The sequence below is a fragment of the Enterobacter cloacae complex sp. IR5401 genome (assembly GCF_049238425.1).
GTDB lineage: Bacteria > Pseudomonadota > Gammaproteobacteria > Enterobacterales > Enterobacteriaceae > Enterobacter > Enterobacter hormaechei_C.
Genome location: NZ_JBMKHN010000003.1, coordinates 170310 through 271181, shown reverse-complemented (window position 1 = coordinate 271181; position 100872 = coordinate 170310). Strand labels below are relative to the sequence as shown.

Annotated in this window: 93 protein-coding genes and 4 tRNA genes (1 of these 97 cut by a window edge); 57 read left to right on the top strand and 40 right to left on the bottom strand. The window is 55.2% G+C overall.

Annotated features, from left to right (window positions below; all coding sequences use genetic code 11):
- Nucleotides 1–101 precede the first annotated feature (101 nt).
- Together gcvP and ACOTX1_RS06870 are read left to right on the top strand one after the other, a co-directional pair.
- Complete coding sequence (gene gcvP / locus ACOTX1_RS06875; protein ID WP_032667305.1) at nucleotides 102–2975, top strand: aminomethyl-transferring glycine dehydrogenase; 2874 nt, start codon at nucleotides 102–104, stop codon at nucleotides 2973–2975.
- A gap of 70 nt (nucleotides 2976–3045) precedes the next feature.
- On the top strand, nucleotides 3046–3789 hold the full coding sequence (locus ACOTX1_RS06870; RefSeq protein ID WP_023314801.1) for an SDR family oxidoreductase: 744 nt from the start codon (nucleotides 3046–3048) through the stop codon (nucleotides 3787–3789).
- 2 nt (nucleotides 3790–3791) lie between these two features.
- On the opposite strand, the gene ACOTX1_RS06865 is transcribed toward ACOTX1_RS06870, so the two are convergent.
- From ACOTX1_RS06865 to ACOTX1_RS06840, 6 genes are all read right to left on the bottom strand, one after another.
- Entirely contained in the window at nucleotides 3792–4292 is a 501-nt protein-coding gene (locus tag ACOTX1_RS06865; protein WP_032634255.1) for a protein disulfide oxidoreductase, read from the bottom strand.
- A complete protein-coding gene (locus tag ACOTX1_RS06860; protein ID WP_023314800.1) occupies nucleotides 4282–4884 on the bottom strand; it encodes a DsbA family protein in 603 nt (200 codons plus the stop codon). Before ACOTX1_RS06860 ends, ACOTX1_RS06865 begins: the two co-directional genes overlap by 11 nt.
- Nucleotide 4885: 1 nt before the next feature.
- Nucleotides 4886–6895, bottom strand: coding sequence for a protein-disulfide reductase DsbD family protein (locus ACOTX1_RS06855; RefSeq protein WP_023314799.1), 2010 nt, complete (start codon nucleotides 6893–6895; stop codon nucleotides 4886–4888).
- Between the two features lie 48 nt (nucleotides 6896–6943).
- Nucleotides 6944–7303, bottom strand: coding sequence for a hypothetical protein (locus tag ACOTX1_RS06850; protein WP_003863427.1), 360 nt, complete (start codon nucleotides 7301–7303; stop codon nucleotides 6944–6946).
- A gap of 124 nt (nucleotides 7304–7427) precedes the next feature.
- Nucleotides 7428–8861, bottom strand: coding sequence for a 6-phospho-beta-glucosidase BglA (gene bglA, locus ACOTX1_RS06845; RefSeq protein ID WP_003863430.1), 1434 nt, complete (start codon nucleotides 8859–8861; stop codon nucleotides 7428–7430).
- A gap of 116 nt (nucleotides 8862–8977) precedes the next feature.
- On the bottom strand, nucleotides 8978–9709 hold the full coding sequence (locus tag ACOTX1_RS06840; protein WP_023314798.1) for a MurR/RpiR family transcriptional regulator: 732 nt from the start codon (nucleotides 9707–9709) through the stop codon (nucleotides 8978–8980).
- Between the two features lie 266 nt (nucleotides 9710–9975).
- Here ACOTX1_RS06840 and trhA point away from each other — a divergent pair, with 266 nt between their 5' ends.
- A complete protein-coding gene (gene trhA / locus ACOTX1_RS06835) occupies nucleotides 9976–10635 on the top strand; it encodes a PAQR family membrane homeostasis protein TrhA (RefSeq protein WP_023314797.1) in 660 nt (219 codons plus the stop codon).
- Nucleotides 10636–10720: 85 nt separating this feature from the next.
- Here the strand turns inward: trhA and ygfZ are convergent, their stop codons facing one another.
- A complete protein-coding gene (ygfZ, locus tag ACOTX1_RS06830; protein ID WP_023314796.1) occupies nucleotides 10721–11701 on the bottom strand; it encodes a tRNA-modifying protein YgfZ in 981 nt (326 codons plus the stop codon).
- A gap of 294 nt (nucleotides 11702–11995) precedes the next feature.
- On the opposite strand from ygfZ, the gene sdhE reads away from it, so the two are divergent.
- Both sdhE and ACOTX1_RS06820 read left to right on the top strand, forming a co-directional pair.
- On the top strand, nucleotides 11996–12262 hold the full coding sequence (sdhE, locus tag ACOTX1_RS06825) for an FAD assembly factor SdhE (RefSeq protein WP_003863437.1): 267 nt from the start codon (nucleotides 11996–11998) through the stop codon (nucleotides 12260–12262).
- Nucleotides 12243–12653: a protein YgfX gene (locus ACOTX1_RS06820; RefSeq protein WP_022649305.1), complete on the top strand. Its 411-nt coding sequence runs from the start codon at nucleotides 12243–12245 to the stop codon at nucleotides 12651–12653. Before sdhE ends, ACOTX1_RS06820 begins: the two co-directional genes overlap by 20 nt.
- Before the next feature lies 1 nt (nucleotide 12654).
- Here ACOTX1_RS06820 and fldB read toward each other — a convergent pair whose 3' ends face one another.
- Nucleotides 12655–13176 carry a flavodoxin FldB gene (gene fldB / locus ACOTX1_RS06815; protein WP_023314795.1) on the bottom strand — a complete coding sequence of 174 codons (522 nt, stop codon included), beginning with the start codon at nucleotides 13174–13176 and terminating at the stop codon, nucleotides 12655–12657.
- 101 nt (nucleotides 13177–13277) lie between these two features.
- Between fldB and xerD the strand changes: the two genes are divergently transcribed.
- The 5 genes from xerD to lysS all read left to right on the top strand — a co-directional run bounded on the left by xerD (nucleotide 13278) and on the right by lysS (nucleotide 19371).
- The gene (gene xerD / locus ACOTX1_RS06810) at nucleotides 13278–14174 is read left to right on the top strand and encodes a site-specific tyrosine recombinase XerD (protein ID WP_023314794.1); all 897 of its coding nucleotides are present in this window, start codon (nucleotides 13278–13280) and stop codon (nucleotides 14172–14174) included.
- A 28-nt stretch (nucleotides 14175–14202) separates the two neighbouring features.
- A complete protein-coding gene (gene dsbC / locus ACOTX1_RS06805; RefSeq protein ID WP_003863443.1) occupies nucleotides 14203–14916 on the top strand; it encodes a bifunctional protein-disulfide isomerase/oxidoreductase DsbC in 714 nt (237 codons plus the stop codon).
- A gap of 5 nt (nucleotides 14917–14921) precedes the next feature.
- Nucleotides 14922–16655, top strand: coding sequence for a single-stranded-DNA-specific exonuclease RecJ (gene recJ, locus ACOTX1_RS06800; RefSeq protein ID WP_023314793.1), 1734 nt, complete (start codon nucleotides 14922–14924; stop codon nucleotides 16653–16655).
- A 90-nt stretch (nucleotides 16656–16745) separates the two neighbouring features.
- Nucleotides 16746–17844, top strand: a protein-coding gene (gene prfB, locus ACOTX1_RS06795) for a peptide chain release factor 2 (protein ID WP_096147815.1) whose coding sequence is annotated in 2 segments (ribosomal slippage) — nucleotides 16746–16820 and nucleotides 16822–17844 — 1098 coding nt in all. Because the reading frame shifts where the segments join, the coding sequence is not laid out codon by codon here.
- A 9-nt stretch (nucleotides 17845–17853) separates the two neighbouring features.
- Nucleotides 17854–19371: a lysine--tRNA ligase gene (lysS, locus tag ACOTX1_RS06790; protein WP_003863452.1), complete on the top strand. Its 1518-nt coding sequence runs from the start codon at nucleotides 17854–17856 to the stop codon at nucleotides 19369–19371.
- Nucleotides 19372–19419: 48 nt separating this feature from the next.
- Here lysS and idi read toward each other — a convergent pair whose 3' ends face one another.
- Nucleotides 19420–19962, bottom strand: coding sequence for an isopentenyl-diphosphate Delta-isomerase (gene idi, locus ACOTX1_RS06785; RefSeq protein WP_003863454.1), 543 nt, complete (start codon nucleotides 19960–19962; stop codon nucleotides 19420–19422).
- Between the two features lie 163 nt (nucleotides 19963–20125).
- On the opposite strand from idi, the gene actS reads away from it, so the two are divergent.
- The 3 genes from actS to ACOTX1_RS06770 all read left to right on the top strand — a co-directional run bounded on the left by actS (nucleotide 20126) and on the right by ACOTX1_RS06770 (nucleotide 21855).
- Nucleotides 20126–20866: an amidase activator ActS gene (gene actS, locus ACOTX1_RS06780; RefSeq protein ID WP_022651807.1), complete on the top strand. Its 741-nt coding sequence runs from the start codon at nucleotides 20126–20128 to the stop codon at nucleotides 20864–20866.
- An 80-nt stretch (nucleotides 20867–20946) separates the two neighbouring features.
- Nucleotides 20947–21020: transfer RNA gene (locus tag ACOTX1_RS06775), tRNA-Gly, on the top strand.
- Nucleotides 21021–21540: 520 nt separating this feature from the next.
- On the top strand, nucleotides 21541–21855 hold the full coding sequence (locus tag ACOTX1_RS06770; RefSeq protein WP_003862882.1) for a hypothetical protein: 315 nt from the start codon (nucleotides 21541–21543) through the stop codon (nucleotides 21853–21855).
- Here ACOTX1_RS06770 and ACOTX1_RS06765 read toward each other — a convergent pair.
- Nucleotides 21852–22661 (bottom strand): DUF4225 domain-containing protein, encoded by an 810-nt coding sequence (locus tag ACOTX1_RS06765; protein ID WP_003862880.1) that lies wholly within the window; start codon nucleotides 22659–22661, stop codon nucleotides 21852–21854. The two genes, ACOTX1_RS06770 and ACOTX1_RS06765, sit on opposite strands and share 4 nt — an antisense overlap.
- A gap of 412 nt (nucleotides 22662–23073) precedes the next feature.
- On the opposite strand from ACOTX1_RS06765, the gene ACOTX1_RS06760 reads away from it, so the two are divergent.
- From ACOTX1_RS06760 to ACOTX1_RS06740, 5 genes are all read left to right on the top strand, one after another.
- Entirely contained in the window at nucleotides 23074–23217 is a 144-nt protein-coding gene (locus tag ACOTX1_RS06760; protein ID WP_015571788.1) for a hypothetical protein, read from the top strand.
- A 259-nt stretch (nucleotides 23218–23476) separates the two neighbouring features.
- Nucleotides 23477–24145 carry an isochorismatase family protein gene (locus ACOTX1_RS06755; RefSeq protein ID WP_032610080.1) on the top strand — a complete coding sequence of 223 codons (669 nt, stop codon included), beginning with the start codon at nucleotides 23477–23479 and terminating at the stop codon, nucleotides 24143–24145.
- Nucleotides 24146–24368: 223 nt separating this feature from the next.
- On the top strand, nucleotides 24369–25544 hold the full coding sequence (locus ACOTX1_RS06750) for an OmpP1/FadL family transporter (RefSeq protein WP_023314791.1): 1176 nt from the start codon (nucleotides 24369–24371) through the stop codon (nucleotides 25542–25544).
- A 63-nt stretch (nucleotides 25545–25607) separates the two neighbouring features.
- Nucleotides 25608–26237, top strand: coding sequence for a winged helix-turn-helix transcriptional regulator (locus ACOTX1_RS06745; RefSeq protein ID WP_003862875.1), 630 nt, complete (start codon nucleotides 25608–25610; stop codon nucleotides 26235–26237).
- A 100-nt stretch (nucleotides 26238–26337) separates the two neighbouring features.
- The gene (locus tag ACOTX1_RS06740) at nucleotides 26338–26949 is read left to right on the top strand and encodes an outer membrane beta-barrel protein (RefSeq protein ID WP_003862873.1); all 612 of its coding nucleotides are present in this window, start codon (nucleotides 26338–26340) and stop codon (nucleotides 26947–26949) included.
- 59 nt (nucleotides 26950–27008) lie between these two features.
- On the opposite strand, the gene ACOTX1_RS06735 is transcribed toward ACOTX1_RS06740, so the two are convergent.
- Nucleotides 27009–27407 (bottom strand): hypothetical protein, encoded by a 399-nt coding sequence (locus ACOTX1_RS06735; RefSeq protein WP_023314790.1) that lies wholly within the window; start codon nucleotides 27405–27407, stop codon nucleotides 27009–27011.
- A 171-nt stretch (nucleotides 27408–27578) separates the two neighbouring features.
- Here ACOTX1_RS06735 and ACOTX1_RS06730 point away from each other — a divergent pair, with 171 nt between their 5' ends.
- Nucleotides 27579–29561, top strand: coding sequence for an alkyl/aryl-sulfatase (locus ACOTX1_RS06730; protein ID WP_023314789.1), 1983 nt, complete (start codon nucleotides 27579–27581; stop codon nucleotides 29559–29561).
- A 33-nt stretch (nucleotides 29562–29594) separates the two neighbouring features.
- Here ACOTX1_RS06730 and ACOTX1_RS06725 read toward each other — a convergent pair whose 3' ends face one another.
- Nucleotides 29595–30479, bottom strand: coding sequence for an SDR family oxidoreductase (locus ACOTX1_RS06725; protein WP_003862870.1), 885 nt, complete (start codon nucleotides 30477–30479; stop codon nucleotides 29595–29597).
- A 61-nt stretch (nucleotides 30480–30540) separates the two neighbouring features.
- The gene (locus ACOTX1_RS06720; protein ID WP_252055868.1) at nucleotides 30541–30930 is read right to left on the bottom strand and encodes a YdeI family stress tolerance OB fold protein; all 390 of its coding nucleotides are present in this window, start codon (nucleotides 30928–30930) and stop codon (nucleotides 30541–30543) included.
- Nucleotides 30931–31069: 139 nt separating this feature from the next.
- Between ACOTX1_RS06720 and ACOTX1_RS06715 the strand changes: the two genes are divergently transcribed.
- From ACOTX1_RS06715 to ACOTX1_RS06700, 4 genes are read left to right on the top strand one after another with little or no spacing between them, the layout of a single operon-like run.
- A complete protein-coding gene (locus tag ACOTX1_RS06715; RefSeq protein ID WP_022651799.1) occupies nucleotides 31070–31573 on the top strand; it encodes a hypothetical protein in 504 nt (167 codons plus the stop codon).
- A gap of 9 nt (nucleotides 31574–31582) precedes the next feature.
- Nucleotides 31583–32029, top strand: a complete 447-nt coding sequence (locus tag ACOTX1_RS06710; protein ID WP_003862865.1) for a DUF421 domain-containing protein — start codon at nucleotides 31583–31585, stop codon at nucleotides 32027–32029.
- A 10-nt stretch (nucleotides 32030–32039) separates the two neighbouring features.
- Nucleotides 32040–32558, top strand: a complete 519-nt coding sequence (locus ACOTX1_RS06705; RefSeq protein WP_003862863.1) for a 2-oxo-tetronate isomerase — start codon at nucleotides 32040–32042, stop codon at nucleotides 32556–32558.
- A 16-nt stretch (nucleotides 32559–32574) separates the two neighbouring features.
- Nucleotides 32575–33561: an SDR family oxidoreductase gene (locus ACOTX1_RS06700; RefSeq protein WP_023314787.1), complete on the top strand. Its 987-nt coding sequence runs from the start codon at nucleotides 32575–32577 to the stop codon at nucleotides 33559–33561.
- On the opposite strand, the gene ACOTX1_RS06695 is transcribed toward ACOTX1_RS06700, so the two are convergent.
- From ACOTX1_RS06695 to ACOTX1_RS06665, 7 genes are all read right to left on the bottom strand, one after another.
- Nucleotides 33562–35187 (bottom strand): alpha-amylase family protein, encoded by a 1626-nt coding sequence (locus ACOTX1_RS06695; RefSeq protein ID WP_023314786.1) that lies wholly within the window; start codon nucleotides 35185–35187, stop codon nucleotides 33562–33564.
- Nucleotides 35188–35195: 8 nt separating this feature from the next.
- Nucleotides 35196–36206, bottom strand: a complete 1011-nt coding sequence (gene cydB / locus ACOTX1_RS06690; protein ID WP_015571779.1) for a cytochrome d ubiquinol oxidase subunit II — start codon at nucleotides 36204–36206, stop codon at nucleotides 35196–35198.
- Nucleotides 36206–37609, bottom strand: a complete 1404-nt coding sequence (locus ACOTX1_RS06685) for a cytochrome ubiquinol oxidase subunit I (protein WP_003862857.1) — start codon at nucleotides 37607–37609, stop codon at nucleotides 36206–36208. Before ACOTX1_RS06685 ends, cydB begins: the two co-directional genes overlap by 1 nt.
- Before the next feature lie 70 nt (nucleotides 37610–37679).
- Nucleotides 37680–38552 carry a manganese catalase family protein gene (locus tag ACOTX1_RS06680; protein WP_023314785.1) on the bottom strand — a complete coding sequence of 291 codons (873 nt, stop codon included), beginning with the start codon at nucleotides 38550–38552 and terminating at the stop codon, nucleotides 37680–37682.
- 17 nt (nucleotides 38553–38569) lie between these two features.
- Nucleotides 38570–39076 carry a ferritin-like domain-containing protein gene (locus tag ACOTX1_RS06675; RefSeq protein WP_003862853.1) on the bottom strand — a complete coding sequence of 169 codons (507 nt, stop codon included), beginning with the start codon at nucleotides 39074–39076 and terminating at the stop codon, nucleotides 38570–38572.
- Between the two features lie 62 nt (nucleotides 39077–39138).
- Nucleotides 39139–39636 carry a ferritin-like domain-containing protein gene (locus tag ACOTX1_RS06670; protein WP_003862851.1) on the bottom strand — a complete coding sequence of 166 codons (498 nt, stop codon included), beginning with the start codon at nucleotides 39634–39636 and terminating at the stop codon, nucleotides 39139–39141.
- Nucleotides 39637–39726: 90 nt separating this feature from the next.
- Complete coding sequence (locus tag ACOTX1_RS06665) at nucleotides 39727–39915, bottom strand: general stress protein (RefSeq protein ID WP_022651794.1); 189 nt, start codon at nucleotides 39913–39915, stop codon at nucleotides 39727–39729.
- 453 nt (nucleotides 39916–40368) lie between these two features.
- On the opposite strand from ACOTX1_RS06665, the gene yjdI reads away from it, so the two are divergent.
- Both yjdI and ACOTX1_RS06655 read left to right on the top strand, forming a co-directional pair.
- Entirely contained in the window at nucleotides 40369–40599 is a 231-nt protein-coding gene (gene yjdI, locus ACOTX1_RS06660; RefSeq protein ID WP_003862849.1) for a 4Fe-4S mono-cluster protein YjdI, read from the top strand.
- Nucleotides 40600–40609: 10 nt separating this feature from the next.
- The gene (locus tag ACOTX1_RS06655) at nucleotides 40610–40882 is read left to right on the top strand and encodes a GNAT family N-acetyltransferase (RefSeq protein WP_023314784.1); all 273 of its coding nucleotides are present in this window, start codon (nucleotides 40610–40612) and stop codon (nucleotides 40880–40882) included.
- 33 nt (nucleotides 40883–40915) lie between these two features.
- On the opposite strand, the gene ACOTX1_RS06650 is transcribed toward ACOTX1_RS06655, so the two are convergent.
- Nucleotides 40916–42145, bottom strand: a complete 1230-nt coding sequence (locus ACOTX1_RS06650; RefSeq protein WP_003862847.1) for an amino acid permease — start codon at nucleotides 42143–42145, stop codon at nucleotides 40916–40918.
- Between the two features lie 115 nt (nucleotides 42146–42260).
- Nucleotides 42261–42725, bottom strand: a complete 465-nt coding sequence (locus tag ACOTX1_RS06645; RefSeq protein WP_023314783.1) for a multidrug/biocide efflux PACE transporter — start codon at nucleotides 42723–42725, stop codon at nucleotides 42261–42263.
- A gap of 101 nt (nucleotides 42726–42826) precedes the next feature.
- On the opposite strand from ACOTX1_RS06645, the gene ACOTX1_RS06640 reads away from it, so the two are divergent.
- From ACOTX1_RS06640 to ACOTX1_RS06630, 3 genes are all read left to right on the top strand, one after another.
- On the top strand, nucleotides 42827–43693 hold the full coding sequence (locus ACOTX1_RS06640) for a LysR family transcriptional regulator (protein WP_023314782.1): 867 nt from the start codon (nucleotides 42827–42829) through the stop codon (nucleotides 43691–43693).
- A 92-nt stretch (nucleotides 43694–43785) separates the two neighbouring features.
- Nucleotides 43786–44964 (top strand): acetyl-CoA C-acetyltransferase, encoded by a 1179-nt coding sequence (locus ACOTX1_RS06635; RefSeq protein ID WP_023314781.1) that lies wholly within the window; start codon nucleotides 43786–43788, stop codon nucleotides 44962–44964.
- Between the two features lie 318 nt (nucleotides 44965–45282).
- The gene (locus tag ACOTX1_RS06630; RefSeq protein WP_003862842.1) at nucleotides 45283–45966 is read left to right on the top strand and encodes an oligogalacturonate-specific porin KdgM family protein; all 684 of its coding nucleotides are present in this window, start codon (nucleotides 45283–45285) and stop codon (nucleotides 45964–45966) included.
- A 187-nt stretch (nucleotides 45967–46153) separates the two neighbouring features.
- Here the strand turns inward: ACOTX1_RS06630 and ACOTX1_RS06625 are convergent, their stop codons facing one another.
- Nucleotides 46154–47329 (bottom strand): oligogalacturonate lyase family protein, encoded by a 1176-nt coding sequence (locus tag ACOTX1_RS06625; RefSeq protein WP_421766821.1) that lies wholly within the window; start codon nucleotides 47327–47329, stop codon nucleotides 46154–46156.
- Nucleotides 47330–47629: 300 nt separating this feature from the next.
- Here ACOTX1_RS06625 and kduI point away from each other — a divergent pair, with 300 nt between their 5' ends.
- From kduI to ACOTX1_RS06610, 3 genes are all read left to right on the top strand, one after another.
- Nucleotides 47630–48466 (top strand): 5-dehydro-4-deoxy-D-glucuronate isomerase, encoded by an 837-nt coding sequence (gene kduI, locus ACOTX1_RS06620; protein ID WP_003862837.1) that lies wholly within the window; start codon nucleotides 47630–47632, stop codon nucleotides 48464–48466.
- A 63-nt stretch (nucleotides 48467–48529) separates the two neighbouring features.
- Nucleotides 48530–49291 (top strand): 2-dehydro-3-deoxy-D-gluconate 5-dehydrogenase KduD, encoded by a 762-nt coding sequence (kduD, locus tag ACOTX1_RS06615; protein WP_003862835.1) that lies wholly within the window; start codon nucleotides 48530–48532, stop codon nucleotides 49289–49291.
- 312 nt (nucleotides 49292–49603) lie between these two features.
- Complete coding sequence (locus ACOTX1_RS06610) at nucleotides 49604–51019, top strand: sugar porter family MFS transporter (RefSeq protein ID WP_023314780.1); 1416 nt, start codon at nucleotides 49604–49606, stop codon at nucleotides 51017–51019.
- An 82-nt stretch (nucleotides 51020–51101) separates the two neighbouring features.
- On the opposite strand, the gene ACOTX1_RS06605 is transcribed toward ACOTX1_RS06610, so the two are convergent.
- Genes ACOTX1_RS06605 through ACOTX1_RS06590 form a run of 4 tightly spaced genes read right to left on the bottom strand, consistent with a single transcriptional unit; the run spans nucleotide 51102 to nucleotide 55327 of the window.
- Nucleotides 51102–52388: an ABC transporter substrate-binding protein gene (locus tag ACOTX1_RS06605; protein ID WP_003862832.1), complete on the bottom strand. Its 1287-nt coding sequence runs from the start codon at nucleotides 52386–52388 to the stop codon at nucleotides 51102–51104.
- Between the two features lie 13 nt (nucleotides 52389–52401).
- Nucleotides 52402–53529 carry an ABC transporter ATP-binding protein gene (locus tag ACOTX1_RS06600; protein WP_003862829.1) on the bottom strand — a complete coding sequence of 376 codons (1128 nt, stop codon included), beginning with the start codon at nucleotides 53527–53529 and terminating at the stop codon, nucleotides 52402–52404.
- Nucleotides 53530–53541: 12 nt separating this feature from the next.
- Nucleotides 53542–54444: a carbohydrate ABC transporter permease gene (locus tag ACOTX1_RS06595; RefSeq protein ID WP_003862827.1), complete on the bottom strand. Its 903-nt coding sequence runs from the start codon at nucleotides 54442–54444 to the stop codon at nucleotides 53542–53544.
- Nucleotides 54437–55327 (bottom strand): carbohydrate ABC transporter permease, encoded by an 891-nt coding sequence (locus ACOTX1_RS06590; protein WP_003862825.1) that lies wholly within the window; start codon nucleotides 55325–55327, stop codon nucleotides 54437–54439. Before ACOTX1_RS06590 ends, ACOTX1_RS06595 begins: the two co-directional genes overlap by 8 nt.
- A 544-nt stretch (nucleotides 55328–55871) precedes the next feature.
- Here ACOTX1_RS06590 and wzz(fepE) point away from each other — a divergent pair.
- Nucleotides 55872–57008, top strand: coding sequence for an LPS O-antigen length regulator Wzz(fepE) (gene wzz(fepE), locus ACOTX1_RS06585; RefSeq protein WP_023314779.1), 1137 nt, complete (start codon nucleotides 55872–55874; stop codon nucleotides 57006–57008).
- 33 nt (nucleotides 57009–57041) lie between these two features.
- Here wzz(fepE) and ACOTX1_RS06580 read toward each other — a convergent pair whose 3' ends face one another.
- Nucleotides 57042–57365 (bottom strand): cupin domain-containing protein, encoded by a 324-nt coding sequence (locus ACOTX1_RS06580; RefSeq protein ID WP_003862821.1) that lies wholly within the window; start codon nucleotides 57363–57365, stop codon nucleotides 57042–57044.
- 135 nt (nucleotides 57366–57500) lie between these two features.
- Here ACOTX1_RS06580 and ACOTX1_RS06575 point away from each other — a divergent pair, with 135 nt between their 5' ends.
- Nucleotides 57501–58193, top strand: coding sequence for an aspartate/glutamate racemase (locus ACOTX1_RS06575; RefSeq protein ID WP_023314778.1), 693 nt, complete (start codon nucleotides 57501–57503; stop codon nucleotides 58191–58193).
- Here the strand turns inward: ACOTX1_RS06575 and ACOTX1_RS06570 are convergent.
- Complete coding sequence (locus tag ACOTX1_RS06570) at nucleotides 58188–59114, bottom strand: LysR family transcriptional regulator (RefSeq protein WP_023314777.1); 927 nt, start codon at nucleotides 59112–59114, stop codon at nucleotides 58188–58190. The genes ACOTX1_RS06575 and ACOTX1_RS06570 overlap by 6 nt on opposite strands.
- Before the next feature lie 120 nt (nucleotides 59115–59234).
- Between ACOTX1_RS06570 and lysA the strand changes: the two genes are divergently transcribed.
- Nucleotides 59235–60497: a diaminopimelate decarboxylase gene (lysA, locus tag ACOTX1_RS06565; protein ID WP_003862815.1), complete on the top strand. Its 1263-nt coding sequence runs from the start codon at nucleotides 59235–59237 to the stop codon at nucleotides 60495–60497.
- Here lysA and ACOTX1_RS06560 read toward each other — a convergent pair.
- Nucleotides 60467–61504 (bottom strand): LacI family DNA-binding transcriptional regulator, encoded by a 1038-nt coding sequence (locus ACOTX1_RS06560; protein ID WP_023314776.1) that lies wholly within the window; start codon nucleotides 61502–61504, stop codon nucleotides 60467–60469. The two genes, lysA and ACOTX1_RS06560, sit on opposite strands and share 31 nt — an antisense overlap.
- 299 nt (nucleotides 61505–61803) lie before the next feature.
- On the opposite strand from ACOTX1_RS06560, the gene ACOTX1_RS06555 reads away from it, so the two are divergent.
- The 4 genes from ACOTX1_RS06555 (at nucleotide 61804) to ACOTX1_RS06540 (ending at nucleotide 65889) form a co-directional block, all read left to right on the top strand.
- Complete coding sequence (locus ACOTX1_RS06555) at nucleotides 61804–63129, top strand: PTS sugar transporter subunit IIC (RefSeq protein WP_023314775.1); 1326 nt, start codon at nucleotides 61804–61806, stop codon at nucleotides 63127–63129.
- A 7-nt stretch (nucleotides 63130–63136) separates the two neighbouring features.
- Complete coding sequence (locus ACOTX1_RS06550; protein WP_023314774.1) at nucleotides 63137–64564, top strand: glycoside hydrolase family 1 protein; 1428 nt, start codon at nucleotides 63137–63139, stop codon at nucleotides 64562–64564.
- 78 nt (nucleotides 64565–64642) lie between these two features.
- A complete protein-coding gene (locus tag ACOTX1_RS06545) occupies nucleotides 64643–65416 on the top strand; it encodes a GntR family transcriptional regulator (RefSeq protein WP_003862809.1) in 774 nt (257 codons plus the stop codon).
- Nucleotides 65413–65889: a GNAT family N-acetyltransferase gene (locus tag ACOTX1_RS06540; RefSeq protein WP_023314773.1), complete on the top strand. Its 477-nt coding sequence runs from the start codon at nucleotides 65413–65415 to the stop codon at nucleotides 65887–65889. Before ACOTX1_RS06545 ends, ACOTX1_RS06540 begins: the two co-directional genes overlap by 4 nt.
- Here ACOTX1_RS06540 and galR read toward each other — a convergent pair.
- Nucleotides 65844–66866, bottom strand: coding sequence for an HTH-type transcriptional regulator GalR (gene galR, locus ACOTX1_RS06535; RefSeq protein WP_023314772.1), 1023 nt, complete (start codon nucleotides 66864–66866; stop codon nucleotides 65844–65846). The genes ACOTX1_RS06540 and galR overlap by 46 nt on opposite strands.
- Nucleotides 66867–67482: 616 nt before the next feature.
- On the opposite strand from galR, the gene aas reads away from it, so the two are divergent.
- Both aas and lplT read left to right on the top strand, forming a co-directional pair.
- On the top strand, nucleotides 67483–69642 hold the full coding sequence (aas, locus tag ACOTX1_RS06530) for a bifunctional acyl-ACP--phospholipid O-acyltransferase/long-chain-fatty-acid--ACP ligase (RefSeq protein WP_023314771.1): 2160 nt from the start codon (nucleotides 67483–67485) through the stop codon (nucleotides 69640–69642).
- Complete coding sequence (gene lplT / locus ACOTX1_RS06525) at nucleotides 69635–70828, top strand: lysophospholipid transporter LplT (protein WP_003862801.1); 1194 nt, start codon at nucleotides 69635–69637, stop codon at nucleotides 70826–70828. The genes aas and lplT overlap by 8 nt, the downstream gene beginning before the upstream one ends.
- Before the next feature lie 93 nt (nucleotides 70829–70921).
- On the opposite strand, the gene ACOTX1_RS06520 is transcribed toward lplT, so the two are convergent.
- From ACOTX1_RS06520 to mutH, 3 genes are all read right to left on the bottom strand, one after another.
- Entirely contained in the window at nucleotides 70922–71962 is a 1041-nt protein-coding gene (locus tag ACOTX1_RS06520) for an NADP(H)-dependent aldo-keto reductase (RefSeq protein WP_003862795.1), read from the bottom strand.
- A gap of 132 nt (nucleotides 71963–72094) precedes the next feature.
- Complete coding sequence (locus tag ACOTX1_RS06515; RefSeq protein ID WP_003862794.1) at nucleotides 72095–72313, bottom strand: YgdI/YgdR family lipoprotein; 219 nt, start codon at nucleotides 72311–72313, stop codon at nucleotides 72095–72097.
- A gap of 128 nt (nucleotides 72314–72441) precedes the next feature.
- The gene (mutH, locus tag ACOTX1_RS06510; RefSeq protein WP_003862792.1) at nucleotides 72442–73134 is read right to left on the bottom strand and encodes a DNA mismatch repair endonuclease MutH; all 693 of its coding nucleotides are present in this window, start codon (nucleotides 73132–73134) and stop codon (nucleotides 72442–72444) included.
- A 683-nt stretch (nucleotides 73135–73817) separates the two neighbouring features.
- Here mutH and rppH point away from each other — a divergent pair.
- The 12 genes from rppH to recD all read left to right on the top strand — a co-directional run bounded on the left by rppH (nucleotide 73818) and on the right by recD (nucleotide 92179).
- On the top strand, nucleotides 73818–74348 hold the full coding sequence (gene rppH / locus ACOTX1_RS06505) for an RNA pyrophosphohydrolase (protein WP_003862791.1): 531 nt from the start codon (nucleotides 73818–73820) through the stop codon (nucleotides 74346–74348).
- 12 nt (nucleotides 74349–74360) lie between these two features.
- On the top strand, nucleotides 74361–76607 hold the full coding sequence (ptsP, locus tag ACOTX1_RS06500) for a phosphoenolpyruvate--protein phosphotransferase (protein ID WP_003862789.1): 2247 nt from the start codon (nucleotides 74361–74363) through the stop codon (nucleotides 76605–76607).
- Nucleotides 76608–76834: 227 nt separating this feature from the next.
- Nucleotides 76835–77710 carry a prolipoprotein diacylglyceryl transferase gene (gene lgt / locus ACOTX1_RS06495; RefSeq protein ID WP_003862787.1) on the top strand — a complete coding sequence of 292 codons (876 nt, stop codon included), beginning with the start codon at nucleotides 76835–76837 and terminating at the stop codon, nucleotides 77708–77710.
- A 6-nt stretch (nucleotides 77711–77716) separates the two neighbouring features.
- A complete protein-coding gene (thyA, locus tag ACOTX1_RS06490) occupies nucleotides 77717–78511 on the top strand; it encodes a thymidylate synthase (protein ID WP_023314769.1) in 795 nt (264 codons plus the stop codon).
- A gap of 184 nt (nucleotides 78512–78695) precedes the next feature.
- Complete coding sequence (locus tag ACOTX1_RS06485; RefSeq protein WP_023314768.1) at nucleotides 78696–79160, top strand: prepilin peptidase-dependent protein; 465 nt, start codon at nucleotides 78696–78698, stop codon at nucleotides 79158–79160.
- Entirely contained in the window at nucleotides 79151–79711 is a 561-nt protein-coding gene (locus tag ACOTX1_RS06480; RefSeq protein ID WP_003862779.1) for a prepilin peptidase-dependent protein, read from the top strand. Before ACOTX1_RS06485 ends, ACOTX1_RS06480 begins: the two co-directional genes overlap by 10 nt.
- On the top strand, nucleotides 79708–80106 hold the full coding sequence (locus ACOTX1_RS06475; protein WP_003862778.1) for a DUF2509 family protein: 399 nt from the start codon (nucleotides 79708–79710) through the stop codon (nucleotides 80104–80106). Before ACOTX1_RS06480 ends, ACOTX1_RS06475 begins: the two co-directional genes overlap by 4 nt.
- The gene (locus ACOTX1_RS06470) at nucleotides 80091–80414 is read left to right on the top strand and encodes a prepilin-type N-terminal cleavage/methylation domain-containing protein (RefSeq protein ID WP_003862776.1); all 324 of its coding nucleotides are present in this window, start codon (nucleotides 80091–80093) and stop codon (nucleotides 80412–80414) included. The genes ACOTX1_RS06475 and ACOTX1_RS06470 overlap by 16 nt, the downstream gene beginning before the upstream one ends.
- A gap of 12 nt (nucleotides 80415–80426) precedes the next feature.
- A complete protein-coding gene (recC, locus tag ACOTX1_RS06465; protein ID WP_003862774.1) occupies nucleotides 80427–83801 on the top strand; it encodes an exodeoxyribonuclease V subunit gamma in 3375 nt (1124 codons plus the stop codon).
- Nucleotides 83802–83940: 139 nt separating this feature from the next.
- The gene (ptrA, locus tag ACOTX1_RS06460) at nucleotides 83941–86823 is read left to right on the top strand and encodes a pitrilysin (RefSeq protein ID WP_023314767.1); all 2883 of its coding nucleotides are present in this window, start codon (nucleotides 83941–83943) and stop codon (nucleotides 86821–86823) included.
- Complete coding sequence (gene recB, locus ACOTX1_RS06455) at nucleotides 86820–90362, top strand: exodeoxyribonuclease V subunit beta (RefSeq protein ID WP_023314766.1); 3543 nt, start codon at nucleotides 86820–86822, stop codon at nucleotides 90360–90362. The genes ptrA and recB overlap by 4 nt, the downstream gene beginning before the upstream one ends.
- The gene (gene recD / locus ACOTX1_RS06450; protein ID WP_023314765.1) at nucleotides 90359–92179 is read left to right on the top strand and encodes an exodeoxyribonuclease V subunit alpha; all 1821 of its coding nucleotides are present in this window, start codon (nucleotides 90359–90361) and stop codon (nucleotides 92177–92179) included. Before recB ends, recD begins: the two co-directional genes overlap by 4 nt.
- A 33-nt stretch (nucleotides 92180–92212) precedes the next feature.
- Here recD and argA read toward each other — a convergent pair whose 3' ends face one another.
- The gene (gene argA / locus ACOTX1_RS06445) at nucleotides 92213–93544 is read right to left on the bottom strand and encodes an amino-acid N-acetyltransferase (protein ID WP_003862767.1); all 1332 of its coding nucleotides are present in this window, start codon (nucleotides 93542–93544) and stop codon (nucleotides 92213–92215) included.
- 227 nt (nucleotides 93545–93771) lie between these two features.
- On the opposite strand from argA, the gene amiC reads away from it, so the two are divergent.
- On the top strand, nucleotides 93772–95025 hold the full coding sequence (gene amiC / locus ACOTX1_RS06440) for an N-acetylmuramoyl-L-alanine amidase AmiC (protein ID WP_003862766.1): 1254 nt from the start codon (nucleotides 93772–93774) through the stop codon (nucleotides 95023–95025).
- 89 nt (nucleotides 95026–95114) lie between these two features.
- Here the strand turns inward: amiC and ACOTX1_RS06435 are convergent.
- From ACOTX1_RS06435 to ACOTX1_RS06425, 3 genes are all read right to left on the bottom strand, one after another.
- Nucleotides 95115–95191: transfer RNA gene (locus ACOTX1_RS06435), tRNA-Met, on the bottom strand.
- A 44-nt stretch (nucleotides 95192–95235) separates the two neighbouring features.
- A tRNA-Met gene (locus ACOTX1_RS06430) sits at nucleotides 95236–95312 on the bottom strand.
- Between the two features lie 174 nt (nucleotides 95313–95486).
- Nucleotides 95487–95563, bottom strand: a tRNA-Met gene (locus tag ACOTX1_RS06425).
- Between the two features lie 208 nt (nucleotides 95564–95771).
- Between ACOTX1_RS06425 and mltA the strand changes: the two genes are divergently transcribed.
- Both mltA and tcdA read left to right on the top strand, forming a co-directional pair.
- Nucleotides 95772–96869, top strand: coding sequence for a murein transglycosylase A (mltA, locus tag ACOTX1_RS06420; protein WP_023314764.1), 1098 nt, complete (start codon nucleotides 95772–95774; stop codon nucleotides 96867–96869).
- A 75-nt stretch (nucleotides 96870–96944) separates the two neighbouring features.
- Nucleotides 96945–97751: a tRNA cyclic N6-threonylcarbamoyladenosine(37) synthase TcdA gene (gene tcdA, locus ACOTX1_RS06415; protein WP_006811804.1), complete on the top strand. Its 807-nt coding sequence runs from the start codon at nucleotides 96945–96947 to the stop codon at nucleotides 97749–97751.
- On the opposite strand, the gene csdE is transcribed toward tcdA, so the two are convergent.
- Both csdE and csdA read right to left on the bottom strand, forming a co-directional pair.
- Nucleotides 97742–98188: a cysteine desulfurase sulfur acceptor subunit CsdE gene (gene csdE / locus ACOTX1_RS06410; RefSeq protein WP_003862762.1), complete on the bottom strand. Its 447-nt coding sequence runs from the start codon at nucleotides 98186–98188 to the stop codon at nucleotides 97742–97744. The genes tcdA and csdE overlap by 10 nt on opposite strands.
- Entirely contained in the window at nucleotides 98188–99393 is a 1206-nt protein-coding gene (gene csdA, locus ACOTX1_RS06405; RefSeq protein WP_023314762.1) for a cysteine desulfurase CsdA, read from the bottom strand. Before csdA ends, csdE begins: the two co-directional genes overlap by 1 nt.
- A gap of 191 nt (nucleotides 99394–99584) precedes the next feature.
- Between csdA and ACOTX1_RS06400 the strand changes: the two genes are divergently transcribed.
- Nucleotides 99585–99812 (top strand): YgdI/YgdR family lipoprotein, encoded by a 228-nt coding sequence (locus tag ACOTX1_RS06400; protein ID WP_003862759.1) that lies wholly within the window; start codon nucleotides 99585–99587, stop codon nucleotides 99810–99812.
- Nucleotides 99813–100162: 350 nt separating this feature from the next.
- Nucleotides 100163–100872 carry the 5' portion of a glycine cleavage system transcriptional regulator GcvA gene (gene gcvA, locus ACOTX1_RS06395; protein WP_003862758.1) on the top strand. Its footprint extends 208 nt past the window's final position, so only the first 710 of its 918 coding nucleotides appear in the window; it begins with the start codon at nucleotides 100163–100165; the stop codon falls past the right edge of the window.

Here is a 100872-nt window from a genome sequence, read left to right as displayed (position 1 = left end):
GTGGGGTGGGTGGCGCCCCCCAGACGATACCCTCACCCCAGCCCTCTCCCTTAGGGAGAGGGAGAAAACACATTCACTGCACGTTTCAGGAACCATCGCTCATGACACAGACTTTAAGCCAGCTTGAAAACCGTGGCGCCTTCATTGAACGTCACATTGGGCCGGATGCTCAGCAAAGGCAGGAGATGCTGAAGACAGTTGGCGCGGATTCATTAAACGCACTGATCGGCCAGATCGTGCCAAAGGACATCCAGCTTGCCACGCCGCCGCAGGTAGGCGAGTCCACGACGGAGTTCGCCGCGCTGGCGGAGCTTAAGGCCATCGCCGGCCTTAACAAGCGCTATAAGTCTTACATTGGCATGGGCTACACCAACGTGCAGTTACCGCCGGTGATCCTGCGTAACATGCTGGAAAACCCGGGCTGGTACACCGCTTATACCCCGTATCAGCCAGAAGTCTCCCAGGGCCGTCTGGAAGCGCTGCTGAACTTCCAGCAGGTGACGCTGGATCTGACCGGTATGGATATCGCCTCTGCCTCGCTGCTGGATGAAGCCACCGCCGCCGCCGAAGCGATGGCGATGGCGAAGCGCGTGAGCAAACTGAAAAACGCCAACCGTTTCTTCGTCGCGGCGGACGTGCATCCCCAGACGCTGGACGTGGTGCGCACCCGTGCGGAAACCTTCGGCTTTGAGGTGATTGTCGACGACGCTGAAAAAGTGCTGGATCACCAGGACGTCTTCGGCGTGCTGTTGCAGCAGGTGGGCACCACCGGGGAAGTACACGACTACGGCGCACTGATCGCCGAGCTGAAATCCCGTAAGATTATTGTTAGCGTCGCCGCTGATTTTATGGCGCTGGTGCTGCTGACGGCGCCAGGTAAACAGGGCGCGGATATTGTTTTCGGCTCAGCCCAGCGTTTCGGCGTGCCGATGGGCTACGGCGGCCCGCACGCGGCGTTCTTTGGCGCGAAAGATGAATTTAAACGCTCCATGCCAGGCCGTATTATCGGCGTATCGAAAGATGCCGCCGGTAACACCGCGCTGCGCATGGCGATGCAGACCCGCGAGCAGCATATCCGCCGCGAGAAAGCGAACTCCAACATCTGTACCTCGCAGGTACTGCTGGCTAACATTGCCAGCCTGTACGCGGTGTTCCACGGTCCGGCTGGCCTGAAGCGCATTGCCAGCCGCATCCACCGTCTGGCCGATATCCTGGCCTGCGGTCTGCAACAGAAAGGTCTCAGACTGCGTCATGAACACTATTTCGACACCCTGTGCGTCGAGGTGGCAGACAAAGCGGCCGTGCTGGCGCGCGCCGAGGCAGCGCAAATCAACCTGCGCAGCGACATTCACAATGCAGTCGGCATTACGCTGGACGAAAGCACCACCCGTGACGATATCCTGACCCTGTTCAACGTATTGCTGGGTGACGCACACGGTCTGGATGTTGATACGCTCGACAAAGAGGTTGCGCTCGACAGCCGCTCCATTCAGGAAAGCATGCTGCGCGACGACGCGATCCTGACTCACCCGGTGTTCAACCGCTATCACAGCGAAACCGAGATGATGCGTTACATGCACTCTCTGGAACGTAAAGATCTGGCGCTGAACCAGGCGATGATCCCGCTGGGCTCCTGCACCATGAAGCTGAACGCCGCGGCTGAGATGATCCCAATTACCTGGCCTGAATTCTCTGAGCTGCACCCGTTCTGCCCGGCTGAGCAGGCGGAAGGTTATCACATGATGATCAACCAGCTCTCCGACTGGCTGGTGAAGCTGACCGGTTATGACGCGCTCTGCATGCAGCCGAACTCCGGCGCGCAGGGTGAATATGCAGGCCTGCTGGCAATCCGTCACTATCACGAAAGCCGCAACGAAGGCCATCGCGATATCTGCCTGATCCCAAGCTCCGCCCACGGTACCAACCCGGCTTCTGCCCAGATGGCAGGAATGGAAGTGGTGGTTGTGGCGTGCGACAAAAACGGCAACATCGATCTGGCCGACCTGCGCGCCAAAGCCGAGCAGGCGGGCGACAAACTCTCCTGCATCATGGTGACCTACCCATCCACCCACGGCGTGTACGAAGAGACCATCCGTGAAGTGTGTGAAGTGGTGCATCAGTTCGGCGGCCAGGTTTACCTCGACGGCGCAAACATGAACGCCCAGGTGGGCATCACCTCTCCGGGCTTTATTGGCGCGGACGTGTCGCACCTGAACCTGCATAAAACGTTCTGCATTCCGCACGGCGGTGGCGGCCCGGGCATGGGTCCTATCGGCGTGAAGGCGCACCTGGCGCCGTTTGTCCCAGGCCACAGCGTGGTGCAGATTGAAGGCATGCTGACCCGTCAGGGCGCGGTCTCCGCGGCACCGTTCGGCAGCGCCTCTATCCTGCCAATCAGCTGGATGTACATCCGCATGATGGGCGCGGAAGGGCTGAAGCAGGCCAGCCAGGTAGCGATCCTTAACGCCAACTACATCGCAACGCGTCTGAAGGACGCCTATCCGGTGCTCTATACCGGCCGCGACGGTCGCGTGGCGCACGAATGCATCCTCGATATTCGTCCTCTGAAAGAAGAGACGGGCATCAGCGAGCTGGATATTGCCAAGCGCCTGATCGACTACGGCTTCCACGCGCCAACCATGTCCTTCCCGGTTGCGGGAACGCTGATGGTTGAGCCGACCGAGTCTGAAAGCAAGGTGGAGCTGGATCGCTTTATCGACGCCATGCTGGCGATCCGCAGCGAAATCGACCGCGTGAAAGGCGGGGAGTGGACGCTGGAAGATAACCCGCTGGTTAACGCGCCGCATACCCAGAACGAACTGGTGGCAGAGTGGAACCACGGTTATACCCGCGAGCTGGCTGTCTTCCCGGCAGGTGTGGCAAACAAATACTGGCCAACCGTGAAACGTCTTGATGATGTTTACGGCGACCGTAACCTGTTCTGCTCCTGCGTACCGATGAGCGAATACCAGTAACGTTGTTCCTGTAGTAACGTAGGCCGGGTAAAGCGAAGCCGCTACCCGGCTTTTTTATTGGGAGAAAAGAATGGCAATTGCACTGGTCACCGGCGCCAGCCGGGGTATTGGTAAAGCCACCGCGCTACAGCTGGCAAGCGAAGGCTACACCGTTGCGGTGAATTTTCATCACAACATCAAAGCCGCGACAGAGGTCATTAATCAGATCGTGGACGCGGGCGGTAAAGCCTTTGCCGTGCGCGCGGACATCAGCGATGAGGCGCAGGTGATGGCGATGTTCGCCAGCCTCGATCGCGAAGGTGAGCCGCTCGCCGCACTGGTGAACAACGCCGGAATTTTGTTTGAACAGTCCACCATTGAAAACCTCTCCGCTGAACGTATTAACCGCGTGCTGGCTACCAACGTCACCGGCTATTTTCTCTGCTGCCGTGAAGCGGTGAAGCGCATGTCGCATAAACACGGCGGCAAGGGCGGCGCGATTGTGAATGTCTCCTCGGCGGCATCACGGCTGGGCGCGCCGGGGGAATATGTGGATTATGCCGCCTCCAAAGGGGCGGTGGATTCCCTGACTACCGGCCTCGCGCTGGAGGTGGCGGCACATGGCATTCGCGTTAACTGCGTGCGGCCAGGCCTGATTTATACCGATATTCACGCCTCCGGCGGCGAGCCGGGGCGTGTGGATCGGGTGAAGTCGATGTTACCGATGCAGCGTGGCGGTCAGCCGGAGGAGGTCGCCCAGGCCATTGCCTGGCTGCTGAGCGACAAAGCCTCCTATGTTACTGGTAGCTTCCTGGAGCTGGCTGGCGGGAAGTAACGCTACGACGCCAGCCACAGCCGCAGGCGCATTCCCCAGCCGCTGGTCCAGCCGGTGGTGATCGACTTCACCTCACCGTGAGAGATCACCACCAGCGTTGGCGTCACCTTAACGTCCCACTCACGCGCCAGTTCTCCGCTGGCGTCGTTGACCGTGGGCATCATCGCCTTCTTCTTCCTCATCCATGTTTCGAGCGTCGCGTTATCGCCCGAGCGCAGCGCAACCGACATCACGTTACCCCCGTCCGCGGCAAGCGCCGCCACCGACGGCGTGGTGTAGCGGCAAACGCCGCACCATGTCGCCCAGACGTAGACCAGCAGCGGTCGCTCCTTACTCATGGCGATAAGATCGACGGGCTGACCGTCGAGGGTGTGCAGTGCCGTCGCGGAGAAATTCTGCGGCAGCGCGGGCTGGCGGAAATAGTCCACCGCCAGGCTCACGGCTACGCCAATCAGCAGCCACACGCCCAGCTCGCGCAGCAGGCGCGGAAGCTTACTTGCCACGGGCGTTTGCCAGCTGTTCTTTGACCAGCCCCTCCAGGTCGTCATACGGAATGGCGCCCGCCACCATCTGGTCGCCGATAATGGTCGCCGGGGTACCCTGAATATTCAGCACCTGCGCCAGGATGAGGTTCATCTTTAGGCTGTCCATGGTTTTATCATCCGTTTTAATGCTGTCCGTTCCGGTCTTGACCTTTGCGGCGGCGATGCTGGCGTCATCGTGATAGCCCTTTTTCATCATCAACCGCTGGTGCAGCGCCCAGAATTTATCCGGCGCCTGCTGCCACGTCGAGAGCGCCGCTTTCGCGGCATTTACCGAGCTTTGTCCCTTAAACGGCAGTAGTTTGACGATGAGCTGCACGTCGGGATTTTCCTGCACGATTTTCTCCAGCATTGGGTCGAACTGCTTGCAATACGGGCAGTTGTAGTCCGTGAAGGAGACGATGGTCAGCTTCGGCGATGCCGCGCCGGTTCGCGGGCTGTTGGGGTCGTTAAACAACAGTTTTGCCAGCTGGTCGCTGGAAGCGTCATCTGACGGTGCGGCGAAACCGAACGTTGATAACGACAGCAGAAGTAAGGCTATTAAGGCTCTCATGTTATTTTCCTTTTGCATCGGACAGGGTGCTCAGCACCGCTTCGCGGCTTAACAACGCAGGCAGCACGTGGCCCTGCGGTAATCCCGGTCCGTAGATCTGGTTAAACGGCACGGCGGCGCTGCCGCGCGTGGTTAAGAACTGGCTGATGGTATCTGAGGGGCGGCTCCAGTCGCCGCGCAGGGCGACAACGTCCGGGGCGGAGAGCGCATCCTGCACGTCGTCGCGCAGCAGCACGTTGTATTTATTGGCTTTACAGGTCACGCACCAGTCGGCGGTCACGTCGACGAACACCCGTTTGTTCTCCGCCAGCGCGCGGGCAATGGCCTGCTCGCTGAGCGGTTGCCAGTGGATACGATCGCGGCGGGAACCCTCGCCGCCGGAGCCGGATACAAACGCGACTGCTCCGGCCACCACTACAGCTAATACCCCGGCGCGCAGTGCCGTTTGCCAGCGGTAGCGCCAGGCGGTGACCAGCAGCAGCGTAAGGATCAGGAGCACGCCCAGCGTGATGACGGGCAGGCTGCCAATGTGCACCGTCAGCAGGCTCAGCAGCCACAGCGATGAGCCGAGCATCATCATCCCCAGCACTACGCGTACGACGTTCATCCAGCGTCCCGGACGCGGCAAGCGCTGGGCCAGCCCCGGCCAGACCGCCACCAGCAGCCACGGCAGGCTCATGCCGATACCCATCGCCAGGAAGATCCCCCACAGCAGGGGAAGCGGCGCCGCCAGCGCGACCGAGACCGCCGTACCCAGGAACGGCGCGGTGCAGGGCGTTGCAAGCAGCGTGGCAAACGCGCCTTGCCAGAAATGACCCGCAAGCCCGTTACCGCCGCGCGTGGCGAGGAAGGTGCTGGCGACGGAAGGGAGACGGATTTCAAACAACCCCAGCAGGCTGGCGCTGAAAAGCACCATCACCATCGCCATCGCACCAATAAACCACGGGTTCTGGAACTGGATCCCCCAGCCGAGTGCCTGATTGCCTAAGCGTAAAACCGTCATCATCAGCGCCAGCGCGAGGAACGAGATCACGATCCCGGCTACCGACGCAAGAAACTGTCGGCGTACCTGACCCCGCGCCTGCCGTTCGGTTTGCATCAGCGTGCCCAGCTTCATGGCCAGCACGGGCAGTACGCAGGGCATGACGTTAAGGATCAGACCGCCCGCCAGCGCCATCAGCAGCACCCAGCCTAACGAGAGCGTCGGCGCGGCGTTCCCCGGCTGAATGCTCAGGCTGGACTCCTGCGCCTGCCCGCTATCGGCCAGAACCAGCGACAGGGTTTTGCCGCTGAGGTTGGGCGCGGCCTCGCCCCAGCTGTCCGTCACGGGCACGGTGGCGACCAGCGAATCACCGCGCACGGTGAGGGCCGGTTTGCCGAAATCAACATCATCCATACCGTCGATAAACAGGGACGGCGCCTGCCAGCCTGCGTCACGCTGCGCCGTTACGGTCAGCTTGCCGGGGGCATAGGTGGCGTTAAGCGTTGAGGTCAACCCGCCGCTGAGCGGAAGGGTGCCCATGGCCCGACTGAAATCGTAATCAAAACCGGCGCCTGCGGATGCGGTCATGTTCAGTGAAAACGGGTAGTCGGTAAGAATACAGACGTTGCTACAGGTGGAGAGCGTAAGCACGCCGCTCAGGATCTTCGGGACGTCGCCCCGCAGGGTGATGGGAAAGCTGACATCGCCGTGATAGCCCTGCGTGGTGATACCCGCGACGTCGAAACGCTGCGGCACAGGCCAGCGCCATTTCGCCTCGACGGGCTGATGCCATTTAATCGCGGGTGCGACGCCCCCTTCGCCCGGCGAGCGCCAGTAGGTTTTCCAGCCTTTTTGCAGGGCGACGTCCAGCAGCAGGCGGGTTTCGCCAGTGCTTTCGGGTTGCGCACGCAGCCTGACGCTGGCGTGCTGATTATCGGCGGCGCGCAGCCAGCCGCTGTCGGCAGCCTGGCTGAGGGGCAGCCATAGCCAAAGCAGGCAGACCAGCAGTCGCCTGAATACAGTAAACATAAATTATCTCCGTAAATGATGAATTAACCTGAAGTAACAGGCGAAGACTCATTCACGGAAGACGCATAATCGCAGATGCACCCTTAACCGGGGCGGGGAGATAACGCGGGGAGGCCACTGCCGTTCGCGGCGCGGCGGGCTGGCTGCCAGCAACGCCAGCAGCAGGGTGACGGCAATCAGGGCGCCTTCAAACAAAACAGGCGGGACCGACATCAGCGACTTGGCGCTAAGCTCACACGGGGTTACCGGTGCGTCGGTACTCTCCTGCCCCTGCTGGACAGACTGGCTCGTGGCGGTGACGTTCATGACAAGCGCGTGCATCCCGGCCATCCGCTGGGCGGTGCATATCAGCACCACCAGGCAGGCCAGGGCTACAAGCAGGATAGCGTTGCGTTGTCGCTTGATCATGTTCGCCTCAAATATTCAGGACGCCTATATTATCGGGCGAACATATTTTGGCAACGCAAAAGCTGTAAAGAAGTGTCTGGAAGATAAGCGGTTTGCCCTCTCCGCTTGCAGAGAGGGCGAGCCATTACAGCGTTTCGCCGTTGCTGGCAATGACGGTTTTATACCACTCAAAGCTCTTCTTACGGGAGCGGGACATGTCACCGGTACCGTCGTCGTGCTTGTTGACGTAGATAAAGCCGTAGCGCTTGCTGTACTGGCCGGTGGTGAAGGAGACGCAGTCAATGCAGCCCCACGGGGTATAGCCCATCAGATCCACGCCGTCCCAGGTCACGGCCTTCATCATCTCTTCCACGTGGGCGCGCAGGTAGTCGATGCGGTAGTCATCGTTGATGCTGCCGTCCTCTTCCACTTTGTCGTAGGCGCCAAAACCATTTTCGACGATAAACAGCGGCTTCTGATAACGTTCGTACAGTTCACAAAGCGAATAGCGCAGGCCTACCGGATCAATCTGCCAGCCCCAGTCGGACGCCTTGACGTGTGGGTTCGGCACGCTGCCCTCGAAGCCGGAAATGGCGTCACCGGTGCCGCCTTCCGCTTTGACCGCGTTGGTCATGTAGTAGCTGAAACCTAAGTAGTCGCAGGTGCCCTCACGCAGGATCTGCTCGTCGCCCGCTTCCATCCTGATGGAGAACCCACGGCGCTCCCACTCGTTCAGCACGTAAGACGGGTAATAGCCGCGCAGCTGCACGTCGGTAAAGACGTAGCGCTCGCGCATGGATTCCTGAGCAAACATGACGTCCTCTGGCTTGCAGGAGTAAGGATAGAGCGCCACCATCGCCAGCATGCAGCCGACTTTCATCTCCGGGTTAATGCGGCGTGCGGCTTTCACCGCCAGCGCGCTGGCCACGAACTGGTGGTGCAGCACCTGGTACATGGTCTCTTCCGGGTTGTCGTGCTCGGTATAGACCACGCCAGAGCAGCAGTAGCCGAACAGCGGCGCACGCCAGTTGCGCTGGTTGTTGATTTCGTTGAAGGTCATCCAGTATTTGACCTTATTTTTGTAGCGCTCAAATACCACTTCCGAGAAGCGCACAAAGAAATCGACCACTTTACGGTTGGTCCATCCGCCATATTCCTGAACGAGATGCAGCGGCATTTCAAAGTGGGAGAGGGTGATCACCGGCTCGATGTTGTACTTCAGCAGTTCATCGAACATGTCGTCGTAAAACTTCAGCCCCTCTTCGTTTGGCTGAGTTTCGTCGCCTTTCGGGAAGATGCGCGTCCAGGCGATGGAGGTACGGAAACATTTGAAGCCCATCTCGGCAAACAGCTTAATGTCTTCTTTGTAATGGCCATAGAAGTCGACGGCTTCGTGGTTCGGGTAATATTTGCCTTCAATCACTTCCTGCGTGATTTCACGCGGAACGCCGTGTGCGCCGCCGGTGAGCACGTCGCAGATGCTTGGCCCTTTGCCGCCTTTGTTCCAGCCGCCTTCAACCTGGTGCGCCGCCACCGCGCCGCCCCATAAAAAATCTTTCGGTAAGGTGAGTTTTTTCATCTTTGCTATTCTCAATTCAGGACTTATTGATTTCGAGTCTAGCAAAGCGGAATTAAATGTCACGATATAACAATTTGTGAAAATTGTAATTTGTCACATCAAAAAAACAGGATGTTTTATTCTGTTAATTTCTTCGCCAGTTTTCGGCCTAATGATTCCAGAATATAGATGACGGGAATTTGCGTGGTGATATCGTAAACGCCGCCAATACGCGTTTGCGGGACATGCCAGGAGAGGTTAAAGTCCGCCAGCTTTGCGAGACGAGAATGTTCATGGCTGGTGACGGAGAGCACCTTGCAGTGGTGCAGGCTGAACTGGCTGGCGAAGCGCAGGATCTCCTCGGTTTCGCCGGAGACGGAGAGTACAATGGCCAGCGCATTTTTAGCCATGTCGTTAGTGACCGGGAAATAAGGATCGTCGATATGGTTACTGAATTTGCCGATATTTGAAAAGAAACGTGCGCCATATTTTGCCAGCGATCCGGAGGTGCCCGCACCGACAAAAATAATTCGTTCAGATGATAAAATAATATCGACGGCTTTATCTAATAGCGCATCAAACTCTTCGTTATTTACGCTTTTAAAGAAGCTGATAATTTCACTGGCACCAAAATTCGCCTGCTGCGGCTCGTTCTGCTCCAGATAGAGTTTAAAGCGCACCCGAAATTCCGAGTAACCATCGCAGTTGAGCTTGCGGCAGAAGCGCAGGATAGTGGTAGTGGAGACCCCAGCCGCATCCGCCAGCTCGCGGATGGTCATGTACATCACTTTATCGCGGTTCTTAATGACATAGTTGTAGACCATCATTTCCAGATTGTTGAGGCTGGCAATGGCGGAATGGCTGAACATACTCACAATGGCTAAACTCGCTGTCGGACACTATTCCTGAAGCATACCATGATGACGAAGGGCGGGAGACGGATTTATCTCCTTGATTACTCAGGTGTTAATAAAATCATTTACAGCTGTGCGGTGGATTGCTTTTGCATTGTACTGATTTATAAGAATAAATCTTGATTATGGATTTATTTTAGCTAACAGGTGTTCACTGGAATCATTCTCAGTTAGCATAGACTGGCGATGAATAATCATCTTTTGTTTTCCCGGAGTTAAGTATGGTGAGCAGACCATTAATCGCACAGGGATATTCGCTGGCTGAGGAAGTAGCCAACAGTATAAGCCATGGCATTGGCCTGGTTTTTGGGATTGTCGGCTTAGTGTTATTGCTGGTACAGGCAGTGGATACCAACGCCAGCGCGATGGCCATTACCAGCTACAGCCTGTATGGCGGGAGTATGATCCTGCTTTTCCTTGCCTCAACGCTGTATCACTCGATTCCGCATCAACGGGCGAAGATATGGCTCAAGAAATTTGACCACTGCGCTATCTATCTTCTTATTGCGGGTACCTATACGCCGTTTTTGCTGGTGGGGCTCAACTCACCGCTGTCGCGTGGCCTGATGATTGTGATCTGGAGCCTGGCGCTGCTGGGGATCCTGTTTAAGCTGACCATTGCGCACCGGTTTAAAGTGTTGTCGCTGGTTACCTATCTGACAATGGGCTGGCTGTCGCTGATTGTGGTGTATCAGTTAGCCATTAAGCTGGCGGTGGGGGGCGTGACGCTTCTGGCGGTGGGCGGTGTGGTCTACTCGCTGGGCGTGATTTTCTACGTCTGCAAGCGTATTCCGTACAACCATGCCATCTGGCACGGCTTTGTGCTGGGCGGCAGCGTGTGCCACTTCCTGGCAATTTATCTGTATGTTGGGCAGGTGTAGTTTTTTTGTAAGGTGCGGTCTGATGCCCTCACCCCGACCCTCTCCCACAGGGAGAGGGTGAATATCAACACCGGGCGATACAGCATCAATCTTCCAGTGAATACGGCAGCGGCTCAATGCTGAGCGTGTTTGCATCATCACGCACGCGGAACACGCTGTCGGGCTCCATATCATTATTCATGACAACCTGCACCAGCAGGCGGCCATCATCGAGCTGGACGGCGGCTAACACGGTGCCGGTACGGCGCCAGTTTTCGCCCATCTTCATTTCAAGATCTTCACCCGCTTCCGGCACACGGCTGGCGTGACCAGCCAGCGTCCACAGGGCGCGTTTGTTCGCGCCGCGGAATTTCGCACGCGCCACCATTTCCTGACCGGTGTAGCAGCCCTTCTTAAAGCTGATACCACCCAGCGCCTGGATGTTTGTCGCCTGCGGGATAAACTGCGCGCTGTTTGCCGCGTCAATGACCGGCAGGCCCGCTTCGATGTTCAGCGCCAGCCACTGCTGGCTGTTGTTGAGCTGTGCCTCACCGCGCAGGGCGTCAGTGACGCGTTCCGCCGTTGCTTCGTCGGTTACCAGCAGGAAGCGCTCCGTCGGGTGCTCGAACCACAGAATGGAGGTCGCTCCCTCGCTGACCACCTGTTTTTCAGCATCCGGTAGCTCGGCAAACAGGTTTTTCAGCGCTGCACGCGCCTGGAAACCCGCGACCCCCAGCAGAACGTGTTCATCGTCCGGGGCGATGGTGACTTTAGAAAAGACCGCGTATTTTTTTAGCTCTTTAAGCTGGGCGTCACGCAGGCTGCGGCGCTCAATAAAGGCGAATCCGTCCTGACGGCGGAACAGACGCAGGTTGCTCCACATTTTGCCTTTTGGATCGCAATGCGCGGCCAGCAGATGCTGGTGCTCAGTCAACTGCGCCACGTCCGCCGTGACCTGGCCTTGCAGGTATTTTTCGCTGTCCGCACCGGTCAGTGTCGCCAGTGCCCAGTCATCAAGAGTAATCAGCGTCAGCGGTAGACGCGCAGAGGCGGCGGGCTGGCGAGGAGAAAATGGTGTAAATGCCATAGTGATGTCCTGAATTGCTTAACGCTTTGATAATACCTAATGGTAAAAGAGACTGTATTCAATGCAAGCGCTTTCAGCAGGCCATTCGTGCCATTACGCGGTTATGCGTGGCGCTACGCAAAATAGTGTAATCCGCTGTCTTTATAAGGATTATTCAGGGAGCCTGCTCGAGGTTCGCAATATTCCAGTAAAGAAACGGTCAAAAACACGTTACACTAGCAGGTGTTCCCGGAGAGCAATAATGAATACCAAACGGGATACCGACTGTGCCAAACGTAATGCAGGAAACAGAACATGGATATTAACAACAAGGCCCGTATTCACTGGGCGTGCCGTCGCGGCATGCGTGAACTTGATATCTCCATCATGCCTTTCTTCGAGTATGAGTACGACAGCTTAAGCGATGACGATAAGCGCCTGTTTGTCCGTCTGCTTGAGTCTGACGATCCGGATTTATTCAACTGGCTGATGAATCACGGCAAGCCCGCCGACACCGAGTTGCAACGGATGGTGCAATTAATTCAAACACGGAATCAGGAACGTGGTCCTGTGGCAATCTGATCTTCGCGTCTCGTGGCGCTCACAGTGGATGTCCTTACTGCTCCACGGTCTGGTCGCGGCAATGGTGTTATTGGTGCCGTGGCCGCTAAGCTATACCCCTCTGTGGCTGCTTTTGCTGTCGTTTGTAGTGTTTGATAGCGTGCGCAGCCAGCGTCGAATCAACGCCCGTCAGGGTGAAATTAAGCTGCTGATGGATTCTCGCCTGCGCTGGCAGGGAAAAGAGTGGGAAATGATAGGGACGCCGTGGATGCTCAATACCGGGATGATGCTACGGCTGCGTCGGGTCGAGGACAACCGTCGCCAGCACCTGTGGCTGGCCGCAGACAGTATGGATCCCGCGGAGTGGCGGGATCTGCGCCGGCTAATCGTGCAACAGCCGACGCAGGAATAAATCAGCTAAACTGCTCGGCCATCTCACCCAGAATTTGTTCGCACCAGGTCTGGAGGCGCTCGTCGCTGAGATCGTACTGGTTGGTTTCATCCAGCGCGAGCCCGACAAACAGCAGGCCGTCGGCAATGACGGGTTTTGGGCTGGTGAACTCATAGCCTTCCGTAGGCCAGTAGCCGATAAACGTCGCGCCCTTTGGCGCCAGTTTGTCATGCAGCATGCCGAGCGCGTCGAGGAACCACTCCCCGTAGCCCAGCTGGTCGCCCATGCCGTACATCGCAATGATTTTGCCTTCAAAATTGACTGAATCGAGCTGATCCCAGATGGCTTCCCAGTCTTCCTGAATCTCACCAAAGTCCCAGGTAGGGATACCCAGAATCAGCACATCGTACTGCTCCATCAAGGCAACCGCGTCATCTTTCAGGTTATGCAACGTCACCAGTTCCGGGCCAATGATGTCACGAATTTTCTCCGCCGCCATTTCGGTGTAGCAGGTGCTGGAACCATAGAACAGACCAATATTCATCGCGTAACTATCTCAATTCTTGCTATGACTTTGCGCGTAGTGTACCAGAAACCGATGGCAATCAGGCATAATGGCCAGATTGCAGAACCAAAGGGGCTGATGTGGAAAAGGATCTCGCACTCATCGAACAGTTTCTCGACGCGCTGTGGCTGGAGAAAAACCTCGCTGAAAATACGCTCAGCGCCTATCGTCGGGATCTCACGCTGCTGGTCGAGTGGCTGGCGCATCGGGGGCTGACGCTTGAAAGCGCGCAAAGCGATGACCTGCAAGGGTTGCTGGCTGAGCGGATGGAAGGGGGGTACAAAGCCACCAGCTCCGCGCGTCTGCTGAGCGCCATGCGCCGCCTGTTCCAGCACCTGTACCGCGAGAAGATCCGCGCGGATGACCCCAGCGCACTGCTGGCATCGCCTAAACTGCCTCAGCGGCTGCCAAAAGATCTCAGCGAAGCACAAGTTGAGAGATTATTACAGTCGCCCGCAGTTGACCTTCCGCTGGAGTTACGCGATAAAGCCATGCTTGAACTATTGTACGCCACGGGCTTGCGCGTTTCCGAGCTGGTGAGCCTGACGATGAGCGATATCAGCCTGCGTCAGGGCGTGGTGCGCGTTATCGGTAAAGGGAACAAAGAACGGCTGGTGCCGCTGGGTGAAGAGGCGGTCTACTGGCTGGAGACGTATCTGGAACACGGGCGTCCGTGGCTGCTGAACGGCGTCTCCATAGATGTATTGTTCCCGAGCCAGCGCGCGCAGCAGATGACGCGACAAACGTTCTGGCATCGCATTAAACATTACGCCACACTGGCGGGTATTGACAGTGAGAAGCTGTCGCCGCACGTTTTGCGTCACGCCTTCGCGACGCATCTGTTAAACCACGGCGCTGATTTACGCGTGGTGCAGATGTTGCTTGGACACAGCGATCTTTCAACGACGCAAATATACACCCATGTCGCGACGGAACGCCTGCGGCAGCTACACCAACAGCACCACCCTCGCGCGTGAGTGCCGACGAATTGTTACAGGAACATATATGAAAAAGTCTTTAGCGCTGTTCACCCTGCTGGCAGCTTCGGTTTCCGGTTTTGCCCATGCGGATGATGCCGCCATTAAACAGTCTCTGACGAAACTCGGCGTCGCCAGCAGCGAGATCCAGCCAGCGCCGGTGGCTGGCATGAAAACGGTGCTGACCAACAGCGGCGTGCTGTACGTGACCGAAGACGGTAAGCACATCATTCAGGGACCCATGTACGACGTGAGCGGCGCGCAGCCGGTGAACGTCACCAACCAGCTGCTGATGAAAAACCTGAACGCGCTCGAAAAAGAGATGATTGTCTACAAAGCGGCGCAGGAAAAGCACGTTATTACCGTCTTCACCGACATCACCTGCGGCTACTGCCACAAGCTGCATGAAGAGATGAAAGACTACAACGCGCTGGGCATTACCGTGCGTTACCTGGCTTTCCCACGCGCTGGCGTGCAGAGCCAGCCTGAGCAGGATATGAAAGCGATCTGGTGTGCGAAAGACCGCAACAAGGCCTTTGATGACGCGATGAACGGCAAAGGCGTGAAGCCCGCGTCCTGCGATATCGACATCGCTAACCATTACGCGCTGGGCGTACAGTTTGGCGTGAGCGGTACGCCAGCCATTGTGCTGAGTAACGGCTATGTGGTGCCGGGCTACCAGGGGCCAAAAGAGATGAAAGCGTTCCTCGACGAGCACCAGAAACAGATGGGTGGTAAATAATTCGCGTGAAAGCCCCGATAAAACTGCGCCGCCGCGATGCGGGTGAAACCGCGGATTTACCAGACACGCTTCCGCTGCTGCTAAAGCGGCTGTACGCCAGCCGTGGCGTGCGTACGGCAAGCGATCTTGAGCGCAGCGTCAAAGGCATGCTGCCCTGGCAAGCGCTGAGTGGCATCGAACAAGCGACTGAAATGCTCTACAACGCGTTCCGGGAAGGCACGCGGATTGTCGTGGTGGGCGATTTCGATGCCGACGGCGCAACCAGTACCGCGCTGAGCGTGCTCAGCCTGCGTGCGCTGGGCTGCGATAACGTGGCTTACCTGGTGCCGAACCGGTTTGAAGACGGCTACGGCCTCAGCCCGGAAGTGGTCGATCAGGCCCATGCCCGTGGCGCACAGATGATCATGACCGTGGATAACGGGATCTCTTCTCATGCGGGGGTCGATCATGCCCATGCGCTGGGGATCCCGGTACTGGTCACCGATCACCACCTGCCAGGCGAAACCCTGCCTGCCGCCGAAGCCATCATTAACCCGAACCTGCGCGACTGCGATTTCCCGTCGAAATCGCTGGCCGGAGTAGGGGTGGCGTTTTATCTGATGCTGGCGTTACGCACGTTGCTGCGTGATAAGGGCTGGTTCGAATCGCGCGGGATTGCCGTGCCGAACCTCGCGGAGTATCTCGATCTGGTGGCGCTTGGAACCGTTGCGGACGTGGTGCCGCTCGATACCAATAACCGTATTCTCACCTGGCAGGGCTTAAGCCGCATTCGGGCAGGTAAATGCCGTCCGGGGATTAAGGCGCTGCTGGAAATTGCCAACCGCGATCCGCTGAAGCTCGCGGCAAGCGATTTAGGCTTTGCCCTCGGCCCGCGCCTGAACGCGGCGGGGCGGCTGGACGATATGTCGGTTGGCGTCGCGCTGCTGCTGTGTGACAACATCGGCGAAGCGCGCGTGCTGGCCAGTGAGCTGGACGCACTCAACCAGACCCGTAAAGAGATTGAGCAGGGGATGCAGGCCGAAGCACTGACCCTGTGCGAAAAGCTGGAGCGCAGCGGTGACACCCTGCCGGGCGGGCTGGCGATGTATCACCCCGAATGGCACCAGGGCGTGGTGGGCATTCTGGCGTCGCGTATTAAAGAGCGTTTCCACCGCCCGGTGATCGCGTTCGCCCCCGCCGGGGACGGCACGCTGAAAGGCTCCGGTCGTTCCATTCAGGGGCTGCATATGCGCGATGCGCTGGAGCGTCTGGATACGCTGCATCCGAACCTGATGATTAAGTTCGGCGGTCACGCGATGGCGGCAGGCCTGTCGCTGGAAGAGGCGAAGTTCGACGAGTTCCAGCGTCTGTTTGGCGAACTGGTCACCGAGTGGATCGATCCGGCTCTGTTGCAGGGTGAAGTGGTTTCTGACGGTGAGCTTTCACCGGCTGAAATGACCATGGAGGTGGCGCAGATGCTGCGCGATGCCGGCCCGTGGGGGCAGATGTTTCCGGAGCCGCTTTTCGACGGACGTTTTCGTTTGTTGCAACAGCGCATCGTGGGCGAACGCCATCTCAAAGTGATGGTGGAACCGGTCGGCGGCGGACCGCTGCTCGACGGCATCGCCTTTAACGTTGATACCTCCATCTGGCCGGACAACGGCGTGCGCGAGGTTGAGCTGGCCTATAAGCTGGATATTAACGAGTTCCGTGGTAACCGCTCCCTTCAGCTCATCATCGACAATATCTGGCCAATTTAGCGTCAGTAATCTCTATAAAAAAGGGCGTGGATTCGGTACAATCCCGCTCTTATCACCGCATTTTGACAAGCTCATAAAAGAAAACAGACCATGTTTGAAATTAATCCGGTAAAAAACCGCATTCAGGACCTCACGGAGCGCTCTGACGTTCTTAGGGGGTATCTTTGACTACGATGCCAAGAAAGAGCGTCTCGAAGAAGTAAACGCCGAGCTGGAACAGCCGGACGTCTGGAACGAACCTGAGCGCGCGCAGGCGCTGGGTAAAGAGCGTTCTTCCCTCGAAGCCATCGTAGATACGCTGGATCAAATGGCGCAGGGTCTGGAAGATGTTTCTGGGCTGCTGGAGCTGGCTGTCGAAGCCGACGACGAAGAAACCTTTAACGAAGCCGTGGCAGAGCTCGACGTGCTGGAAGAGAAGCTGGCGCAGCTGGAATTCCGTCGCATGTTCTCCGGCGAATACGATAGCGCTGACTGCTATCTCGATATTCAGGCAGGTTCTGGCGGTACCGAAGCACAGGACTGGGCGAGCATGCTGATGCGCATGTACCTGCGCTGGGCGGAAGCGCGCGGTTTCAAAACCGAGATTATCGAAGAATCCGAAGGTGAAGTGGCGGGTATTAAATCCGTCACCATCAAGATTATTGGCGATTACGCCTACGGCTGGCTACGTACTGAAACCGGCGTTCACCGCCTGGTGCGTAAGAGCCCGTTCGATTCCGGCGGCCGTCGTCACACCTCCTTCAGCTCCGCGTTTGTCTACCCGGAAGTGGATGAAGATATCGATATCGACATCAACCCGGCGGACCTGCGTATCGACGTTTACCGCGCATCCGGCGCGGGTGGTCAGCACGTTAACCGTACGGAATCTGCGGTGCGTATTACCCACATTCCAACCGGGCTGGTAACACAGTGCCAGAACGACCGTTCCCAGCATAAGAACAAAGACCAGGCCATGAAGCAGATGAAAGCGAAGCTTTATGAGCTGGAGATGCAGAAGAAAAATGCTGAGAAGCAGGCGATGGAAGACAACAAGTCCGATATCGGCTGGGGCAGCCAGATCCGTTCTTACGTCCTTGATGACTCCCGCATCAAAGACCTGCGCACCGGGGTTGAAACCCGTAACACGCAGGCGGTGCTGGACGGCAGCCTGGACCAATTTATCGAAGCAAGTTTGAAAGCAGGGTTATGAGGAACCAACATGTCTGAACAACAAGCACAGGGCGCTGACGCGGTAGTCGATCTTAACAACGAACTGAAAACCCGCCGCGAGAAGCTGGCAGCGCTGCGCGAGCAGGGCGTGCCGTTCCCGAACGATTTTCGTCGTGACCACACCTCAGACCAACTGCACGCAGACTTCGACGGTAAAGAGAACGAAGAGCTGGAAGCGCTGAACGTTGAAGTGTCCGTGGCGGGCCGCATGATGACCCGTCGTATCATGGGTAAAGCGTCCTTCGTGACCTTACAGGACGTTGGCGGCCGCATTCAGCTGTACGTCTCTCGTGACGACCTGCCGGAAGGCATCTACAACGAGCAGTTCAAGAAGTGGGACCTGGGCGACATCCTGGGCGCTAAAGGTAAACTGTTCAAAACCAAGACCGGTGAACTGTCTATCCACTGCACCGAGCTGCGTCTTCTGACCAAAGCCCTGCGCCCGCTGCCGGACAAGTTCCACGGTTTGCAGGATCAGGAAGCGCGCTATCGTCAGCGTTACCTGGATCTCATCTCTAACGATGAATCCCGTAAGACCTTCAAAATTCGCTCCCAGATCATGGCCGGCATTCGCCAGTTCATGGTTAACCGCGACTTTATGGAAGTAGAAACCCCGATGATGCAGGTGATCCCAGGCGGAGCCTCCGCTCGTCCGTTCATCACCCATCACAACGCCCTGGACCTGGACATGTACCTGCGTATCGCGCCGGAACTGTACCTGAAGCGTCTGGTGGTCGGCGGTTTTGACCGCGTGTTTGAGATCAACCGTAACTTCCGTAACGAAGGTATCTCCGTACGTCATAACCCAGAGTTCACCATGATGGAACTCTATATGGCCTATGCGGATTACAAAGATCTGATCGAGCTGACCGAATCCCTGTTCCGCACCCTGGCGCAGGACATTCTGGGCACCACCCAGGTACCTTACGGTGAAGAGGTGTTCGACTTCGGCAAGCCGTTCGAAAAACTGACCATGCGCGAAGCGATCAAGAAATACCGTCCTGAAACCAATATGGCGGATCTGGATAACTTCGACTCTGCGAAAGCGATCGCTGAAAGCATCGGTATTAAGGTTGAGAAGAGCTGGGGTCTGGGCCGTATCGTGACCGAGATCTTCGAAGAAGTGGCCGAAGCGCACCTGATTCAGCCTACCTTCATCACCGAATACCCGGCGGAAGTGTCTCCGCTGGCGCGTCGTAATGACGAGAACCCGGAAATCACTGACCGCTTCGAATTCTTCATCGGGGGCCGCGAAATCGGTAACGGCTTTAGCGAGCTGAACGATGCAGAAGATCAGGCGCAGCGCTTCCAGGATCAGGTTAACGCGAAAGCGGCAGGCGATGACGAAGCGATGTTCTTCGACGAAGACTACGTGACCGCGCTGGAGCACGGCCTGCCGCCGACGGCTGGCCTGGGTATTGGTATCGACCGTATGGTGATGCTGTTCACCAACAGCCACACCATTCGCGACGTGATCCTGTTCCCGGCGATGCGTCCGGTGAAATAAGCCGTTAAGACGTAAAAAAAGCCCCGTGCGTTTATCGCCGGGGCTTTTTTATTGCGCCGCGAAGGCGCTGAGTTTTTCACGCGCAGTGTTCGCTTCTTGCACCATCCACGGGCTAAATGCCCACGGTGTGGCGTCCAGCGCGCGGAATAGCGCGTCCAGCTCCACCCACTGATACTCCATCACTTCATCGTCATTGATTGCGAGGGTATTCGTTACGCGGGCGGCATAGACCGGGCAGATTTCGTTTTCAACGATCCCTGACGGGTCGGCTTCACGGTAGCGGAACTCCGGGGCAATGGGGGTGATGTCTGTGATTTCGGCGCCGACTTCAAAGCGGCAGCGGCGGATAATCGCCTGCTCTGTCGCTTCGTCGGCCTGTGGATGACCGCAAACGGAGTTGGTCCATACGCCGGGCCAGGCTTTTTTACTTAAGGCGCGACGGGTGATCAGACATTCTCCGTTAGCGTTAAACAGCCATGAAGAGAAGGCCAGGTGTAGCGGGGTGTGTGACGTGTGCGCGGCGTACTTCTCCTGAGTGCCAATCACTTTTCCCTGGTCATTTACCAAAATAACGTGTTCTTGAATACTCATTGATGCTCCAGTGCCAAAATGCTTAATGGTTCAGCACCATCAGCGGAATTATTATACTGCATTCTTATGCGAACGGTTTGGCCCACAGAGCGGAAAAGGGCATGACCCGCATCAGTTTGGGCTGCTATCATAGTGCGCCATTCACGCTGACCGAGGAGCTGTTTTGTTTGCAGGAAGCCTGACGAGAAACCCGATCATTGCCGTTTTCTGCCTGACGCTGACGCTACTTGTAGCAGGATGCTCGGGGAGTAAATCTTCGGATATGGGCAGTTATTCCGGTGCAGTCTATACCGTTAAGCGCGGGGACACGCTCTACCGCATCTCACGCGCCACGGGAACCAGCGTGAAGGAGCTGGCGCGCCTGAATAATATTTCTCCACCGTATACTATTGAGGTAGGGCAGAAGCTCAAGGTTAACGGCGGTTCTTCCTCAGGGAAAAAGTCCTCAACGCGTAAAACAGCCAAAGTCACGCCATCCTATCAGGTGCCTAAATCATCCTGGCCGCCGGTCGGTCAGCGCTGCTGGATCTGGCCTGCAAGCGGAAAAGTGGTTGCGCCGTACTCGCTCTCGGAAGGTGGCAATAAAGGTATTGATATCGCTGCCGCACGCGGCACGCCGGTTTACGCTTCAGGGGCCGGGAAGGTGGTCTATGTCGGTAACCAGCTTCGTGGATACGGTAACCTGATCATGATTAAGCATGGTGAGGACTACATTACTGCTTATGCGCATAACGACACGATGCTGGTCAATAACGGGCAGAACGTGAAGGCGGGGCAGAAGATTGCGACCATGGGCAGTACCGGGACGGATACGGTGAAGCTGCACTTCCAGATCCGCTATAAGGCCACAGCCATCGATCCGCAGCGTTATCTTCCGGCGCAGGGCAGTAAGCCGAAGTGCTAAGTGATTATTTAATCGCCACTTAGTGGGGTAAAGGCTTGTATGAAGAGGCGTAAGGTCTATAATGCCTTACGCACCTCAAAGCGGGCGTAGTTCAATGGTAGAACGAGAGCTTCCCAAGCTCTATACGAGGGTTCGATTCCCTTCGCCCGCTCCAGTCTCCTCATAAATTAACAAGTTATAATTTATCAGTTAGTTACTTTGCTCCGCTTTAGCAGGTACAACTAAAACTACCCAATGTTCTATGCCCGTATCTGGCGTCGCGTGACAGGGTCTGTAGTACAAGGAAACATATCATCCACGCTGGCGGTGGTTCCAGTTTCTTACCGCGACAGCACAACAACGAACTAAAAGCCGCATATCTGGCATAACTCCCGAAAACAGGTTTATGGTGATAACGTACCTACAAACGACATGTAGGATCTATCAGCGTTTCAGCCACGCTCCCGCAAGGGTACACGGTTATCCTGATAAGGTGTGATCCCTCTGACAGTCTGATGTTGTCGCCTAACGGCTCCACTTGTTGCTGTATCACCAACGGGGCTTTATGGCTTCTATTGTCTGAAATCTGATTCATTGGACAAACATCATGTGGATTGCTGTAAAGTTCATCAGTATGATTGCTTGCACAATCAGCGATTGGGAAAACACTTCTGGGAGATAAGGGACGAGACGATATGAAAGTGACTGATGAGGCTTTGTTACGTTCAGGGTTTACGCAGCCCGAATTGCAGAAGATAAAAAGCAACATTGAAAAATATGGAGGAACGCTTGGAGAGGCCATAAATGACCTCGCTAGGCGATTTGTTACCTTGGCGGGAGTGGTGGCTGTGTGTGCCTTAATCCTACTGCTACTTATCGTCTTCAGCTCACCTGATAGAGCAGTTGCATGGGGGCTGGCGATGATCTTTGGGGTTGCCATTATGTCCTTCGCGCAGCCGCCGGTAATTTCCTATAAATCCTGGCGTTACCGAAAAACTATCAAGGATTAACTGGTTCCATTTTCGGTTGTCAATAGATCGAAAATCACTTTTGCTTTAACACCATAACCGACAATCTTCATTGTTAGCTTAGGAGTGCTCATTGTGCTGACTTTGCGATAGTAATCGTGTGGAAGCCAGCGAAATAATCTCCAGGCTCCAGTTTTTCGAGCGAGTCCTACAATGCTGTACACACTGGCACCGAGAGTAACACCATTATAGAGAGCCAAGCCCGTGTTAGGATTAAATCCCATGAACTGGGCCGTATGCATCGCGGAGTCAGCAATGATACCTTGCGAGGGTTTATGTCCTTCTGGCTGATCAAAGTTGAGCACTTCTTTCGTTAATCCGTTCATTCCATCGGCAATCAGGACTGCCCCAGCCAGCATACCAATCGGCCCCATAGTGGATAACATCATAAAGCCACCAAAGAGAACCACGCCTGATAGCACCACGTTTACGGCGGATATAACATAACCGACGATTTTATTATTTTCCTTAACAAACTCGACCTTCGCGTAAAGCTGTGCGGCTCTGGTTCTTAACAGGCGTTCTTGTTCGTGTAGATTATCTGTTTCAGCACGCAGATTTTTGATGCATGCAATGCATTCTTCATCGGTTTTAGCTCGTCGTGCTGTTTCAAATTCTTTATCTACAACCTGTTTTATCTCTTCGACAAACTTGATACGTGTAAGACCATCTTGCAAATAGAATGCTGACAGCCGGTTTGCTGTTTCGACGAGTTTCCGGGCCTCTAGATTCACCATGGTATCTGACCATGTTCTGTTCCAGCCCCTGTTAAGCAACGCAATATCCATTAAAGACTCCTTCCCAAAATGTGTCTGGTCATTTTAGGTGCAATAAGGTCGAAGACCATAGGAAATACTTTCACAACCCACCCCCGTGGGTGTCCCGTCTCTTTATCCTCCCAGTTTACTTCCTCCTGCTTAAAATATCCCCGGCTCTATTATAGATCCGCTGAGTGGAACGATTAACCGCCTAATAATTTCACTGGATCTGCATGAAATATTCTGGTGTTGCCACTGCGTCACACCGCTTTGCTTACGCTGCAATTTGCCTCGCTTTATTGCAACAGGCACAAAGCTCTCTTTTCGTAGTAAAAAGCCTTCTTTTGCTAAACAAGGAATCACCCATGGCATAACACGCTAAGTTGCACATTTCCTGTACCCTGGATACCCTGAGATTAATCCTAATAACTCAAGGGTGAGTATGGCTACCGGGAAGAGAAAGAACCAAAAGGAATCACCTGAAGAAGAGTTAGATCGCTTGCTGGATGAGCTTGAACTCACAGAGGAGCAACGGGAGTTTATCGAATCCATGCGGGAGGATAAGGGCGATCCCAGTAGTGAGTAACGCTTGCCTTCAGCCGAACGAATACGAATGGCCGCATAACGGCATTGTAAAGATTTTTTCTCCTCACGAGGGCTTTCCGTCAGCGTCGATGGCTCAGCGTACCGTGCCAGAAATTGTCCTGAAATGATGCGGTATTCAGACCGGATCGAACTACTATTCATTATGATTTATCAATGCATTATACCCTGACCATGTGCATGTAAAATCGCGGAGCCGGGAGAGTTGACGGCAATGTAAAAGAAATCATGAGGAAAGAAATATGGCTGCTACAAACGGTATGATTGATACTGATGACGCTGTAATTTTACTCATCGACCATCAGAGTGGCTTATTCAACACGGTACGTGATGTGCCTGTACCAGACCTTCGTAATTATGTGACAGCGATAGCCAAAGTTGCCACGCTTTTAAATATCCCGGTGATCACCACGGCCTCTGTTCCTGACGGTCCCAATGGCCCGCTCATCCCGGAAATTCACAAATATGCACCCCATGCCGTGTATGTTCCACGCACCGGGCAGATTAATACCTGGGATAATCCGGCGTTTGTGAAGGAAGTGGAAAAGACGGGCAGAAAGACCCTGATTATTGCCGGCACGCTCACCAGCGTCTGCATGGCGTTCCCTGCGGTTAGCGCTGTCCACGAGGGGTATAAGGTTTACTGTGTTGTGGATGCCTCGGGGAACTGGTCCAAAATCGCGACCGATACCACCATCGCGCGCGTGGCTCAGGCGGGGGCGATCCCTACCGATACGTTTGCCATTGTCGCTGAATTAATGAGAACCTGGAACCGCGAGGAAGGTTCTCGCTTTGCTGAGATCCTGGCAGAGCATGTCTGTCCGGAATATAAGTGCCTGATTGAAAGTTTCGGCAAAGCTCAGGAAATTGCCAGAACGGGCCCGGAAACCAATCTGGAGCATTATAAGTAAGTCCTAATAAACATGTATAAAAGTTGCTGGATTTTATCGTCCTGTACCTGAGCGTATTACAGGTGCAGGACGTAGCGGCGTCGTATTCCGGACGTCGCTGAATTGTCAGAGATATTAAGAGGGGCTGAACCGCGCATAATTTAAAATTAAACCCTCTTTCTTTTTACGTAATCAATCGCCCCTGTTATATCTGTCGGCAAATTTTTTATTTCCCGGACCACAGATGAAAACACGACTCCTCCTGTGCGCTGGCGTATTAGCTGTCTCCAGTGCCCATGCCAGCGCCCTCTATTTTTATGAAGCCGGCACCGAAGATACCGCGCTTGCCGGAGCAGGGCAGGCGGCTCGTGCGAAGGACGCCTCGACAATCATGACCAACCCGGCTGGCATGACGCGCTTACCGGATCATATGGTCACCGGTGGGTTACAGGTTATGGATGGCTCCATCGACAACCAGCTGGATAACGATGCCCATCAAAGCCCCGGCGATGTGATGAAAACCATCCCGAATGCCAGCGCCTTTTATAGCCAGAAGATAAACGATGATCTTTATGCCGGGATCGGGCTTTACGGTAATTACGGCCTGGGGATCGACTACGGCAGCTGGGCGGGCGACAGGTTGATTAAAAAGAGTACCATGGTAGCCATGACGCTCAGCCCCTCGCTGGCCTATAAGCTTAACGACCGTCTTTCGATTGGCGCGTCCGCCAACGTTAACTACGGTTACTTCTCGCTGACTCGCAGCGTTAACGATGATGACTACCAGCGACGCGATGAAGACCTGGCCATGAGCTATCGGCTTGGGCTGCTGATGCAGCTAACTGACCAGACCCGAGCCGGTATTACCTGGAACAGCGAAACGGACTTCAGCTTCAATATTGACGGCAACGCGCGTCTACAGAACGGCACCTACGACCTGCCGTTGTCGGCACAGATCAGCGCACCGCAGCAAATCATGCTCAGTCTGGTGCATGATATTAACCCGCGGTGGTCGGTTATGGGCGATCTCGGCTGGCAGGACTGGAGCCAGTTCGGCTCGCCGCAAATCGTCGTCGGGGACCAGCAGCTGAACAACGTCAGCCGCCTGAAGGACACGTGGCACGGTGCGGTGGGCGTGCAGTATCGTCCAACGCCTCAGTGGCGACTGAATGCCGGTGTGGCGTTCGACAGCTCGCCGTATGAAAGCCAGAGCGATGTGGCCTTAACCTTACCTACCGGCGATGAGTGGCGATTTGGCACGGGGGCCCAGTATCAGATCACCCCGGCCAGCAATATTGGTATTGCCGTGTCGTATCTTCATATGCAGTCGTCGCATGTGAAATCGCCGGTGGCGTTTGCCGGAAGTTACGACCATCCTTATCTTTGGTTTGCCAGCGTCAACTACAGCTATCAGTTTTGATCGGCTAACCGCTTAAAATATATGGTCTATAATGGCAGATATTGAATGTCAGAAGGTTGTACCATGCATATTTTACCGCCTGTTCGACCCGAAAAATCCATCGAACGACTGACCGCTATCCTTGAGCCGATAGCGGAGAAAGTGCACGTTGTTCCGCGTAAGCGACTCACCTGGTTACGGAAGGGGAAACAGCAGATGTACCTCTTTCTGGAAGGGGAGTTATCCCTGCTGCGGGCCTCGGATGGACTGGTGGTAGTAACCGTTTACGAGCCGCATTTGTTTGGTATCGCAGAGATGATCCAGCCTACCCAGGGGCATCTTCTCCGTGCGGAAAGGGAGTCGACTATTTTACGTCTTGATGCGGACAAGGCGGCTGAGTTGTTTCGCGCCGAGGGCGTCTGGGAGGATGTCGCCGCGCTGCTTTCATACCATACGGCCTATTTAATATTTCGTGATGCACAGGTACTCCAGCAGCGTACCTATTCCGTTATTCGTAACCACCTTCAGGAAATGATTTTGCTCCCGGAAGAGACGCGTCTGCGTACCACGATTCTGGAATATATTCAGGATCGTACGCTGCTCTCTCGCAGCAGTATACTCAATGTATTATCCGCCCTTAAGCAGGGAGAATATATCTCCTTTAAGCGCGGCGGATACCTGCTTGAAGTCAGACATTTACCCGAATCATTCTAGCGGAAGTTTAAAATTAAACAGAAATGGAATTAACGCTGCCGTTAATTTTCTATATCGTTTGCTTTCTCAGATTTAACTTTATCAAGTAAACGGTATTTTTATGAAAAAGACAGTTATCGCATTAATTGTGGCTAATGTATTTACCGCCACTTCCGCCTTCGCCGCCGCGGATGCGGGCACCTGGTATAGCGGGGCGAAATTCGGCTGGTCTCACTATTTTGATACCAATATGGGTTCAAAAGCGTTTGAGAACACGCATTCCGATCACTTCGATTTTGACCATGATAATGTCGGCGGGGGGGTTTATACGGGTTATCAGATTACCCCATGGCTTGCGGTAGAAGGTGGTTATGATTATTTAGGCAACATGCAGATTAAAGGCCAGCATGGCGCAGGGGCGCAAATGAAGACGCAGGGCCTGCAACTGTCTCTGAAGGCCAGTTATGCCCTGACCAATGACTGGGATATTTACGGCCGTGCCGGCGCAATGGGCTATCGCGCTGAATCCGATGTAAGTGGTCACAATCGTTTTGAAACAGGTGTGCGCCCGCTTGCTGCCGTGGGTACTGAATACGCCTTCAATAAAAACTGGGCGGGCCGCCTGGAGTATCAGTGGGTAAGCAACGTGGGCAATGTTAACCAGATCGGCGTGAGCAGCGACCTGAGTTCCGTCACCGCAGGGCTTAGCTATCGCTTTGGTCAGTACGACTGATGTCCGTGATATGCCCATTAATAAAAACCCGGCTGCTTAAGTTGCCGGTTTTTTTGTTTTCAGCTGGTGAATAATGGTTCAAGAACGATATGAATATTTTGCAGGCCCGTGACATTATTATCTTTCAGGTATTGCTGGTTAACCATATCTAGCTGTTCCAGCTTGGTCAGCGAGGCATAGACGCGTTGAACGGCACTGTCCGCAACAAAAATTTCTTTTGCGGTGGTGTCCTGTAGATACTGTGATTTTACGCTGCGCGTTAGGGTCTCGATCTGCTGTTTATTTTCCTGATAAAGAGACGCGATATGCGATATCTGTACCTGCGGTGGTTTTTCCCCCGGCAACACCAGTGGAATTTGCAGATGATTAATTTTTTCAACATTGTCTGGTTGGGGAGAACTACAGGCTGTTAATGTGCTGAGGGTTAATACAGCGAAAAAGAACGGCAGGCTTTTCATCGAATCACTCCGGGGAAATAACTGGACTCAGCATTATCCCTGAAGGCCGCAGCGACGAAAGAATTAACTTATTTATTTATAAACGTTAATTTCATAGGTTAAAGATAAGCCTGGTGATAGCCTCCTTTCCCCCCATGTACCGCCAGCGTAAATATAACTCCTCGAGGAAGTATGAAATTTAAAACTCTCGTTAGTGCGATGGCCGTTGCTGGTCTGCTATTAGTCTCGTTGACCTCATTGCCTGTCCTGGCACAAAAGGAAGGGAAGGGAGCCACTGCCCATACGAAAGAGATGAATGATGCACTTTATGGTCAACTGCCCTTCTTTGATAAGACCGATTTCCGAAATGCGCACAAAGGCTTTATTGCCCCGCTGCCAGCCGCGGTGATTAAAGACGAAAAAGGCGCCGTTATCTGGAACCCCCAGAAATACGCTTTTATCAAAGAAGGGCAAAAAGCGCCGGATACCGTCAACCCGAGCCTGTGGCGTCAGGCGCAGCTGAATAATATTGGCGGTCTGTTTGAGGTCACGGAAGGCGTCTACCAGATCCGCAACCTCGATCTGTCGAATATGACGATTATAGAGGGCAAAGAGGGGATCACGGTTATCGATCCGCTGGTGTCTGCGGAAACGGCCAAAGCGGGCATGGATCTTTACGTTCAACATCGTGGCAAACGCCCGGTTGTTGCCGTTATTTATACCCATAGTCATGTCGATCATTATGGCGGCGTGCGTGGCGTGGTCGATGAAGCGGGAGTGATGACCGGCAAAGTGAAAGTCTATGCTCCAGCAGGTTTTATGGAAGAGGCGGTATCGGAAAATATCATGGCCGGAAATGCCATGAGCCGCCGTGCCAGTTATATCTACGGAAACCTGTTAAAGGCCAATGTAAAAGGTCAGATAGGGGCGGGTCTGGGGACGACCACCTCAGCGGGGACGGTCACGCTTATCGCGCCCACTCACGCCATTACCAAAGACGGGCAGAAAGAGATCATCGACGGTCTCACCTATGATTTTATGCTGGCGCCGGGGTCGGAAGCGCCGTCTGAAATGCTCTGGTATGTGGAAGAGAAAAAACTGATTGAAGCAGCAGAGAACGTCACTCACACCCTGCACAATACTTATTCGCTGCGCGGGTCGAAGATACACGATCCGCTGGCATGGTCAAAATACATCAATAACGCTCTCGATCGTTGGGGGGATAAAGCGGAAATTATTATCGCGCAGCACCACTGGCCCACATGGGGTAATAAGAAAGTGGTGAAGCTGATGAAAAGCCAGCGTGATATCTACCGCTATATCAACGACCAGACGCTCAGACTGGCGAATAAGGGGCTGACGAGGGATGAAATAGCCGCAAATTTCGCCCTGCCTTACGGACTGGCTAAATCCTGGGCAGGCCGTGGCTATTACGGCTCGGTAAGCAACAACGTCAAAGCCACCTATGTCTACTATCTTGGCTGGTTCGACGGCAATCCGGCGACGCTCGATGAACTGCCTCCGGTCGAGGCGGCGAAAAAGTATGTCGATTACATGGGCGGAGCCCGCGCGATCCTTGAAAAAGCTCGTGTCGATTATGCCCGGGGGAATTATCGCTGGGTGGCTCAGGTGGTCAGTAAAGTCGTTTATGCCGATCCGAATAATAAGGCAGCGCGCGAACTGGAAGCGGACGCGTTTGAACAGCTGGGATACCATGCGGAGTCAGGGCCGTGGCGTAACGCCTACCTCACCGGTGCGCAAGAGTTGCGTAACGGCGTGAAGATAAAGCCGACGCCCAAAACCGCCAGCCCGGATGCGGTCCGTGCCATGTCAACTGAGATGATTTTTGACTACCTCGGCGTTCACCTTAACGGCGTCAGAGCGGCGAATGCCAGAGGCATTTTTAACGTTGATTTAGGCCGCGAGGGCGGCAGGTATAAGCTGGAGCTGGAAAATGGCGTGCTGAACCATAGCGCCAACGCTCAGGCAGAAGATCCGGATGCAACCATTACGCTCAGCCGCGAAACGCTGAACAAAATCATCCTTAAGGAAACCACGCTGAAAAAGGCGCAACAGGCAGGAGAGGTGACGATCGTCGGCAACGCCGCGAAGGTGAACGAAATGCTGCGCTGCATGGAGAGCTTCGGCTTCTGGTTTCCTGTCGTCACCCCTTAAAAGTAAAAAAGGCTGCTTTCGCAGCCTTTTTCGTCAAATGACGCCGTCGCCGCCGTCTGAACACCAGACCTGCCCGGAGGTGTATGAACACTCATCCGAGGCCAGAGTGACATACAGCGGTGCGATCTCCACGGGCTGTCCCGGGCGTCCCAGAGGGGTACTCTCGCCAAAATGTTTCACTTTTTCCTGTGGCTGCCCACCGCTGGGCTGAAGCACGGTCCAGTAAGGTCCGGGCGCTACCGCGTTCACGCGGATCCCTTTCGGACCCAGCTGTTTCGCCAGCGCTTTGGTAAACACCGCGAGACAGGCTTTGGTCTGCGCATAGTCAAGCAGTACGGCGCTCGGTTTAACCGCCTGAACGGAGGAGGTGTTAATAATGGATGCAGGGGCTTTCATGTGGCGCAACGCCGCCTTTGTGATCCAGAAAGGCGCATAGACGTTGGTCTTAAAGGTCGCGTCAAAATCTTCCGTAGTCAGTTCTTCCAGCGACTCACGATACTGCTGGCGGCCTGCGTTATTCACCAGGATATCCAGCCCGCCCAGTTTTGAGACGGCCTGCTCCACCAGGTTCTGACAAAAAGTTTCGTCGCGCACATCGCCCGGAAGCGCGACGGCGTTCCGTCCTTCCGCTTTAATCAGGGCGATGACTTCCGCTGCGTCTTCTTCCTCTTCCGGCAAATAGTTAATGGCGACATCTGCCCCTTCGCGGGCATAGGCAATGGCTACCGCGCGTCCGATGCCGGAATCGCCCCCGGTAATTAGCGCCTTCTTACCGGCAAGACGTCCATGCCCTTTGTAGCTCTTCTCGCCGTGGTCGGGTACGGGTTCCATTTCTGAGGACAGGCCCGGCGGCGTCTGGGGTTGCTTCGGGAAAGGTGGCGTTGGGTAAGCGTTCGTACGTTGTTCATTATCACTCATAGCTAACTCCTTGTTAGGGGTGAGATTTGATGGATAGTTACAGCGTTAACGCTTCGCTGAATTATTTTTGCAAGTGGCTGACCCGGACTACGGGTGGGGATGATTTTTTATCGAGCGAGCCGCTAATACTGATCATGTTGTCAGGTTCCACGGTTCTGTCGTCAAATACGGCTTTCGGGATAATAACGTCGATTTTCCCGGTTTTATCCTGGAATACGTATTTATCGCCATTGCCATCAATAAGATTGCCGTGCAGTGAAATAGAGGCGCCATCATGCATCTCTTTCGCCTGAGTAATGGTCATAATGCGCGCATCATCGGTACCACGATAACCGCTGTCCAACGCATGCGGCGGTGGCGGCGCGTCACCCTTTTGTAACCCGCCGTTATTATCTGCCCAGGCAGTAGGGATAATTAATATTAACAAAGCTGAAATCACTGATAATTTCATCTGATATCCTTCATTTTGGATGTCTTGACTTATTAAGTATTGTTGCTATTTCTTTATGTGGCAAATGTGATAAGTCTTAAAAGCATTTTCACAGAGAAATCAAAAATTTCGGCAATTAAGCGAAACGGTGACGACTGCCATGGAACCAAAAAATGAAAAAGTGCCTGGGATAAAAGAGAGTTATCGTTTACTGACGTTTGAGTACGCATTTCGTCAGGTGGGTTTTATTGTGCTGTTAGCTATTATCGTGGCGGCAATTGCCGGGCTGTTTTCAAGCGGTGTGGTCAGCGACGTGGAGAAAACAAACGATGCAAAATCCCTAGCTCTGAGCTATGAGCGCTTCGGTCGCCGCCAGACCGAATCGCGGATGGCGCTGACGTTTCCGGTGACGTCTGAGGGGAAATATACCCTCAGCCTGACCAGCGAAAGCAGCGACGCGTATGAGCCCGGCAGCGTCTGGCCACAACCGGACAGCATGTACAGCCGGGGGAATACCCTGTTTCTCGTCTACGATCGTTTACAACAGACCGATAAATTTACCGTTCTATTATTCATCACGCCGTCAAAAGCAGGGAAGTGGACAAACAGCATCCGCGTAAACAACGAGCCAGATATCCGTTTCTGGCAGTTTATTTACCCCTAGGAGTCGAATATGGACATGGTTTTTCGTGCCCTGGCAATTTACCTGTTTCTGGTCATTGTGTTTAAAGTTGCCGGGCGGCGCGCCCTGTTACAAATGACCAGTTTTGACCTTATTTTGCTCTTAATTATCAGTGAGGCGACACAGCAGGCGCTGCTTGGCGAAGATTTTTCCATCACCGGTGCGATGATTACAATAACAACGCTGGTGGTGGTGGATATTATATTTGGCCTCCTGAAAAAATATTTTTCCACTGTTGAGAATATTCTTGATGGCACGCCGGTGATATTGGTGGAGAACGGTGTCCCCCTTGCCGATAAACTGAAAAAGGTCGATGTATCCTGTGATGATATATTGGTATCAGCCCGCCAGAATCACGGTATTACAGAATTGAAGAAGATAAAATACGCTATTCTTGAGCGTAATGGTCATATTTCTATTATTCCTGACGAAAATTAAGGGCAACGCGATGAGCAATCTTATTCACGACAGTAACAGCACCATCAGCGAGCTGACGAAAAAGCTCGCCACTCAACTTACGGACAGAGGTTTGCGGTTAACTACCGCAGAGTCCTGTACCGGCGGCAATCTCGCGGTTGCGCTTTGTGCCGAAGAGAACACCGCGGAATTTTATGACGTTGGCATGGTGGTGTTCAGCGATGCGGCGAAGGAGAGGATCCTCGGCGTGCGGCACGAAACCATTGAGCGCTTCACCGCCGTCAGTGAACAAACGGTGACCGAGATGGCCGCTAAAATTCGCGAAATTGCCGAGGCGGATATTGGCCTTGCCATCAGCGGCTATGCGGGACCGGAAGGCGGAGACGATGGCACCGCAGCCGGTACGGTCTGCTTCGGCTGGAATATTCGCGGACAGACGGAAACCCGCACCGTGCTGTTTTCCGGTGAATGTCAGGATGTGGTGGATAAAGCGGTGCGTTATTCCCTGTCTGAACTGATCGAAATACTCTCCGGCTGGGATAACGTCTGAAACAAGGGGAAAGGCTATGGCTGTCATCGTTATTACCGGCGGTACGGCGGGCGTGGGGAAGGCCACGGCGCTGCACTTTGCCAAAGCGGGCTACGATGTGGGCATCATTGCCCGCGATGAGCAGAGTCTGCGCTCCACAGAAGAGGAGTTGCGCCGTTTCGGGATCAACGCCTGTGCCGTTCAGGCCGACGTGGCGGACAGCAAGGCGGTGACCGATGCTGCTAACGAGATTGAATACCGGCTTGGGGCCATCGATGTGTGGATGAATAACGCCATGGGCGGGATGCTGGCGCCGTTTCGCACCATGTCGCCTGAGGAGTTTCGCCGCGTCACCGAGGTGACCTATCTGGGCTATGTTAACGGTACCCGCGCCGCGCTGGAGTTAATGACTCCTCGTGACCGGGGGACGATTATTCAGGTTGGCTCCGCGCTGGCCTACCGCTCCATTCCCTTGCAGTCAGCCTACTGTGGGGCGAAAGCCGCGATCCGCGGGTTTACTGACGCCGTGCGCACCGAGCTGATGCATGAAAACAGCCGGGTGCAGATCGCCATGGTACAGATGCCGGGCCTCAACACGCCGCAGTTCGAGTGGGCGAGGAATAAATTTTCCTGGGCGATGCGCCCGGTTCCTCCCGTGTTTCAGCCGGAAGTAGCTGCCAGCGCGATTTTCAAGGTAGCGCAAAAACCGGTGCGGGAGCTGTGGGTGGGCAGCAGCACCGTCCAGTCGATTGTCGGGCAATTTCTTTTTCCCGGCTTTCTGGATCGGCTGATGGTTAAAAAGGCCTGGGAAGGGCAGATGACCGATACGCTAAATGCGGATGACCGTCAGGACTATCTGGATCAGCCGGTTAACGATCTGCATAAAATCCACGGGCACTTCACCGACGAAGCAAAAGAGCGCGCCACCAGCGTTACCTCCGGCATGCCGGGGAAAGTGCTGCTCGGCTCCCTCGCCGTCACGGGTGCGATCGTGGCGCGTCTTCTGCTCTCGCGGAGACGATAATCAGCGCAGTGCGGTACGATCGGTCCAGAACCAGCGGTAGCCATAGCCGCTGAGGTTAAGCGCGACGGTTTTGCCGCACACCAGCGCGTCGTTGTAGCGTTTGTCCGCCAGGCAGGCGGTCCAGGTCGCATGCCGGATCCCTCTGGCGGTAAAATTAACGGGCTTATCGCTAAAGTTAACGAAGGTCAGAATGCTGCGCGTGTCGGTTTCGTAATAGATCCCCAGCACCGCATCGCTGTCGATATTAATAAGACGAAACGGCGCGACGCCGATCTCAGGGAACTCCGAGCGCGTATTGGCGATATCGATAATGCAGTGCAGGAGTGAGTTGCGGTGCAACAGCAAATCCGCCACGTTGATTTTTTGATAGCGGTACGGGCCGCGGTCAATCATCGGGGCGATAAAAGTTTCCGGGTCGGCGTCTGAGAAACCGCCGCCTTGCGATCCGGCCCACTGCATCGGGGTGCGTACGGCGTAACGCTCCTCCAGTTCCAAATCATCTCCCATGCCAATCTCATCCCCGTAGCGCATGACCGGTACGCCCGGCAGCGAAAACAAGACCGCATGGCAAAAGGCCAGCCGCTTACGATCGCCATTAAGCATCGGCGCCAGACGGCGGCGGATACCTCGCTGATACACACTCATTTCTTCGTCAGGGGCAAAGGCATCAATGACGGTCTGCTTCGCTTTTTTTCCTATCCCTTCCAGATCCAGCTCATCATGATTGCGCAGCCAGTTGGCGAAGCAGCAGGAGTCAGGCGGCACAATCATCTTCTTCACCGCGTTGCGCAGCGGTCGTGCGCTTTTCTCCGCAAGGCTGACGTAGAAGTACTTATTGAGCCAGAAATTCAGCACCAGGTTGAGCCGGTCGTTCTGACCAAAATAATCTTTGTAGGCCTCGACCTCCACGTCGACTTCGCCGAACAGGATCGCATCCGGGTTACGCTGCTCGATAAGACGGCGCAGATGCTCCAGGATCCACAGGCCGCGTTTTTCATCCCCACGTCCGGCCTGTTTTGTCAGGTGCGACGCCGCATCCAGGCGAAAGCCCGACACCCCGAGCTTTAGCCAGAAGATGATGATGTTCTCAACCTCCTTCAGCACCGCAGGGGAGGCCAGATTGAGATCCGGCTCGTGGTGATAAAACATATGCCGATAGTATTGCCCCGCCTCGTCGTCCCATGTCCAGATACTCTTCTCCACGCCGGGGAACATCGGCGGCGTATCGTCGTCGTCCGTGTCGGACCACAGGTAATAGTCACGATAGGGTGATTGAGGGTTGCGGCGGGCCTGTTGAAACCAGGGATGCGCATCCGAGGTATGCTGGATCAGCAGCTCAATAATGACCTGCATCCCCAGCTCCCGCGCCTGTTCAATAAAGGCGATGATATCGTTGAGCTTGCCGAAGCGGGGATCGACCTGCAAATGGTCGCTCACGTCATAGCCTTCATCGAGAAAAGGCGTGAGGTAAAACGGAGTGATCCAGATAACCGTCGCGCCCATCCGGCGGATGTAGCGTAGCTTCGCGGTGATTCCGGCGATGTCGCCACAGCCATCGCCGTTCAGATCGTAAAACAGGGCAGTATCTATCTGGTAAATAATGGCGCGTGTATGCCAGCCTGCCATAGTAATCCTTAGTGATAACCTTCGGTATCAGACACTTTGCCCCGGAAGACGTAATAGCTCCAGGCGGTATAAACCAGGATCACCGGGATGATTAACAGCGTGCCGATCAGCATAAACAGCTGGCTGGCAGGCGGCGCGGCGGCTTCCCACAGGGTGATGTGCGGCGGAATTATGTGTGGCCACAGGCTGATGCCCAGGCCGCTAAAGCCGAGGAAGATCAGGCCCAGCGTTAACAGGAACGGACGGGCATGGCTGTCGGGATTACGCGTCAGCCGCCAGATCCACAGGCTGAATACCGCCACAAGAACCGGAACCGGCAGGAACCAGAAGAAGTTAGGCAGAGTAAACCAGCGTTCGGCGACAAACTGCCAGCCGAGCGGGGTCCAGATACTTACCACCGCAATGACGGCAATCAGCGCCAGCAGAACGTGGCGGGTCAGCTCGCGCATCCGGTTTTGCAGCGCGCCTTCGCTTTTCATGATCAGCCACGTGGTGGCCAGCAGGGTATAGGCGACAATTAAGCCCAGCCCGCAGAACAGGTTAAACGGGGTGAACCAGTCCAGCGAGGAGCCCACAAAGCGACGCCCTTCCACGTCAAAGCCGTTGATCATCGCGCCAACCACGATCCCCTGGCTGAAGGTTGCGAGCAGGGAACCGCCAGCAAAAGAATAGTCCCAGAATTTGCGGTGGGAAGGGGTCGCCTTAAAGCGAAACTCAAATGCCACGCCGCGGAAAATAAGCCCGATCAGCATGGCCGTCAGCGGGATGGTCAGGGCATCGATTATTACCGCGTAGGCCAGCGGAAACGCGCCGAACAACCCTGCGCCGCCGAGAACCAGCCAGGTTTCATTTCCGTCCCAGACCGGGGCGACGCTGTTCACCATCACGTCGCGCTCTTTGGCATCACCCACAAAGCTGAACAGCATGCCGATACCGAGATCGAAACCGTCCATGATGATGTACATCAGCGTGGCGAAGACAATAATGGCAAACCAGATGACCGGGATATCGACGCCCATCAGATCTTCTCCTCTTCCGGAACAGACTCGGCGGCGGACAGCGGACGGGCAGGGGTACCCGATGTATTAGACGTTAGCGTGCCCACAGGCTGCGGACCTTTTTTAATCAACCGGGCGAGATACACATATCCCACGCCAAATACCGAACAGTAGACCACGATAAAGGCCAGCAGGCTGATGCTCATCTGCAACGTGCTGTGCAGAGACACCGCATCTATCGTGCGCAGATAGCCGTAAACGACCCACGGCTGGCGGCCCACTTCGGTGGTGACCCACCCGGCGAGCAGCGCGAGTAATCCGGCAGGCCCCATACAGAGGGCAAACCAGTGGAATGGCCGTGAGTGATAGAGTCGACGGCGATAGCGCAGCCAGACGCTCAGTACGCCAAGGGTAATCATCAGCAGCCCCATGCCGACCATAATGCGGAAGGACCAGAAGACGATGAGCGAGTTAGGGCGGTCCTCTTTCGGGAAATCCTTCAGCGCCGGGACCTGTTTATCCAGGCTGTGCGTCAGGATCAGGCTGCCGAGCGCGGGAATTTCAAGCCCGTATTTGGTGCGTTCCTCTTCCATATCCGGTACGCCAAACAACAGCAGCGGGGTGGCCTCGCCGGGCGGGTTTTCCCAGTGGCCTTCAATCGCGGCGATTTTGGCAGGCTGGTGCTCAAGCGTATTCAGCCCGTGCATATCCCCAACCACGGCCTGAATGGGCGCGACCAGCAGCGCCATCCACATGGCCATGGAGAACATCTTGCGGATCGCGGGCGTATCGTTACCGCGCAGCAGATGCCATGCCCCGGACGCGCCCACAAACAAGGCGCTGCACAGGAAGGCGGCGATGGACATATGGATCAGGCGGTAAGGGAATGAGGGGTTAAAGATAATGGCCAGCCAGTCTTCGGGAATGACCTGACCGTTCTGAATACTGAAGCCCTGCGGGGTGTGCATCCAGCTGTTAGAGGCGAGGATCCAGAAGGTGGACATCAGCGTGCCCAGCGCCACCATGCAGGTGGCAAAGAAGTGCAGGCCGGGGCCAACCTTGTTCCAGCCGAACAGCATCACACCCAGGAATCCGGCTTCGAGGAAGAAGGCGGTTAAGACTTCATAGGTGAGCAAAGGGCCGGTTATGCTGCCCGCGAACTGGGAAAAGCCGCTCCAGTTAGTCCCAAACTGGTAAGCCATCACCAGCCCGGAAACCACGCCCATACCAAAGTTGACGGCGAAAATTTTTAGCCAGAAATGGTATAGCGAGCGCCAGACATCATTTTTTGTGCGAAGCCACATGCCTTCGAGAACCACCAGATAGCTCGCAAGCCCGATGGTGATCGCCGGGAAGAGAATATGAAAAGAGACGGTAAAGGCGAACTGTATCCTGGCCAGATGAAACGCATCAAGCTCGAACATGCTCCGTACCTCTGGAACTGATAGCGCACAAGGCATTGCCAGACAGCCTCAGGCTGCCTGGCAAAACCGGTTACGGTTTTTTCTTACCTGCGCCAAGCTCGGCACCGGTAAGCGGATCGGCGTTAGGGTCGGATTTCGTACGTGCGCACATCGCTTTGACCAGCGTGGCCTGCTCTGTCGTGAGCGTTACGCTTGCGCCGCCGTCACCGCCATCGACCGCGGGCTGAGGAGATTCCACGTAGTCGAAGTGCTTATCGCTGTTCCAGCTACCGCGAACTTCTCCCCCCTCAGACATATTGTAGTACTTATTAGTGTACTCTTCGATTGGCGGCAATTTACCCGGTGGGAAATTGTTACGGATCGACTGGAGCGCCTTCTCAAATGAGAGCTGGTGTGCTGCCTCACGCGTCATTAAAAACGCCAGCGCATCTTTAACACCCGGATCGTCCGTTACGTTAATAAGCCGTTCGTAGATAATTTTGGCGCGCGCCTCGGCCGCAATGTTAGAGCGCAGATCGGCGGTGGGCTCGCCAATAGTATCCACATACGCCGCCGTCCATGGTACGCCCCCGGAGTTGGTCAGTGGAGTACCGCCGCCGTAGAGCAGGGAGGTGATATGACTGTCGTTGCCGTTCTCGGTCATGGAGCGGTACAATTCCGCTTCATTTTCAACGCCTTCCGCCAATTCACCTTTCGCACCCTTATTCAGCATACCCACCAGGGTGCCGATAATTTCCAGGTGACTTAACTCCTCGGTCGCGATATCCATCAGCATATCTTTACGACCGGGATCGTCGTCGCTCAATCCTTGCGTAAAGTAACGACATGCCGCGGCAAGTTCGCCCTGTGGCCCGCCAAACTGCTCAAGCAGAAGATTGGCCAGGCCCGGATTCGGTTCGGCTACGCGTACCGTGTATTGCAGCTGTTTTACGTGTCGAAACATAGTTTCTCCCTCTTTCGTTATTTTTTCGCTTCAACACCGTCCGCATCGGAGCGCAGCAGGAACTGTTCCGTCGTCTGTGGAATATGCTGGAGCAGCCAGTCAGCCATCTGGCGCTCTTCTTCCAGAATGGACTCAATGGCAGGAATGGAGGCGGTATCGCCCGCTTGTTTGGCCGCAGCCAGCAGAGAGGTGTAGCAGGCAATTTCAAACTGCTCAAAAACGTAGCCGCTGATGGAGCCTTTAACAATTTCGTCGGAAGGGAACATGCCGCCAATGGACTGGCCGAGCGCCGCCATTTTGCTCATGGAATCTTTTATGACCGAACGGGAAATATCATTGCGGTCGAGAATTTCTTCCAGCACGGTAATTTGGTGTTTAGTCTCATTAACGTGTTGTTCAATTCGTGCACGTAAGTCGGGATAATTATCAATACGGCTGGCCATAGATTCCAGCATGGATTCGGCTTGCTTTTCCATCGCATGGGCATCGCGTAGCCAATCATGGTAGTGTTCTACATGATTCATAATTAACTCCTGTGATTTATTATCTGGTTAATTTTTGTTGCTGATGCTCATCAAATTAATATTTATCCTTTCTGGGCTTTTTGATTAATATTGCCGACAGCCAGATCGGTTAATTTGAGATCGGTTTCTTTTTCTTCTTCCAGCGTTTCGGCAAGAAGTTTAACGGCTTTTTTATAGCCTAATTGTTCAGCCAGGGTGGCCAGGGTGCCGTAGCTGGCAATCTCGTAATGCTCGACTTTTTGTGCTGCGGCAATTAATGCAGCGTCACGCACTTCATTTTTCTCAGTGCTCTCAATAACTTCGTTGGCTTCTTCAATTAAGCCTTCCATCGCAACGCATTTCATGCGCTTCAGTTTGAGGCCGGATTCCTGCTCAATAATCTGATCGATACGCTCGATTTGTCCCTGAGTCTCTTCGAGGTGGGCCGTGAACGCGGCACTCAACTTCTCGCTGGATGCGGCGCGAGCTAACTTGCTTAGAGCGCGGGTCAGCTGCTTCTCAGCGCTGTAGGTGTCGGATAACAGGTGAATAAATACATCTTCAACAGTTTTCATATTCATATTTTCGCTCCAGTGAAATAAAGGGAAGGTACTGCGAGCCGACGGGCCCGCAGCATGCTCTCGGTATATTTATAAGAGCTTTAAATAAGATCAGGAGTTATCAGATTTACGGCCTCCGCCGTGACTGTTCTGGCCCCCTTTCTTACCCGCTTCAGATGCGCGTTGCGGATCGTTTTTGAAATTACCGCCGCTGTGCTGGCCGCCTTTACGTCCAGCTTCTGATGCCTTTTCACGGTCTTCAGCGAAATTACCGGAACCACCACGATGTTGCTCTGCCATATATCAACCCTCATGTTGCGTTTATGTCAGGAGATACGATAAGTAATTCGTATCAGTTGTCGTTCAGGAATTAACATTAGTCGTTATGTGAGAAGAGTCAAATTTCATGTCTGGGTTGTTTTGCGGTAATTTTGCAGGTGTTCAGGAAATACCGCTTCGTTACGAACTTTAAAAACGGACGATAAATCCACTGGTTAGGGAGAAATAAATCTGGATGTTGGGAGTTCGCTTAGCTAATAATCCTAATGTGAACGTGGCGTGAATTATTACAAGAGTTGACACAACGCAAAAATATATCGTCGCAACGGGTGCTTTTGTATTCGGAATAATCTTAAGTGCCTGGCGAAATAACGTGTTGAAAAGAAGGTGGCCAAACCTCGTTTTTGACGTGGTCAGGCGGATCGGCTGAGGGTATGCTTCTTTTGTCACCACAATAATTACAGAGGCAATATCATGGATCAGGAGCTACTGGATGCGGGGTACCGGGCCTACACCGGTGAGAAAATTGATGTTTACTTCAACACCGGGATCTGCAAACACTCGGGCAATTGCGTGCGCGGCAGCGCGGCGCTGTTCGACCTGAAGCGTAAACCATGGATCGCGCCGGATGAAGTAGATGCAGAAACGGTTGTGCGCGTAATTGATACCTGCCCGAGCGGTGCGCTGAAGTACCGCCAAAAATAAGTGAGGAACCATGGAAATTCTTGAAGGCCATAACAAGTTTTACGTCAACGACGCCGAAGGCAATCAGGTAGCGGAGATTGTCTTTGTCCCGACCGGCGAGCATCTGAGCATCATTGAGCACACCGATGTGGATCCAAGCCTGAAAGGGCAGGGTGTGGGTAAGCAGCTGGTGGCGAGGGTGGTAGAGAAGATGCGCGAGGAGAACCGTAAAATTATCCCGCTGTGTCCGTTTGCGAAGCATGAGTTTGATAATACGCGGGAGTATGACGATATTCGGGCGTAAAACTGATGCCCGGCATTGCGCCGGGCAGCATACTCAACCGACAAACATCACCGACACACACAGCACACCTACAATCAGCGTCAGCAGGTTACCGATGGAGCGGTACGGTTTTAACGACGGGATCAGGTACGTCGACAGCGTCGGCATGATGAACAGGATCATGGCGATAAGCGGACCGCTGATAGCGTAAATCATTGAAATGGCGTTCGGGTTGATGCAGCAGACCGCAAAGGTAATCAGCGACACGCCGAGAATAGAAACCGCGCGGTTAAAGGCGCGGCTTTTCTTCACACCCACCTGATTCAGCGACGATTTCACAATTTCCGTTGCCCCTTCAATCACGCCAAAATAGGTGCCGAGGAACGATTTCGACATCGCAATAATCGCCACGATAATGCCGGAAATGCCCAGCCATGCCGGGGACGAAGGCATCATCGACAGCGCGGACAGGATCGTCACCCCTTCCTCTTTTGCCGCCACGATATACGACGGTGGAATCGAAAGCAGGCAGCTGAACACAAAGAACAGCACGCTGAGGCAGATGATCAGATACGCCACTTTCATGATTTTTTTGCATTTACCCATCGCCTCTTCACCGTATTTCTCGCGACGGTCCACGGCGAAAGTCGAGATGATCGGAGTATGGCTAAAAGCGAAAACCATCACCGGGATCGAAATCCACACCTGGTGCAACGTATGCTGGTCGAAGGCCATCTGGCTCGTCAGAAGCGACGGCTGCCAGCTGCCCGTCAGATACAGCGAGACAAACAGGAAATAGGCGATCAGCGGAAAGACAAGGAAACCCATCACCTTAATGGTGATGTGCCGCCCCATCAGGAAGATCAGATTCAGAATCAGCACCACGCCAAAACTCACCAGCATACGCATGCCGGTATCCACCGTCATCCGTTTCGCCAGCTGTTCAGTGAGTGAGTTAGTTATCGCCACCGCGTAAATCAGAACCACCACAAAGAAAGCCACAAAATAGAGCGTGGTGATCAGGTTGCCGATCTTTTTGCCGTAGTAATGGGAAACGGCACCGGTGATCCCTTCGTTGCCTTTCGTCTTCGACGACAGAATAAATTGCGCCAGCGCTTTATGCGGCCAGTAGGTTAAGGGATACGCCACAAGGGCGGTGATCAGCAGGACAATCGCGCCAGCAGAGCCGAGCTGAATGGGCAAGAACAGGGTTCCTGCGCCCACGGCAGTGCCGTAGAGGGCGAAACTCCAGAGAGTCTCTTCTTTTGACCAAATTTTCGACATTAGAGCAACGTATCAACTATAAAACGAACAAAAAGGAGTGCAATTTACCATAATTATGCGTTGAGGTCGCCGTTGCTTCGCAGGGGTGGGCCGGAGCAGGTCTCCGGCCGGAAGGTTATTCGCTTGCCAGGGCGCGGCGTTGCTGGTGGCGCTTGATGATTTTCTCCCGCAGGGTGTCGTACGCCCAGTTGTAGAGCATGGTGTACGGCAGGAAGAACAGGAAGAAACCAATTTCCAGCGTAAAGGCCTGGAGCAGCGTCACGCCCAGCACGGCGGCAACGATGGTTACGCCAATCACAATAAAACCGCATTCAAAACCCAGCGCATGCAGGGCGCGCACTTTCGCCGTGCGCTTCACCCGCTGGACGGGCCAGAAACGGTCGAAGCCAAAGTTATAGATAATGTTCCAGAGCATTGCCGTGGTCGCCAGAATTATGGTGAGACCCCCCATTTCAACCACCGAGCGCTGCATTAGCCACGCGGCCGTCGGGGCGAGGATCGCCGTAGCAATGCCTTCAAAACAGACGGCATGGAAGATCCGCTCCGGCAATTTACGTTGGAGTGCATCCTGATGTTGCATATTTACCTCATATTGACGCCAGTATGGGCGTTGATGCGGTCTATTCTTATCGTTTAAGGTGATATATAAAAGATGGTATCCATCGATAAAGTAGATACATCATGCGTTATTCTCCCGAAGCACTGACCGCGTTTGTTGAAACTGTCGCCGCAGGTTCGTTTTCTGCTGCGGCACGGCGGCTGCGTAAAAGCCAGTCCACCATCAGCACCTCCATCGCCAACCTTGAAGCTGACCTTGGCTTTGAGCTGTTCGATCGCTCGGCGCGTCACCCGGTGTTGACCGCCCAGGGTGAACAGGTGCTGGGCTATGTCCAGTCGATACTCGCCGCCAGCGCGCGCCTGGATGAGCTGGCCGTATCCTTAACGGCGCAAACGGAGGCGCGTTTTACCTTTGTTCTCTCCGATACGCTTAACCCGGCCGTGCTGGAACAGATGATGAGCAAGTTCGACCAGCGTTTTCCGCACACGGAATTTGAGTGCCTGATTGGTGAAGAGGAGGACGTGATCGATCTGCTGCAAAAGGAGCGGGCGCAAATTGGCCTGACGGAAGCGCGCGACAGCTACCCGACCGATATTGGCGCGACCCGTCTGCCTATGCAGACAAGGATGGCTATTTACGTTTCTGCCGGACATCCTCTGGCAGGGCAACATGAGACGCAGGCGGACGAGCTGCATGGCTGGCGCGAGCTGCGGCTGAGTACCTATCTTGAACGGGAAGCGCCCCTTGCGCGCGGGCCGGTCTGGTCTGCGCCGAATTACCTGTTACTGCTGAGTATGGCGGTACAGGGCTTTGGCTGGTGCGCGTTACCCTGCGCGCTGGTCGACGAATTTGCCGCGTCGAAATCGCTGGTGCAGCTGAACGTGCCGGGCTGGCCGAGGTCGATTGCCATCGATCTGGTATGGAACAAACGAACCCCGCCCGGCGTCGCCGGAAGCTGGCTGCGCCAGTACTTGCAGGACGCACGATAATCCTGTGACTAAACTCACTAATTTTAAACATTTGCGTCAATTGTTGATAACAATCCTCTACTATCGTCATGTCATTTTGCACAGAGGTCGTGATGAAAGATGTCGTTATAGTGGGTGCGTTACGTACGGCTATCGGCTGTTTTCAGGGAGCGCTTGCGCGTCACTCTGCGGTTGATCTCGGCAGCGTGGTGGTAAGAGCGCTGGTGGAACGCAGCGGGATTGCCGCACATGAAATTGATGAGGTGATCCTTGGCCAGGTGCTGACCGCTGGCGCGGGACAAAACCCTGCGCGCCAGGCAGCGCTGAAGGGCGGCCTGCCCAATACCGTTTCGGCAATTACCATCAACGACGTCTGTGGTTCAGGTTTGAAAGCGCTCCATCTTGCGACGCAGGCCATCCAGTGCGGTGAAGCGGACGTGGTTATTGCCGGCGGGCAGGAGAATATGAGCCGCGCCCCGCACGTCCTGACCGACAGCCGGACCGGCGCGCAGCTCGGGAACAGTCAGCTGCTTGACAGTCTGGTTCACGACGGGCTGTGGGACGCCTTCAACGACTACCATATGGGCGTAACGGCGGAAAACCTGGCGCGGGAATACGGTATCAGCCGCGAGCTTCAGGATGCATATGCCCTCAGCTCACAGCAAAAAGCGCGTGCAGCGATCGACTCCGGGCGTTTTCGCGATGAAATTGTCCCGGTCAGTACCCAGCGCCAGAACGGCGAAGCGCTCATCGTCGATACCGACGAGCAGCCGCGCACCGATGCCAGCGCAGAAGGGCTGGCAAAACTCGATCCGGCCTTTGAAACGCTCGGTTCTGTAACGGCAGGCAACGCCTCATCCATTAACGACGGTGCGGCGGCGGTGATGATGATGAGTGAAAGCAAAGCCCAGGAGCTGGCGCTGCCGGTGCTGGCGCGCATCAAAGCGTTTGCCAGCGTGGGTGTTGATCCTGCGTTAATGGGGATCGCCCCGGTCTATGCCACGCGCCGCTGCCTGGAGCGGGCGGGCTGGGAGCTGAGCGATGTGGATCTGATTGAGGTCAACGAAGCCTTTGCTGCACAGGCGATCTCGGTCGGGAAAATGCTGGAATGGGATCAGCTGCGGGTCAACGTCAACGGCGGTGCAATTGCGCTGGGTCATCCCATTGGCGCCTCCGGCTGCCGCATTCTGGTGTCGCTGGTCCACGAAATGAAAAAGCGTAACGCCCGAAAAGGGATCGCAACGCTCTGTATTGGCGGAGGGCAGGGGGTGGCCCTGGCTATCGAACGGTAGTTTCCCCTCTCTGTGCACAGAAAACCTCCCACGGGAGGTTTTTTTGTGTCCGCAGAATCCTTTTTTAACACTTCTGCGTTCTTTCTGATGCCCGCAATAATTATTGCGCGGTTAATTATTTGCTTTGTGAAGTGCTTAATGTGATCTTCCCCCTGAAATTTACGGTTAATGCCCTTTTTTTGTTGATGGGGTTCACGTCGATCTTTGCCAAAAAAAATGAAACAAATAATTTCGATCCTTGTCACTAAAATAACGGTGCATAAAAAATAAACTCAAGTTTCATAAAAACGAAACGTTATTTTAATTGAGGGTTTTTTCATGTTTAAGAAATCTCTGCTCCTTGCTTCCCTTATTAGTGCCTCTTTTGCGGCTAGCGCCGTTACCGTCGATCTGCGTCACGAATATATTGACAGCGGCTCGAATGCCGACCGTGTTGCCGTCTCGCACCGCTTTGATAATGGCTTTGGTTTTTCAGTCGAGGCGAAGTGGAAATCAGGCGGGGACAAGGCAGATCAGCCATTCGCGGATGTAGTGGGGAACGGTCACGAAGATCAGATTAGCTGGCGCTGGAAAGCGACAGACAATATCGCCCTGACCCCTGCGTTTACGATTGAAAGCACAGACAGTCGCACCATTTATAAACCGAATCTGCATGTGCAATATAGCTTCGATAATGGCTTCTACGTGGCTGCGCGTTACCGTTACGAATATACTCGCTACCCGTCAAGCTCAAATAAGGACGATGATAAAGTTAACCGTGGCGATGCGTGGGTCGGTTGGGTATTAGGTGACTGGCGTACCGAGCTGAACTATGTTTACGCGAAAAGTTCTGAAGGCGTGGCCCGAAATAATAATAAAGATTATTCCAACGAATATAACGCCAAGCTGGCCTACAAATGGGATAAAAACTGGGCACCGTATGTGGAGGTGGGGAACGTGGGGGTTAAAGACACGGACGAACGCCAGACCCGTTTCCGTTTAGGTGTGGCGTACTCCTTCTGATAATTCAGTTCCTTCGCTAAAAACCGCCGGGTGGCGCTAACGCTTACCCGGCCTACACATTCTTTCCAATCCATTTTTTCGTAGGCCGGGTAAGCGAAGCGCCACCCGGCAAAAAGCGCCGCGCAATCACCCAAAAAAAAGCCCTCCGAATCGGAGGGCAAGGCCAGTTACAGAAACACTAACTCATTCAGGCATGCAACATTTCAGGTTGCTCGGGGAGTTTCGCGATATAGAGGGCCGGTTTGCCGTCTTTATCGGAACTGTACAGCACCGCTTTTTCGTCCGGCGTGAAGGACGGATGCGGGTGGGTTACCTGGCGGCTGTTCGCCACCGTAGCCCATGAGGTGTCATGACGGGCGATGCGGTAATAAGCTTTCTTCGCCACGTCAAAGGCATACAGATAAGGATCGTTATCAATGGTGTAGCCGCCGGTGTCTTTCACGTCAACAGGCGTACCGGAACCGTCGCCAACCAGCATGCTGCCGTCAACGTTGCTCATCAGATGCGAACAGGCGGGCATGTTCATTACCGCTTCATTCACGCCGGTGTCCGGGTTGAAGCGGGAGATGGTACGCCCTTGCTGACCTTTCAGATAAGAGACGTAGATCAGCGCGGACCCGTCCGGCACCCAAAATTCATGTGTACAGCTTTCACCTTCCGCGTGCGTTTTCACTTTCCGCACGTTGCTGCCATCTTCGTTGACCAGCCACATGCGGGCGTCGACCAGGTCGTGCGGCCCTTCATGACAGAAGGCCACGGTATTGTCATCGAACGGGCGATGAATCGGATGTCCCAGCCAGATCTTCTCGTCATGAATGGTGGTGCTTTCACCCGTTTTCAGATCAACGCGCAGCAGGCGGCAGTGCGGCCCTTTGTGGAAGAAGTCGTGGAAAATTTTCCAGTCGTTGAGTGGCGTCCAGTCACATCTGGCAATCTCAATACCCACCAGTTTGGTGCAGTCGCTGTTTGCGACCCAGGTGCCGTAGCCGACCCACTCTTCCGGAACGCGGTACACTTCGCGCTCTGCCAGCGTCTGTAAATCCACCTCCAGCAGGGTGCGATCGTTCTTCACATAGTAGAGGGATTTATCGTCCGGAGAGAGGAACCCGCCAAAGGTATTATCGCCCGCGCCTTCGGTCAACTGTACCGCTTCGGCGTTTTTCAGATCCAACAGGTAATAGTTCCAGTGACCGTCGAACTCCCCGGCGAACAGCAGGTGGCTGCCATCGTTAAAGAAGCACTTCTGGTAAAAGTAGTTGCGATGACAGGTTACTTCCGGTGGGGTCAGGCGGGTGACTTCCACGCCTGTATCCGGATCGCGGCTGACCTCATAGTTCAGCTTGACCCGCATACCTTTAGCCATAATGCACTCCTTTGAACGCGTAAGGTAGGTTGAAAACTAGGTGATAAATTATCAAAACGTTGTTTCATTATGTGTGACTGACAGCGCACTTTCTCATTTTCATTAACCAGATTGAGGGTCTTAAAGATTTATCGTGATCGAAACTCCATTTCTGGCATAAACAGGCAGAAAAAATGAAACGTTGTTTTAAATGCAATTGAAAACCCCGTTGTCAGGGGATAATATGTGTTCATCACGAAAACGGAACATTGTTTCGTTATTTATCTTTGCCTTCGGGCACGATCAATTCTGGAGGTTTACGTGGACGTCAGACAAAGCATCCACAGTGCGCACGCTAAAATGCTGGATACTCAGGGGCTGCGCAGTGAGTTTTTAGTTGAGCAAGTGTTCGAAGCCGACAAGTACACCATGGTCTACAGCCATATTGACCGCATTATTGTGGGCGGGATTATGCCGGTGGCGAAAACCGTCTCCGTGGGCGGTGAAGTGGGCAAACAGCTGGGCGTGAGCTACTTCCTCGAACGCCGTGAACTGGGCGTGATTAACATCGGCGGGCCGGGCACCATTACCGTCGATGGCCAGTGCTACGAAATTGGTCACCGCGACGCGCTGTACGTCGGCAAAGGCGCGAAAGAGGTGGTGTTCGCCAGCATTGATGCCAGCAAACCGGCGAAGTTTTACTACAACTGCGCCCCGGCTCATACGACTTACCCAACCAAAAAAGTCACGCCAGCGGACGTTGCCCCGGTGACCCTTGGCGATAACCTCACCAGCAACCGTCGCACCATCAACAAATACTTTGTTCCGGATGTGCTGGAAACCTGCCAGCTCAGCATGGGGCTGACCGAGCTTGCGCCGGGCAACCTGTGGAACACCATGCCGTGCCATACCCACGAGCGCCGCATGGAAGTCTACTTCTATTTCAACATGGATGAAGACGCCTGCGTGTTCCACATGATGGGACAGCCGCAGGAGACGCGCCATATCGTTATGCACAACGAGCAGGCAGTCATTTCGCCGAGCTGGTCCATCCACTCTGGCGTGGGAACGAAAGCCTATACCTTTATCTGGGGGATGGTCGGTGAAAACCAGGTCTTTGATGACATGGACCACGTCGCTGTTAAGGATCTGCGCTAGTCGCAGGCAGTTAAGCATACATCTGCCTGTTGCTGACAGGCGCTGAACGATTAAGGAACAAACATGATTCTGGATGCATTTTCTCTGCAAGGTAAAGTGGCTGTGGTTTCCGGTTGTGACACCGGGCTGGGGCAGGGTATGGCGTTAGGTCTGGCGGAAGCGGGCTGCGATATCGTCGGGATTAACATCGTTGAGCCAACGGAAACCATCGAGCGCGTCACCGCGCTGGGCCGCCGTTTCCTGAGCCTGACCGCGGACCTGCGCAAAATCGATGCGATCCCTGAGCTGCTGGATCGCGCGGTGGCGGAGTTTGGGCATATCGATATTCTGGTCAACAACGCCGGCCTGATCCGTCGTGAAGACGCGATTAACTTCAGCGAAACGGACTGGGACGACGTGATGAATCTGAACATCAAGAGCGTGTTCTTTATGTCCCAGGCGGCTGCGAAGCACTTCATTGCTCAGGGGAAAGGTGGCAAGATCATTAATATTGCCTCCATGCTCTCTTTCCAGGGCGGCATCCGCGTGCCGTCTTACACCGCATCGAAGAGTGCCGTGATGGGCGTGACCCGCCTGCTGGCGAACGAGTGGGCGCAGCACAACATCAACGTCAACGCGATTGCGCCGGGCTACATGGCCACCAACAATACCCAGCAGCTGCGTGCGGATGAAGAGCGCAGCGCGGCAATCCTGGAGCGTATTCCAGCGGGTCGCTGGGGTCTGCCGAGCGATCTGATGGGCCCGGTTGTATTCCTGGCGTCCCCGGCTTCGGACTACATTAACGGCTACACCGTTGCCGTAGACGGCGGCTGGCTGGCACGTTAAGTCAGCCCGAATAAAGAACCTCTGCCCTCGTGTAGAGGTTTTTTTTGCCCCAAAATTGGCTTTATCCATATCCATAAAGATGAAAAATCCATACTGAAAAGGAATGAATGACGGGTGTCACACATTTATTGCTTAAATATTAACTAATTAATCAAAAATAAGGTTAAACCATCCTGATTTGAAATTGTAATGTCCATCACAGATCGGTGTGTCGTAGCGAAATAATCCATATCTTCACCATTTCCGGCCTGACACTTTCTTCCGGTATCTCGTAATTTCACTTAACGAATTTCGCTGTTGAGGCAGGAAACAATGACATCTGTAAATGACTCTACCCTTATGCCCGCTGCGCTGCGCGATACCCGACGCATGAACCAGTTTGTTTCTGTTGCGGCCGCCGTAGCCGGTTTACTGTTTGGTCTGGATATCGGCGTTATCGCGGGCGCACTGCCCTTTATTACCGACCACTTTACGTTAAGCAACCGCCTGCAAGAGTGGGTGGTGAGCAGCATGATGCTGGGTGCGGCCATCGGCGCACTGTTTAACGGCTGGCTGTCGTTCCGTCTCGGGCGCAAATACAGCCTGATGGTCGGGGCGATCCTGTTTGTTGCTGGCTCTCTTGGTTCGGCGTTTGCCACCAACGTTGAAGTGCTGCTGCTTTCTCGCGTGCTGCTGGGCGTGGCGGTGGGTATCGCGTCCTACACCGCGCCGCTTTACCTCTCCGAAATGGCGAGCGAAAACGTGCGCGGGAAGATGATCAGCATGTACCAGCTGATGGTGACGCTCGGTATCGTGCTGGCGTTCCTGTCGGATACGTACTTCAGCTACAGCGGCAACTGGCGGGCAATGCTTGGCGTGCTGGCGCTGCCTGCGGTGCTGCTGATTGTGTTAGTCATTTTCCTGCCGAACAGCCCGCGCTGGCTGGCGCAAAAAGGGCGTCACGTGGAGGCGGAAGAGGTGCTGCGCATGCTGCGCGACACGTCTGAAAAAGCGCGTGAAGAGCTGAACGAAATCCGCGAAAGCCTGAAGCTGAAGCAGGGCGGCTGGTCCCTGTTTAAGGCAAACCGCAACGTGCGCCGCGCGGTGTTCCTCGGCATGCTGTTACAGGCGATGCAGCAGTTCACGGGGATGAACATCATCATGTATTATGCCCCACGCATCTTTAAAATGGCTGGTTTTACCACCACCGAACAACAGATGATCGCCACGCTGGTGGTGGGGCTGACCTTTATGTTCGCCACCTTTATCGCGGTGTTCACCGTCGATAAGGCCGGACGTAAACCGGCCCTGAAAATTGGCTTTAGCGTAATGGCGCTCGGCACCTTGATCCTTGGTTACTGCCTGATGCAGTTCGATAACGGCACGGCGTCAAGCGGCCTCTCCTGGCTCTCCGTTGGCATGACCATGATGTGCATCGCCGGTTACGCGATGAGCGCCGCACCGGTGGTGTGGATCCTGTGCTCTGAAATTCAGCCGCTGAAATGCCGCGACTTTGGTATCACCTGTTCCACCACCACCAACTGGGTGTCGAATATGATCATTGGCGCGACCTTCCTGACGCTGCTGGATGCGATTGGCGCGGCAGGCACCTTCTGGCTCTATACGGTGCTGAACGTGACGTTTATCGGCGTGACATTCTGGCTGATCCCGGAAACCAAAGGCGTGACCCTGGAGCATATTGAACGCAAGCTGATGAAAGGGGAGAAACTACGTAATATCGGCGTGTAATGTCATTGCCCGGTGGCGCTTCGCTTACCGGGCCTACGATACCGTGTAGGCCGGGTAAGCGAAGCGCCACCCGGCTTTGTTTTTACCGCATCGCACGTCTCAAAATACGCTCCGCCTGACGCTGGAAGTCAGCGGCCGTCTCTTCCACGGTTTTCTGCCCGTAGTCGATATACTGCAAAGAGGTACCGAACTGCGCCACAATCTGTGGGTCGTCAAAGTATGGCGAGACGGTGAGTTTCGCCGGCAGCGACTGCGCCAGGCGCAGGCCCGCCACGGAAGGATCGTCCTCTTTAATGGTGCCGTCTTCGGTCAGATACTGCACCGCCACTTTGCTCAGCGGCACGCCGCGCTCAAGACCCAGCGTATCGACCCCTTCTTTGCTGTTGAGCAGGAAGTTAATCAGCTTCGCTGCCGCCTCTGGGTTTTTGGTCGTCTTACCAATCGACAGCATCTGCGCCGGTTTGAAGAACAGACCTGCGTCGGTGGCGCCCGGCAGCATTGGGTAGTTGCCCAGCTCCAGTTTCGCCGGTGGCTTCAGGTTGTCGGAATATTTGTTGATGGTGGAGTTCCACATGTAGGTGCCGCCCCATTCACCCTGGATCCACGGCTTCATTTCATACATGTTGCTCTTACCGAACGAGGCATAGTATTTGGTGTCTGGCATGACGTGGCTGTCGATCAGCTTTTTGTAGGTCTGGAAAAACTCTACCCACTGTTCCTTTGTGTAGCTGAACTTTTTGGTTTTCTCATCCACCGCAGGAATGTTGTACTTCTGGATCATGTACGAATTCAGCAGCGCCAGCGTATCCTGATGCTCCAGGATCACCGGATAGTATTGCTTGCCGAGCTTGCTCTCGAAGGTTTTACCGGCCGCCATCAGCTCGTCCCAGGTTTTCGGGTACGCAATACCCGCTTTTTTCCAGGTTTCGTCATTGAAGTAGAACACGCGCGCCGTCACCGAGATCGGAATGCCGTTCAGCTTGCCGTCCACGGTGGTGGTTTGCAGCTCTTTGGGATCGAACTGCGACAGGTCAATCACGTCCTTCATCTTGTTCAGATCGTAGAAGCCGTCACCGGTTTTCGAGAAGATCGGCAGCCAGTTCCAGTTCGTCTGCATTACGTCCGGCTCGGTGCCGCCCGCAATCTGGGTGGTCAGACGGGAGAGGTGACCATCCCAGCCGGTGTATTCCGCTTTCACGTTGATGTCCGGGTTCTGCTTATGGAACTCTTCCAGCGCTTTCAGGGTGACCTGGTGACGGCCGTTGCCGCCCCACCAGGACATCCGTAAATCCACATTCTGCGCCATCGATGGCAAAGCGGTAAGACCCAGGGTCGCGGAGATTGCTGCGCTTAAAAGCACTTTTTTCATTTTTATCACTCCATCAGAGAGAGAGGTTCTGTTCAGTTTTTGCGTCAAAAATATGACACTTGTTCATCTCAAACGTGAAATACACCTTACGATGAAGCCCCTTATCAATCATTGGTTTAGCTTCATCGGACGGGATTCGGGCGGTCAGTTCGTAGTCCGCGACCTTCAGGTACACAAAGAATTCGTGGCCCATGTTCTCAACGCGCACCATCTCCCCGCTACAGCCGCCGTTCGGGAAGGGCTCATCAGAGAGCGACACAAATTCCGGACGCACGCCGTAGTAAATCTCCTGACCCGCGTAGGCCGCGACTTTCTCCTGCTTCTCCGCGTTCAGCGGCATGGTTTCATCGCCAATGGCGATGTGCAGCTGGCCCGCTTTTTCGACCAGCACGCTTTTGCGTATATTCATCTCCGGCGCGCCGATAAAGCCCGCCACGAACATGTTCCTCGGCCTGTGGTAGAGGTTGTCCGGCGTATCCACCTGCATGATATGGCCGAGCTTCATCACGCAGATGCGGTCGCCCATGGTCATCGCTTCGGTCTGGTCGTGTGTCACGTAAACGGTGGTCGCCGGTTTTCCGGATTTCTTCAGCTGCTTGTGCAGGTCGGAAATACGAATACGCATCGAAGCGCGCAGTTTGGCGTCGAGGTTTGAAAGCGGCTCATCGAACAGGAATACATCCGGTTTTTTCACAATCGCACGGCCTACCGCCACGCGCTGCGCCTGGCCGCCGGAAAGCTGGCGCGGCAGGCGGTCGAGCAGCTCTTCCAGTTCAAGAATTTTGGCAGCTTCATTCACCTGAGACTCAATCTGATCTTTCGGCAGTTTGCTCAGCTTGAGACCAAAGGCCAGATTCTCGCGCACCGTCATGTGCGGATAGAGGGCATAGTTCTGGAACACCATTGCAATACCGCGCTCTTTCGGCGCGAGGTTGTTCACGATCTTGTCGCCAATGCGCACCTCGCCGCCGCTGATGGTTTCGAGCCCCGCCAGCATGCGCAGTGTCGTGGATTTGGCGCAGCCGGATGGGCCGACGATCACCATGAATTCCCCTTCAGCAATTTTAAGATCGATAGCGTGTACCGCTTTAAAGCCGTTGGAGTAGACCTTTTCCAGCTTGTTGAAAATAACTTCAGCCATGGTATTTCCCTCTTAACCTTTAATTCCGCTGCTGGTGACGCCCTGTACGAAGTAGCGCTGTGCCAGGAAGAAGACAATGATGGATGGCAGAATGGAGATGCTCGCCATTGCCAGAATTTCGTTCCACGGCGCGCCTTCGGTGACATCGATGGACATTTTCAGCGCCAGTGCGATGGGGTATTTATCCACGCTGTAGACGTAAATCAGCGGCCCGATAAAGTCGTTCATGGACCACATGAACTGGAACAGGGCGACGGAGATAATGGCCGGTTTCAGGATCGGCACTACCACGTACCACAGCACCTGAATGGAGTTACAGCCGTCAATCTGCGCCGCCTCTTCCATGTCACGCGGGACGCCGCGCAGGAACTGGATCAGCATGAAGACGAAGAACCCCTGAGTGGCGAAGGCCAGCGGCAGGTACAGCGGCATATAGCTGTTGAGCATGCCCATTTCACGGAACATCAGGTACTGCGGGATCAGCAGCACGGTGCTGGGCAGCAGCATGGTGGTGATGAGCGTGGCGAACCAGAACTTCTTCCACGGGATCTCGAAGCGGGCAAAGCCGTACGCCACGATGGTGGAGGAGATAATGGTCAGGATCACTTTCGGGATCACATACTTAAAGGTGTTCAGCATGTAATGGCCGAAGTTGTACTCGGTGCCGGTTTTCCAGCCGTTTACGAAACCATCCCAGGTGGCGTGGGCAGGCCACAGGCTCAGTGTGGTGAAGATCTCGTGGTTCGGTTTGAACGACGCGGAGAACATCCACACCAGCGGGTAAAGCATCAGCAGGCCGACAACCAGCAGAATCACATAGCGAACGGAGGCGTTGATTTTCTCTCTGCGCAGCGTGCGGGCCACTTCGCGTTCGGCGACGCTTCTTGCCGTGGAGAGTTGTTGAATATCAGCCATTTTTGCCTCCTTTATCGGCGGAGTAGAACACCCAGTATTTCGACGACTTAAAGGCGATACCGGCGAAGACGGCCACCACCAGGAACAGGATCCACGCCAGCGCCGCGCCATAGCCCATATCGAAATACTTAAAGGCGGTGTCGTAGATGTAGAGCGAGAACAGATAGGTCGAATAGGTTGGCCCGCCGCCGGTAATCACGTACGGCCCGGTAAATTCTTGGAACGCCTGCGTGGTCTGCATGATGAAGTTGAAGAAGATCACCGGCGTAATCAGTGGCACGGTCACCTTCATGAACATCTGCCATTTCGATGCGCCATCGATCATTGCCGCTTCATACTGGGACTGCGGTACGTTTTGCAGCGCGGCCAGGAAGATGACCATCGCGGAACCGAACTGCCAGACGCGCAGCAGGGTAACGGACATCAGCGCCAGCGACGGCTCGCCCAGCCAGTTCACCGGATCAAAGCCAAAAACGCCGATAAAGCTGTTCAGCAGGCCATCGATGGCAAATAAGGCGCGCCACAATACGGCAATGGCGACGGAGCTGCCGAGGATCGACGGAATATAGTAGGCCGTTCGGAAAAAGCCGATGCCGCGTAATTTAAAGTTCAGGACAAAGGCAATTCCTAATGCAAAGGCGAGCTTTAGCGGGATGGTTAAAAATACATAGGCAAAGGTCACGCCCATGGATTTCCAGAAGAGCGTGTCTTCGGTAAACATGTAGCGATAGTTTTCGATGCCGTTAAACACCGGCGGACTCATCAAATCGTAATCCGTAAAGCTGAGGAAAAACGATGAGACGAAGGGGAATGCCGTAAAGAGTATCAGCCCGATGATATAGGGTGATATCCATGCGAGCCCCAGCAGCTTGTTTTCATTCATACATACCTACCTGGCAATCAATGGTTTAATACGAAATCTGCTTTGTTACATTTTCCCAGGCCTGCGATGCGCGGCATGGGAGCTGAAATTCAGGGTGCAACGTCTGGCAACGGCAAAACCTACGTTTGTTTTTTAACGCTTTTTTGTCTTTCGTCGTGGTGTAAGCGCTTCGGGTTTCAAAAGAGCTGAACCGGTGTTCTTGGATACTAAAACATCGTTTTATTTTATATTATTGCGATTTATTTCTGCGTCATTCGCTTAATGGTGGAAATGTGATCAGCGTCGAAACGCTGTTTCAATATAGTGAGGGAGGTGGCATTTTTGACTTTCCACGGACGTTCGCCGCGGCCCATGAGGAAGAGATAATGAAGCAAAAGGGGAGCAGGAATAACAATAGTCACGCAGCGTGGCTAACTACCAGATCTGATAGCAGGTCTACAGATGTACCAATTCGTCATTCAGATAATTCTTACATTCTTGTATGATTTGTTACACCGGAACCAGTCAGGCAGAATTTCACTGCATCCTTAAAAGAAGAACAGTTATGTCAGCGATGGATTTCAAAAAACATACGGATCTCAATTTTCCTCACTATGCTCCCCCGGCGGTCAGCGCTAAAGAAATAGATCTTCTGGGTCTGCTGGACGTCCTGCTGGCAGCAAAAAAACGCATCATCACCATTGTCTTTGCATTTGCACTGGTCGGCCTGGCAATCGCCTTTCTGATACCGCAAAAATGGACCAGTAAAGCGGTCATTACGCCCGCGGAACAGACGCAGTGGAGTTCGCTGCGCCAGATGATGGTGGCGCTCCAGGTGCTTGATGTCGACGTGAAAATTACCCGTGCGGATGTGTTTAATCTGTTTATCAAAAAGTTTCAGTCCCAGTCTCTGCTTGAAGAGTACATGAAGAGCTCACCTTACGTGATGGCTCAGCTCGATGGCGCTGAGGTTGACCCGCTGGAGCTGCACCGCGCGGTGGTCAATATTGCCGAAAAGATGAAGGCTGTTGATAACACGCAGGAAAAAAATGCCGATAAAGCACCATACCTCTCCTGGACGTTAAGCTTCACAGCCCCAACGGCAGAGGATGCGCAGAAAGTGTTGAATGGTTACATTCAGTACATCTCCCGCATCGTCGAGCAGGAGACCATGCAAAACATTCGCGATCAGCTGATCCTGAGAACCAAAACGGTACAGCAGCAGCTGGAGTTGGATCGGGTCCGTCTGACCAATATCCACAATACCAACCTGCAACGCCTGAACTACTCGCTGGAAGTGGCGAACGCGGCTGGGATCAAAAAGCCGGTTTACAGCAATGGACAGGCGGTGAAAGACGATCCGGATTATTCCGTCGCCCTCGGTGCGGACGGGATTGCGCAGAAATTGCAGATTGAAAAAAATCTCAAGGACGTTTCTGAGCTGAACGCCGATTTCCAGAACCGCGAATACTATCTGGCACAGCTGCAAAAACTCTCCTTCGAAGATGTGAGCCTGGAGCCGTTCAAATACCAGCTTTCACCTTCTATGCCGGTGAAAAAAGATGGCCCGGGCAAAGCCCTCATCGTGCTGCTGGCGTGTATTCTGGGTGGACTGTTCGCCTGTGGCAGCGTGCTGCTGCGCGAGGCTATGAGCACCCGCAACCCGCTGCCGGAACAACTTCCTGAGCCGGTAACGGAATAACATCAAAAAAGGCGCTCAACTGAGCGCCTTTTTTTATTTCAGGAAATCTTCGCGTACCGGCGTAAAGGTATCCAGCAGGGTGCCGGGTTTCAGGCAAACGCAGCCGTGCATCACGTGCGGCGCTTTATAGAGGGTGTCGCCCGCGGTCACCACATGCTTCTCCTCGCCAATGGTGAACTCAAATTCCCCCGAGAGAACGTAGGTGAGTTGCTCATGCGGATGGTTATGCATCGGGCCAATCGCGCCTTCCTCGAAATTCACTTCCACCGCCATCATCCTGCCGTCGTGCGCCAGAATACGACGCGTCACGCCGTTGCCCAGATCCTCAAGCGTGGTCTCTTTATGGAAAATAAACATATTTTCGCCCTGTTATGTAATGAAACATTGTTTCAATTAACTTATCTCACCCGCCGAGAAAAGGAAACGTTTAGCCAAATAACTGGAAAGGCGATCACAAGTTTGCTTCACTGGGTGAAACGCACAGGAGGAAAGATGAAAACGATCGGTCTGTTAGGGGGCATGAGCTGGGAATCAACGATCCCGTACTACCGCCTGATTAATGAAGGCGTTAAACAGCGTCTGGGCGGTCTGCATTCAGCCAGCCTGCTGCTGCACAGCGTGGATTTCCATGAAATAGAAGCCTGCCAGTCGAGCGGGGAGTGGGACAAAGCGGGGCAGATACTGGCGGACGCCGCGCTCGGGCTGGAGCGTGCGGGCGCGCAGGGTATTCTGCTGTGTACCAACACCATGCATAAGGTGGCGTCGCACATTGAAGACCGCTGTTCGCTGCCGTTCTTACATATCGCGGATGCCACCGGGCGTGCCATACGTACCGCCGGCATGACGCGCGTGGCGCTGCTGGGGACGCGCTACACCATGGAACAGGATTTTTACCGCGGGCGGCTGAGCAGCCAGTTCGGGATTGAAAGCCTGATCCCGGAGGAGGCTGACCGGGCGCGCATTAACCAGATTATTTTTGATGAGCTGTGTCTGGGCACCTTCAGCGAAGCTTCGCGCGCCTGGTACGTCAGCGTGATAGAGAAACTGGCGCAGCAGGGAGCGGAAGGGGTCATCTTCGGCTGTACCGAAATCGGTCTGCTGGTGCCGGCAGACCGAAGCCCGATACCGGTCTTCGATACCGCCGCCATCCATGCCGCGGATGCGGTGGAGTTTATGCTGTCATAAAGGTTTTTGCAGGTCAGGTAAGCGAAGCGCCACCTGACGCGCGTGCGCAATCAGATGTTCACAAAAGGCATCAACCAGCGCTGAGGCGGGCCGGTGCAGCGGGCGGATCAGGCTCACGGTAAAGGGAACGGAAACGCTAAAACGGCGCAGAACCACGCCGCTGCTGGCGTAGTCCATGGCCGTGAGCGGGTTCACCACCGAAATACCCACGCCCGCGCGCACCATCGCGCAAATTGACGCCGCACTGTGCGTTTCCATCACCATCCGCCGCTTCACCTGATGTTCGGCAAACAGGCCATCCAGAAGCTGCCGGTAGCTGTCGGTCTGCGACAGGCTGATATAGTTCTCACCGTGAAAATCCGCCGGTGTCAGCACGGTTTTGTGGGCAAGCGGGTGGCTGGCAGGCAGCACGCAGACCTCATCCAGCGACAGCAGCTCCGTGCGTTCCGTTCCCGCTGGCGTGACGAGGGTTTCAGTCAGACCCAGATCGTGGCGCTGGGCCGAAAGCCACTCCTCCAGCAGCGGCGACTCCTGCGGCACGATGGTCAGGCTGACCTCCGGATAGCGGGCCAGAAACGGCTGTAACAGTACCGGCAGGAATGACTGGGAAAAGACCGGCAGGCAGACGATGGACAGTTCGCCCTGGCGGAACTCCCTCAGGCTCTCTGCCGCGCTCACGATCCTGTCCAGCCCGTACCAGGAGCGCTGAACCTCCTCAAACAGACGTAAACCCTGCACCGTTGGATGCAGCCTGCCGCGGGTGCGTTCAAACAGCTTCAGCCCCAGCACTTTCTCAAAACGCGCCAGCTCGCGGCTGACCGTCGGCTGCGAGGTGTGCAGCATGTGCGCGGCTTCAGTGAGATTGCCGGTGGTCATCACCGCATGAAAAATCTCGATATGGCGTAGGTTAACGGCGGGCATAGGGCACCTGATGGCTGAGCGTGTTCCATATCATTTTTGCATAGACTCACGATAAAACGATATTTTTTATTCTCTTCAGGCTATGGCGTAATGATAAAAAACAGATTTCCGGAGACGACCATGCCACGCCCGCTCAACCAGACCGAAACCGATTTAAACGCCGATAACCTGCTGCGCCTGCCTGCCGAATTCGGCTGTCCGGTGTGGGTCTACGATGCGCAGATTGTCCGCGAGAAGATCGCCGCGCTGCATCAGTTTGACGTGGTGCGTTTTGCGCAGAAGGCCTGCTCCAATATTCATATTCTGCGCCTGATGCGCGAGCAGGGCGTGAAGGTTGACTCCGTATCGCTGGGTGAGATCGAACGTGCGCTAGCGGCCGGGTTTGATCCGAAAGCCGACAGCGACGCGATCGTCTTCACCGCTGACCTGATAGACGACGCCACGCTGGCGCGCGTGCACGAGCTGCAAATCCCGGTCAATGCTGGTTCGGTGGATATGCTGGAACAGCTTGGGCAGGTCTCTCCTGGCCATCGCGTCTGGCTGCGCGTCAACCCGGGCTTTGGTCACGGCCACAGTCAGAAAACCAACACTGGGGGCGAAAACAGTAAACACGGGATCTGGTATGCCGATATGCCTGCGGCGCTGGAGGTTTTACAACGCTACAACCTCAAGCTGGTGGGCATTCACATGCATATCGGGTCCGGCGTGGATTATGGCCATCTTGAGCAGGTCTGTGGCGCAATGGTGCGTCAGGTTATCGATTTTGGTCAGGATCTGGAGGCGATCTCCGCCGGGGGAGGGCTTTCGATCCCTTACCGCGAAGGAGAAGAGGCGATCGACACGGATCACTATTACGGCCTGTGGAGCGCCGCGCGTGACAGGATCGCTGCCCATCTGGGCCATGCGGTGAAGCTGGAGATTGAGCCGGGTCGTTTCCTGGTCGCCGAAGCTGGCGTGCTGGTGGCGCAGGTGCGGAGCGTGAAGGAGATGGGAAGCCGTCACTTTGTGCTGATTGATGCTGGCTTCAACGACCTGATGCGCCCGTCCATGTACGGCAGCTATCATCACATTACCGCGCTTGCCGCCGATGGCCGCGATCTGGTCAACGCGCCGCGCATCGAGACCGTTGTTGCCGGCCCGCTGTGTGAATCCGGTGACGTCTTTACTCAGCAGGAAGGCGGGAAAGTCGAAACCCGTTCGCTGCCAGAGGTAAAACCGGGAGATTATCTGGTGCTGCATGATACCGGTGCGTACGGGGCGTCTATGTCTTCCAACTACAATAGCCGCCCGCTGCTGCCGGAAGTGCTGTTTGATAACGGCGTGGCGCGGCTGATTCGCCGTCGCCAGACCATTCAGGAGCTGCTGGCGTTAGAGCTGGTCTGATAAAACCACGGCCCTGTTGTCACCGAATCGCGTAAAACCAGCGTGCCGGTGAACGGCGGGATCGCTTCAACCGGCTGGTTTTTTGCCAGCCGGATCGCCTGGTCGATTGCCGTGACGATCATGTTGTCGATCGGCAAATATACCGACGACAGGGCAGGCTCCAGCCACTTTGCGCTGGGGGCATCGTCAAAACCAAACAGCGAAATATCCTGCGGGATCTTCAGCCCGGCCTGGTGTAATGCTTTGGAGGCGCCCAGGGCCATATCATCATTACAGGCAAACAGGGCGCTGAACGATGTCTTTTCCGCAATCAGCTCCTTGCACAGCTCGTAACCCCGCGTCATGCCTGCATCGCCGTATTTAATCCGCCGCTCGTCGAGACGAATACCGTGCTTCTCCAGCGCCTTACGGTAGCCCATCAGCCGCGCTTTACCCGTTGGGGTGTGGATCGGGACGGTGATACAGGCGATCTCCCGATGACCCTGGCTTATCAGGTAATCCACCGCTTTGAAGGCCGCGTCCTGCTGTTCAAAGAAGACGCAGCGATCCGCCGCCTGGCTCACTTCACGGTTAATGATCACCAGCGGCGTCTGCACGCTGTTGATCAGCTTCAGGATCGTCTTTTCGCTCATGTATCGCGTGTACAGCACGATGGCGTCGCACTTGCGGTCGGCGAGCATCTGCACCGCCTGTTCTTCCTGTTCAGGGGCGTCGTGACCGTCGGTGACAATCAGCTGTTTTCCGTGCTTTTCGGTCTGCCGTGACGCCTGCTGTAGCAAACGACCAAAGTAAAAACCGTCGAACGTCGAGACGACAAGACCAATGCTGTTGCTGGTCTGGTTAGCCAGCGAACGCGCGAGAAAGTTCGGACGATAGCCCAGCTCCTCCATCGCGCGAAATACCTGCTGACGCGTGCTCTCTTTAACCTGACCTGTGCCGTTCAGCACGCGCGAAACGGTGGCCTTCGACACGCCCGCACGCAGTGAGACATCCAGCATTGTTGCCATTCGAAATTCCTGTTTCCACGTAATGGTTTGCAGTTTAACACAGACCATCCGGCGCATAAGCGACGTGGGAAGGGCAAAACCCCATAACGATCACGCTTTTCGGTAACGATCCTCGCCAGCGGGATAAATGCCTGTCATTGGCATGCCAAAATGGTGATAAATCGCAATCTGGAATACCTCTTACCTCATTGAGAGCTTAATCACAGAACAAAGCGCCTGTGGGCGCTATTTTTGGCATACCAATAGTATCCGGCTGTCCATCTTATTCAATAAAAGCCCTTTTACTGAGGTATTACCCTATGGCATTTCAGGAAAAACTGATCGACGCTCTGGGCAGTTTTGCCACCACCTTCAACAGCTATCGCTATATCCAGGCGATCAAGTCTGCGTTTATTACCTTAATGCCGGTCATCATTGTGGGGGCGTTCTCGGTACTGATCTCCAATATGGTGCTGGATCCGAAAAACGGCCTGGCGAGCTTTCAGTCGCTGTCGTTTCTGGCGGCGTTAAAGCCGATCACCAGCGCGCTCAACTATGCCACGCTTAACTTTCTCAACATCGGTGCGGTGTTTTTAATCGGCATTGAGCTGGGGCGTATTAACGGCATTAAGTCCCTGTTCCCCGGCCTGCTGGCGGTGATCTGCTTTATCTGCGTGACGCCAACCACGGTGGAAATGCTGGTGGACGGCGAGATGCACGTGGTGAAAGACGTGCTGCTGCGCCAGTTCTCCGATACCCGCAGCCTGTTCCTCGGCATGTTTATCGCCATCCTGTCAGTGGAGATTTACTGCTGGCTGGAAAACCGCAAGGGGCTGAAAATCAGGATGCCGGACACGGTGCCGCCGAACGTCGCCGCGTCGTTCTCTGCGCTGATCCCGGCCATTATCACCACCACCGCCATCGCCACCTTTGGCTTCGTGTTTCATCAGATTACCGGCATGTATCTCTACGACGCGGTTTACCAGGTGGTGCAACAGCCGCTGGAGCGCGTGGTGCAAAGCCTGCCGGGGATCCTGCTGCTGATGTTTGTCGCCCAGCTGTTCTGGGTGATTGGTATTCACGGCAACCAGATGATCAAGCCGATCCGCGAGCCGCTGTTGCTGGGGGCAATCACCGTTAACATGAGCGCGTTAGAGCAGGGCAAAGAGGTGCCAAACATCATCACCATGCCGTTCTGGGACGTCTATATGAGCATCGGCGGCTCCGGCCTGACCATCGGCCTGCTGATCGCCGTCATGATTGCCACCAAACGTAAAGAGATGAAGGAGATCGCTAAGCTCTCCATCGGCCCGGGTATTTTTAATATCAACGAGCCGGTGATCTTCGGGATGCCAATCATGCTCAACCCGATCCTGGCTATCCCGTTCATCATCACGCCGCTGGTGACGGGCTCGATTGGCTACTTTGCCACCGTGACCGGATTTGCCGGGAAAGCCGTGGTGATGGTGCCCTGGACCACGCCGCCGCTGATCAACGCCTGGCTGTCAACCGCGGGCTCCATGGGGGCGGTGATCACCCAGTTTATCTGCATCGTGACCGCGGTGATTATCTATCTGCCGTTTGTGAAAATTGCCTCACGCCGCGCAGAGCAGGCCGCGCTGCAACAAGCCACCGATAACGCATGAGGACCGGATGAGCATAAAACAGATAACTATACCGCAGGATTTTATGCTGGGCGCGGCGGCATCGGCCTGGCAGACCGAGGGCTGGAGCGGCAAAAAGCCAGGGCAGGATTCGTGGATCGATCTCTGGTTCAAGAACGATCGTCACGTCTGGCACAACGGCTATGGCCCGGCGGTGGCAACCGACTTTATTAATCGCTTCCGTGAAGATGTGGCGCTGATGAAGCAGGCGGGCCTGACGCACTATCGCACCTCGATCAACTGGTCGCGCTTTTTAACCGACTATGAAAATGCGACGGTAGATGAAGAGTACGCCGCCTATTACGACGCGCTGTTCGATGAAATGCACCGTCAGGGCATTGAGCCGATGATCTGCCTGGAACACTACGAATTGCCGGGCGTGCTGCTGGAAACCTACGGCGGCTGGGCGTCGAAGCACGTCGTCGAGCTGTTCGTTCGCTATGCGGAAAAAGTGTTTGAGCGCTTTCACGGCAAAGTCACCCGCTGGTTTACCTTCAACGAGCCGATTGTGGTCCAGACGCGCGTCTACCTTGACGCACTGCGCTGGCCCTATGAGCAGAACACCAGCACCTGGATGCAGTGGAACCACCATAAAGTGCTGGCGACGGCGAAAGTGGTGAAGCTGTTTCGCGAGAAAGGGTATGACGGCTCAGTGGGTTGTATTCTTAACCCGGAAGTGACCTATCCACGCTCGCGCGCACCGCATGACGTGCGAGCGGCAGAGATGTACGATCTGTTCTACAACCGCGTCTTTCTCGACCCACTGGTGCACGGGCGCTATCCGCAGGCGCTCTTTACCCTGCTGGCGCAGCATCAGGTGCAGTGGGACTACACGGCTGACGAGCTGGCGCTGATTGCCGACAACACCGTCGACGAGCTGGGCATTAACCTCTATTACCCGCATCGCGTCAAAGCCCCGTCCCGCGCCTGGCACCCGGAGACGCCGTTCCACCCGGCGTATTACTACGAGCCGTTCGAGCTGCCGGGGCGGAGGATGAACACCTCCCGCGGCTGGGAGATCTTCCCGCGCATTATTTACGACATGGCGATGCGGATTAAAAACGACTATCGCAACATTGACTGGTTTGTAGCGGAAAGCGGGATGGGTGTGGAGAACGAAGCGCATTTTCGCAATCGCGACGGCATTATCAATGACGCGTACCGCATCGCGTTTATCAGCGAACATCTTTATTACACGTTGCTGGCGCGGGAGGCGGGGGCTAACTGCCACGGCTATATGCTGTGGGCCTTCACCGACAACGTCTCGCCGATGAACGCGTTTAAAAACCGCTACGGGCTTATTGAGATCGACCTTGAAAACCATCGCGCACGGCGGGCAAAGAAATCGGCGTCCTGGTTCCGCCAGCTGCGCGATGAGCGTGTGCTGACGCTCAGTGTTGACGATGAATGGAAGTAAGCCTTCTGGTAAAATAGCGCACAAACTGGCCGGGAGGACGTCCGGCCCGCGCATTAACTGAAAAACACAGGTGAAAACGTGGATAAGGCTGTCATCCTGCCGGAAAAAAAACAGTACCAGGAGATTGGCGAGGATTTACGGGCGCAGATTATCCAGGGGCATTATCCCGTGGGATCGCGTCTGCCGCCGGAGCGCAACATCGCCGAGACGTATGGCGTGAGCCGCACTATTGTGCGCGAGGCGCTGCTGATGCTTGAGCTTCAGGGGACGGTGGATATTCGCCAGGGGTCTGGCGTGTACGTGATGCGCATTCCGGAGGAGCATGAAAACGAGGAAGAGCGTTTTCTGAACAGTGACGTGGGGCCGTTTGAAATTCTCCAGGCGCGTCAGCTGCTTGAAAGCAACATTGCCGCCTTTGCCGCAAAAATGGCGACGCGGGCGGATATCGACAACCTGCGCCGCATCATCGAGCAGGAGCAACGGGCGATTGCCGCCGACGATCGCAGCCAGGACAACAACAAAATGTTCCACCTGGTACTGGCGGGGGCCACACAAAACCAGATGCTGCTGGCGACCGTTGAAAGCGTCTGGCATCACATGGACAGCAGCCCACTGTGGCAGCAATTCAACGGCCACATCGCCAGCCGCGCATGGCGGCTGAAATGGCTCGGCGACAGGCAAACCATTCTCGCTGCGCTCCGCCGCCGCGACGTGATGGGGGCGTGGCAGGCGATGTTCCAGCATCTTGAAAACGTCAAAAAGAGCCTGCTTGAGCTGTCAGACGAAGACGCACCCGATTTCGACGGCTATCTCTTCGAATCGGTCCCTCTTTTCCAGGGGAAGCTGGTGTGAATATACTGCCGCTTCACGCTGCGCCGCAGTTTACACAGCAGGTGATCGACTGGATCTGGAACGCGTTTGGTGAAGGTATGCCGCGTGCCTTTTTCCAGAGCATTGTCGAGCACAGCCTGATGCCGGGCGAGTTACCGCTCACCTTTATTGCCGTTGAGGATGACCAGCTGCTGGGCACCGTTGGGCTGTGGCGTTGCGATTTAATTTCCCGACAGGATCTCCACCCCTGGCTGGCTGCGCTGTATGTCGATGAAGCCGCCCGGGGAAACGGGCTGGCGGGAAAACTTCAGCAGCATGTTATCGGCTACGCGCGACGCGCCGGGTATCACGAGCTTCATCTCTGGTCTGCCTGCCGCGACTTCTACGAACGTTACGGCTGGCACTACATCGGCGATGCGCTGGAATACCCGGATAAAACCGTCCATCTCTATCGCTGTTCGCTCACGGCTTCCGCGGGCGATACCACCGAGTGACGGCGCACTAAGGTTGGGCTGAACAGGTGGGTAATTTCCGGTGGCGGGCGATGCTCGGCCAGCGCTAACGCCAGTTCTGCCGCCTGCGTTGCCATGGTTACAATCGGGTAACGCACGGTGGTCAGGCGAGGGCGCACGTAGCGCGACACCAGCACATCATCAAAGCCAATCAGCGAAATTTCTGCCGGGACGTCAATCCCGTTATCATTTAGCACGCCCATTGCGCCGGCGGCCATGGAGTCGTTATAGCTGGCCACGGCGGTGAAATTCCGCCCGCGTCCCAGCAGCTCGGTCATCGCCTGCTCGCCGCCGCTCTCATCCGGTTCTCCGTACGCCACAAGACGATCGTTGCAGGGCAGACCGGCTTCGCGCAGCGCGTCGTAATAGCCCTGAAGGCGATCTTCCGCATCGGAAATTGGGTGGTTGGAACACAGATAACCAATTCGGGTATGGCCCTGCTGGATCAGGTGACGGGTTGCGAGCCATGCGCCGTAACGGTCGTCGAGCGCCACGCAGCGGGTTTCAAAATCGGGAATAATACGGTTGATAATCACCATCCCCGGCATCTGTTTCATCAGATGGATCAGCTCGGCGTCGGGGATCATTTTGGCATGGACCACCAGTGCCGCACAGCGATGACGGATCAGCTGCTCAATGGCCTGGCGCTCTTTCTGTTCATTGTGGTAGCCATTACCAATCAGCAGGAAATTTCCGGTGTGATAAGAGACTTGTTCTACGGCTTTGACCATCGCACCGAAAAACGGATCGGATACATCCCCGACCACCAGCCCGATGGTTTCTGTCGACTGCTGGGCAAGGGCGCGCGCGTTGGCGTTAGGGTGATAATTCAGGTTTTCCATGGCGTCCTGCACGGCCTGGCGCGATGCATCACTCGCTTTAGGGGAGTTGTTGATTACGCGGGAGACGGTCGCGACGGAAACACCGGCCAGACGAGCCACATCCTTAATTGTCGCCATTCAATACCTTCTTATAGGGGTAAGCGTTTACACACTAACTAGTGTTGCGGAAAAGCGGCGCGCATTCAAGGGGAGCGGGTGAGCGTCCTCTGCAAACGTGAAGCAGAACATCCCTCGCGGTGTAATCGTTACACGGCCAGTCATGTCTGAATAATGGTAATCTGAACCTTTAGTTACACTTTGCCTCAGGCTGTTGCGATTGTCCGTTAGCAACGATGCGTTATGAATTGCTAGAGTCGAGATCCCAGAGGTATTGATAGGTGGAATCAACTTCGGTTGATTAACACGATTTACACCAACCTGCGTTTTACGCAGGTTTTTTTTGCCTGTAAGTTCAACCTGTAACAGCAAAAGAGAATATTCACACCTGGTTGCACTTCGGCTCATTCCCTTGCGTTTTCCCGCTGGCGAAGCCTGTCGCCGGAGGCCACAATCAAGATCCCAGAGGTATTGATTGGTGAGAATTCCTGGTACGTTTTCGTACTCTTCTCTTGCACCAACCTGCGCGGATGCGCAGGTTTTTTTTCGCCTCTGTTTTTGCTATCGCTCCCTCACTACTTCTCGTGTAATCTGCCACCATTTATACCTTTCACACTGGCTGGCAAAGGGAGTTGAAATGCTTTTTGGGTTCTTCCGCACACTGTTTCGTGTCCTGTTTCGCATCCGCGTGACTGGCGATACGCAGGCACTCTATGGCGAGCGTGTTCTTATCACACCGAATCACGTCTCTTTTCTTGATGGCGTATTGCTGGCGCTGTTTTTGCCCGTGCGGCCCGTCTTCGCGGTGTACAGCTCCATCAGTGAAAAATGGTACATGCGCTGGCTCAAACCGCTGATTGATTTTGTCCCGCTCGATCCAACCAAACCGATGATGATTAAACATCTGGTGCGTCTGATTGGGCAGGGGCGTCCGGTGGTTATCTTCCCGGAAGGGCGGATTTCAGTGACGGGCTCCCTGATGAAAATTTACGATGGGGCCGGTTTTGTCGCGGCGAAGTCTCAGGCCACCGTCGTGCCGCTACGCATCGACGGGGCTGAGCTGACCTTTTTCAGTCGTCTGAAAGGGCTGGTGAAGCAGCGTCTGTTCCCGAAAATTACGCTGCATATATTACCGCCGACGTCACTGCCGATGCCCGAGGCGCCGCGTGCGCGCGACCGCCGTAAAATCGCCGGGGAAATGCTGCACCAGATTATGATGGAAGCGCGCATGGCCGTTCGCCCGCGCGAGACGCTGTATGAATCGTTGCTGTCGGCCCAGTATCGCTACGGTGCGAAGAAAAACTGCATCGAAGACATCAACTTTACGCCGGATACCTACCGTAAGCTGTTGACCAAAACGCTGTTTGTCGGGCGTATCCTGGAAAAATACAGCAAACAGGGTGAAAAGATCGGCCTGATGCTGCCAAACGCGGGTATCAGCGCGGCGGTGATCTTTGGTGCCGTCTCCCGGGGCCGCATTCCGGCGATGATGAACTACACGGCGGGCGTGAAAGGGCTCTCCAGCGCGATTACCGCGGCGCAAATCAACACCGTCTTTACCTCCCGCCAGTTCCTGGATAAAGGCAAGCTGTGGCACCTGCCGGAACAGCTGACGCAGGTGCGCTGGGTGTTCCTGGAAGATCTGAAAGCAGACGTCACGACCGCCGACAAGCTGTGGATTTTCGCGCACCTGCTGATGCCGCGTCTGGCGCAGGTTAAGCAGCAGCCGGAGGATGATGCCATTATCCTCTTTACCTCCGGCTCTGAAGGCAACCCGAAAGGTGTGGTTCACAGTCACAAAAGCATTCTGGCGAACGTCGAACAGATTAAAACCATTGCTGACTTTACCGCCAACGATCGCTTTATGTCGGCGCTGCCGCTGTTCCACTCATTTGGTCTGACCGTGGGGCTCTTTACGCCGCTGCTGACCGGTGCCGAGGTGTTCCTCTACCCAAGCCCGCTGCACTACCGCATTGTGCCGGAACTGGTTTATGACCGTAACTGCACGGTGCTGTTCGGGACGTCCACCTTCCTCGGAAACTACGCGCGCTTCGCCAACCCGTATGATTTCTTCCGCGTGCGCTACGTGGTGGCGGGGGCGGAAAAACTCCAGGACAGCACGCGCCAAATCTGGCAGGACAAGTTTGGCCTGCGCATTCTGGAAGGCTATGGCGTGACGGAGTGCGCGCCGGTGGTCTCCATCAACGTTCCGATGGCGGCAAAACCCGGAACGGTTGGCCGCATTCTGCCGGGGCTGGACGCGCGTCTGCTGGCGGTGCCGGGTATTGAAGACGGCGGACGTCTTCAGCTGAAAGGGCCGAACGTCATGAACGGCTATTTGCGTGTGGAAAACCCGGGGGTGCTTGAGGCGCCGACGGCTGAGAACGTCAATGGCGAGGTTGAAACGGGCTGGTACGACACGGGCGATATCGTGCGCTTCGACGATCAGGGCTTCGTGCAGATCCAGGGACGCGCAAAACGCTTCGCCAAAATCGCCGGGGAAATGGTCTCTCTTGAAATGGTCGAGACGCTGGCGACCGCAGTCTCAGCAGAGAAAATGCATGCGACCGTGGTGAAAAGTGATGCCAGTAAAGGCGAGGCGCTGGTGCTCTTCACGACAGACGGTGAACTGAAGCGTGACGCGCTGCTCAGGTATGCACGCGAACACGGTATCCCCGAGCTGGCGGTCCCCCGCGATATTCGTTACCTCAAACAGTTACCGGTGCTGGGCAGCGGTAAACCCGATTTCGTGACCCTGAAGGGCATGGTTGAAGAGGCAGAACAGCAAAATGCGTGAGTCAGTGCACACTAACACTTCAATCTGGTCGAAAGGCATGATGGCGGTTATCGCCGCCCAGTTTCTTTCCGCGTTCGGCGATAACGCGTTGCTGTTTGCCACGCTGGCATTGCTGAAAGCTGAGTTTTATCCCGACTGGAGCCAGCCGATCCTACAGATGGTGTTTGTGGGTGCTTACATCGTATTTGCGCCGTTTGTCGGCCAGGTGGCGGACAGCTTCCCGAAAGGTCGTGTCATGATGTTTGCCAACAGCCTTAAGCTTCTGGGCGCGGCAAGTATCTGCTTTGGTATCAACCCGTTTGTCGGCTACACACTGGTGGGCATTGGTGCGGCAGCCTACTCCCCGGCGAAGTACGGTATTCTGGGTGAGCTCACCACCGGTGATAAGCTGGTGAAGGCCAACGGCCTGATGGAGTCCTCCACCATTGCGGCTATTCTGCTGGGTTCGGTGGCGGGTGGCGTACTGGCAGACTGGCATGTGCTCGCCGCGCTTGGCATCTGCGCCCTGATGTACGGTGGCGCGGTGATCGCCAACCTGTTTATCCCCAAACTGGCCGTGGCGCGTCCGGGGCAATCCTGGCGCTTCGGGCCCATGACCGGCAGCTTCTTCAACGCCTGCCGCGTACTGTGGCGTAACGGTGAAACACGCTTCTCGCTGATGGGCACCAGCATGTTCTGGGGGGCCGGCGTTACGCTGCGTTTCCTGCTGGTGCTGTGGGTGCCGGTGGCGCTGGGCATTACTGACAACGCCACGCCGACTTATCTGAATGCCATGGTCGCCGTCGGGATTGTTGTCGGGGCCGGGGCTGCGGCAAAACTGGTGACGCTGGAAACCGTCGCGCGCTGCATGCCTGCGGGGATCCTGATTGGCGTCGGCGTTCTGTTCTTCTCCCTGCAACATGCCCTATTGCCTGCCTATGCCCTGCTGTTGCTGATCGGCATGTTAGGCGGTTTCTTTGTGGTGCCGCTAAACGCGCTGTTGCAGGAGCGCGGCAAGCAGACCGTTGGGGCGGGTAACGCCATTGCGGTGCAAAACCTTGGTGAAAACATGGCGATGTTACTGATGCTGGGGATTTACTCGCTGGCGGTAAAAGCAGGTGCGCCGGTCGTGGCAATCGGGGTAGGATTCGGCGCGCTGTTCGCGCTGGCGATTAGCGGGCTGTGGGTCTGGCAGCGTCGTCGTTGAATTGTGCTGCCTGATGCCCTCACCCCGGCCCTCTCCCACAGAGAGAGGGTGAAAACCCTAAAAACGGCAACGTGCGTTGCCGTTTTGCTTTTATTACGGTGCCGGGTAGGTATAAACCTGATGCACCGCTTCTATCTCCGCTAATACCTCTTCACTCAGGTTCAGATTGAAACTCTCAATATTGGTTTTCAACTGATCCATCGTCGTTGCGCCGAGCAGGGTACTCGCCACAAACGGCTGACGACGCACGAAGGCCAGCGCCATCTGCGCCGGATCGAGTCCGTGGCGTTTCGCGATATCCACGTAGGCCGCAACGGCTTTTTGCGTCTGCTCGCCGCTATAGCGGGTGAAGCGGCTGAAAAGCGTGTTACGCGCGCCAGCCGGTTTCGCGCCGTTCAGGTATTTGCCCGTCAGGGTACCGAAGCCCAGACAGGAGTAGGCGAGCAGCTCCACCTCTTCGTACTGCGTCACCTCCGCCAGGCCCACTTCATAACTGCGGTTCAGCAGGCTGTACGGGTTCTGAATGGTCACGATGCGCGGCAGATCGTGTTTATCGGCCAGATGCAGATAGCGCATCACGCCAAACGCCGTCTCGTTGGAAACGCCGATGTAGCGGATCTTACCCGCCCGCTGGCACTCCGTGAGCGCTTCCAGCGTTTCCAGCAGGGTAACGGCCGGAGCACTTTCGTTCCAGGTGTAGCCAAGCTTACCGAAGCAGTTCGTCGGACGCTGCGGCCAGTGCACCTGATAAAGATCGAGATAGTCGGTTTGCAGGCGCTTGAGGCTTGCATCCAGCGCCGCACGGATATTCTTGCGATCGAGGATCTGATTAGGGCGGATCCCGGCATCGTTATTACGGGAAGGTCCGCTGACTTTGGAGGCGATGACCAGCTTTTCGCGATTGCCGCGTTTCGCCAGCCAGTTGCCGACATACGTTTCAGTAAGACCTTGTGTTTCCGGGCGGGGAGGAACGGGGTACATCTCCGCCACGTCAATCAGGTTAATGCCCTGGCTGACGGCGTAATCGAGTTGTGCATGGGCATCGGCTTCGCTGTTTTGTTCACCAAATGTCATGGTGCCCAACCCCAGTTGGCTGATCTCCAGAGCGCTGTGGGGGATACGATGATAATGCATAGCCGGTTTCCTTTTTTAGACATACAGACTGCGTCAGGAACCTCCCGACAAAGGAATATAAACATGGCAGAGGGAAGGCAAAAGGGGAAGGAAAAAATCAAAAAGGCCAGCAAGCTACTGACCTTTATCTGTTTAGCGCTCGATGATCTGGGAGACTTCGTCGCGATTAATCTGCATTTGATTGCCTTCGCGATCGCGGTAACTCACCAGACCGGTATCGTCGTCGACTTCGGGTTTGCCATCGGTCAGGATCATACGACCATCTTTCGTTGACATGACATAGTCGCTGCTACAACCCGATACCGCAAACGCTAAACCGACTGCTGAGATAATTACTGCCCATTTTTTCATCGTTCTCATCCTCACCTGGCACGTATCAAATCATAGTGTAGTAATAACCTGATATTACGACAGGTGAAAGGGGGGAAATCTTAAAAAGGAGGAGATTATGTTAGCCGGAGCGCAAAATTAGTAAAAAACTATGTTTTCAAAAGGAAGTGGCGTGCCAGCAGTGCCCCGGTGAAATTCTTTTTAAGATAGAAACCGCGCGGCAGCGTCAGGATCGGTTCGCCCTGTGCGCCTACCGCTTCAGTGAGCGCTTTGCTATTGGCGGCTTTAGGACGAAGTTGCAGCACTTCGCCATGCCGGGCGGTGATCCGCTCAACCTGTCCCAGCACAATCATGTCCATCAGCTCTTCCCAGTCCTGGGAAAGCAGTCTCTCCTCTTCATCATTCGGACTCCAGAGCAGCGGGGCGCCAACGCGACGCTCTGCCAGCGGGATCTGCCTGTCGCCCTCAACGGGTACCCACAACACCCGCTTCAGCTTATGCCTGACGTGGCTGGTTTCCCAGGTCACTCCGCTGTTACCCGTGAGCGGCGCAACGCAGACAAAGGTGGTTTCCAGCGGCCGCCCCTGGCTATCGATGGGGATCGTCTTCAGTTCCACCCCCAGCGCCGCAAAATCTTGCTCGGGTTTACTGCCCGCGCTTGCGCCCAGCCAGCGTTCCAGCAACACGCCGATCCAGCCTTTATCACGCTTCAGATCGTTGGGTATCGTCAACCCCGCCATCACGGCCAGCTCGCCCAGTGAATAGCCTGCCAGACGTTGCGCCTGCTGGAGCAACTGGGCTTCACTGACGGGAGGGGAGAGCAGTGGGGCGAGAGAATGCATGCAAACAACCTTTTGATTAAAAAATGAGCTGATATTTTATCCCTTGTGGACAGAGTTTACCTTTTTCTGAGTGAATATCCCATGCGTATGATTTATTTCATCTTTTTTAGACTATAGCCCGTCGCGCCGCGGCTAAAAAACAGGTTGTGCAATTCTGGTCACTGACAATAAACAGGATCTTACACCATGTTATCCACAGAAAAATGGGATAACTGGGAATAACTGCCACTACTGTTTCAATTTACAGCCTTGACGTGCGATGAAAATCGAATTTTCACACAAATTGTGCCTAACTTATTGGCACAATCTGTGGATAAAACCGACGCTGTTCGATCTTTCATCAGCAGGAGGATCTTTGATGTGACGATCGTCACGTTAATCGCCTCTGGCACCCTTAATTTCAATATAATATTATGAATTTAAATGATTTATTTTTGGCAGGGTAAAGTGGCGTTTCGTCGGGTTACAAGGTTGTTCATCGGTAATTCCGCACTTCTTCACAACTATATCCACAGAAAAGGTGAATAAAAATGGTCTCTGTCGCCCGCATCTGTTTATAACTCCTCACTAAATTGTGAGTTATTCAAATGTTATTAGGTTGCAGGCCTGTAAGAGAGTGGTTTACCGCCTCCCTGTAGTGTGAAACAATCATTCATATATCAGATTTAGTTTGGGGTAGTCCGGTGATTGATGACGATGGCTACCGCCCAAACGTAGGAATAGTAATTTGTAATCGTCAGGGCCAGGTGATGTGGGCCCGGCGATATGGTCAGCACTCCTGGCAGTTCCCGCAAGGCGGGATCAATCCTGGAGAGTCCCCAGAACAAGCGATGTACCGGGAGCTGTTTGAAGAGGTTGGTTTAAGCCGAAAAGATGTTCGTATTCTGGCTTCGACCCGCAACTGGTTGCGTTACAAGTTACCGAAACGTTTGGTGCGTTGGGACACAAAGCCGGTTTGTATCGGCCAGAAACAGAAGTGGTTTCTTTTGCAGTTGGTGGGCAACGATTCAGATATCAATATGCAAACCAGCAGCACGCCAGAGTTTGATGGCTGGCGCTGGGTAAGCTACTGGTATCCGGTTCGTCAGGTCGTGTCATTTAAGCGCGATGTATATCGTAGGGTGATGAAAGAGTTCGCAAGTGTCGTGATGCAGCTTCAGGAGACGCCTCCGAAGCCACAGAGCGCACCTGCCTGGCGACGTAAAAGAGGTTAAGCTACGCAAATCATGCTCACCCGCTTGCGAGAAATAGTTGAAAAGGTTGCCAGTGCGCCTCGCCTCAACGAGGCGCTGAATATTCTGGTGACGGACATCTGTCTTGCGATGGAAACCGAGGTCTGTTCGGTCTACCTGGCCGATCATGACCGACGTTGCTACTACCTGATGGCAACCCGCGGTTTAAAAAAACCACGGGGACGCACCGTCACGCTCGCGTTTGATGAAGGTATTGTTGGCCTGGTCGGGCGACTGGCGGAGCCAATCAACCTTGCCGATGCGCAAAAACACCCCAGCTTCAAATATATCCCTTCCGTCAAAGAGGAGCGGTTCCGCGCTTTCCTTGGCGTGCCTATTATTCAGCGCCGCCAACTGCTTGGCGTGCTTGTTGTCCAGCAACGAGAGTTGCGGCAGTACGACGAAAGCGAGGAGTCTTTCCTCGTCACGCTGGCAACGCAGATGGCTGCTATCCTCTCCCAGTCTCAGCTGGCAGCCCTTTTTGGGCAGTATCGTCATACCCGCATCCGCGCGCTTCCGGCCTCGCCGGGCGTCGCGATTGCCGAAGGCTGGATGGATGCCACGCTCCCGCTGATGGAGCAGGTCTACGAAGCCTCGACGCTGGATGAAGCGCTTGAGCGCGAACGGCTTACCGCTGCGCTGGAAGAGGCGGCGAATGAGTTTCGTCGCTACAGCAAACGCTTTGCCGCTGGCGCGCAAAAAGAGACGGCGGCTATTTTCGATCTCTACTCACACCTGCTTTCCGATGCGCGTTTGCGTCGTGAGTTATTTGCCGAGGTCGATAAAGGGTCGGTGGCAGAATGGGCGGTTAAAAAGGTCATTGAAAAATTTGCTGAGCAGTTTGCTGTGCTGACTGACGGTTATCTGAAAGAGCGCGCCGGCGATTTACGCGCGCTTGGGCAACGTCTGCTGTTCCACCTCGATGATACTATTCAGGGGGCGAACGCCTGGCCGAACCGGTTTGTGCTGGTGGCCGATGAACTCTCAGCGACGACGCTGGCTGAATTACCGCAGGACAGGCTGGCGGGCGTGGTGGTGCGCGATGGCGCTGCTAACTCCCATGCCGCCATTATGGTGCGCGCGCTCGGTATTCCGACCGTGATGGGGGCGGATATTCAGCCCTCCGTACTGCATCGCCGTACGCTGGTGGTGGACGGATATCGTGGTGAGTTGCTGGTGGATCCTGAACCGGTTCTCCTTCAGGAGTACCAGCGTCTTATCAGCGAAGAGAATGAATTAAGCAAGCTGGCGGAAGATGACGTCAACCTGCCCGCGCAGCTCAAGAGCGGTGAGCGGGTGAAGGTGATGCTCAACGCTGGCTTAAGCCCCGAGCATGAAGAGAAGCTCGGCAGCCGCATCGATGGCATCGGCCTCTACCGCACTGAAATACCGTTTATGCTGCAAAGCGGCTTCCCGTCAGAAGAGGAGCAGGTGGCGCAGTATCAGGGCATGTTGCAGATGTTTAATGACAAACCCGTCACGTTGCGCACCCTGGACGTCGGCGCGGATAAGCAACTGCCCTATATGCCCATCAGTGAAGAGAATCCCTGCCTCGGCTGGCGTGGGATCCGCATAACCCTCGATCAGCCGGAAATCTTCCTTATCCAGGTTCGTGCCATGCTGCGTGCCAACGCGGCCACGGGGAATCTCAGCATTTTGCTGCCGATGGTCACCAGTATTGACGAGATCGACGAAGCGCGGCGGTTGATAGAACGTGCAGGGCGCGAAGTGGAAGAGATGATCGGCTATGCGATCCCTAAACCCCGTATCGGCGTGATGCTTGAAGTGCCTTCGATGGTCTTTATGTTGCCGCAGCTGGCGACCCGCGTTGATTTTATCTCCGTTGGTACCAACGACTTAACGCAATACATTCTGGCAGTCGATCGCAACAATACGCGTGTTGCCAGCATCTACGATAGCCTGCATCCGGCGATGCTTCGTGCCCTGGCGATGATCGCCCGCGAAGCCGAGCAGCATAATATCGACCTGCGCCTGTGCGGTGAAATGGCCGGCGATCCGATGTGCGTGGCGATCCTGATTGGTCTCGGTTTCCGTCACCTGTCAATGAACGGACGTTCCGTTGCGCGTGTGAAATACCTGTTACGTCACATCGAACAAGATGAGGCGCGCGAACTGGCCGCGCGTAGCCTGGAAGCACAGCTGGCAGCCGAAGTGCGCCATCAGGTGGCTGCGTTTATGGAGCGACGCGGCATGGGCGGTTTGATCCGCGGTGGCCGCTGATCCCCACAAAATAATGACTGCTCGGACGACCCCTCTCCCTTGAGGGAGAGGGATGGGGTGAGGGAGAACTGCGCGCATGAACCCCTATACACATCTTTTACATCTCAGGCGCATCCTCCGCGCCTGCCTTATGCTATGATTCGCAACTTTGGAGCACCTGCCAACGGCGGGAATGCAATTCACCCGCTGTCCACTTTCAGCGGAATAACAACATCTTGTGGTGACAGATGAACAGTGGTTATCTGCATTTTCCGGAATTCGATCCGGTTATTTTCTCAATAGGACCTGTAGCGCTGCACTGGTACGGTCTGATGTACCTGGTGGGCTTCGTTTTTGCCATGTGGCTTGCTGGCCGTCGCGCCAGTCGTCCGGGCAGTGGATGGACGAAGAACGAAGTGGAAAACCTGCTTTATGCCGGCTTCCTCGGCGTATTCCTGGGAGGTCGCATCGGTTATGTCCTGTTCTATAATTTCCCGGTATTCCTGAACGACCCGCTCTATCTGTTCCGCGTCTGGGACGGCGGTATGTCCTTCCACGGCGGACTGATTGGTGTGATCCTCGTGATGGTGATCTTCGCCAGACGCACCAAACGCAACTTCTTCCAGGTGGCTGATTTTATTGCGCCGTTAATCCCGTTTGGGTTGGGCGCAGGGCGTCTGGGCAATTTCATCAACGGTGAGCTGTGGGGGCGTGTCGATCCGAGCGTGCCGTTTACCATGCTGTTCCCGGGCTCCCGCGCAGAGGATATCGCGCTGCTGCCTTCGCATCCTGAGTGGCAGTCCATTTTCGATACCTACGGCGTCCTGCCGCGCCATATGTCACAGCTCTATGAGCTGGCGCTGGAAGGCGTGGTGCTGTTCATCATCCTGAATCTTTATATCCGCAAACCGCGTCCAATGGGGGCTGTCTCCGGTCTGTTCCTGATTGGCTACGGCGCGTTTCGTATCATCGTCGAGTTCTTCCGCCAGCCGGATGCGCAGTTTACCGGTGAATGGGTACAGTACATCAGCATGGGGCAGATCCTCTCCATCCCGATGATTGTCGCGGGTGCCATTATGATGATTTGGGCGTATCGTCGTCGTCCACAGCAACAACTTTCCTGAGGAATCATGAAACAGTATCTTGAATTGATGAAAAAAGTGCTCGACGAGGGCACGCCGAAAAACGACCGCACCGGCACCGGTACGCTCTCCATTTTTGGCCACCAGATGCGCTTCAATCTGCGAGAAGGCTTTCCTCTGGTGACAACGAAGCGCTGCCATTTGCGCTCGATCATTCATGAACTGCTCTGGTTCCTGCAAGGCGATACCAACGTTGCTTATCTACATGAAAACAATGTCTCCATCTGGGACGAGTGGGCAGATGAGAACGGCGACCTGGGTCCGGTCTACGGCAAGCAATGGCGCGCGTGGCCTACCCCGGACGGCCGCCATATCGACCAGATCACGACCGTCATAAACCAGCTGAAAAATGATCCGGACTCGCGCCGTATCATTGTCTCTGCCTGGAACGTGGGTGAACTGGATAAAATGGCGCTGGCGCCTTGCCACGCGTTTTTCCAGTTTTACGTGGCGGACGGCAAGCTCTCCTGCCAGCTCTATCAACGCTCCTGCGACGTGTTCCTCGGCCTGCCGTTTAACATCGCCAGCTACGCGCTGTTGGTGCACATGATGGCGCAGCAGTGCGATCTTGAAGTGGGCGATTTTGTCTGGACGGGCGGTGATACCCACCTCTACAGCAATCATATGGAACAGACGCATCTCCAGCTGACGCGCGAACCGCGTGCATTGCCGAAGCTGGTGATCAAACGTAAACCGGACTCGATCTTCGATTACCGTTTTGATGATTTCGAGATTGAGGGTTACGACCCGCATCCCGGCATTAAAGCTCCTGTCGCCATCTGATACGGCAAATCCTGACACAACCGGTGCTCTTTAGCGCCGGTTTTTTTTCACGCCCGTTTTGTTTTTCGAGCCTGTTTCCAGAGATGATGCAACGCGTTGCAACGGGTGAAATTCTCCTGAAAGCGGCTCGTAAAGTTCTGGTTTGACGCTCGCACCGTTTCTGCTATTCCTCCACACTCCCGCCATGAAAAACGAACAAGGCTTTACGCTTATCGAAACCCTTATCGCCGTTTCGCTGGCAGTGATCCTCAGCGCCACAGGACTCTATGGCTGGGACAGCTGGCAGCAGCGGCAGCGGCTTTGGCAAACCGCCTGCCAGGTGCGGGATTACCTGGTGTTTTTGCGCAATGACGCCAACCGTCACAACAGCGAGCACAGGATCGCGCTGTATAACGACGGTGAAAAGAACTGTCTGACCAGTTCAGCGGTGACCGGTTGTGACAGCGGCGGACCGTTCGTGATGAAGCCGATGTGGCCAGGGGTCACGATAAGCGACATAACACCTGCGCTGGGATTTTACGGTTTAAGAGATACCGCGTGGGCCGGACATATCCGGGTGCAGAGCCGCGCTGGTGGGTGGTGGGTTATTGTCTCAAATGGCGGACGTATCAGGCTGTGTAATGCCGCAGGAGAAGGTGCATGCCAGTAAATCGAAAAGGGTTTTCCCTGCTGGAAGTGCTGATTGCGATGACGATAAGCAGCATTCTGTTACTCAGCACGTCACGTTTTTTACCGGGGCTACAGCGGGGGGTTTTACTGCAATCCGGGCAGCAGGAGCTGGAGGATGAGGTCTGGCAACGTCTGTTCGCGGTCGGTAAACAGTTTCAGAGAGCAGGATACTGTGCAGGGCATTGCCAGGGACAGGGGATGATCATCGGCAGGCAAGGACGATGTGCGATTGTGCAATGGGATGCGAACAGCAACGGCCAGTGGGATAGCACCGCGTCGGAAAACGACAGTACGGGATTCCGGCTTGAGTCCGGATCGCTTGAAACGCTGCGGGGCGCCACATCCTGTGACGGTAAGGGATGGGATAAGCTCACCGACCCGGATCGGGTCCTGATAGAGCAATTTATGGTCACTAAAACCGATCGTGCTGGCTTTGCGCCGGTCATCAGTATCGAGCTGCGTGCCCGCCGTAAAGGTGAACTGACCGCCCCCTTTTCGGCTCGCCATACCGTAACGGGGTTTAATCTGTGAATCGTCAGCGGGGCATGTCATCGCTGGCGCTGGTCCTGCTATTGCTGGTGCTCGGCACGCTGATCCTCACCGGATTAAATCAGCAGTTGCAAACCTTTAGCACGCTGGTAAGTGGCGAGAGTTTGTCTGTTCGCCAGCAGGCTGCCGTGCAATCTGCACTGGAGTGGGGGCGCGTTCAGGAATGGGCTTTACAGCCAGAGGTTCAGTGCAAACAGACACAGCGTTTGCGGGTCTGTGTAAGGCTGTTTGGGGAGCGTGTTTTGCTTATTGCCGGCAATGACGATCTGTTGCTATGGCAAGGCGGGGACATCGCGGAAGGGCAGATACGCTTTTCCGCCCACGGCTGGAGTGATTTCTGCCCCCTTAAGGAAAGTACGCTATGTCAGTTACCCTGAGCAGACAAAAAGGATTTAGCATGGTTGAGGTTTTGCTGGCAATGATGTTGCTGGTTGTGGTTGTGACGGCGTTATCCGGATATCATCGCGCGCTGGCAGCCCGGTATGCGGCGCTTAGCCAGTATCGTCAGCTATGGCATCATGCGTGGAATCAATCGCAGATCTCAACATTAACGCTCCCGCCGGGCTGGCAAGTCAGTCGGGGGCAGACAACACAGTCCGGATGTGTCAGCATCACGGTCACACTTATTTCTCCTATGGGGCGGCAGGGCGCGTTAACGCGTCTGCACTGCCCGGTTAGCCGCTAGTCGGGAGCGTTTATGCTAAGGGTTTACCACTCAAATCGTCTGGATGTGCTGGAAGCACTGATGGAGTATATCGTTGAGCAAGAGCGTCTTGACGATCCGTTTGAGCCAGAAATGGTGCTGGTGCAGAGCACCGGTATGGCGCAGTGGCTGCAAATGTCCCTTTCGCAGAAATTTGGCATTGCGGCGAACATCGATTTTCCGCTGCCCGCGAGCTTTATCTGGGAGATGTTTGTTCGCGTCCTGCCGGACATCCCTGAGCAGAGCGCCTTCAACAAACAAAGCATGGCCTGGAAACTGATGACGCTGCTGCCGGACATGCTGGCGCGTGATGAGTTTGCCATGCTGCGGCACTACCTGAATGACGACACCGACAAGCGTAAACTTTTCCAGCTGGCCTCACGTACTGCCGACCTCTATGACCAGTATCTGGTTTACCGTGCAGACTGGCTGATTCGCTGGGAAGCGGGAGAATTAGTCGATGGGTTACCGGAAGCGCAAATCTGGCAGGCGCCGCTCTGGAAAGCGCTGGTCGAGCATACCGGGAAACTCGGTCAGCCTAAGTGGCACCGTGCTAACTTGTACGATCGCTTTATCTCGATACTTGAGAACAGCGCAGAACGGCCAGCCCGTTTGCCGTCACGCGTGTTCATTTGCGGTATCTCCGCGTTGCCGCCTGTCTACCTGAACGCGCTAAAAGCGCTCGGTAAGCACACTGATATCCATATCCTCTTTACCAACCCGTGTCGGCACTATTGGGGGGATATTCAGGATCCGCGCTGGCTTTCACGGCTGGTCACCCGTCAGAGAAAACGTCTCTTTGAAGAACGCGCGGTGCCGCTGTTTAAAGACAGTGAAAACGCGGCGCAGCTTTTTGATGAAGAGGGGATTCAGAACCTGCCGAACCCGCTGCTTGCCTCGTGGGGCAAGCTCGGACGTGACTATATTTATCTGCTTTCAGATATCACCTCCTCGGGAGAAGGAGATGTGGATGCGTTTGCCGATATTACGCCGGATAGCCTGCTGCACAATATTCAGCTTGATATTCTGGATTTAGAGAACCGTGCCGTTGCCGGGATCACTGCCGAGGAGTTTGCGCGAAGCGATAAGAAGCGAAAACTGGATCCTGACGATCGTAGTATCGCGATCCACGTTTGTCACAGCCCACAGCGTGAAGTTGAAATTCTTCATGACCGCCTGCTGGCCATGTTGCAGGACGACCCAACCCTGACACCGCGCGATATCGTGGTGATGGTGGCGGATATCGACAGCTACAGCCCGTTTATTCAGGCGGTATTTGGCAGCGCAACGGGCGACCGCTATCTGCCCTACGCAATCTCTGACCGTCGCGCTCGTCAGTCACACCCGGCGCTACAGGCCTTTATCAGCCTGCTTTCGCTGCCTGATAGCCGGTTTATCTCTGAGGATGTGCTGGCACTGCTGGATGTGCCAGTTCTGGCCGCACGTTTCAACATTAACGAAGAGGGGTTGCGCTATCTGCGCCAGTGGGTCAACGAATCCGGTGTCCGCTGGGGTATCGACGATGATAACGTCCAGGAGTTCGAACTGCCAGCAACCGGCCAGCATACCTGGCAGTTTGGGCTGACGCGCATGCTGCTGGGGTATGCAATGGAGAGCATCCACGGCGAATGGAATGACGTGCTGCCGTACGATGAATCCAGTGGGTTGATCGCGGAACTGGTTGGTCACTTAGCCTCGCTGCTTATGCAGCTCAACCGCTGGCGCCGTGCATTGATGCAGCCCCGCCCGCTCGAAGAGTGGCTGCCAGTTTGCCGCGAAATGCTGAATGATTTCTTCCTGCCGGACAGCGAAACTGAAGCCGCCATGGCGCTTATCGAGAAGCAGTGGCAGGCCATCGTTGATGAAGGGGTTAATTCGCACTATCACGAGGCGGTTCCCCTTTCGCTTCTGCGTGATGAGCTGACGCAACGTCTCGATCAGGAGCGCATCAGCCAGCGCTTCCTTGCGGGGCCGGTGAATATTTGTACCCTGATGCCAATGCGTTCAATCCCGTTCAAAGTGGTCTGTCTGCTTGGCATGAACGACGGTATTTATCCGCGTGCGCTGCCGCCTCTGGGCTTTGATCTTATGAGCGCACAACCGAAGCGGGGTGACCGCAGCCGCCGCGATGATGACCGTTATCTCTTCCTTGAGGCGCTGATGTCTGCGCAAAGCAGGCTTTATATCAGCTATATCGGACGTTCAATTCAGGATAACAGCGAGCGTTTCCCGTCTGTGCTGGTGCAGGAGCTAGTGGACTACATTGGACAGAGCCACTATCTGCCGGGCGATGAAGCCTGCAACTGCGACGAAAGCGAACGTCGGGTGATAGCGCATATCACTTGCCACCATAGCCGTATGCCGTTCGATCCTGTCAACTACGTTCCTGATGAACTGCAAAGCTATGCCCGCGAGTGGCTTCCCGCCGCGAAGAAAGCGGGGACGCCGCAAACCGATTTTATTCAGGCGCTCGAACCGCGCGCTATAGACACCCTCACGTTTGAGCAGCTACAGCGCTTTTGGGCACACCCGGTTCGGGCGTTTTTCCAGCAACGCTTGCAGGTGAATTTCCGCTCTGAAGAGAGCGAAATCCCCGATGCGGAACCGTTTATTCTTGATGGGCTGGAGCGTTTTAAGCTTAATTCCCAGCTTCTGAATGCGCTGGTTGACGAAGAAGACGCCAGTAAACTGTTTCGACGTTACAGGGCGTCGGGATTACTTCCGTATGGTGCATTCGGCGAAATCGTCTGGGATGCCCAGTGCGAGGAGATGCGAGCGCTAGCTGACCGCGTTATCGCGTGTCGGCAGCCGGCGAGCAGCATTGAAATCGATCTCGATTGTAACGGTATGCACCTTAGCGGCTGGCTCACGCACGTGCAGTCTGACGGGCTGCTGCGTTGGCGCCCATCCATGCTCAGCGTTTCACATGGCCTGCAACTCTGGCTCGAACATCTTGTCTACAGTGCGAGTGGTCACGAAGGTGAAAGCCGGTTGTTTGTACGTAAGGACGGCGAATGGCGCTTCCCGCGGATGGAGCCTGAGCAGGCGTTGACGTACCTGTCGCTTTATATTGAAGGTTACCGTCAGGGCATGAACAAACCCCTGCTTTTGCTGCCTGAAAGTGGGGGGGCATGGATAAAAGCCTGTTATGACGCGCAGAATGATGCCATGTTAACGGATGAGGCTTCGCTCCAGAAAGCGCGCAGCAAGTTTTTGCAGGCCTACGAAGGGAACATGATGGTACGTGGCGAAGGTGACGATGTCTGGTATCAACGTTTATGGCGAACGCTGGAGCCAGAATATTTCGACATTATCACCCAGGAGGCGCAACGCTACCTGTTACCGTTATACAAATTTAATCAGTCCTGAGTGCTGTATAAAAATTGCGCAGTATGAGGTGTTCATTTATGATGCACCTCTTATCACGGACTGATGTACCCAAAGAAAGAGATGCTGGCGTGTCCAGCACGCACGTTGTTAATGATGTAGCCGTGATAAAGAGGTCGTAATGCCAGGCAGCACCTTGTTCAAAGCGTTTGTTTTGTTTATCGCCCTTTGGGCTCCCGTCACACAGGCCGATTCCGGTTGGCAACCTGTCAAGGAAACAATCCGTAAGAGCGATAAGGACACCCGTCAGTATCAGGCGATTCGTCTTGATAACGGGATGACCGTACTGCTGGTTTCCGATCCTCAGGCGGTGAAATCGCTCTCCGCGCTGGTTGTGCCGGTGGGTTCGCTGGAAGATCCTGACGCCCATCCGGGACTGGCGCACTACCTTGAGCACATGACGCTGATGGGATCTAAAAAATACCCACAGCCTGACAGCCTGTCCGAATTTCTGAAAATGCATGGCGGTAGCCACAACGCCAGTACCGCGCCGTATCGCACCGCGTTTTACCTGGAAGTGGAAAATGATGCGCTTGATGGGGCGGTGGACCGTCTGGCGGATGCCATCGCCGCACCGCTGCTGGATAAAAAATACGCTGACCGTGAACGTAATGCCGTGAACGCCGAACTGACGATGGCGCGCACGCGAGACGGTATGCGCATGGCGCAGGTTAGTGCTGAAACCATCAATCCGGCGCACCCGGGTTCGCGCTTCTCAGGCGGCAACCTTGAAACGTTGAGCGACAAGCCAGGTAGCCCGGTGCTCGATGCGCTGCATGCGTTTCGTGAAAAATACTATTCCGCCAATCTGATGAAAGCGGTTATCTACAGCAATAAACCGTTGCCGACGCTGGCAAACATGGCCGCGCAGACCTACGGCAGGGTGCCAAATAAAAATATCGATCTGCCGCAGATTAACGTGCCAGTTGTCACGGACGCGCAAAAAGGCATTGTTATTCACTATGTGCCGGCCTTGCCGCGCAAGGTGTTACGCGTTGAATTCCGTATTGATAACAACACGGCGCAGTTCCGCAGCAAAACCGACGAGCTGGTGACGTATCTTATCGGCAACCGCAGCCCGGGTACGCTCTCCGACTGGCTGCAAAAGCAGGGGCTGGTGGAAGGTATTCGCGCTGACTCCGATCCCGTTGTAAATGGGAATAGCGGCGTGCTGGCCATCTCCGCGACGCTGACCGATAAAGGGCTGGCTCACCGGGACGACGTCGTTGCGGCCATTTTCAGTTACCTCTCTCTGCTGCGCGACAAAGGCGTCGATAAACGCTACTTTGACGAGCTGGCGCATGTGCTGGATCTCGATTTCCGCTATCCCTCTATCACGCGTGATATGGACTACGTTGAGTGGCTGGCAGATACCATGATCCGCGTGCCGGTGGAACATACGCTGGATGCGGTAAATATTGCCGACCAGTTTGACGCCGGAGCGCTCAAAGCGCGTCTGGCGATGATGACTCCGCAGAATGCCCGCGTCTGGTATATCAGCCCGAACGAACCGCATAACAAAATGGCCTACTTCGTTGATGCCCCGTATCAGGTTGAAAAAATCAGCGAACAGACCTTCGCGGGCTGGCAGAAAAAGGCGGGGGAAATTGCGCTGAAGTTACCGGAGCTTAACCCCTACATTCCGGACGATTTCTCGCTGATCAAACCCGCAAAGGCGTATCCGCACCCGGAGCTGATTGTTGATGAGCCGACGCTGCGCGTGGTCTACACCCCAAGCCGCTATTTCGCCGACGAGCCAAAAGCGGATGTCAGCGTGGTGCTGCGTAACCCCAAAGCAATGGACAGCGCCAGAAACCAGGTGCTGTTTGCGCTTAACGATTATCTGGCCGGTATTGCCCTCGATCAGCTCAGCAACCAGGCTGCCGTTGGTGGTATCAGTTTCTCCACCAACGCCAATAACGGCCTGATGGTGAATGCCAACGGCTATACCCAGCGTTTGCCGCAGCTGTTCCAGGCGCTGCTGGACGGTTATTTCAGCTATACGCCTACGGAAGAACAGCTCGAGCAGGCTAAGTCCTGGTATGCCCAGATGATGGATTCTGCCGAGAAGGGTAAAGCCTACGATCAGGCGATTATGCCAGCACAGATGCTGTCGCAAATTCCGTACTTCCAGCGCGAAGATCGCCGCGCGATATTGCCCTCAGTCACCTTAAAAGAGGTGCTGGCTTACCGTGATGCGCTGAAAACCAATACCCGTCCGGAGTTCCTGGTTGTAGGGAATATGAGCGAAGATCAGGCTAAAACGCTGGCGCAAAACGTCCGTGCGCAACTGGGTTCAAAAGGCGATGAGTGGTGCCGTAACCAGGATGTGCTGGTAGAGAAAAAGCAGAACGTGATCTTCGAAAAAGCGGGAAGCAGCACGGATTCCGCGCTGGCCGCGGTGTTTGTCCCTGTCGGTTATGACGAATTTACCAGCTCTGCCCAGAGTGCGGTGCTTGGTCAAATTATTCAGCCGTGGTTTTACAACCAGCTGCGCACCGAAGAGCAGCTGGGCTATGCGGTGTTCGCTTTCTCCATGAATGTGGGCCGTCAGTGGGGGCTGGGCTTCCTTCTGCAAAGCAGTGACAAGCAACCCGCTTACCTGTGGCAGCGTTATCAGGCGTTCTTCCCGCAGGCGGAAGCAAAACTGCGCGCCATGAAGCCGGAAGAGTTTGCCCAAATCCAGCAGGCGGTTATCGCCCAGGTGATGCAACCGCCGCAGACGCTGGGTGAAGAGACCTCGCAGCTGAGCAAAGATTTTGATCGCGGTAATATGAAATTTGATTCGCGTGATAAAATAGTGGCCGAAATAAAACAGCTGACGCCACAAAAGGTTGCCGATTTCTTCCATCAGGCGGTAGTAAAACCGCAGGGTATGGCCATCCTGTCTCAGGTTTCTGGCAGCCAGAACGGGAAAACGGACTACGTAAAATCAAAAGAGTGGACCGTCTGGAAGAGCGTCAGCGCGCTGCAACAAACAATGCCCTGGAGTAAGAAAGAATGACCCATACCGCTGAGCCGCTTGATCCCCTAAGTTTACCTCTACAGGGTGAACGACTGATTGAAGCCTCAGCGGGAACGGGAAAAACCTATACCATCGCCGCGCTATATCTGCGTCTGCTGTTGGGGCTCGGCGGCAACGCCGCTTTTTCGCGCCCGTTAAGCGTGGAAGAGCTGCTGGTGGTAACCTTCACCGAAGCGGCCACTGCCGAGCTGCGTGGCCGTATTCGCAGCAACATTCATGAGCTGCGCATTGCCTGTCTGCGTCAGACGACGGATAACCCCCTCTACGCGAGCCTGCTGGACGAGATTGCGGATAAGCAACAGGCTGCGCAATGGCTGCTGCTGGCCGAACGGCAAATGGATGAAGCGTCCGTCTTCACCATTCACGGTTTTTGTCAGCGCATGCTGAGCCTGAATGCGTTTGAATCCGGCATGCTCTTTGAGCAGCAGCTTATTGAAGATGAATCCGAGCTTCGCTATCAGGCCTGTGCGGATTTCTGGCGTCGACACTGTTATCCGTTGCAGCGCGACATTGCCGAAGCGGTTCACGCCCTGTGGAAAGGTCCGGAAGAGCTTCTTCGCGCCATCGACCGTTACCTGCAAGGCGAGGCGCCGGTCATTAAATCTCCTCCGCCTGCCGATGAAACGCTGGCCTCGCGCCATGAAAAGATCGTCGCCAAAATTACCGCGCTTAAGCAGAAGTGGAATGAGTCGGTTGGTGAAATTGATGCAATCATCGAAAACTCAGGCATCGACAGACGCAAGTTCAACCGTGGGAACCAGGGGAAGTGGATCGAAAAGATCAGCGCCTGGGCCCAGGAGGAGACGCGGGGCTACCAGCTTCCGGACGCACTGGAAAAATTTTCGCAGCGCTTTTTGACCGAGCGAACCAAAGCCGACGGTATTGTGCCTGAGCATCCCCTGTTTGTGGCGATTGAAGCGCTGCTTGCGGAGCCATTAACGCTCAATGACCTGATGATCACCCGCGCCATGACGGAGATCCGCCAGGCCGTCGCGCGCGAAAAACGTCGCCGGGGCGAGCTGGGGTTTGATGACATGCTGAGCCGCCTGGACGAAGCCCTGTCCAGCGAGAATGGTGAAGCGCTCGCCAGCGCGATCCGTACCCGTTTTCCGGTGGCGATGATTGACGAATTTCAGGACACCGACCCCCAGCAGTACCGCATTTTTCGCCGCATCTGGCGACAGCAGCCCGACACTGCCCTGTTGTTGATTGGCGACCCTAAACAGGCGATTTACGCCTTCCGTGGGGCAGATATCTTCACCTATATGAAAGCCCGTAGTGAAGTTGTCGCGCATTACACGTTAGACACCAACTGGCGTTCCGCTCCGGGGATGGTTGAGAGCGTCAATGCGCTGTTCAGCCGTATGGAGACGGCGTTCATGTTCAAGGAAATCCCTTTTCTGCCGGTGAAATCCGCCCCAAAAAACGCATCCCTGCGCTTCGAAGTCAGTGGCGCGGAGCAGCCCGCCATGACCTTCTGGCTGCTTGAAGGGGAAGGCTATGGCGTTGCTGATTATCAGGCGGCGATGGCCCAGCACTGCGCCGCGCAAATCCGTGACTGGCTGAGCGCAGGCAACCGCGGCGAGGCGCTGCTGTGGAAGGGGGAACAGGCAAATCCTGTTAAAGCCTCTGATATTACCGTGCTGGTGCGCAGTCGTCAGGAAGCGGCGTTAATCCGCGATGCGCTAACATTGCTGGATATTCCGTCAGTGTATCTCTCTAACCGTGACAGCGTGTTCGACACGCTGGAAGCCCAGGAAATGCTCTGGCTGCTTCAGGCGGTACTGGCGCCGGAGCGCGAAAATACGCTTCGAAGCGCGCTGGCCAGCTCTATGCTGGGGTTGAACGCGCGCGATATTGATGAGCTCAACCATGACGAAAACGCATGGGATGCGGTGGTTGAAGAGTTTGTCCATTACCGTGAACGCTGGCAAAAACGCGGCGTCATGGCGATGCTGCGCGAATTGATGACGCGGCGTCAGATTGCCGAAAATATGCTGGCGTCATCCGGCGGTGAAAGGCGTCTTACCGATATTTTACACATCAGCGAACTGTTGCAGGAAGCCGGCACCCAGCTTGAAAGTGAACATGCCCTCGTGCGCTGGCTGGCGCAGCAAATCGCGGATCCAAACAGTAACGCCTCAAGCCAGCAGATGCGTCTTGAGAGCGATAAGCATCTGGTGCAAATCGTCACCATTCACAAATCGAAAGGTCTCGAGTATCCGCTGGTCTGGCTGCCCTTTATCGCCAACTACCGCGTTCAGGATCAGGCCTATTATCATGACCGCGAGACTTTCGATGCGGTGCTCGATCTCAGCAAGGCGGAAACCAGCGTTGAGCTGGCGGAAGCGGAGCGTCTGGCGGAGGATTTGCGCCTGCTTTACGTGGCGCTGACCCGTTCTGTCTGGCATTGCAGCCTGGGCGTCGCGCCGGTTTTCCGCCGTCGCGGGGAAAAAACAGGGGAGAGCGATTTCCATTTAAGCGCCTTAGGGCGGCTTATTCAGCGTGGTGAGCCAAAAGATGCGGCGGGGTTGCGCCTCTGTATTGAGTCGCTTTGCGGAGACGATATCGCCCTGCATATCCCTTCTCTGCCAGACAACAGCCGCTGGGAAATGGCGCAAGAGCCCGTGACCGATCTTAACGCGCGCCAGATCACACGGGTGCTTGCCGACGACTGGCGCGTCACCAGCTATTCTGGCCTGCAACAGCAAGGGCAAAGTATTGCGCAGGATCTCATGCCGAAGCTGGACGTGGATGCCGCAGGGGTAGGCGATGTTCCGGTTGAACCGACGTTAACTCCGCATCAGTTCCCACGCGGCGCGTCGCCGGGCACCTTTTTGCACAGCCTTTTTGAAGAGCTTGATTTCACCCAGCCTGTCAGTGAGGAGTGGGTGCTGAAGATGTTGCAGAGCGGAGGCTATGACGCGCACTGGCAGCCCGTTCTCACTGACTGGATCAACGCCATTTTGCAAGCGCCGCTGACGGCGCAGGGCTTCTCTCTTCGCCAGTTAACGGCCAAAAATAAGCAGGTTGAGATGGAGTTTTATCTGCCCGTCGCAGGCCCGCTTAAGGCCGACGCGCTCGATGCGCTTATCCGTCAGTACGATCCGCTGTCAGCCGGTTGCCCGCCGCTGAACTTCCGTCAGGTGCAGGGCATGCTGAAAGGGTTTATCGACCTGGTCTTCCGTCACGAAGGACGGTACTACCTGCTGGATTACAAATCAAACTGGCTGGGCGAGAACAGCGCAGCCTATACCCAGCAGGCGATGGCGGCCGCCATGCAAATGCATCGCTACGATCTGCAATATCAGCTCTATACCCTGGCGCTGCACCGCTATTTGCGCCACCGTATTGCGGATTACCGCTACGACGATCATTTTGGCGGCGTCATCTACCTGTTCCTGCGCGGGGTTGACGCTGCCGATCCGCGCTCCGGGATCTTCAGCACTCGTCCGGATGCGGAATTGATTAATAAAATGGATAACCTGTTTGCAGCAAACACGGAGGAGATGGCATGACGATGCAGGACTTATTGCTGGATGCGGTAGAGCAACGCGTGCTGCGTCAGCTGGACGTGCAGTTTGCCATGATGATTGCCGCTGACCAGCCCGCCGTGATGCTTGCCGCTGCCCTGTTGAGTAAAGATGCCGGAGAGGGGCATGTGTGTCTGCCGCTCTCGCGTCTGGTGGTTGACGAGAAAATGCCGCCTGTCCTCCAGTCCTGCTTTGCGCTGCTGGGAGATAAGGTGGACTGGCAGAAAATCTTGCGGGAATCGTCAGCCGTTGGGCCGGGAGACAACCAGGCACCGCTGATCCTGACGGGGGAGCGCTTATACCTGAACCGCCTGTGGCGAAATGAACTGACGGTAGCGCGTTTCTTTAGTGAGACCAATGCGCCGCTTCCCTGCGACGAAGCACAGCTTCGCCAGACGCTGGACAGGCTGTTTGACTCCGGTGAGGACACAGACTGGCAGAAAGTGGCGGCGGCCGTCGCCCTGACGCGGCGGATCTCGGTGATATCCGGCGGCCCGGGTACGGGGAAAACAACGACCGTCGCAAAGCTGCTGGCAGCCCTGATACAGCTTTCAGGAGAGCAGCGATGCCGTATTCGTCTGGCGGCGCCCACCGGGAAGGCTGCGGCGCGTCTGACCGAATCACTGGGCGGCGCGATGCAACAGCTGCCGCTCACTCAGGAGCAGCTTGCGCTTTTCCCGGGTGAAGCAAGTACTCTGCACCGTCTGCTCGGCGCGCAGCCGGGTAGCCAGCGGCTGCGCTACCATGCGGGTAATCCGCTGCATCTGGACGTGCTGGTGGTGGATGAAGCCTCCATGATCGACCTGACCATGATGTCGCGCCTGATTGATGCTCTGCCACCCCATGCGCGGGTGGTTTTCCTGGGCGATCGCGACCAGCTCGCCTCTGTAGAAGCCGGGGCGGTGCTGGGAGATATCTGTACCTACGCCAGTTACGGTTATACCGCCGCGCGGGCGCAGGAGCTCGCCCGTCTGACCGGTTGCTCGCTTGAACCCGATCACACGCCGATCGCGGGCGCACTGCGTGACAGCCTCTGCCTGCTGCAAAAAAGCTACCGTTTCGGTAGCGACTCCGGCATCGGCCAGCTGGCTGCGGCGGTCAACCGTGGCGACAGGCACGCCACGCGCACGGTGTTTGACGGTACCTTCACTGACATTGAAAAGAAATCGCTGCAAAGCGGGGAAGAGTATCAGGCTATGCTTGAGGAGGCTCTCCAGGGATACCAGCATTTTCTGAGCTGCGTGCAGCAGCGCAGTCAGCCCGGACAGGTCATCGCCGCATTTGGCGAATACCAGCTTCTGTGCGCATTGCGGGAAGGGCCGTTTGGCGTCACGGGCCTGAACGACAGGCTGGAGCAGTTGCTGGTGAAGAAACGCAAAATTAACCGTCAGCTGCATTCGCGATGGTATGAAGGCCGGCCAGTGATGATCTCCCGCAACGACAGTGCGCTGGGGCTGTTCAACGGGGATATCGGCATTGCGCTCGATCGCGGTAACGGTCTGCGCGTCTGGTTCCAGCTACCGGACGGTAGCGTGAAGTCCGTCCAGCCCAGCCGCCTGCCAGAGCATGAAACGGCATGGGCGATGACGGTACATAAATCTCAGGGCTCCGAGTTCAACCATGCGGCGCTGATCCTGCCGACACAGCTGTCGCCGGTAGTGACCCGCGAACTGGTCTACACAGCCATTACCCGTGCGCGCCAGCGCCTGTCGCTGTATGCGGATGAGCGCGTGTTGAGTCAGGCGATTGCCACCCGTACCGAGCGCAGAAGCGGATTAAGCGCGATATTTGAATCTGTCTGAGTGAACACCCTCTCCAACAGGAGAGGGTGACTGTTATCCCAGGTCCGCCATTAACACCTTCGAGCGGCGCTGGTAGTTGTACATCTCTTTCTTACTTTCCGGCAGGGAATCGATATCCACCGGCGTGAAGCCGCGCTCCTGGAACCAGTGAATACTGCGCGTGGTGAGCACGAACAGCTTGCTCAGACCCATCTGGCGCGCCTGTGCCGCCACGCGTTCAAGCAGCAGTTCCCCCCGCGAGGAGCTACGGTAATCCGGGTGCACGGCAACGCACGCCATTTCGCCAATCTGCTCTTCCGGGAACGGATAAAGCGCCGCACAGGCAATGGTCAGGTTATCGCGCTGAATGATGGTGAACTTGTCGATCTCCATCTCCAGCTGCTCCCGGGAGCGGCGAACCAGAATGCCCTGTTGTTCCAGCGGACGGATCAGCTCCAGAATGCCGCCGATATCGTTGATGGTGGCACGGCGGATCTGCTCGGCGCTCTCCATGACGATCTGCGTACCGATCCCGTCCCGGGAGAACAGTTCCTGCAACAGCGCACCGTCTTCCTGATAGCTGATCAGGTGGCTGCGGCGCACCCCGCTGCGGCACGCTTTAACGGCGCCGCGCAGAAAACGCACGGTACCGGAATAGTAATCGCCTTCTGCTTCCAGCGCTTCCACGCGCGCCTGGGCTTCATTCGGAAAAAGTTCTGGCACAATTACGCCCTCATCGTTCACGACACCCTGCGAGGAGCAAAAGCCGATCATTTTTTCCGCTTTCAGCTTGATGGCCAGCTGGGTGGCAATCTCTTCTGAGGTCAGATTAAAACTTTCACCCGTTACGGAGACGGCAACGGGCCCCATCAGGACGATCGCGCCATTGTCTAACTGGCGGTGAATGGCGTCTTCATCAATACGGCGGATGCGGCCGCTGTGGCAGTAATCCACGCCATCGTCCACGCCGAGCGGCTGAGCGATGATAAAGTTGCCGCTCACCACGTTAATGTGCGCGCCCTGCAACGGCGTATTATTCAGGCTCATCGACAGGCGGGCGGTGATATCGAGCTGCAACAGACCCGCCGCCTGTTTGACCAGTTCGAGGGTTTTCGCATCCGTCACGCGCGTGTGTTTGTGGTAGATCGGCTCATGGTGATGGGCGGCCAGGTTGGCTTCGATTTGCGGACGTGCGCCATACACCACCACCAGACGGATGCCGAGGCTGTGCAGCAGGCCGATATCATTGACGATGCTGGAAAAGTTTTCATGCTCAATGGCTTCGCCGCCAAGCATGATGACAAACGTTTTTCCCCGATGGGTGTTGATATAGGGAACAGAATGGCGGAATCCCTGGACCAGTTCGGTTCTGCGTTCCTTAACCATGACACAACCCTTAGTGAATTTTTATTCGTAATTTATGTATTTTTATTCGATCGTGGCCGCGTGTGCAAGCCTAAATTTTCTGCGACCCACAGAAAATAATAAGTAATCCGTGCGTTAACGTATGATTGTTTACCCTTTTATAGATGACAGTTTATGCGTCATTCGTTAAAGTTTTCGGTCAATTTGGGCGTTTTGTTCATCAATCAGATTTCTTGCTCGGGAGAAGCATGTCGGGATCCAATTCAGCAATAAGCCGCCGCCGCCTGTTAAAAGGGGCCGGGGCGATGTGGTTGCTTAGCGTCAGCCAGGTGGGTCTTGCCGCCACAAGCCAGGTAGTCGCGGTGCGCGTCTGGCCGTCGTCGACCTATACGCGCGTGACGGTCGAGTCCAATCGCGTGCTGAAATACAAGCAATTTGCCCTCAGCAATCCTGAACGTGTGGTGGTTGATCTCGAAGGTGTGAACCTCAACTCCGTGCTTAAAGGCATGGCAGCACAAATCCGTGGCGACGATCCGTTTATCAAATCGGCGCGCGTCGGGCAGTTCGATCCGCAAACCGTGCGCATGGTGTTTGAGCTGAAGCAGAACGTGAAACCGCAGCTCTTTGCCCTTGCGCCTGTTGCCGCCTTTAAGGAGCGTCTGGTGATGGATCTCTATCCGGCGAATGCGACGGATATTCAGGATCCGCTCCTGGCATTACTTGAGGATTACAACAAAGGCGATCTCGACAGCCAGGTTCCGCCAGCGCAAAGTGGTCCAAAGCCTGGCAAGGCGGGGCGCGATCGCCCGATTGTGATCATGCTCGATCCTGGCCACGGCGGAGAAGATTCCGGCGCCGTCGGGAAATATCGCACCCGCGAAAAAGATGTGGTGCTGCAAATTGCCCGTCGTCTGAAGGCGTTGATCGACAAAGAGGGCAATATGCGCGCCTATATGACGCGCAACGAAGATGTCTTTATTCCGCTGAAGGTCCGCGTGGCAAAAGCGCAAAAGCAGCGCGCGGATCTGTTTGTCTCTATTCATGCGGATGCCTTCACCAGCCGCCAGCCGAGCGGATCCTCAGTGTTTGCCCTGTCAACAAAAGGGGCGACCAGCACCGCGGCGAGATACCTGGCGGACACGCAGAACGCCTCGGATTTAATCGGTGGTGTGAGCAAAAGTGGCGACCGTTACGTCGACCATACGATGTTTGATATGGTGCAGTCGCTGACTATTACCGACAGCCTGAAGTTTGGTAAAGCGGTGCTGGGCAAGCTGGGCCGGGTCAACAAGCTGCACAAAAACAGCGTCGAGCAGGCCGGATTTGCGGTACTGAAAGCGCCGGATATTCCTTCCATTCTGGTCGAAACCGCGTTTATCAGTAACGTGGAAGAGGAACGTAAGCTCAAGACGGCTAAATTCCAGCAGGAAGTGGCGGAGTCGATTCTGGCGGGGATCCGGGCCTACTTCTCAGACGGGGAAACGCTGGCGCGGCGGGGGTAGGGCATTAAGCCGGGTATCATGCCCGGCATTTTCACAAACGCCAGATACAAAAAAACACCCTTCAGGGTGTTTATTGTTTTAAGAAGTGTTGGTTGCGGGGGCCGGATTTGAACCGACGACCTTCGGGTTATGAGCCCGACGAGCTACCAGGCTGCTCCACCCCGCGTCCGTCTTTCTACACTTGTAGAAACTTACTTCTTCAAATTTGATTGGTTGCGGGGGCCGGATTTGAACCGACGACCTTCGGGTTATGAGCCCGACGAGCTACCAGGCTGCTCCACCCCGCGTCCGTCTTTTTGCTTCGTATTTCAAACCACATCTGCGTTGACTTTCCTCGTTCACCTCAGTCACTTACTGGAGTAAGCTCCTAAGGATTCACTGCGTCGTCGCCTTGCTGTGATTCGAACTACTTCTTCGCAAAAACTTCTACTGTCGTAGAAGATACTTCATCAAATTTTAATTGGTTGCGGGGGCCGGATTTGAACCGACGACCTTCGGGTTATGAGCCCGACGAGCTACCAGGCTGCTCCACCCCGCGTCCGTGGAAGCGCACTATACTCGGATAGGTTTGTGATGCAACCCCTTTTTCACATAATTCATTATTTTGTATGCAAAATGAACGGCAAAAGCCACTTTGGACTATTTTTTGTGCAGAATTTGCCAAAGGGAAGGCGATTGCATTTCATTAACACGGTGGGTTTGTTATCTTCATCTCGCGGAATTGGGCAACTAAAAGACGAGATATAATGAAAGGACGTTGGGCGAAGTATCTGATGACAGGCGCAATGGTGGCGATTCTTGCGGCCTGCTCTTCCAAACCGACCGATCGCGGTCAACAGTATAAAGACGGGAAATTATCCCAGCCTTTCTCTTTAGTTAACCAGCCCGATGCCGAGGGTGCTCCAATCAATGCCGGGGATTTCTCCGAGCAGGTGTACCAGATCCGCAAAGCGTCGCCGCGCCTGTATGGCGCACAGAACAACGTTTATAGTGCCGTGCAGGACTGGCTGCGTGCAGGCGGTGATACCCGCAATATGCGCCAGTTTGGTATCGATGCCTGGCAGATGGAGGGGGCGGATAACTACGGTAACGTCCAGTTTACCGGTTACTACACCCCGGTTGTCCAGGCGCGACACACGCGCCAGGGCGAGTTCCAGTATCCCATTTACCGTATGCCGCCGAAACGCGGTCGTCTGCCGTCCCGCGCCGAGATCTACGCCGGCGCGCTGAGCGAAAATTATGTTCTGGCCTACAGCAACTCGCTGATGGACAACTTCATTATGGACGTGCAGGGCAGCGGCTATATTGATTTTGGCGACGGCTCGCCGCTGAACTTCTTTAGCTATGCCGGTAAAAATGGCCATGCCTATCGCAGCATCGGTAAGGTGCTGATCGACCGTGGCGAAGTGAAACGAGAAGATATGTCGATGCAGGCTATCCGCGAATGGGGCGAAAAGCACAGCGAAGCGGAAGTGCGTGAGCTGCTTGAGCAGAACCCATCGTTTGTTTTCTTCAAACCGCAGAACTTTGCGCCGGTGAAAGGGGCGAGCGCCGTCCCGCTGATTGGCCGCGCTTCTGTGGCATCGGATCGTTCGATTATTCCGGCGGGTACCACGCTGCTGGCGGAAGTTCCACTCCTCGACAACAACGGCAAATTCAACGGCAAATATGAATTACGCCTGATGGTGGCGCTGGACGTGGGTGGGGCGATCAAAGGCCAGCACTTCGACATTTATCAGGGCATCGGCCCGGATGCCGGCCATCGTGCAGGCTGGTATAACCACTACGGACGCGTGTGGGTGCTGAAGACAGCGCCGGGTACCGGAAACGTATTCAGCGGCTGATTGTGGTATTCTGAGCGCAAGACGGATTACGGTTCAGGGTGAGGAATACCTCACCCTTTTTACATCTGAGGTTTTATGTCTGTGGTAATCAGCGATGCCTGGCGCCAGCGTTTCGGCGGCACGGCACGGTTATATGGTGAAAAAGCCCTGCAACTGTTCGCGGATGCGCATGTCTGCGTGGTGGGCATTGGTGGCGTGGGTTCGTGGGCGGCAGAAGCGCTGGCGAGAACCGGCATTGGCGCAATTACGTTGATTGATATGGATGATGTCTGCGTGACTAACACTAACCGTCAGATCCACGCCCTGCGTGATAACGTCGGTCTGGCGAAGTCCGAGGTGATGGCGGAGCGTATTCGTCTCATCAACCCGGAGTGCCGGGTGACGGTGATCGACGACTTTGTGACGGCAGATAACGTCGCGGAGTACATGAGCAAAGGCTACAGCTATGTGATTGACGCCATCGACAGCGTGCGGCCAAAAGCGGCGCTGATCGCTTACTGTCGTCGTTACAAGGTGCCGCTGGTCACGACCGGCGGCGCGGGCGGGCAAATCGATCCGACGCAGATCCAGGTGGCGGATCTGGCGAAAACCATTCAGGATCCGCTGGCTGCCAAGCTGCGCGAGCGCTTAAAAAGCGACTTCAACGTGGTGAAGAACAGTAAAGGTAAGCTGGGCGTGGACTGTGTGTTCTCGACAGAAGCGCTGGTTTATCCGCAGGCGGATGGTTCGGTCTGTGCAATGAAAAGCACGGCGGAAGGGCCAAAGCGGATGGATTGTGCCTCAGGGTTTGGAGCGGCCACCATGGTGACCGCCTCCTTCGGCTTTGTGGCGGTCTCTCACGCCCTGAAGAAGATGATGGCGAAGGCGGAACGTCAGGCCTGAGCCTGACGGGCGGCATCCAGCACCGCGTCGTTTAGCGCAATCAGTCCCTGACCGCGCGAGGCGCTAAGCTGTGCGCGAAGTCCCAGCTCATCAAACAGCGCCAGCGGAGAATGCGCCAGCAGCTCTGCGGCGCTTTTCCCTTCGATTGCGGTCAACAGCACCGCCAGCAGACCGCGAACAATGCGTCCCTCGCTGTCGCCGAAGAAATGCAGTTTCTCACCGGATACGCTAAACCCAAGCCAGACGCGGTTCTCGCAGCCTGCGATCTCCTTCGCCTGTAATTTCAGCTCGTCTGACAGTGCAGGCAACTGTTTGCCCAGCAGGATCAGCTGACGATATTTATCTTCCCACTGCGTGAGCGGGACAAAGGTCTGTTTTAACGTCTCTTCAGTAATAACGGTGCCGAACGGGTGTCCGGCTAAAGCTGAACTTGTCATTAATCCACCAGTAATTCCAGGGCGCGGTCGACGGCGGAAACCAGCGCATCGACGTCACTTTTTGTATTGTACGGTGCAAACGAGGCGCGCAGGGTACCGCTCACGCCAATAGCCGCCAGCAGCGGCTGGGCGCAGTGCTGTCCGGCACGCAGGGCAATGCCGTATCCGGCAAGTAGCGTTACCATGTCGCTATGGTGCACGCCCGCGAAATCAAAGGCGAGCAGGCTGGAGTCCTGCACGCGGAACGAGCGAAAACCCGGACGTTTTTTCAGTTCTTCTTCCGCCAGCGTCGCCAGACCCCGGCTCCAGCTTTCAGCCTGAACCACGTCCGTTTCTGCCAGCCATTCGAGCGCCGCGCTCAGGCCAATAACCCCGGCCACGTTCGGTGTACCGGCTTCCAGGCGGTAGGGCACATCCTGCGTTTTAAAACCGTCGAAGGTGACTTCGGTAATCATCTTGCCGCCGCCGAGCCACGGCGTCATCCGGGCCAGCAGTTCAGGTTTGCCGTACAGCGCGCCGATACCGGTTGGCCCGTACAATTTGTGCCCTGAGAAGGCATAGAAGTCGATATCCAGCGCCTGCACATCAGCCGGAAAATGCACCACACCCTGCGCACCGTCGACCATCACCACCACGCCGCTGGCATGGGCAATCTCAATGGCACGCGCCAGATCCGGACAGCCGCCGGTGACGTTGGACATCTGCCCCAGCGCCAGAATACGGCTGCGCGGCGTAATCAGCTCAGGCAGACGCGCCACGTCAGGCAGGAAGTCCGCACCCAACGGGAGCTTTACAACCTTTGCCCCGGTTTGTTCGGCCACCATCAGCCAGGGCACCAGGTTGGCGTGGTGTTCCGCCTCGCTGACGATGATCTCATCCCCGGGCTGCAACAGCGGACGCGCGTAACATTGCGCAACCATGTTAATGGCCTCGGTGGTGCCCCGCGTCCAGACGATGTTCTTACCGCTGTCAGCATTGATCAGGCGCGCGACCTGATCCCGTGCGGCTTCGTATTGCGCCGTTAAGCGCTGCGCGTCGGCATACTGGCTGCGGTGCACGTTCCCGGCGCTCAGGCTGTAAAACTGGCGGGTTGCCTCAATCACCGCCTGCGGTTTAAGGGCCGTGGCAGCGCTATCAAGATAAATGCCGGCATCGGCCAGCGCGGGAAACTGTGCGCGAAACTGCGCAGGACTGAAAGCGTTCATGGAATTCCTCATATCGATTCTACGATCGTCGCGCAAATTCATCGGCAGGGCAAGGAAGTTGATATCTATCAGATTTGTCTGCTTATCCTGGCGAGTCTGAAAAAGCAGGTTATGCTAAATAGTGTTAGGCGGATGTTTTAGCCTGTTATAAATCGAGGTTTGAATAGCATTAATTGCTAAAGGAGATAATCATGAAAAAGACAGCTGCAATCATTTCTGCCTGTGCGTTGACCTTTGCCCTGAGCGCCTGTTCTGGAAATAACTACGTAATGCATACCAACGATGGTCGATCTATCGTCTCTGAAGGGAAACCGACAACCGATAATGATACCGGGATGATTTCATACAAAGATGCTAACGGGAACAAACAGCAGATCAATCGCACTGACGTGAAAGAGATGAAGGAAATCGAGCATTAACAGTTAGATAAGCGAAAAAAAAGCACCGCAAGTTGGCGGTGCTACATTAATCACTATGGACAGACAGGGTAAATGTACAGGAAGTGAAAAATTGGTAGCGTTGCTACCGTGGTCTGAATCGCAGACCAATTGCAAACACAACAACACAACATCACAACCGTAAGCCAAAAGCCCTTCAGAACACGCATTCCAAAAAAAGCTTTTCGTTCCGGCTCAGGAAGTGCCGCCACTATAGGTATTTGCTGGTAGTTCCTCAACGGACAAATTATAATGGCTCAGATAAAAAAAACTAATAGGTTAAGCGTTGTTTCCTATATGTTAAATCTCGTTAACATCTAAGCCAGATAACCATGTCCAAGCGATTGCCACCCCTTAATGCATTACGTGTTTTTGATGCAGCAGCACGCCACCTCAGCTTCACCCGCGCAGCCGATGAGCTTTTTGTGACACAGGCCGCAGTAAGTCATCAAATCAAGTCTCTGGAGGATTTTCTGGGGCTTAAGCTGTTCCGTCGACGCAACCGTTCGTTGCTGTTGACCGAAGAGGGGCAGAGCTATTTTCAGGATATTAAAGAGATTTTTTCCCAGCTGACGGAAGCCACTCGCAAGCTTCAGGCCCGGAGCGCAAAAGGGGCCCTGACTGTGAGTTTATTGCCCAGTTTTGCCATTCAGTGGCTGGTGCCGCGACTCTCAAGCTTTAACTCAACTTATCCGGGAATTGATGTCCGAATCCAGGCAGTGGACCGTCAGGAAGACAAGCTTGCAGATGATGTGGACGTGGCGATTTTTTACGGTCGCGGTAACTGGCCGGGCTTGCGTGTGGAAAAATTATACGCAGAATATCTGTTGCCGGTCTGTTCACCGCTGCTGCTGACGGGGGATAAAGCGCTCAAAACGCCCGCCGATCTGGCGCAACATACGCTTTTGCACGATGCGTCGCGTCGCGACTGGCAAACTTATACCCGCCAGTTAGGTCTTAATCATATAAACGTGCAGCAGGGGCCCATTTTTAGCCACAGCGCGATGGTGCTACAGGCTGCCATTCACGGGCAGGGCGTGGC

What these genes read in the sequence shown, in the direction of transcription:
- ACOTX1_RS06735 (WP_023314790.1), bottom strand. Translation starts at nt 27,407, where the DNA reads ATGAAAAGCCTGCCGTTCTTTTTCGCTGTATTAACCCTCAGCACATTA.
- lysA (WP_003862815.1), top strand. Translation starts at nt 59,235, where the DNA reads ATGCCACGCCCGCTCAACCAGACCGAAACCGATTTAAACGCCGATAAC.
- csdE (WP_003862762.1), bottom strand. Translation starts at nt 98,188, where the DNA reads ATGACAAGTTCAGCTTTAGCCGGACACCCGTTCGGCACCGTTATTACT.
- ygfZ (WP_023314796.1), bottom strand. Translation starts at nt 11,701, where the DNA reads ATGGCATTTACACCATTTTCTCCTCGCCAGCCCGCCGCCTCTGCGCGT.
- sdhE (WP_003863437.1), top strand. Translation starts at nt 11,996, where the DNA reads ATGGATATTAACAACAAGGCCCGTATTCACTGGGCGTGCCGTCGCGGC.
- ACOTX1_RS06860 (WP_023314800.1), bottom strand. Translation starts at nt 4,884, where the DNA reads ATGAGAGCCTTAATAGCCTTACTTCTGCTGTCGTTATCAACGTTCGGT.
- ACOTX1_RS06740 (WP_003862873.1), top strand. Translation starts at nt 26,338, where the DNA reads ATGAAAAAGACAGTTATCGCATTAATTGTGGCTAATGTATTTACCGCC.
- ACOTX1_RS06730 (WP_023314789.1), top strand. Translation starts at nt 27,579, where the DNA reads ATGAAATTTAAAACTCTCGTTAGTGCGATGGCCGTTGCTGGTCTGCTA.
- ACOTX1_RS06580 (WP_003862821.1), bottom strand. Translation starts at nt 57,365, where the DNA reads ATGTTTATTTTCCATAAAGAGACCACGCTTGAGGATCTGGGCAACGGC.
- ACOTX1_RS06485 (WP_023314768.1), top strand. Translation starts at nt 78,696, where the DNA reads ATGAAAAACGAACAAGGCTTTACGCTTATCGAAACCCTTATCGCCGTT.
- ACOTX1_RS06575 (WP_023314778.1), top strand. Translation starts at nt 57,501, where the DNA reads ATGAAAACGATCGGTCTGTTAGGGGGCATGAGCTGGGAATCAACGATC.
- ACOTX1_RS06720 (WP_252055868.1), bottom strand. Translation starts at nt 30,930, where the DNA reads ATGAAATTATCAGTGATTTCAGCTTTGTTAATATTAATTATCCCTACT.
- ACOTX1_RS06685 (WP_003862857.1), bottom strand. Translation starts at nt 37,609, where the DNA reads ATGTTCGAGCTTGATGCGTTTCATCTGGCCAGGATACAGTTCGCCTTT.
- ACOTX1_RS06750 (WP_023314791.1), top strand. Translation starts at nt 24,369, where the DNA reads ATGAAAACACGACTCCTCCTGTGCGCTGGCGTATTAGCTGTCTCCAGT.
- yjdI (WP_003862849.1), top strand. Translation starts at nt 40,369, where the DNA reads ATGGATCAGGAGCTACTGGATGCGGGGTACCGGGCCTACACCGGTGAG.
- ACOTX1_RS06645 (WP_023314783.1), bottom strand. Translation starts at nt 42,725, where the DNA reads ATGCAACATCAGGATGCACTCCAACGTAAATTGCCGGAGCGGATCTTC.
- ACOTX1_RS06550 (WP_023314774.1), top strand. Translation starts at nt 63,137, where the DNA reads ATGAGCATAAAACAGATAACTATACCGCAGGATTTTATGCTGGGCGCG.
- ACOTX1_RS06400 (WP_003862759.1), top strand. Translation starts at nt 99,585, where the DNA reads ATGAAAAAGACAGCTGCAATCATTTCTGCCTGTGCGTTGACCTTTGCC.
- tcdA (WP_006811804.1), top strand. Translation starts at nt 96,945, where the DNA reads ATGTCTGTGGTAATCAGCGATGCCTGGCGCCAGCGTTTCGGCGGCACG.
- ACOTX1_RS06560 (WP_023314776.1), bottom strand. Translation starts at nt 61,504, where the DNA reads ATGGCAACAATGCTGGATGTCTCACTGCGTGCGGGCGTGTCGAAGGCC.
- thyA (WP_023314769.1), top strand. Translation starts at nt 77,717, where the DNA reads ATGAAACAGTATCTTGAATTGATGAAAAAAGTGCTCGACGAGGGCACG.
- ACOTX1_RS06725 (WP_003862870.1), bottom strand. Translation starts at nt 30,479, where the DNA reads ATGAGTGATAATGAACAACGTACGAACGCTTACCCAACGCCACCTTTC.
- trhA (WP_023314797.1), top strand. Translation starts at nt 9,976, where the DNA reads ATGGTGAGCAGACCATTAATCGCACAGGGATATTCGCTGGCTGAGGAA.
- ACOTX1_RS06515 (WP_003862794.1), bottom strand. Translation starts at nt 72,313, where the DNA reads ATGAAAAAATGGGCAGTAATTATCTCAGCAGTCGGTTTAGCGTTTGCG.
- ACOTX1_RS06650 (WP_003862847.1), bottom strand. Translation starts at nt 42,145, where the DNA reads ATGTCGAAAATTTGGTCAAAAGAAGAGACTCTCTGGAGTTTCGCCCTC.
- mutH (WP_003862792.1), bottom strand. Translation starts at nt 73,134, where the DNA reads ATGCATTCTCTCGCCCCACTGCTCTCCCCTCCCGTCAGTGAAGCCCAG.
- ACOTX1_RS06870 (WP_023314801.1), top strand. Translation starts at nt 3,046, where the DNA reads ATGGCAATTGCACTGGTCACCGGCGCCAGCCGGGGTATTGGTAAAGCC.
- ACOTX1_RS06590 (WP_003862825.1), bottom strand. Translation starts at nt 55,327, where the DNA reads ATGAATGAAAACAAGCTGCTGGGGCTCGCATGGATATCACCCTATATC.
- lysS (WP_003863452.1), top strand. Translation starts at nt 17,854, where the DNA reads ATGTCTGAACAACAAGCACAGGGCGCTGACGCGGTAGTCGATCTTAAC.
- recD (WP_023314765.1), top strand. Translation starts at nt 90,359, where the DNA reads ATGACGATGCAGGACTTATTGCTGGATGCGGTAGAGCAACGCGTGCTG.
- ACOTX1_RS06570 (WP_023314777.1), bottom strand. Translation starts at nt 59,114, where the DNA reads ATGCCCGCCGTTAACCTACGCCATATCGAGATTTTTCATGCGGTGATG.
- ACOTX1_RS06755 (WP_032610080.1), top strand. Translation starts at nt 23,477, where the DNA reads ATGGCTGCTACAAACGGTATGATTGATACTGATGACGCTGTAATTTTA.
- ACOTX1_RS06625 (WP_421766821.1), bottom strand. Translation starts at nt 47,329, where the DNA reads ATGGCTAAAGGTATGCGGGTCAAGCTGAACTATGAGGTCAGCCGCGAT.
- dsbC (WP_003863443.1), top strand. Translation starts at nt 14,203, where the DNA reads ATGAAAAAGTCTTTAGCGCTGTTCACCCTGCTGGCAGCTTCGGTTTCC.
- ACOTX1_RS06715 (WP_022651799.1), top strand. Translation starts at nt 31,070, where the DNA reads ATGGAACCAAAAAATGAAAAAGTGCCTGGGATAAAAGAGAGTTATCGT.
- ACOTX1_RS06855 (WP_023314799.1), bottom strand. Translation starts at nt 6,895, where the DNA reads ATGTTTACTGTATTCAGGCGACTGCTGGTCTGCCTGCTTTGGCTATGG.
- ACOTX1_RS06630 (WP_003862842.1), top strand. Translation starts at nt 45,283, where the DNA reads ATGTTTAAGAAATCTCTGCTCCTTGCTTCCCTTATTAGTGCCTCTTTT.
- csdA (WP_023314762.1), bottom strand. Translation starts at nt 99,393, where the DNA reads ATGAACGCTTTCAGTCCTGCGCAGTTTCGCGCACAGTTTCCCGCGCTG.
- ACOTX1_RS06760 (WP_015571788.1), top strand. Translation starts at nt 23,074, where the DNA reads ATGGCTACCGGGAAGAGAAAGAACCAAAAGGAATCACCTGAAGAAGAG.
- ACOTX1_RS06665 (WP_022651794.1), bottom strand. Translation starts at nt 39,915, where the DNA reads ATGGCAGAGCAACATCGTGGTGGTTCCGGTAATTTCGCTGAAGACCGT.
- ACOTX1_RS06635 (WP_023314781.1), top strand. Translation starts at nt 43,786, where the DNA reads ATGAAAGATGTCGTTATAGTGGGTGCGTTACGTACGGCTATCGGCTGT.
- mltA (WP_023314764.1), top strand. Translation starts at nt 95,772, where the DNA reads ATGAAAGGACGTTGGGCGAAGTATCTGATGACAGGCGCAATGGTGGCG.
- ptrA (WP_023314767.1), top strand. Translation starts at nt 83,941, where the DNA reads ATGCCAGGCAGCACCTTGTTCAAAGCGTTTGTTTTGTTTATCGCCCTT.
- ACOTX1_RS06655 (WP_023314784.1), top strand. Translation starts at nt 40,610, where the DNA reads ATGGAAATTCTTGAAGGCCATAACAAGTTTTACGTCAACGACGCCGAA.
- ACOTX1_RS06640 (WP_023314782.1), top strand. Translation starts at nt 42,827, where the DNA reads ATGCGTTATTCTCCCGAAGCACTGACCGCGTTTGTTGAAACTGTCGCC.
- gcvP (WP_032667305.1), top strand. Translation starts at nt 102, where the DNA reads ATGACACAGACTTTAAGCCAGCTTGAAAACCGTGGCGCCTTCATTGAA.
- cydB (WP_015571779.1), bottom strand. Translation starts at nt 36,206, where the DNA reads ATGGGCGTCGATATCCCGGTCATCTGGTTTGCCATTATTGTCTTCGCC.
- galR (WP_023314772.1), bottom strand. Translation starts at nt 66,866, where the DNA reads ATGGCGACAATTAAGGATGTGGCTCGTCTGGCCGGTGTTTCCGTCGCG.
- ACOTX1_RS06470 (WP_003862776.1), top strand. Translation starts at nt 80,091, where the DNA reads ATGTCAGTTACCCTGAGCAGACAAAAAGGATTTAGCATGGTTGAGGTT.
- recC (WP_003862774.1), top strand. Translation starts at nt 80,427, where the DNA reads ATGCTAAGGGTTTACCACTCAAATCGTCTGGATGTGCTGGAAGCACTG.
- ACOTX1_RS06520 (WP_003862795.1), bottom strand. Translation starts at nt 71,962, where the DNA reads ATGCATTATCATCGTATCCCCCACAGCGCTCTGGAGATCAGCCAACTG.
- aas (WP_023314771.1), top strand. Translation starts at nt 67,483, where the DNA reads ATGCTTTTTGGGTTCTTCCGCACACTGTTTCGTGTCCTGTTTCGCATC.
- lplT (WP_003862801.1), top strand. Translation starts at nt 69,635, where the DNA reads ATGCGTGAGTCAGTGCACACTAACACTTCAATCTGGTCGAAAGGCATG.
- ACOTX1_RS06765 (WP_003862880.1), bottom strand. Translation starts at nt 22,661, where the DNA reads ATGGATATTGCGTTGCTTAACAGGGGCTGGAACAGAACATGGTCAGAT.
- ACOTX1_RS06480 (WP_003862779.1), top strand. Translation starts at nt 79,151, where the DNA reads ATGCCAGTAAATCGAAAAGGGTTTTCCCTGCTGGAAGTGCTGATTGCG.
- lgt (WP_003862787.1), top strand. Translation starts at nt 76,835, where the DNA reads ATGAACAGTGGTTATCTGCATTTTCCGGAATTCGATCCGGTTATTTTC.
- ACOTX1_RS06680 (WP_023314785.1), bottom strand. Translation starts at nt 38,552, where the DNA reads ATGTTTCGACACGTAAAACAGCTGCAATACACGGTACGCGTAGCCGAA.
- ACOTX1_RS06595 (WP_003862827.1), bottom strand. Translation starts at nt 54,444, where the DNA reads ATGGCTGATATTCAACAACTCTCCACGGCAAGAAGCGTCGCCGAACGC.
- ACOTX1_RS06840 (WP_023314798.1), bottom strand. Translation starts at nt 9,709, where the DNA reads ATGTTCAGCCATTCCGCCATTGCCAGCCTCAACAATCTGGAAATGATG.
- ACOTX1_RS06710 (WP_003862865.1), top strand. Translation starts at nt 31,583, where the DNA reads ATGGACATGGTTTTTCGTGCCCTGGCAATTTACCTGTTTCTGGTCATT.
- ACOTX1_RS06850 (WP_003863427.1), bottom strand. Translation starts at nt 7,303, where the DNA reads ATGATCAAGCGACAACGCAACGCTATCCTGCTTGTAGCCCTGGCCTGC.
- ptsP (WP_003862789.1), top strand. Translation starts at nt 74,361, where the DNA reads ATGCTCACCCGCTTGCGAGAAATAGTTGAAAAGGTTGCCAGTGCGCCT.
- ACOTX1_RS06745 (WP_003862875.1), top strand. Translation starts at nt 25,608, where the DNA reads ATGCATATTTTACCGCCTGTTCGACCCGAAAAATCCATCGAACGACTG.
- ACOTX1_RS06555 (WP_023314775.1), top strand. Translation starts at nt 61,804, where the DNA reads ATGGCATTTCAGGAAAAACTGATCGACGCTCTGGGCAGTTTTGCCACC.
- ACOTX1_RS06600 (WP_003862829.1), bottom strand. Translation starts at nt 53,529, where the DNA reads ATGGCTGAAGTTATTTTCAACAAGCTGGAAAAGGTCTACTCCAACGGC.
- fldB (WP_023314795.1), bottom strand. Translation starts at nt 13,176, where the DNA reads ATGAATATTGGTCTGTTCTATGGTTCCAGCACCTGCTACACCGAAATG.
- kduD (WP_003862835.1), top strand. Translation starts at nt 48,530, where the DNA reads ATGATTCTGGATGCATTTTCTCTGCAAGGTAAAGTGGCTGTGGTTTCC.
- recB (WP_023314766.1), top strand. Translation starts at nt 86,820, where the DNA reads ATGACCCATACCGCTGAGCCGCTTGATCCCCTAAGTTTACCTCTACAG.
- ACOTX1_RS06670 (WP_003862851.1), bottom strand. Translation starts at nt 39,636, where the DNA reads ATGAATATGAAAACTGTTGAAGATGTATTTATTCACCTGTTATCCGAC.
- bglA (WP_003863430.1), bottom strand. Translation starts at nt 8,861, where the DNA reads ATGAAAAAACTCACCTTACCGAAAGATTTTTTATGGGGCGGCGCGGTG.
- ACOTX1_RS06700 (WP_023314787.1), top strand. Translation starts at nt 32,575, where the DNA reads ATGGCTGTCATCGTTATTACCGGCGGTACGGCGGGCGTGGGGAAGGCC.
- ACOTX1_RS06605 (WP_003862832.1), bottom strand. Translation starts at nt 52,388, where the DNA reads ATGAAAAAAGTGCTTTTAAGCGCAGCAATCTCCGCGACCCTGGGTCTT.
- ACOTX1_RS06770 (WP_003862882.1), top strand. Translation starts at nt 21,541, where the DNA reads ATGAAAGTGACTGATGAGGCTTTGTTACGTTCAGGGTTTACGCAGCCC.
- ACOTX1_RS06675 (WP_003862853.1), bottom strand. Translation starts at nt 39,076, where the DNA reads ATGAATCATGTAGAACACTACCATGATTGGCTACGCGATGCCCATGCG.
- ACOTX1_RS06705 (WP_003862863.1), top strand. Translation starts at nt 32,040, where the DNA reads ATGAGCAATCTTATTCACGACAGTAACAGCACCATCAGCGAGCTGACG.
- ACOTX1_RS06610 (WP_023314780.1), top strand. Translation starts at nt 49,604, where the DNA reads ATGACATCTGTAAATGACTCTACCCTTATGCCCGCTGCGCTGCGCGAT.
- argA (WP_003862767.1), bottom strand. Translation starts at nt 93,544, where the DNA reads ATGGTTAAGGAACGCAGAACCGAACTGGTCCAGGGATTCCGCCATTCT.
- ACOTX1_RS06695 (WP_023314786.1), bottom strand. Translation starts at nt 35,187, where the DNA reads ATGGCAGGCTGGCATACACGCGCCATTATTTACCAGATAGATACTGCC.
- idi (WP_003863454.1), bottom strand. Translation starts at nt 19,962, where the DNA reads ATGAGTATTCAAGAACACGTTATTTTGGTAAATGACCAGGGAAAAGTG.
- amiC (WP_003862766.1), top strand. Translation starts at nt 93,772, where the DNA reads ATGTCGGGATCCAATTCAGCAATAAGCCGCCGCCGCCTGTTAAAAGGG.